Source organism: Nocardiopsis ansamitocini (assembly GCF_030268225.1).
In the GTDB taxonomy this organism is placed as follows: domain Bacteria; phylum Actinomycetota; class Actinomycetes; order Streptosporangiales; family Streptosporangiaceae; genus Nocardiopsis_D; species Nocardiopsis_D ansamitocini.
In genome coordinates, this window is sequence record NZ_BSQG01000002.1 from 1 (window position 1) to 115,343 (window position 115,343).

Below are 115,343 nucleotides of genomic sequence, written 5' to 3' on the forward strand. Positions count from 1 at the left end.
CCAAAACAAACTTGGCTGTAAGTAAATAAACACGCGCTGTTGAGTTCTCAAAAAGCAACCGCTTAACCGTCTACAAGCATTCCCAGCGGGCCAGGCCCGCGTGTCACGCTCTTCGTATCGGTGCGGCGTTGTTTCCGCTTTGTTGTGTCCCCGACTTTATCAGGGTGTTTGTTCCGGCGCAAATCCGCGCTTTTCGCAAACCCTTGATGAAGCTGGGAGTGGAGTTTCCCTGCCCGGTTTCCCGTGCATTTCCGCTCCGTTGTGCCTTTACTTTATCAGGTGTTTTCCGCCCCGCCAAACCGGCGTTTCGAGAAACTCCATCAAGCACATGCACTGCTTTTTCCGCCAATTTCTTCGCGGCACAATGATTATGCCAGAACAAATTTGCGGCCAAGACCAGTGAGTGCCGGGCACGTCCACCAGATGGTGTCCGGATCGCCCGAAGAAGGCCGCCAAGTCCGAGGAAGAACCTCAGGGACTTCAAGGCGACTCGACCGAGCTTAGCTCCTACCCACCGCTCCGACAACCAAATCTCTAGTAACCCGGGTCACAAATTTTACGGTTCGGGTCGTGGGCCTGGTCCCCGGCATCCGTCAGACTCCGTCATGAGACCACGTCACCGGCCCAAGCAACGACAAGCCTCCATGGGACACACGGGGAAGTTGATGTTCCAGCACCTCACCGCACGGACATAAAGAGCTTGTCGAACGAGTCCACCGTTCAGGGCCCCACGCAGCGGTCGCACCTGGACGGCCCCACCGGGCAAGAGGAGAGTCGTCATGCGGAAATCCCCTGCCAGATCGCTTCCCGTCCAACGGGAGTCAGCCGAGACGACCGACGACAGGACGGTTGTCCGTTCCGTGGAGCTGCACCTGGAGGCGTTCCTGCGGGACAAACGAACGGGCTGCGACGGAATCGACCCGGACTTCACCGAGGTCGTGACCGCGCGCCTGACCGAGTTCGTGACCCGCGGCGGGAAACGGCTGAGACCACTGTTTGCCTGGTGGGGATGGCGGGCCGGCGGAGGAAACAGCATCGGCCCGGCTGTCGACCCCGTGTTGCGGGCCGTAAGCGCCCTGGAACTCATCCAGGCGTGTGCGCTGGTGCACGACGACATCATGGACGGTTCCCGGACCCGGCGCGGCGCCCCTTCCGTGCACGCGGCGCTGGCCGCGGAGCACAACGTCCAGCAGTGGTCGGGGTCCGCGGAGGACTTCGGGGAGTCGGTGGCGATTCTGGTCGGTGACATCGCGCTGATCTGGGCCGACGACATGCTGATGCAAGCGGGGCTTTCGCGGGGGCAATTGGCGAGGGTCCGCGGCCCCTGGCAGATGATGCGCACCGAGATGATGGCGGGACAGTTCCTCGACCTGTACGGCCAGGCCCGCAGGGACGACTCCGAGTCATCAGCGCTCAACACCGCGCGCCTCAAGACCGCCGCCTACAGCGTGGAACGCCCACTCCACATCGGGGCGGCACTGGCAGGAGCGGGGGAGTCGACGGTTGCGGCGCTGCGGGGATACGGCTGCGACATCGGAGTCGCGTTCCAACTGCGCGACGACCTTCTCGGCGTCTACGGGGAACCCGAGAGCACCGGCAAGCCGATCGGTGACGACCTCCGCGAGGGGAAGCGCACCTTCCTCATGGCGATGGGCGCGCGTCTGGCACGGGAACGTGGCGATGATGCGGCCCTGCGGGTGATCGAGGAGGTGCTGGGCGATCCCGACATCGGAGCGACGAAGGTCCAGGCGGTGCGCGAGGTACTCGACGACCTCGGAGCGCGGGGGGCCGTGGAGAAGCGGATCCATCACCTGGCGGAGCGGGGAACGGCACGTCTGGGCGAAGTGGTCATCGACCCCATCGCGCACGCTTCCCTGAACGAGCTCGCGATCCACGCGACCGCGCGGGACCGCTGACCGACGATCACCCCGGCAAAAGATCCCGATGCCGGACATGACCGGCCCCGCCACGCACAACAGATACACCATCCCAGCACAAGCAGTAATTGAATGATTACCTGATCTGGTTGAGAGCACGCACTTAGCCGACTGCCCGTCCCTGCGGCAGCAGCTTCCGCGACCCGACAGGAGAACTTCGTGCGTACCGTGACCGGCCCGACCGATCATGTGGTGGTGGTTGGCGCCGGACTGTCCGGCCTTGCCGCCACACTCCACCTACTGGGTGCCGGACGACGTGTCACGGTGATCGAACGCGAGGACCATCCGGGAGGCCGCGCCGGGCAACTGGACCTGAACGGTTTTCGCATCGACACCGGACCGACCGTCCTGACGATGCCGGAGCTTCTGGACGAAGCGCTGGCCGCGGTGGGCGACTCCGTGGCCGACCGGCTGGACCTCCTTCAGTTGGCTCCCGCGTACCGGGCGCGCTTCGCGGACGGTTCGGTCATCAACGTGCACACCGACGCCGACGCGATGGAAGAGGAAGTCCGACAGACGTGCGGGACACGCGAAGCAGCGGGTTATCGCAGGCTGCGCGCATGGCTGGGTGAGCTCTACCGGTTGGAGATGGGCCGGTTCATCGATACCAATTTCGATTCCCCTTTCAGTCTGGTCTCACCGGAGCTCGCACGGTTGGCTGTGCTCGGGGGATTCGGCAGGCTGGCTCCGGCGATCGGGCGGTTCGTCAGAGACGAACGACTGCGCAGGATCTTCTCCTTTCAGGCGCTGTACGCCGGAGTCCCCCCGCAACGGGCTTTGGCGGCCTACGCGGTGATCGCCTACATGGACACCATCGCCGGGGTGTACTTTCCGCGAGGCGGAATGCGCGCCCTGGGTACAGCACTGGCCGGAGCAGCCGCGGACGCGGGTGCGGAGCTGCGTTTCGGCAGTTCGGTGAGCCGACTGGAGCAGCGCGGCGATCGGGTGACCGCGGTGGTGCTCGACGACGGGGAACGGATCGCCTGCGACGCCGTTGTCCTCACCCCCGATCTGCCGATGGCGTACCGGCTGCTGGGCCGTACTCCATGGCGGGTGGTACCGCTGCGATTCGCTCCTTCCGCGGTGGTGTTGCACGCGGGCACCGACCGCACATGGCCGCACCTGGATCATCACAACATCCTGTTCGGCGAGGCGTGGCGTACGACCTTCTCCGAGATCACCGCCGAGGGTGTGCCGATGCGCGACCCGTCATTGCTGGTAACCCAGCCGACGGTAACCGACCCCGACTTGGCTCCCAAGGGCCGGCACCTGTTCTACGCGCTGGCTCCCTGCCCGAATCTGCGTACGGGACGGATCGACTGGGCGGAGTTCGGCCCCCGATACCGCGACGAGATGGTGCGCGTACTGGAGACCCGAGGAATGACCGGCTTGGACGACTCCATCCGGGTCGAGCGACTGGTGACACCAAAGGACTGGTCTCGGCAAGGGCACGCGTTCGGCACACCGTTCGCGACCGCGCACACGTTCGCTCAGACCGGGCCGTTTCGTCCGGGCAATCTCGTCTCGGGCGTGGGGAACGCGGTGCTCGCGGGCTGTGGGACGACTCCGGGGGTGGGCCTGCCGACGGTGCTGGTGTCGGGAAAACTCGCGGCGGCACGGATCACCGGTGGGATCGGACGCCGCGCGGGGGTGACGCGATGAACCGGGAACTGAAGGCCGCGGGAATCACCGACCCCGGACTGCGGGGCGACTACGCCCGATGCAGAGAACTCCACTCCCGTCACGGGCGCACCTACTACCTGGCGACACTTGCTCTTCCCCCGGCACGACGTCCGGCGATCCACGCCCTTTACGGATTCGCACGTTGGGTGGACGACGTGGTGGACGACATCGGGGACGAGGCCGACACGGCGCAGCGGACCGCTGTCATCACCACGCTGGACGCAGACCTCTCAGCGGCGCTCGCGGGATGGGCGGTCGAAGAACCGGTGATCCGTGCCGTCGCGGACACCGCTCGACGGCACGGGATCGAGGCCGAACTGTTCTCCGCCTTCATGGAGTCGATGCGGATGGACCTTTCCGTGACCGACTATCCGACGTTCGAGAGTCTTCGGACCTACATGTACGGATCGGCCGCGGTGATCGGCCTTCAGGTACTGCCGGTCTTGGGAACGGTGACCGCCCGCGAACGCGCCGCACCGCACGCGGCGGCCCTGGGGGAGGCCTTCCAATTGACGAATTTCCTTCGCGACGTCGCCGAGGACCTGGACCGCGGCCGCGTCTACCTGCCCGCCGACGTCCTGGCAGGGCACGGGGTGGACCGCGAACTGCTCGGGTGGTGCCGAGCCGGGCAGCGCAGCGACCCCCGGGTCCGTGACGCGATTGAACACCTGGTGGCGGTGAACCGGGCGGGATACGAGGAGGCGCGACCGGGCATCACCATGCTCGATCCGGTTTCGCGACCGTGTGTCGCCACGGCTTTCACCCTCTACCAGGGAATTCTGGACGAGATACAGGCGGCCGACTTCGACGTGTGGGGTCGCCGCCACTCGGTACCGAGCAGCCGGCGCGCACGGGTGGCGCTACCGGCTTTTGGACGCGCCGTACTGGCAAGGATGACGGAGGCGAGACAGCGGATCCCCGCTCCCCGCCCAGCTGAGAACGACGCATGAGCGCGATGGAGAAACCCTGATGACAGAGGATTTCAGTCCCCGGCGCCTTCCGCTGCGTCGGATGCCTGCGACAGCGTGGGAGCGGCAGCCCCCGTCGTGGCGCGACGCAAAGCCCGGCGTGATCGAGGGCGCGTTGAAACGGGCGCTGGCCCGGCCCGCCGGCAACTGGTTCGTCCTGGCGGCGAGCACGCAGTTACGAGCGGATCGGCCGTTCGGCAGGCTGGTCTCGGGAACCGAGGTGGTGGCCTGGCGTACGGCCGACGGCGCACCGCACGCCGGGCCCGGAGCGTGTCCGCACATGGGCGCTCCATTGTGTCGGGGGGCGGTGAGCAATGATCGTCTCGTGTGCCGATGGCACGGTCTGGCACTGGGCGAAGAGGGTTTTCCCGGTTGGTCGCCGTTTCCGGTGCACGACGACGGTGTGCTGGTGTGGGTCCGGTTGGACTCGGTGGGTGGCGAGCAACCGTTGGAGGCGCCGGTGCTGCCGGTGCGCCCGACGCCCGAGAACCGCCTGGTGGCGGTGGAGACGCTTGCCGGGAGGTGCGAACCCGAGGACGTGATCGCCAACCGGCTGGACCCGTGGCACGGATCGTGGTTTCACCCGTACTCGTTCGTGGGGCTGAAGGTGACCGGAGCACCGACAGGACCGGAATCGGCTGATGCCGACGACCGTTTCGTGGTGGAGGTGGCGTTCCGAGTCGCGGGCCGGTTCGGGGTCCCGGTCCGGGCCGCGTTCACCTGCCCGGAACCGCGCACGGTCGTCATGCACATCGTCGAGGGCGAAGGCACGGGAAGTGTTGTGGAGACACACGCCACCCCGCTGGGGGTGGACCGGCAGGGGGTGCCCCGCACCGCCGTGATCGAGGCGACGATCGCGGCGTCGGACCGTACCGGTTTCGCCGTGGCGAAGCGGTTCGCGCGGTTGGTCCGCCCGGCGATGCGGTTCACTGCCCGCCGGTTGTGGCGCGACGACATCGCCTACGCGGAGCGGCGCTACACCTTGCGTTCGTCCGGCCGCTGGCCCGCCTGAGCAAAGGAACCGGACCATTGCCCGGCCGGGCGCCGCGCCCAGGGGAGGCGGCCCCGGTTGGGCACCGTCCACACCGGGTGTCCGTGGCGGCCCCAGCGGCGAAGAAGCGCGTTCGCGGCGAGGAAACCGCTGGTGGCCGCGCGTTCCATGAGCGCGACCGGCAGGTCGACGCGAACGTGGTCACCGGCCAGCACCAGAAACGGGTCGGGTGTGGTGATGGCGGGCCGGTCGGTGAAACCCCCCGGAGGGAAGAGCGGACAGTCAGCGCGCAGTTCGTGGCGTTCGTCGATGATGCGCCCGTCAGCGGTCTCGGGATAGACGCGGTGCAACTGGCCGATGAGGCGCTTCTGCTCGGTGACGGGATCGAGGTGCTCCGGCAACGCGTAGGCGTGCAGTTCCACGACCGATCCGCCGGTGGCACGCGCCCAGTCGGCGGCCTCGCCCTCGTAGCGTTCCAGGACGCTGATGTTGTCGAGGGTGGGGTAGCCGCTGGTGCCGAGGAACCCGGGACGCTCCGATCGTACGGGTCGGTCCAGCCATAGGCGGGAGACGAGGAACGGCGGTGCGCCCGGCCTGTTCAGGGCGTGCTCTCGCCACTGCCGGTCGGCGAGCGCGGGGGAGGAGGCCACGAGGCCGCGCAGGCCGCTGACGTCGGTGGCGACGACAACGGCGTCGTACTCGGCTGTTTCGTCGGGTGTGCGAACGGCGTAGCGGCGATCCTGCCCGCCACTGATCTCTTCGACGGGGCACGAGGTGCGCACGTCTGCTCCGAGGAAACGCAGCCGGCGGGCGAGAGGGTTCCACAGCGCCTGCGGGAACGGTGCGTTGGGCACGTCGAAGATGAGGCCCTCACTGGAGCCGAGGAAGTAGATGTGGAACATCGTCAGCAGTTCGGCAGCGGACATCGACCGTGGGTCGGCGAAGAAGCTGCGGGAGAAGACTTCGAGGGCGAGGTGGCGCGCGGAGGCGGGGAAGTGCAGCCGGTCGAGGAAGTCGAGCGCGTCGACGTGGTCGAACCTGCGGTAGACGTCGGGAACGGCGACGTCGAGCAGGCTGAGAGCGGCGACGATGTTGACGTCGGCGAGATCGCGCCAGCGGAAGCTCGGGCTTCCGGCCACGAACGCGAACGCGTTCCAGGGAGGCGTGGCGGGCAGGCCAGTGAAGCCGTCGCGTGCACCGCTCGCATGCACGAGGGGATAGTCGGGCAGGGGCGTCAGCATTGCCAGCGCAGGGTCGATTCGGCGCATCAGCGCGCGCAGGTTGTAGTACTGGCGGAAGAAGGCGTGGAAACCGCGGCTCATGGTGGCGGTGGTTCCGTCGGCCAGCGTGGTCTGCCATCCGGAGAGGCGACCGCCCAGTTGCGGGTCGCGCTCCAGGAGCGTGACCGCGACGTCGCGTTCGACAAGCGCCGTTGCGGCGGCAACCCCGGCGATGCCGCCACCCACGACCGCGACCCGTGGCTGCCGTGCCGGTGCGGTGCCTTCGGGGGGCCGGGGCTCGTGGAGTTGGGCCCTCGGGTCACGGCCGGGAACAGGCTGCGGGGTCACTGTGCGGTCTCGCCGGAGAGTGCGCGGAAACCGAGGAAGGTGTGCACGATACCGGCCTGCCATCCGGTCATGGGCAGGACCTTGACCTGGCGCAGTCCGGCTGAGCGCATACGTCCTGCGAGGCGTCGGGCACCGTCGAACTCCAGAACGCTGCGCCACAGGTACCGGTAGAGGTCGGACCGACCGGAGACGACCCGGCCGAGCGGGATGATCACCGACCAGCAGATCGTGGTCCATACTGCTCGCGCCGTGGTGGAGTCGGCCACGGAGTACTCGTGTACGGCGATACGGCCGCCCGGGCGCAACAGGTCGTGCATGGCGACCAGGACCGCGTCGCGGTCGGAACAGTTGCGCACGAGATAGGCGGCGAGGATGGCGTCGAAAGGGCCGGTGATGCCGGCTTCGGCGAGGTTCTCGGCACGCGCGTGCACGAACCGGACGTTGTCGGGCCAGGACTTGGCACGGGCGGCGTCCAGCATGCCGGTCGAGGCGTCCACGGCGACGATCTCGGCGTGCGGGGCGACGCTGAGCAGTGCCGCGGTGGAGGCTCCGGTGCCGCAGCCGAGGTCGAGCAGACGCAGGCCGGCCCCTCCTTCGGGCAGCCTGAGGCGCTGGGCCGAGCGCCTCAGGTGCGCACGGTAGCCGGGATTGACCGCGACCAGCCGGTCGTAGGACGGCGCCGAATGGTTGAACTCGTCGGTGACCTGGCCAGACTGTGCGCCCTGCGGTGTGTATGTCACATTCGTCCCATGTTGGTGTCCACGGTTCCGGTCCGGTTTCGGCAGACGTTACCCGGGGGTGTGGCGTCGACCTCGTCGACGCCACACCTTCTGGGAAGGTGATCACATGGACCGCGTGAACGTGGCGATCGTGGGAGCGGGAGCGGCCGGACTGTCCCTGGCCCACCGGTTGACGAAGAGACTCGACGGGCGTTCGATCGCACTGGTGGAGACGGCGGAGTCCGCGCTGCGTCCACCGGTTCGCACCTGGTGCTTCTGGGAAACGGCACGGGGGGAGTGGGACGGGGCGGTGAGCGGTCGCTGGCCGGCGCTTTCGGTGTTCGGCCCGGACGGCACGCAGTGGTGCTCTTCCGCGGCACCGTTGGTGTACAAGATGATCCGCTCACCGGACTTCGAGTCGCTGGTACGCGGTGACCTGGCGGACGTACGTCCGATCGAGGCGACCGTACTGGACGTGGTCGACGGTGCCGGGGGCGCGCTACTGCGCATGCGCGACGCCGTCGGTCGGCCGGCGGAACTGGCCGCCGACGTAGTGTTCGACTCTCGGCCTCCCGTGGCGTTCCCCCCGAGTGCGGTGACGTTGCGGCAGCACTTCCGGGGGTGGTTCGTACGCACGGCGGAGCCGCGCTTCGACACGGGGGCGGCGGTGTTGATGGACCTGCGCACGCCCCAGCCCGACCGCGGCGTGTCCTTCGGCTACGTGCTGCCCTTCTCCGCGCACGAGGCACTGGTGGAGTACACCGAGTTCTCCCAGGACGTCCTGGACCGCGCCGGTTATGAAGCGGCGCTGCACGACTACACCGATCGCGTGCTGGATCTGGGGGAGTTCTCGGTAACGGGGACCGAGCAGGGCGCCATTCCCATGACGACCGCACCGCTGCGGGTGCCCGTTGGCCGGCGCGTGTTCCGGATCGGTACGGCCGGGGGTGCGACGCGACCTTCGACGGGTTACACGTTCGCCGGCGTGCAGCGCCAGACGGAGCAGATCGCGGCGGCGTTGGCTGCGGGTCGACGGCCGGGGGGCTCGGCCGCGCATTCACGGCGGCACCTGTTCATGGACGCGGTCCTGCTCCGCGGATTGGCGGAGGGCCGAATCGACGGCGCGGATTTCTTCGCGTCGCTTTTTCGTGGCAATCCGTTACCGCGGCTCCTGGACTTTCTGGACGGACGGACCACTCCGTTGACGGATCTGACGGTCGGGGCGACGGCACCGATCGGGCCGATGCTCTCGACACTGTGGGCGCACGTGCGCCCTGGCCCCGCCCTCGCCCGGGAGCCGGACGATACACAGAGTTAACTCCTTCAAAAAAGCTGCGAAATACGTTCTTCCTACCGTCGCAGTATGAATACCGGGCTGTATACCGCTGAAGACTCCGGCGGTCTGGAGGAGAGCGGGCCGCATTCTCCGACCCTCGCCGGCGGCCGCACACGCTCACGCCGGGAGGCGGTCTACGGACGACTTCGCCACCAGGTGATGAGCGGTCACTTCCCTCCCTGGACCCGACTGGCCGAGGAACGCATGGCGCGTCGGCTGGGGGTGTCCAGGACCCCGGTGCGCGAGGCACTGACCCGGTTGGAGGTCGAGGGGCTGGTCGAGCGGCGTGACGGCAGCTTCGTGGTGACGGTGCCCAACCTGGCCGAGCTCCGCGATCTCTACGAGCTTCGGGTGGTGTTGGAACTGCGCGGGGTGGCTCGCGCCATCGAGGCCCCCGCGGTCACCCACGACCGGGCCGTCCTGGAGGCCGAACTCCGGCGCTGGTACGTGTTCCGCGACGCTCCACCCGCCCCCGACCCGCAGTTCGTGGTGCGTGACGAGGAGTTTCACCACGCGTTGTCGCGCGCGTCGGGCAACCCGGCCGTCACCGACGCGCTCGTGGGCGTCAACCAGAAGATCCGGCGGGTTCGCATGTACGACTTCCTCACCGCCGACCGGATCCAGACCACCATCGACGAACACATCCAGATCATGGAGTTCGTGCGCGACGGGGAGCTCGACCGGGGGTACCGGGCCCTGCACGCCCATGTCGGTGAATCGCTGGAGGTCGTCATGGAACGGGCGCGGGACGCCCTCACCCAGATGACCCTGAACGCCGGGACCGCCTGACTCTTTCTCCGGTCCTCGGACGCCTTGCGTGCCGCGACCGCCGCCTGCCATCGACGGACACCACGGCATAAAAGGAGTCCTCATGTTCGACACCCTTCTCATCGCCAATCGGGGCGAGATCGCCTGCAGGATCATCCGCACCGCCCGGGATCTGGGACTGCGCACGGTGGCGGTGTTCTCCGACGCCGACCGGGCCGCCGCACACGTGCGGATGGCCGACGAGGCAGTCCGGCTGGGACCTGAGCCCGCGGCGCAGAGCTATCTGGTCGTCGAGCGGATCCTGGCTGCGGCAGAGCAGACCCGCGCAGGAGCGATCCACCCCGGTTACGGTTTCCTTTCCGAGAACGCCGGCTTCGCAGCAGCCGCCCAGACAGCGGGGCTGGTGTTCGTCGGGCCCACACCCGAGCAGTTGACCATGTTCGGCGCCAAGCACACCGCCCGGGCCGCAGCGGAACGGGCGGGCGTCCCTCTGGTGGCGGGAAGCGGGCTGCTCGAGAGTCCCGAGGCTGCGTTGGCCGCCGCCGAGGAGATCGGCTACCCGGTGATCGTCAAGGCGACCGGGGGTGGTGGCGGAATCGGCATGCACGTGTGCGCAGGTCCTGACGAGCTTGCTTCGGTGCTGCCCCGTGCGGCCCGGGCCGCGGAGGCGAACTTCGGTTCCGGAGGTGTTTTCCTGGAACGGTTCGTCCAACGCGCGCGGCACGTCGAAGTGCAGGTGTTCGGGGACGGAGCCGGTCGGGTCGTGAGCCTGGGCGACCGGGACTGCTCCCTGCAACGACGCAACCAGAAGGTGGTCGAGGAGGCGCCGGCACCCAATCTTCCCGACGAAGTACGCGACCGCCTGCACACCGGTGCACGCGCGCTGTGTGCGTCAGTGGCCTACCGTTCAGCGGGGACGGTGGAGTTCGTCTACGACGCGGGGCACGGCACGGCGTCGTTCCTTGAGGTCAACGCGCGCCTACAGGTGGAACACCCGGTGACCGAGGCGGTGACCGGTGTGGATCTGGTGGAGTGGATGCTGCGGCAGGCGCGGGGGGAGACGGTGCTGGACGCGGTGGCCGACACCGGCCCCGCGCCACGCGGCCACGCGGTGGAGGCTCGGGTCTACGCGGAAGATCCGGCCCACGACTATCGGCCCAGCGCCGGTCTGTTGACGCGGGTGGAGTTTCCCGACGACACACGGGTGGACACCTGGGTGGAGGCAGGGGATGAAGTGTCCACCGCCTACGACCCCCTGCTGGCCAAGGTCGTCACCACGGGGGAGGATCGCATGTCGGCACTGGCCGCAATGGTTGACGCACTGGAACGGACGCGGATCGACGGGGTCGCCACGAACCTCGGGCTGTTGCGCGCGGCATGCGTGGACGTCGACGTCAGGGCCGCCGAGCACACCACGTCTTCACTGGCCGACGTGGTGGTGCGGGAACCGCGGATCGATGTCCTGCGGCCGGGGACGCTGACGACCGTGCAGGACTGGCCGGGGCGGGTCGGGTACTGGGAGGTGGGCATCCCGCCGAGCGGGCCGATGGACGACGTCTCCTTCCGAGCCGGCAACACGGCACTGGGCAACCCCGAGGGGACGCCCGGTCTGGAGTGCACACTGGACGGTCCGGCGCTGGTGTTCTCGACGGCGACGACGGTGTGTGTGACGGGCGCGGCGGTGGAGGTCACTCTCGACGGAGAAGCAGTGCCTCAATGGGAGCCGATCGAGGTCGCGGCGGGTTCGGTGCTGGACGTGGGACAGGCACAGGGGCCGGGACTGCGTACCTATGTCCTGGTGCGCGGGGGCCTGGACGTGCCGCGCTACCTGGGCAGTGCGGCCACCTTCACCCAGGGGCGTTTCGGCGGGCACGGCGGCCGGGCGCTTGCGGTGGGCGACGTGCTGCGTCCAGGAGAACCGGATCCGCGGGCGCCGCTGCCCCTTCCGGTTCCTCCGGAGTCACGCCCCGCCATGAGCGAGGTGTGGCAGATCGCGGTCGCGGAGGGCCCGCAACCCGCACCGGAATTCCTGACCCGTGAGTCGTTGGAACGGTTCTATTCGACCACCTGGAAAGTGCACCACCACTCGGCGCGGACCGGGGTGCGCCTCAGCGGACCGAAGCCGCAGTGGGCGCGCAGCGATGGTGGCGAGGCCGGGCTGCACCCGTCGAATCTGCACGACAACGCCTACTCGGTGGGGGCGGTCAACTTCACCGGGGACACCCCCATTCTGCTCGGTCCGGACGGCCCGAGCCTGGGCGGTTTCGTCTGCCCGGTGACGGTGCTGAGCACCGAGCGGTGGAAGATCGGGCAGTTGCGGCCGGGCGACTCGATCGTGTTCGTTGCGGTGAGCGAGGCGGCATCGGACAAGTTGCGCGCGGGACGAATCCCGGTGTCCGGAGGGTTCCTCTCCGGCACCGATGCCGACGACGGCGTCCTGGCGCACCGTTCGGCGGCCGAGGACGCGCCATCGGTGACCTATCGGCGTGGCGGCGACGACAACATACTCGTCGAGTACGGGCCGATGACGCTGGACCTGGGGCTGCGGATGCGGGTGCACGCCCTGATGCAGCGGCTTGCGGAGCAGGGGTTGGGCGGACTGGTGGATGCGACCCCCGGCATCCGTTCGCTGCACCTGCACGTGGATCCGGACCTGCTCCCGGTCCGGACGCTGCTGGGTGTTCTCCAGGAGGCGGAACAGACGCTGCCCGCCACCTCTGACCTGGTGGTGCCCAGCCGTGAGGTGCATCTGCCGATGTCGTGGGACGACCCGACCGTGGAAGAGGCCATTGCGCGGTACACAGCGGGAGTACGCGACGACGCGCCGTGGAACCCCAGCAACATCGAGTTCATGCGCAGGATCAACGGCCTGGGCAGCGTGACGGAGGTACGCGACACGGTCTTTGCAGCCGAATACTTGGTGCTGGGGCTGGGCGACGTGTACCTGGGTGCTCCCGCAGCGGCTCCTCTGGACCCGCGCCACCGTCTGGTGACCACCAAGTACAACCCGGCGCGTACCTGGACGGCGGAGGGGACGGTCGGCATCGGTGGGTCCTATCTGTGTATCTACGGTATGGACAGTCCCGGGGGCTACCAGCTGATCGGACGCACCGTCCCGATCTGGAGCGGGTTGCGCCAACGCGGGCCGTTCGAGCCGGGTGCGCCGTGGCTGCTGCGTTTCTTCGACCGGATCATCTGGCATCCGGTGTCAGCCGCGGAACTGTTGGACGTGCGGGCGGACTTCGCGGCCGGACGCAGTGATCTGGACATCCGCCCCGGCACGTTCACGCTGGCCGAACACGAACGTTTCCTGGCCGACAATGCCGACTCGATTGCGGCGTTCCGGGCCCGGCAGGCGAGGGCTTTCGCCGGTGAGCGGGATGCCTGGGCGGCAGCGGGGGAATTCGACGACAGGCCCGAGCCAGAGATCGTGGTAGCGGCGCCGGTCGTCGCACCACCGGGGGGCAGCGTGGTGGCCGCACCGCTGGCCGCGGGTGTGTGGCGGGTGGACGTGCGTCCGGGGCAGCGGATCAGCGCGGGGGAGTCGCTGATGTCGCTTGAAGCAATGAAACTGGAGACCATGGTGGCGGCGCCCTCCGACGGCGAGGTGGTCGACGTGCTGGTCACCCCCGGTCAACAGGTGAGTGCGGGGACCGCCCTGGTGGTTCTCGCCGGACGGGAGGCCGCATGAGCACGGTCGGGACGACTGGAGAGCCGAAAGGACCGGCCGGCTCCGCGGTGACGCGGGTGGCCGCGGCCTATGCGCGAATCGCCGAGGTGGACCGTCCTGAGGTGTGGATCAGTCTGCTGGACGAGGAAACCGCGATTGCGGCTGCTCGGCGGGTGGACGAGCGGGTGGCTGCGGGCGAGGACCTTCCCTTGGCCGGCACGGTCTGCGCGGTGAAGGACAACATCGACGTCGTGGGCTTCCCGACGACTGCTGCGCATCCGGGATTCGCCTACGAACCGGAGCGTACGGCCACCGCGGCAGCGCGATTGTTGGCCGCGGGTGCGGTGGTGCTGGGAAAGACGAATCTGGACCAGTTCGCCACCGGACTGGTGGGGTCGCGCAGCCCTTACGGACGGGTTCGCGACGCGCACCGACCGGATCGGGTGTCGGGCGGATCGAGTTCGGGCTCGGGGGTGGCCACTGCACTGGGCATCGTGGACTTCGCGCTGGGCACCGACACCGCGGGGTCGGGGCGGGTTCCGGCCGCTTTCGGTGCGACGGTCGGGCTCAAACCCACCATCGGGTTGGTACCCGTCACCGGAGTGGTCCCCGCCTGTCGAAGTCTGGACTGTGTGACGGTGTTCGCCCCGAACGTGGCTACCGCCCGCCGGGTGGCCGGGGTGCTTACCGGGCCGGACGCCACGGACCCCCTCTCCCGGGACTGGCCGGTGGACGCACCGCTGGCGGCTCCCCCCGCACCCCGTGTCGGGGTACCGGAATCGAGCGAACTGGTGGGGCTGGCACCGGGGTGGGTAGCGGCGTTCGAGGCAGCGGCCAAACGGTTGGCGGAGACCGGCGTGGAACTGGTTCCGTTTCACGTGAAACCCTTTGTGGATGCTGGACAGTTGCTCTATGACGGCGCGTTCGTGGCGGAGCGGTACGCGGCGGTCGGAGCATTCGTCACCGACGAGGCATCGGCCGAAGGGCTTGACCCGTCCGTGGCGACAATCATCGGCGGGGCCGCGGGAATCGCGGCCCATCGACTGGTCAGCGATCAGGAACAGCTGGGCCGGCTTCGCGCAGCAGCACGAAAAGCGACCCACGGACTCGACGCGATCCTGCTACCGACTGTCGGCGAGCATCCGACGCTCGCGGAGGTGGAAGCCGATCCGATCGGGGCGAATGCCCGGTTGGGCCGATACACGAACTTCTGCAACTTGTTCGACATGGCGGCGATCGCCTTTCCTGCGGGGGAGACCGACGACGGTGCACGGTTCGGGGTGACGCTGGCGGCACCGGCGTTCGCCGACCACGTGATCGCCGACATCGCGGAACGGTTCACCATGGAGCAATCGGAACCGATTCGGCTCCCGGACTCGGCGGTACCCCTGGTGGTGGTGGGCGCCCACCTGTCGGGGCAACCGTTGAACGGCCAGCTGACCGCTCTGGGAGCCCGGCTGCTGGGGCAGGTGCGCACCGCCGCCGAGTACCGGCTCTTCGCTCTTCAGACGGAACCCGCCAAACCGGGGCTGGTTCGGGTCGGCGAGGGTGGCGCCGCGGTGGCCGCGGAACTGTGGGCCCTCCCGGGGGCGGGCCTGGCAACACTCTTGGCCGGCCTGCCCACTCCGATGGCGCTGGGTCGGGTACGACTGGCGGACGGCACGCACCACGTGGGGTTCCTGTGCGAACCGGTGGCGCTGGAGAACGCCCGCGACATCACCGCGTTCGGCGGATGGCGCGCATTCCGTACGGCCAACGGCTGAGCGACCGGGCAGACAAGTCGGCATATCCCCTGTCCGACACGTCACCGCGGTTTGTCGACAGCACCACGGGGGTGCCGCGCCGAGCCCCCATGGTGCTGAAAATTCTTCCGGTCGGAGCCGCAGAGGTGAACGCGGTCGTAAAACCGGCAGAGGGCCTGTGGCGGGCGAGGCGATCGAAGAGTCCCTGGTACAAGAGGGCTGGGGTGAAACCGCTTCCTTCTGGAGGGGAGGGGCGGGGCAGCCGCACCGCACTTCCCCGGCGGGAAGGACGACAGCCCCCGCGGCTGGCACCGGGAACCGGGGCCTCCGCCAGGCGAGCAGGACTCCTCTGTTCGGAGTTGGGTGAGCCGGACCGAGCAGACACGGGGAAGCCGGGGAGCGGTCGATCATGTGGGCCGCGAGTGGGGTCGAGGTCGTCCTCGAACTGACCGGCGGCCTCGACTCCTCCTCCCATTACGACCTGATCGCCTTGATGGTCCGGTCGACGAAGGGCGTGGGTCGAGGAAGCCATGTGTCGACAGGTCATCAGGTCGACTGATCGGTGCGATCCGGTGATGAAACGACCTGTCGACATCACGCCTGCCGGGGCAGGGCCTGCGGGCAGAACCCTCGGCCCGCGTTCTCCTTCGAGAAGGCGACCGTCGACGGGAGGCATCCGCGTCCGACAGCCGAACGAACGGCGGTCTGCAATCGCCGCGCCGACCAAGCGATCGTCTCGATAGACGAAAAGTTATATCGATCCATCGATCTGTACTCAAAAAAGCTATAGATCGCCATATAGCGATCGAACCACTTGCCGATTTGTCGACAAAGCGATCTAAAAATCGACCACGCGCCACAGCAGTGCTGCCAGGACACCACGGTGTGCCACTCGGTCCGGGCCCGCGCCGCCACAGATACGGGACAGCGGGGAACCCCTCCTATCCGCGCGGGCCGGGCTGCCCAAAGATGCGCCCCGGCCCGCGCGGCACGGCCGTTTCAGAGGAACAGCGGGTCACTAACCACGTGCCCCTTGGCCGATCCGGTCCGGCATACGGTTCTCACCGTCCTGGTAGCGGGCGCCCATCAGCTCACCGACGAGACGCTGCAACCCGCGCGCCGCGGACAGCCAGGTACCGCAGTGCTCACAGGTGTGCAGGTGCACGCGGACCGCGTGGGGCGAATGACCCGGTTCTTCTCCGTCGAGTTCGGCGGACAGCGCGGTGCGGCAGTCGAGACAACTCACTCCTCCATCATCGCCGATATCGGTACGGTTTCCGCGAACCGGGCCCCTGGCGCGTCCTGCTGTGAAACGCCCGACCCGGCCGGCATGCAGGTCATGAATCGCGAGGCGGCTTCCTGCGGCGAGAAAAATCGTGTACCTCCCGCACGGGCCGAAATTGGCCTCCCTGCCCGGGAACTACGCGGGCGCCCGCACCGACTAGTTCCCCGAGAGCACGGCACACGAGGGAGGACCACGATGACCGAACCGATGACGGACCCCCGTCGCTGGCCCAAGGGCCCCGGCCTGTTCACCGCCGGCGCCATGGCAGCCGGTGTACTGCTGAGCGGATGCACCCCCACCGACCAAGGGACCGAAGCCGGTGAGGCCCCCTACCTCGCGGTGCCGGGCTCACCGATGGCGGCACCGGAGTACGAATTCACCACCACCGAAGGCGCCCCTTGGTCGTTCACCGGGGCAACCGAGGACAGGATCACCCTGCTGTACTTCGGATACACCAGCTGTCCGGATGTGTGCCCCACGACGATGGCCGACATCTCCGACGCGCTCACCCGTATCGGCGGGAAGGCCGACCAGGTGGACGTGGTCATGGTCAGCACCGACCCCGAACGCGACACCGACGAGCAGCTGGGCACGTGGCTGCGCGGTTTCGACCCGGGGTTCGACGGGGTGCGGGGACCGGTCGACGATGTGGTGGCGGCAGCCCTCGCCTACGGCATCCCGGTCGAGGCCCCCGCCACAGAGGGCGGAGACTACCTGGTCACCCATGGCGGGCGCGTAGCTGTTCTGCGGCCCGGTGGTGACGCCGTCGGCTTCTTCGACGAGGGCACCAGTGGTGCGCAGATGAGCGGCACCCTGCCCCGACTGATCGACGAGTGGCTATGATGGCCCGCCCCGCCGTACATCCCGCCGCCGGATTCAGCCTCCCCCTTCCCACCGTTGCACCGACCATCGCCCTCGGCACGGCACTCGGCCTCGTGGTCCCCGTCCTCGCCGGGGCCGGGAGCTCCGCACCCGACGACGGCACCCCCTGTTCAGGAAACTGAGCCCGCTGATGGCGAAGAACGAACAGACGCCAGGGGGGACGCCTTCCCGGCGCGGATTCCTCACGGGGATGGGTGCCGCCGGACTGAGCGGCGTCGGCATCGGCATGGGCGCGGCGGAGATACTCCGTCCCCTGGTCCCCGAACGCACCGGAAGTCGCGACGCCGCACGACTGCACCCGGCCGACGCCCGGGGCGAGACCCACGCGTCCCTGCAGCCGGGTATCGCGGGTGCCGCACCCGCCTTCATCCACGTCATCGCCCTGGACCTGGTTCCTGGTCTCCGTGCGGGTGGCGGGCAGGCCAGGGCCGCCGCGGCCGGCATCCTGCGGTCCTGGACCGACATGGCCGCCCGGCTCCACGAGCAGGGGCCGAGCGGGCCGGTCGCAGCCGGCCTGCGCCCCAGTTCACTCATGGTCACCGTGGGGCTGGGCGCGTCCCTGCTGGACGTGATCGGTGCGGGTGGCCGGCGTCCGGCCGCCTTCGCCGACCTTCCGGCTTTCGGCACCGATGTGCTGCGCGCGGAGTGGTCCGACGGCGACCTGCTCCTTCAGGTGGGGGCGGAGGATCCGTTGGTCGTGGCGGCGGCCGTCAACGAACTGGTGGACGCGACGGCTTCGGCGGCCAGAGTCCGCTGGTCGGTTCGCGGTTTCCAGCGCACCGCGGCGGCGGCCGAGGACCCGGCTGGGACACCGCGCAACCTGATGGGGCAGATCGACGGCACGGCCAACCCGCCCCGCGACCACGCCCTGTTCGAGCGAACAGTGGTTGCGCGTTCGGATCAGACGCCCGGGCACGTCTGGATGTCGGGCGGAAGCTACCTGGTGGTGCGTCGTATCCGCATGTTGTTGGCGGAGTGGGCGGAGACCGACGTCGCCGGACGTGAACGCGTGATCGGCCGCAGGCTCTCCACCGGAGCACCTCTGGGCAAGGATCTTGTTACCGACACGGTTCCGCTGTCGGCTCGGGACGCTTCGGGGGAACCGGTCATCGCCGCGAACGCACATGTACGACTGTCGAGTCCGCAGAACAATCTCGGCGCTCGGATGTTCCGGCGCGGCTACAGCTACGACGAAGGATGGCGGCCCGACGGCTCCCGCGAGTCGGGGTTGCTGTTCCTCGCCTGGCAGAGTGATCCGGCGACCGGGTTCACCCCGGTCCAACGCACGCTGGACGAGAAAGGCGACGCTCTCAACCGGTTCGTCCGACACGAGGGGAGCGCACTGTTCGCGGTGCCCCCCGCCGCAGGGGAGGGCCGGTACCTGGCCCAAGAGCTCATCGAGGAATGAGCCGGGCGGCGCAGCCCGTTGACAACCGGTTGGCGACAAGGCTGCGTGTCGGGAAGTCGACACAACCGGGAGCGGCTGGCCGTTCAAGCACTGTGTGTCTGCCGCCTACGGTCGACCAGCGGTATGCACTGTCGACTCTGATGGCCCCGCAGTCCGCCGGGCGACGTGTCGACATGTCGGGGAACCGACTCGTGCGAAGGACGACCCGATCACGGATGGACCGCCCGTCGCGCAGAAACACCCTTCTGCGGCCCTACCGTATCGAGGCAACCGGGGGCGACGAGCCATGCTGGCTTTCCTCGCGATCGCCGTGGGGGTCGCAGGGGCCGGTCAGGGGTTCGAGGCCGCGGGGGGGAGGCGCCCTCCGGAACTCCACGACAGCGCCGGGGAGCTGCGCTCCCTTCTCCTTCACCGGAGCGCCGAGCGCTTCGCGGAGTCTCTGGGCACCCCTCGACCGGCTGCGCACCGTATGCGCTGGGACCGGACACGAAAAAGGCCACCTCCCGAAAAGGGAGGTGGCCTTCGAACTGGGTGGGCGTACCAGGACTTGAACCTGGGGCCTCGTCCTTATCAGGGACGCGCTCTAACCGACTGAGCTATACGCCCTCGTTCGTGTGGAACTCTATCGCATCAGGGAGAGTGCGGCGAACCGACAAAACCCTGGTGGACAGTGCGAAGGACACCTGATCCAGGTCGCCCTCCGAGCATCGAGTTTACCCGTACTCAGGACGTCCTCGGTCCCCCGCGCCGTCGGCGCGGGGGACCGAGGGGCCATCAGGTTACTCAGACTCGCTGAGGGTCACGTCGATCCCGCCCACGAGGTCGGCGGAGAGGTTGTAGAGCATCGCTCCGACGGTGGACAGTGCGGTGATCAAGATGATGTTCAGCGCGCCGACCAGGCCGGTGTACCCCAGCACCCGGGTGGGGGAGAACCAGCTCTCCGGGTTGAGGGGAAGCGCGTCCGCGTCGTCCGCCCCGCTGGTGAGTGCATTGATCAACTCGGTGACGGCGTCGAAGACACCGAGTGTGGACATGATCGTGTAGATGACCGCGATCGCCACGAACAGGATGATGAAGCAGACCAGGGAGATGACGAAGCTGAACTTCATCACCGACCACGGCTCGACCCGGCTCAGTGACAGGTGTGCCTTGCGAACCGACTTCGCAGGCTTCCCGGTGGGAGTCTGCGGGCCGGACGGCCGCTGCTGGGTCGATGGTTCCATGGTCCCTTCCTCCTGCGCGGCGGTGGAGGCGGCGTCCGAGTCCGGTGACGGCGACTCGGCCTCGTCGTCAGTGGTGAGAGCCGTGGAAGTGGGCTCTTCGGCCACGTCCTTGCTCTTCTCCTGCTCGACGACCTGTTCCTTCTCGGCTTCAGCCGACTCCAGTTCGGCGGACTGCCGTTGCGCGTTGTCAGACATAGCCACGGTACCGGTGGACTTTCCTGTTGCGGGTGGAATCCGGGAGAGCCGGGGGAGGAGAACCGAACTCCACAGGACGAATGTCGCTTATGACGAGAACCCACTCTATTGAGCTGGGCGGGTAGCAGCCAGCGCAGCGCGCGAGCGGGGAGGAACGGGCTCTTCTCGGAGCTGGCGACTGACTGCCCCTGCCGGTTTCACGTGAAACCTCACGAGAACCGGCAGGGGCTGAGACAGGCAGAACTTACTCGGCGTCGCCTTCGCTTGCGATTGCGGAGATACCTTCGGCATTGTCAGCCTGGGTCTCGGCGGCCGCAGCGACCTCCTCGACCTCTTCTTCCATGCCCTCCGCGTTACGAGCGATGGCGACCACATGGTTGCCCTTGCTGAGGTTCATCAACCGCACACCCATGGTGGCGCGGCCCGAACGCTTGATCTCGGCGCAGTTGGTCCGGATGACACCGCCACTGGAGGTGATGGCGAGAATCTCGTCTTCCTCCGGGTCGACCATCAACGCGCCCACGAGCTTGCCGCGCGCCTCGACGACCTTAGCGGTCAAAACACCCTTGCCGCCGCGCTTCTGCGCCGGGTACTGGTCAGCCGGCGTGCGCTTGGCATAGCCACCGTCGGTGGCGACGAAGACGTCGGTGGCGCCTTCGCCCTCACGGATGACGTCCATGCTGAGCAAGTAGTCACCCTCCAGGAACCGCATACCGATCACGCCGCTGGTCGCCCGCCCCATGGGGCGCAACGACTCGTCCGAGGCCGGGAACCGGATGGCTTGGGCGTCGCTGCTGATCAGCAGAAGGTCATCGGTGGAGAAGACCAGGCGAGCGGCGATGAGTTCGTCGTCCTCGCGCAGGTTGATGGCGATGATGCCGGCTGCGCGCGCGGAGTCGAAGTCCTCCAGCTTGGTCTTCTTGACCAGGCCGGACCGGGTGGCCAGGACCAGGTACGGAGCGGCCTCGTAGTCACGAAGCGCCATGACCTGGGCGATCTCCTCGTCGGGGAGGAAGGGCACCAGGTTGGCCACATGCTGCCCTCGGGCGTCACGGGCAAGTTCCGGCAGCTCGTACGCCTTCGTGCGATACACCCGGCCCTTGTTCGTGAAGAACAGGATCCAGTTGTGCGTGGTCGTCACGAAGAAGTGCTGGACGATGTCGTCCTGCTTGAGCTGCGCACCGCGCACTCCCTTGCCACCGCGCTTCTGTGCCCGGTAGCTGTCGATCCGGGTGCGCTTGGCATAGCCGCCACGGGTGATGGTGACGACGATGTCCTCTTCGGCGATGAAGTCCTCCATACGCATGTCACCCTCGAACGGGATGATGTGCGTACGGCGCTCGTCGCCGAACTTCTCGACGATCTCGGCGAGCTCCTCGTGCACGATGCTGAGCTGACGCTCCGGCGAGGAGAGGATGTCGTTGTAGTCCGAGATGAGTGCCATGAGCTCGTCGTACTCAGCGGTGAGCTGCTGGCGCTCCAGCGCTGCGAGCTTGCGCAGCTGCATGTCGAGGATCGCACGCGCCTGAACGTCGTCGATGACCAGGAGATCCATGAGGCCGCTCTTGGCCTGGTCCGCCGACGCACTGGCGCGGATGAGCGCGATCACCTCGTCGATACGATCGATCGCCTTGAGGAGCGCGCGCAGGATGTGGGCGCGCTCCTCGGCCTTGCGCAGCAGGTAGCGGGTGCGCCGGACGATGACCTCGACCTGGTGGGCGACCCAGGTGCGCACGAACTGGTCCAGGCGCAGCGTGCGCGGCACACCGTCGACCAGGGCCAGCATGTTGGCGCCGAACGTCTCCTGAAGCTGGGTGTGCTTGTAGAGGTTGTTCAGCACGACCTTGGCGACCGCGTCGCGCTTGAGCACGAGGACCAGCCTGATGCCGGTGCGACCACTGGTCTCGTCCCGGACGTCGGCGATGCCGGTGATCTTGCCGTCCTTGACCAGCTCGGCGATCTTCAGCGCGAGGTTGTCCGGGTTGACCTGGTAGGGGAGCTCAGTGACGACCAGGCACTGACGTCCCCGGGCGTCCTCCTCCACCTCGACGACCGCGCGCATAGTGATCGAGCCGCGCCCGGTACGGTACGCCTCCTCGATACCGCGGCGGCCGACGATAAGGCCGTTGGTGGGGAAGTCCGGGCCCTTGATCCGCTCGATGAGCGCCTCGAGGAGTTCCTCGTCGGACGCCTCGGGGTTCTCCAGGTACCAGATGACCCCGGCGGCGACCTCACGCAGGTTGTGCGGCGGGATGTTGGTGGCCATACCAACCGCGATGCCGTTGGAGCCGTTGACCAACAGGTTGGGGAACCTGGCGGGCAGCACGTCGGGCTCGGCGGTCTTGCCGTCGTAGTTGGGCGAAAAATCGACTGTCTCCTTGTCGATGTCCCGCACCATCTCCATCGCCAGGTTTTCGAGCTTGCACTCGGTGTAGCGCATGGCAGCGGCCGGGTCGTTGCCCGGAGAGCCGAAGTTGCCGTTGCCGTCGATCAGCGGCATCCGCAGGGACCAACGCTGCGCGAGGCGAACCAGCGCGTCGTAGATGGAGGCGTCGCCGTGCGGGTGGTACTGGCCCATGACGTCGCCGACGACACGGGCGCATTTGAAGTAGCCGCGGTCGGGGCGGTAGCCGCCGTCGTACATGGCGTAGAGGATGCGCCGGTGAACGGGCTTGAGCCCGTCCCGGGCGTCGGGCAGCGCACGGCCGACGATGACCGACATCGCGTAGTCGAGGTAGCTGCGCTGCATCTCGACCTGGATGTCGACCGGTTCTACCCGCCCGCCGAGGTGCGCGATTTCCTCAAGGGCGGGGCCCTCGGGAGTAGTGTTCCCATCCGTCACTGGATGTCGATCCTTTTCTCGTCAGTCGTTCGCGGCTGTCGCGGCGCCCGGGGTGGGGCGCGCGTCCCCCTTCTTCCGTTGGTGCTAGACGTCCAGGAAACGAACGTCGCGCGCGTTGCGCTGGATGAAGGAGCGGCGCGACTCGACGTCCTCGCCCATGAGGACGCTGAACATCTCGTCGGCCTGGGCCGCGTCGTCGAGGGTGACCTGGAGCAGCACCCGGCGGTCCGGGTCCATGGTGGTGTCCCACAGTTCGGCGGCGTTCATCTCGCCCAGACCCTTGAAGCGCTGCACGAAGTCACGGGGTCGCGGGTCACGCTTGCCCGCCGCGATACCGGCGTTGATGATCGCGTCACGCTCGCGGTCGGAGTAGACGTAGTCGGCGTCGCTGCCGCGCGTGTCCCACTTGATCTTGTACAGCGGAGGCTGGGCGAGGTAGACGTATCCGGCCTCGATCAACGGCTTCATGAAGCGGAACAGCAACGTCAGCAACAGGGTCCGGATGTGCTGCCCGTCCACGTCGGCGTCGGCCATCAGGATGATCTTGTGATAGCGGAGCTTCTCGACGTCGAAGTCCTCGTGCACGCCGGTGCCCAGTGCGGTGATGATCGCCTGGACCTCGTTGTTCTTGAGGATGCGGTCGATCCGCGACTTCTCGACGTTGAGGATCTTGCCCCGGATCGGGAGGATCGCCTGGTACTCGGGGTCGCGGCCACCCTTGGCCGAGCCGCCCGCCGAGTCGCCCTCGACGATGTAGACCTCGCACTTCTCCGGCTCGGCCGACTGGCAGTCGGACAGCTTGCCCGGCAGGGAGGTGGACTCCAGCAGCGTCTTCCGCCGGGTCAGGTCGCGTGCCTGGCGAGCGGCGACCCGGGCGCGCGCGGCCTGGCTCGCCTTGGTGATGATGTCCTTGGCCTCGCCGGGATTGCGGTCGAACCAGTCGCGCAGGTGCTCGTTGCACACCCGCTGCACGAAGGACTTGGCCTCGGTGTTGCCGAGCTTGGTCTTGGTCTGCCCCTCGAACTGGGGATCGGCGAGCTTGACCGAGATGATCGCGGTCAGGCCCTCTCGGACGTCATCACCGGTGAGGTTGTCGTCCTTCTCCCGCAGCAGCTTCTGGTCGCGGGCGTAGCGGTTGACGATCGAGGTCAGCGCCGCCCGGAAGCCCTCTTCGTGGGTGCCGCCCTCAGCCGTGTTGATGGTGTTGGCGAAGGTGTGCACCGAAGAGGTGTAGGACTGGTTCCACTGCATCGCGACCTCGACCGCGATGCCGGTGCCCTCCTCCTCGAACCCGACGACCGTGCTGTGCACGGGCTCCTTGGTGGCGTTGAGGTGGCGGACGAAGTCGGAGAGGCCGCCCTCGTAGTGGTAGGTGTGGACGACAGGGGAGTCGTCGACGTACTCGGGCCGCTCGTCGCTGATGGTGATGGACAACCCCTTGTTGAGGAAGGCCATCTCCTGGAGCCGCCGCGTGAGCGTCTCGAAGTTGTAGGTGGTTGTTTCAAAGATGGAATCGTCGGCCCAGAAGGTGATCTGGGTACCGGTCTTGTCGGTGGGCTCGCCCCGCACCAGTTCCGTGGGTCTGGTCATCTCGTAGGTCTGGGTCCACAGGTACCCGTCGCGCCGGATCTCCACGTCCATTCGCGTGGAGAGCGCGTTGACCACCGAGGCGCCGACGCCGTGCAGGCCGCCGGAGACCGCGTAGGACTCGCCGTCGAACTTTCCACCCGCGTGCAGCGTGGTGAGGATCAGTTCGACTGCCGGACGGTTCTCGACCGGGTGCATGTCGACCGGGATACCGCGCCCGTTGTCGGCCACCCGAACGCCGCCGTCGGCCAGCATGGTCACTTCGATCGCAGTGGCATGGCCTGCCAGGGCCTCGTCCACGGAGTTGTCGACGATCTCGTAGACCAGGTGGTGCAGACCCCGTTCACCGGTGGAGCCGATGTACATCCCGGGGCGTTTGCGTACTGCTTCAAGGCCCTCAAGAATCGTGATTGATCGCGCGTCGTAGGCCAAGTGGAAACACCCTCCTCTGGGGACGCCATCCAGCCGCGAGACAACCGGCGAGCAGGCGCGGGCCCAGGACAAACGCGCCATAGCGCCTCCGCCCAAAGCACTGCTGCTACCCCGTTTTCCGGTAGGCCGCTCTTGGTGCGGGCTTTGCCGGTGGAGGCGTCCAAAGAACCATATTCATGATACCGCGCGCGAGACGGGAAAGTGGCATTCGCGGCGCTGTGGCGGCCTACAACGAACGAACAGATGGGGAGGTGAGGCTCCCCACGCGCCCCACCCTGGAAGCAACGCCGCGCGCCATTCAGTGCTCGCGGCGCAGAATCAACGCGACAGGATCATCCAGACCGCACCCGACTCTGCGTGCAATACGCGCGAAACGGTCACCGAACCCGCCACTGACCTCGGGTGTTGCGGCCGCTGCTGGGCCCGCGGACCTTGATGGAGCGCACGCTGCCGTGCCCGAGCTCCTCGTTGAGTCTGCGCATCAGCTGCGGGGTGAGTGCGCGAACCTGGGTCGCCCAGGCCGCGGAGTCCGCCGTGACGACGAGTTCACCCTCGGCGTAGGTCTCGGGTCGCACGTGTTGGGCGAGCCGCTCTCCGACGATCTGCGACCACCGGCCGAAGACGCCGCCGATGGCGACCTGCTCCTGCCAGCCGTGCTCGATCAACCAGGAACGCACCGCCTCCCCGAAGAGTTGGGGTTCACCACGGGCCCCCGTCGAACGCCGTCGTACCCGTCGTGGAGCGGCAGCGGTGGACCCGCCGCGCTCCTTCGCCTCGGCCCGCGCCTTTGCCAGTGCCTGGCGGGCCAGTTCGACACCGCTGGGACCGTTCGCGGGGGGATCCTCGCCCCCTCCGTCCACAGGCTGTGGACGGGGAGTGTCACTGCTCACGTTCGACCATCCCTGCGCGGACCAGGAAACGGGCGCCCATCAACTCTTCCGGAATGTCGTCGGGAACAGCAGCGCTGACCAGCACCTGCTCAGCCGTGCGAACATGCTCTGCGAGCTTGCGGCGACGCTCTGCGTCAAGCTCGGCGAACACGTCGTCGAGAATGAGTACCGGATCGTCCCCGTCCGCACGCAGGAGCTCGAACCCCGACAGTCGCAACGACAAGGCATAGGACCATGCCTCCCCCTGGCTGGCGTAGCCCTTGGCCGGAAGATCGTCCAGCCGGAGCTGGAGATCGTCGCGATGCGGGCCGACGAGGCTGACCCCACGCTGGAGTTCCTGCTGCCGGGACTGTTCAAGGGCCCCGCGCAGGACGTCCGCGAGTTGACCCCGGCCGGCCGGCAGGGGAGCGTCATCTGCGACGGCGGAACTCCGGTAGTGCAGGCTCGGCGGACCTCCCGCGGAAGTGAGCTCGCCGTATGCCTTGGCCACCAGCGGCTGGAGCTCGGCCACCAACGCCAGGCGGGCGGCCAGTAGTTCGGCACCGGCGGTCGCCAGATGCTCGTTCCATACCTCAAGGGTGGACAGGTCGGGTTCGGTCCGCTGTTTGAAGTAACGGGCGGAGGCCGACTTGAGCAGCGCGTTGCGTTGTTTGAGCACCCGTTCGTAGTCGGAGCGCACCCCTGCGAAACGGGGGGTGCGTGCGATCAGCAGGTCGTCCAGGAAACGGCGCCGTTCCCCTGGGTCGCCCTTGACCAGCGCGAGGTCCTCAGGTGCGAACAAGACCGTGCGCAGGATGCCGAGGACGTCGCGAGGACGGGTCCCCGCTGAACGGTTCAGCCGGGCCCGGTTGGCCTTGCCGGGGTTGATCTCCAGTTCGATGACGGCGCGACGCTCGCCCTTGACGACGGCAACGCGCACGATGGCCCGCTCAGCCCCTTTGCGCACCAGCGGGGCGTCGGTGGCGACGCGGTGACTGCCGTGTGTGGCCACGTACCCGATCGCCTCGACCAGGTTGGTCTTGCCCTGGCCGTTGGAGCCGACAAAGGTACTGATCCCTGGTTCGAGCTCCAGATGAGCCGACTCATAGGACCGGTAGTCGGCCAGTTGCAGGTGGGATACGTACATCTGGCTGCTCCTATACGCGGACCGGACCCGGGCGCAGGCGCCTCGGGTCCGGGGGGTGCGAATCAGCTGTGCCGTCCACGTGGTCGACGTGGCGGACGGCGTGATGCGGGTCTAGCTCCGCGGGGTCTGCGCGGGGTCGTCGGTGGCCTTGGTGACCGCGTGTCCGCCGAACTGGTTACGCAGCGCGGCGACTACCTTCATCGCCGGGCTGTCCTCCTGACGGGAGGCGAACCGGGCGAAGAGCGCCGCGGTGATGACCGGGGCGGGGACGGCATGGTCCACTGCCGCCTGGACGGTCCAGCGGCCTTCCCCTGAGTCCTGGGCGTAACCGCGGAGTCCGTCCAGGTGCGGGTCCTCGTCCAGGGAACGGACCAGCAGGTCCAGGAGCCAGGAGCGCACGACGGTGCCCTCACGCCAGCTGTCGAAGGTTCCGGGGACGTCGTCGACGATGTCGGCGGCCGTCATGAGCTCGTAGCCTTCGGCGAAGGCCTGCATCATCCCGTACTCGATGCCGTTGTGGACCATTTTGACGAAATGGCCGGCGCCGACCCCTCCAGCGTGCACGTAGCCGCCGCCACCGTCGGGAGTCAAGGAGTCGAAGATGGGTTTTGCCTGCTCGACGTTCTCCGCGGAACCGCCGACCATGATTCCGTAGCCGTTTTGACGGCCCCAGACACCGCCGCTCACCCCGGCGTCCACGTAATTGATGCCGCGTTCCTTGAGCTGGTCGGCACGCTTGCGGTCGTCCACGTAGTGGGAGTTGCCGCCCTCGATGATGAGGTCGCCCGGCTCCAGGAGCTCACCGAGCTCGTTGATGCTGTTGCCGGTGGCCTCGCCGGCGGGGACCATCAGCCACACGATACGAGGCGCCGCGAGGCGGTCCACGAGTTCGGCGACCGTGGCCACGTCGCGGACATCGGGGTCGAAGTCGAAACCGACGACTTCGTGCCCCTTCTCGCGGAGCCGGGCGGCCATGTTGCCGCCCATCTTGCCGAGGCCGATGAGCCCGATCTGCATGCTCGTAATCCCCTTATTCGTCGCCAAGGATGTCAGGCCGTGGATATGTGGACGAGCCGGCGGGCCCGCCGATGCGGCTGGGGCAGGTCAGCTCGACAGCCGAACGGGCATGATCAGGTAACGGTAGTCCGAGGCACCGTCCTCGGCGGCTGGCTTGCCCGTAATGATCGCGGGTTTGGTCGAGGTGGTGAACTGCAACCGCGCGATGTCGGACTCGATGGCGTTGAGGCCGTCGACCAGGAAGGTCGAGTTGAAGGCGATCTGGACTTCGTCGCCCTCCAGCGAGGCGTCCAGCACCTCGACGGCCTGGGCCTCGTCACCGGTCCCGGCCTCCAGCACCAGACGCCCCTCGCTGAAGGCCAGGCGCAACGGGGTGTTGCGCTCGGCGACCAGGGAAACGCGCTTGACCGCCTCGATGAACTCCGATTTCTGCACCTCGGCGACCGAGTTGAAGGTCTCGGGGAGCAGTGCGCGGTACTTGGGGAAGTCGCCGTCGAGCAGCCGGGTGGTGGTGCGGCGGCCGCCGCCCTCGAACCCGATCATGCCTTCGCCCTTGCCCGTGGCCGACAGCGCGATGGAGACCTGGGCACCACCGGTCAGCGACTTGGCGGTGTCGGCGAGCGTCTTTGCGGGCACGAGGGCGACCGCGGACAGTTCGGGGTTCTCCGGGGTCCAGGTGAGCTCGCGCACGGCAAGGCGATAGCGGTCGGTGGAGGCGAGGGTCACGGTCTCGCCCTCGATCTCGATCCGCACGCCGGTGAGCATGGGCAGGGTGTCGTCGCGCCCGGCCGCAACCGCGACCTGGCTGACCGCTGCCGCGAAGGCGTCGCTGAGCACGGAACCGGTCAGCTGCGGCATCTCCGGGAGGGTGGGGTAGTCCTCGACCGGCAGGGTCAGGAGGGTGAACTTCGCGCTTCCACAGGACACCACGACCTTGGCGCCTTCGGTGCTGATCTCCACAGTCTGTGGAGGAAGGTTGCGCACGATCTCGGCGAGGAGACGACCGGAGACGAGGGTCTTGCCCGGCTCGTCGACATCGCTCTCCACCGAGACCTGCGCGGAGACCTCGTAGTCGAAGCTGGACAGCTTCAGCCGCTGCTGCCCCTCGTGCTCACCGGCGTCCAGCAGCATCCCCGCCAGAACGGGGACCGACGGCCGGACCGGCAGCGTGCGAGCGGTCCAGGCGACGGCGTCCGCGAGCACGTCGCGTTCGACCCGGAACTTCACTATCGGTCTCTCTTTCCTCGAAAAGCCCTGGCCCCGGCCCTGGACACGGTGGTCCCGGATATTTCCCGGAACGGCTGTGTGCCACGCACCGTCGAGAGCTGCGCGCGCTCGGCGTCCGGGAGTCTTCTTCAGGGGGTGGGACCCAACGGTACCTGGATTCGGAGCGCTCCGCTGCCCCCGGGATGTGATTGCGACAAAGGGTGCCACAGGATGGCGTCCACCAGACCTGCGAAGCGGCATGCCACTGAGCACCTCGCTGCCAAGTCTGTTCCAGGCGCCTTCGAAGGCGGAACCTCTGTCCGGCAAAGTTGTCCACAGAAAATGGGCGAGCCTGTTTTCGAAGCCATCAACTCTCTATAGGTGGCGTAGTAGTAGTAGGGGCTGTGGATAATGTGGATAACCACTGTTTTCGCAGCTCACCCCGCGAATTTTCATCCACAGGACTTGTGGATGGTGGGTGGGGAAAACTCGGCGTCCTGTGGACGCCCAGAGGTGCTCCACAGGTAATCCACACCCCATCCACAGGTTATCCACCGCTTTACCCACAGTTCCGATGATCGGATGATGGGCTGTCCAACTCTGTTACGCACAGGAAGTCCACAGCCCGTCCACAGGAATCAGCAGGTTGTCCCCAGGGTTGTCCACGGGTTATCCACAGGGATGTGTGTGGTAAAGCCCCGAAAGGAAAATCCGGCACGGGCCGGCTCCTCCCTGGAGACGAGCGAAGGGCCTTCCCCCGGGGGAAGGCCCTTCGCTCGTCGTCAGATGTTGTGCGACTGCTGTTTGATCCGGTTGGTGAGCTCGGTGACCTGGTTGTAGATCGACCGTCGTTCAGCCATCAGCGACCGGATCTTGCGGTCGGCATGCATGACCGTGGTGTGGTCACGTCCTCCGAACTGCTGGCCGATCTTGGGAAGGGAGAGTTCGGTCAGCTCCCGGCACAGGTACATCGCGATCTGGCGCGCGGTGACCAGGACCCGTGATCGCGAGGTTCCGCACAGGTCGTCGGCGGTCAGGCCGAAATAGGACGCGGTCTGGGCCATGATCGCCGAGGCGGTGATCTCCGGCAGTTCGTCGCTGGGGATCAAGTCCCGCAGCACGATGCCGGTCAGGTGCAGGTCCACCGACTGCCGGTTCAGACTGGCGAATGCGGTGACCCTGATCAGGGCCCCCTCCAACTCCCGGATGTTGGTGGAGATCTTGCTGGCGATGAACTCCAGAACCTCGGGCGGCGCGGCCAACCCTTCCTGAGCGGCCTTCTTGCGCAGAATGGCGATCCGCGTCTCCAGCTCGGGCGGCTGGACGTCGGTGATCAGACCCCATTCGAAGCGGTTGCGCAGCCTGTCCTCCAGCGTGACCAGCTGTTTGGGCGGTCGGTCCGAGGAGATCACGATCTGTTTGTTGGAGTTGTGCAGGGTATTGAAGGTGTGGAAGAACTCCTCCTGCGTCTGCTCCTTGTTCTCCAGGAACTGGATGTCGTCCACCAGGAGCACGTCGATGTCGCGGTAGCGGCGCCGGAACCCGTCGGCCTTGCCGTCCCGGATCGAGTTGATGAACTCGTTCGTGAACTCCTCGGAGCTGACGTAGCGCACCCGGGCGCCGTCGTAGAGCCGCTGGGTGTAGTGGCCGATCGCGTGCAGAAGGTGCGTCTTGCCCAGACCGGAGCCCCCATAGATGAACAGGGGGTTGTACGCCTTGGCCGGGGCTTCGGCGACGGCCACCGCGGCAGCGTGGGCGAAACGGTTGCTCGAACCGATGACAAAGGTGTCGAAGGTGTACTTCGGGTTCAGCCGTCCGGGGCCTACGGGCTTGGGGGACTGGTCGCCGTCCGCCTGTTCCGGCCCGCCGGGCGGTGCCTGCCCGGCCTTCTCGCCCTGCTCGGGAGGACCGGGCTGTTCGGTGGGACGTGGCGCTCCCCCGGTCTGGGGAGTATCCCAGGAAGCGGTCTCCCATCGGTTGGGGGAATCCCAACGGGGAGAGTCGTCCCAGCTCCGATAGCGGGACTCCGGTCCGGGATCGGCCCCGCGGCTCGGAGAAGAGGGAGCGAAGCGCCCCCGGCTCTGGGGCTCCGCGTTCCAGCCGTCGGCGAGCAGGTCCTGCCCGTGAGGGGGGCGGGGAGAAGGGTTCACGTACTCCCGGTCGCGTTGCTGGTACCCCTGGCCGGACTGCTCTTGGGGCGGTTCCATCGCGGGGGAGGAGGTCTGGCCGGGGGACGGGGCGTCGGGCAGCAGCATCGGTTGCTGCTGCCAGGCCCCGGCCTGCGCAGTGTCGTGGCCGAACCCCCGAAAAGGCTGCTCGGCAGGGGAATCCCACTCCGGCTGTTGCTCCTCGCGGGGACGACCGGCCTGATCGGAGGCTGCGGAGTTGTAGGTCGAGGGCGTCGGGGGCAGCGGCAGTGCACCGGGGGGAGGCGGGGGTTGGACCGCTGTCGGGTCGACGGTGACGGCAACCCGGATCTCCCTGCCCAGCTGCGCGGAGAGCGCCTGACTGATGGCCTGGCGGAGTCGGGTCTCCAGAATCTCTTTGGCGAATTCGTTGGGGGCAGCCAGCAGTGCGGTGTCCTCGATCAGACCCAGCGGCCTGGTCTGCGGCAGCCATGCCCGCTGCTGGGGAGGCAGGCTGTTGTTGTCGAGGCTGTCCAGCACGCTCGACCACACCACTGCGAGGTTGACCTGTCCCTCAGACACGGTGACCTGCCATGGTTCGCCCCTTCTAGCGGTTTCCTGCCGGTTCGGTCCCCGTCTCTACAGGGGTTCACGGTCGTCCGCGTGTTCAAGCGCGAGCGACCCATTGTCTCGGTAACCCGGGGTGGCTTCTCCCCCTCACGCGCGAGTAGGAAACCGCGAGACCAAAACGTGATTACGAACGGTGTTCTGTGGGTAACTCGCGGTTTTTTGTGGATACGGCTGTGCATGGCGAACCGGCCTCCGTTCCCTCGCCCGACCCCGGTTTTCGCCGCTGTCCACAGTTCACGCTCGTCATCCACAAGTTATCCACCGCTTTATCCACAGCTTCGCAGATAGTTGTCCACAGGGTGTGGTTATCCACAATCTCCTGATGGGGAGGTGTGGGTTCTCGATCCGGTTACCCTGTGGAGGCGGGTTGACTATGTCAGGACCCTTCTTCGTGCACAGTCGACGTTATCCACAGCTTAGGTCTCCTGCGGGAGGCTCCACAGTCTGTGGACAAGGGTTGTCCACAGACCAAGCAGTCGGTGGAAAACTTCGTCGACCGAAGGGGTGGATTTGACCAGTCCACACGCAGCCCGTATGTTCTCTATGCTTACGTCGATATCTGTATGTGCCTCGGCGCGCCGTGATCCGGATTCGTGATCCGCGTGCCACACGACGGCATCGACCTGAGCGGGCGATGTTCCAGCTGAGCGTCCCCGCGACAGCAGCAGGAATATGCACGGTGACGACGACGTCGGCACCGAACCGCCGTAGTACCTCTTAAACGCCCTGGAGTCAGTAGTGAGCAAGCGTACGTACCAGCCGAACAACCGGCGTCGCGCGAAGGTCCACGGCTTCCGGCTGCGCATGCGCACCCGTGCGGGGCGCGCGATCATCGCGGCGCGCCGGCGCAAGGGCCGTGAGGCCCTGACCGTCAGCCACTAACCGCTACGAGTCTTTCGTCACAACGGACCGGCCTGCCCGCTTCGGCAGCCGGTCCGATTGTTGTGTTCTGGGGTGTTCAGGTCCGATGTTGTCCCCGCGCAACCGAATCCGGCGCAGCGCCGAGTTCGGTCTCGTCATGCGCAAGGGGCGTCGGGCCGGCCGGGACGCCCTTACGGTCGTGTTGCTTGTCCAACCGTTGAGCGAGACCGCTCCGGTTCGGACCCCGGCCAGTCCTGCCTCTTCATCACCGGTCGCCGAGCAGCCCCGAGTCGGCTTCATCGTGAGCAAGGCCGTCGGGGGAGCGGTTGTACGCAAGCGTGTACAGCGCAAACTCCGCCATCTGATGCGGGATCGGGTCGCCGAACTCCCTACGGGTAGCCTGCTAGTTGTGCGGGCCAAACCCGCTTCCGCGATCCTTGGGCACGATGCTCTGGCCGCCCAGCTGGACGGCGCGCTCGCTTCGGTGCAGCGCCCCCGCAGACCATCGGCCCAACGTGGCCGCGTGCCTCGTGGGGCCGCGTCCGCTTCAGCCGGTGGAGAACAGTCGATCCAATGACGCACGAGAGACCGAACCCCCTAGCACGGGCCTTGATCCTGCCGATCAGGGGTTACCAGCGGTTCATCAGCCCGCTGTTCCCGCCGGTCTGTCGTTTCTATCCTTCGTGCAGCAGTTATGCCGTCGAGGCATTGCAGGTGCACGGGGCGCTCCGCGGGTTGTGGCTGACGGTCCGGAGAATCGGCCGGTGCCACCCGTTCCATCCGGGTGGACTCGATCCGGTCCCACCGCGCAAGGGCGAGACCGCCGCAGGGTCGGTCCAAGAGACCAGTGATCCGAGACCCGGTGGCGGCGAGTCCGCCCCCGGGGCCTCGGATCTGTGATTCGGAGAGTCAAGGGAGTTAGCCGGTGCTGGACTGGCTGTACAACATTGTCGGCACGGTGCTGGTCTGGATCCATTCCGGTCTCAGCACCTTTCTCGACCCGGACAGTGGGTGGGCGTGGGGTCTCTCCATCGTCACGCTGACCGTTCTCATGCGCGTCGTCATGATTCCGCTGTTCATCAAGCAGATGAACACGCAGCGCAAGATGCAGGACATTCAGCCGCAGGTGCTGAAGATCAGGGAGAAGTACAAGAACGACAAGCAGCGTCTCCAGCAGGAGACGATGAAGCTCTACCAGGAGAGCGGCACCAACCCGATCATGGGCTGCCTGCCGCTGCTGCTGCAGATGCCGGTCTTCTTCGCCCTGTTCAGCGTGCTGCGCAGTGTGGCCCAAGGAGAGGCGCAGTACGGTTTCACCGCCGAACTCGCAGACAGCGCTCGTAGCGCCCTTGTCTTCCACGCTCCGATCGCCGCGCAGTTCACCACTTCTGCGCAAGAGCTGGAGCAGTTCGGCGCCGACCCGATCATGGCCAAGGTCGTCATCGTCATCGCCTGCGTCATCATGGGTGCCACGACCTTCCTGACCATGCGGCAGAGCATGAACCGTACGCTCAAGCAGCCGGGCATGGCCGACAACCCGATGATGCAGACGCAGAAGATCATGATGTACCTCGCCCCGGCGTTCGGCCTCTTCGGCTTGAGCATGCCCATCGGCGTTCTGCTCTACTGGGTCACCTCCAACATCTGGACCATGGGGCAGCAGCACCTGCTCTACCGCAACTTCCCGGCTCCCGGCGAGGAGCCCAAGCCGGCTGCGGCGAGCACCGGGAAGGGACTCTTCGGCAAACGCAAGGCGGAAGAGCCGCCCGCGCCGGTGGAACGGCCTAAGATCGAGCGTAGGCAGCCGAAGAAGCAGACCAGGTCCAAGCGAACCGGTGACAAGTAAGGTCCGGCTCTTCCCGGAGTAGTCCTCTGTGCAGTCGCCATACTCAAACGACCATGGCGCAGGCGAAAGCCCCCGATGCGCGCGGTGCGCAGGACCGTGACATAAGGAGAAACCCCGCTGTGAGCGACAGCAACACCGAAGGCGCGGAGGAGACTGGCGCCGCCGTGGCAGTGGCCGAGGCGCCCGAGGAGGCGGTCAAGGAGACTGCCGCCGGTGGCGCGGAGGTTGATGTCGAGGAGCTTGAGAACGAAGGCGACATCGCCGCCGACTACATCGAGGGCCTGCTTGACATCGCCGACTTCGACGGCGACATCGACATGGATGTTGAGGGGGACCGTGCGATGGTCTCCGTTGTCGGTGCCACCCTGGACGAACTGATAGGGGAGAAGGGAGAGGTCCTGGAGGCACTTCAGGAGCTCACCCGACTCGCCGTGCACCGCGCGACCGGGGAACGCAGCCGTCTGATGCTGGACATCGGAGGGTTTCGTGACTCTCGCCGCAAGACTCTGACCAAGCTGGGCGCCGAAGCGGCGAACGAGGTCAAGAAAACGGGTGAGGTCAAACCCCTCAACCCGATGACTCCGTTCGAGCGCAAGGTCGTGCATGATGCGATTGCTGCGGCCGGCCTGCGCAGCGAGTCGGAGGGCGAGGAGCCCAACCGCTATGTCGTAGTGCATCCCGCGGACTAAGCCCTTGGGCACATCAGCTGGTGTGCACCGTGTAAGAGAACAGCGCCCTCCACACACATAGGATCGTGGGGGGCGCTTTCGCGTTTTGTCGATCTGTTGATTGAACTGCTGTTGTGAACTGTTCCTGGTAATGCTCCGTAAAGGCCGAGGTGGTAACTGATGACCGGGCATGTTGTCCCGTCCGAAGGTGCGCGGGAGTTGTTCGGTGAGGCGTTGCCCGTGGCTCAGCGGTACGCCGACCTCCTGGCGGACGCAGGAGTCCAGCGCGGGCTGATCGGCCCCCGGGAGGTGCCGCGTTTGTGGGAGCGGCACCTGATGAACTGCGCCGTGATCGAGGAACTGCTCCCCAAGGGGGCGGACGTGGTGGACATCGGTTCCGGAGCGGGTCTCCCCGGGCTGGTGTTAGGGATCTTGCGCCCCGATCTATCGGTCACCCTGCTGGAGCCGTTGCTGAGGCGCACCGTTTTCTTGCAGGAGTGCGTGGATCTGCTGAACCTGGAGAACGTGACGGTGCGCAGGGGGCGCGCCGAAGAAGTCAAAAAAGTTGTTCGAGCTGACTTCGTCACCGCCCGAGCGGTAGCTCCGCTACCGCGACTCGCCGGGTGGGCACTGCCTTTGCTGCGAAAAGGGGGCAGTCTCCTGGCCTTGAAAGGCGAACAGGCAGAAGCAGAACTTGAGGCCGCACGCGCAGATTTGTCCAAACAGCGTCCCTGCGTCGCAGATGTGATTTGGGTAGGGCGCGGTAAAGTCGATCCCGCTACCACGGTCGTTCGCGTCACGGTCACAACCGAGACCGACCAGGCGACCCCGTCCAGATCCCAGCGCGCGGCGGACGGCAGGAAGAAGCGCGGACGGAAGAGGTGAACTCATTCGTGCCTTACCACCACTCTGATGGCACCTATGTTTCACGTGAAACCACCCCCGAAGCTGGCTCCCAATCCCAGTCCGCCCCCCATGTTTCACGTGAAACATTCTTGGCGGGCCAGACCTTCAGCGACATGACCGCTGAAGCCGACATGTCTGAGGCTCATGTTTCACGTGAAACTAACTTGGATCACAGCGATGGCTACAGCGGGACTCGCACCGGCAGTCATAGTGGCGGGAGTCGCGTTGTGACGCCCCCCGTTCCGGAGTACGACGGAGGGCTTAACGGTGGCCCCGACTCGGATTCGGACGCGGGAGGAGATCTGGAGTTCGACACTCCGATCGCCCGAGCTGCCCGAGTGGCGATGACCGTACGGGGTCAGGGAGATGAGACCTGGCCCCGGCCGGGGCGGTGTCGAATCATGAGCGTTGCCAACCAAAAGGGCGGTGTTGGTAAAACCACCACCACGGTGAATCTCGCCGTCTCCCTGGCCATGCATGGCAATCGAGTTCTCGTAGTGGACCTCGACCCGCAGGGCAACGCGTCCACAGCCTTGGGTATGGAACGCACCGCGGACTCCCGGTCGATCTATCATTGCCTGGTAGAGGATGAAAATCTTCGGGAGCTTGCCCGCCCGGTGCCCGATGTCCCCAACCTCTGGTGCGTGCCGGCAACGATTGATCTGGCTGGCGCTGAGATCGAACTGGTTTCCTTGGTGGCCCGTGAATCCCGCCTCAAGCGGGCGTTCGCCGCCTACGACTACGACGAGCTCGACTACATCCTGATTGACTGCCCTCCTTCGCTGGGCCTGTTGACCGTCAATGCGATGGTGGCCTGTGAAGAGGTACTGATTCCCATTCAGTGTGAGTACTACGCACTGGAAGGAGTTGGGCAGTTGCTCCGCAATATCGAGTTGGTTCGGTCGCACCTGAACCCCGAGCTCGCCATCTCCACGATTCTGCTCACGATGTACGACGGCCGCACCCGGCTGGCATCTCAAGTGGCGGAAGAAGTGCGCGGCCACTTCGGTGAGCTTGTACTCAAGACACTCGTGCCCCGGAGCGTCCGTGTTTCCGAGGCGCCGAGTTACGGGCAATCGGTGATGACCTATGACCCAGGTTCCACCGGGGCGGTGGCCTATATGGAGGCCGCCCGTGAATTGGCCTTCAGGGCGCAGGCACTCGTCGGCAACCGTTGATGCGATCGGAAGGGAGACGGTGTTGAGTCAGCAGCGGCGCGGTCTTGGTAAGGGACTGGGCGCGCTCATCCCGCAGGGCCCTCCACCGGGGGCGGTCAACACATCCGCGCCAACGGATCCTGAAGAACGGGATTCCACCCCATTCACGAGGGGGCCGAGCGGCTCCGTGGAGACGGTAGCGCCCAGACATGTCGATGGCGCCTACCTTGAGGAGATCGCACTTACCGCGGTCACCCCCAACCCCAGACAGCCACGACACCACTTCGACGAGGACGCGCTCGCAGAGCTGAAAGAGTCCATCGCCGAGGTGGGACTCCTCCAGCCCATCGTCGTCCGCAAACTGGACGGCGATGACAAGTACGAGCTGATCATGGGGGAGCGGCGGTGGCGGGCCAGTAAAGAGGCGGGTCTACAGCGCATCCCGGCAATCGTTCGGGAGACCAACGATGACGAGATGCTCCGGGACGCGCTTCTGGAGAACCTGCACCGCCAGCAGCTCAATCCCCTTGAGGAAGCTGCCGCCTACCAGCAGTTGCTGGACGACTTCGGGGCGACCCACGATGAGCTCGCAAAGCGAATCGGTCGGTCGCGTCCGCACATCAGCAACACGCTCAGACTGCTGAATCTTTCCCCTGCAGTCCAACGCAGGGTTGCCGCGGGCGTCATTACCGCTGGGCACGCGCGGGCACTGCTCTCCGTCGAGGACTCAGCTGTGCAGGACCGTCTGGCACAACGGATCGTGGCAGAGGGATTGTCGGTGCGTGCGCTGGAAGAGATCATCACCCTCGGAGACGACGAGGGTGAGCCTGTTGAGCGCCGGAAACCGGTCCGTCAGGAATCGTCACCGCAAATCGAGGAGTTGGCAAGTCGTCTTTCCGACGTCTTCGATACCCGGGTGAAGGTCAACATGGGCCGGAACAAGGGGCGAATCGTCGTGGAGTTCGCCACGATGGACGACCTGGAACGGATCATCTCGACGATGGCGCCGGAGCAGAATCCCATCTGATCGTGCGGACCTGTCGATACAACCAGAAGTGGCCCCAGGGAATCCCCTGGGGCCACTTCTGGTTTGGTGCGCCACCGCGCCTCGGTCGGGCGTCGGAACCTGTTGCGGTCCGGCCGTTCCAGGACGTCTTCGCCGCAGCCCATCGATGTCTTACAGGTGCTCTTCCAGCTCCTGCAGAATGAGCCGCTTGGGCTTGGCGCCGACGAGCTGCTTCACGACCTCACCGTTCTTGTACAGGTTCAGTGTGGGCAGGCCCATGACTTCGTACTCGCGCACGGTGTCCTGGTTCTGGTCGGCGTTGAGCTTGACGATGACGAGCTTGCCCTCCTGCTCCTCGGCGATCTGGTCGAGCACCGGGGCCAGCATCTTGCACGGACCGCACCAGTCGGCCCAGAAGTCCACCAGGACGGGCAGGTCGTTTTGGAGGACGACCTCGTCGAAGGTTGCGTCGGTGACTTCTTGAAGGTTGCTCATCTGGTGTGCTCCTCGTGTTCGGTGATGAAAGAGAGAAAAGGGGGTGCCGTCGTGCGTCCGTGAACGGCTCAGCCGGCGAGGTCGGCCAGTTCCGCGAGGTGGCGCTCGGCGTCCAGGGCGGCGGAACAACCGGTGCCGGCCGCGGTGATGGCCTGCCGGTAGCTGTGGTCGACCACGTCACCACAGGCGAAGACACCAGGGATGTTGGTGGCGGTAGTGGGGGCGGCGACCTTGAGGTACCCCTCGTCGTCCAGGTCCAACTGGCCGTCGAACAGTTCCACCCGCGGGTCGTGGCCGACCGCGATGAACAGACCGGTGATGTCGAGGGTGCTCTCCTCGCCGGTCTCCCGGTTGCGCAGCCGTACCGCCTCCAGCTTCGTGTCACCGACGACCTCGGTTACTTCGCTGTTCCACACGAAGGAGATCTTCTCGTTCGCGACGGCGCGGTCCTGCATGATCTTGCTCGCGCGCAGTTCACCGCGGCGGTGGATGATCGTCACGGACCGGGCGAACCGGGTGAGGAAGGTGGCCTCCTCCATGGCGGTGTCGCCGCCGCCGACAACGGCGATGTCCTGGTCGCGGAAGAAGAATCCGTCACAGGTCGCGCACCAAGAGGTACCGCGCCCGGAGAGCCGGTCCTCGCCCGGGATGCCGAGCTTGCGGTGCTGGGACCCGGTCGCAACGATCACGGTGTGCGCGTAGAAGGTCTCACTGCCGGCCTTGACGACCTTGGGCGTCGCGGTCAGGTCGACCTCGGTGACATCGGTGGGGACCAACTCGGCACCGAAGCGCTCCGCCTGCTTGCGCATGTTGTCCATCAGGTCCGGGCCCATGATGCCATCGGGGAAGCCGGGGAAGTTTTCCACCTCGGTCGTGTTCATCAGCGCGCCGCCAGAGGTGATAGAGCCTTCGAAGACGAGGGGGTTCAGCTCCGCGCGGGCCGCGTACACGGCGGCGGTGTAGCCTGCGGGCCCTGACCCGATGATGATCACGTTACGGACGTCGCTCACAGCTCTTAGACCCCTTGAAGACTCGTATCCGTCCGCCCCGTGGATGGGAAGGACCTTCACTTCAACCGATGGTAGGCGCCGGTGATTCCCCTTCGGATCAGAGTCCCCGGGACGGCTCGGATACGGGAACGGGCGCCCGTTCCAAAATTTTGGAACGGGCGCCCGTCCTTCGGGGATCATCCGGCCGTTTCGGGGCCGGAACAACTCAGATTCCCGGTATGACCGTCGTCGCTATGGTCGCTGTTGCGGGGTCGGTCTCGGTGGGGCACTCCGGTTTCATGACCCGGAGCTCATATCCGTCTTCCACTGGGAAGAGCATGACCCAGGCGGTCCTGCCCTCGAACGTGGCCATGTCGATGAGCGCCGGGTCGCCTGCCCCGGCGTTGTCGAGCTTGTGCACACATGAGGAGACGCCCTCGGGCATATCATCGTTGGCGGCCAGAGGGGCCGGGGCGCCGGCCTCGTCCTCGCCGTGGTCGTCGGAGTGGAGACTGGAGCGTTCGAGCACCGAGGTGCCCTGCTCGGCCAGGTCCGTGGTGGTGTAGTCGGTACCGCTGGCCACCACCACCGGGTAGTACGACAACGCCGCCTCGGGTTCGCCCATCGGTGCGTTGTCCTGTGCCGCACCGCTGGTGCCGTCCTGGTCGGAGGTCACCCCGTTGAACACGGCCGCACCGGCCCCCAGGACGAACACGGCAGCCGCTGCCGCCGCGAGGTAGGGCATCCATCGGGTAAGTCCGTTTCTGCGGCGCAGAGGGACCACGGAGCCTGACGGGGTGATTGTCGGGGTCTTCTCGCCTGTGGGGGCGGGATGATCCGTGCCCTGTTCAGTGGCGCGTTTGGCTGACTCGATTCGCAGGGCTTCGTCTATACGGGCGATGAGGCCGTCTGGGAGCGGTGGAGCAGGCACCCCCGCGAGCACTCGTGAAACGTCGGCCAGCTCCGCGACCTGTGCGCTGCACCTGTCGCATTCGGCCACGTGTGACTGAACGGAGTCGTCCTCGGCTTCTTCCAGCAGTCCTTCCGCCAGCAGCGCGAGTGTCTCCGTGTCGACATGAGACGTCACGATCTCCTGTCACCTCCTCTCGGAGATGTGACGTCTGCGGGGCCCTCAGGGTTCCTGAGATGAGAAAGATAGGGAAGAAGACGGGCGCGACCTCGCGCACATCTACTCTTGACAGTTCCGGATGCGACGTCCAGGATCTCGGCTGCCTCGTCCACTCGGTAACCCAGCATGTCCACGAGGATGAGCGCCAGGCGCTGCTCGGTGGGCAGGTTCTCCAGCGCGGCGTGCACGTCGATGGCGGAGTCGCTGCGGTTCGTGGGATCGGGAACCGTGCCCTTGAGGCGCTCGTTGGAGAGGATGTCGAGGTTGGCGTCGTCGGTGGGAACGGCGGGGCGGACCATCTTGCGGCGAAGGCGGTCGTGGCAGGCGTTGACGACGATGCGGTGCAACCAGGTGCTGACCATCGCCTCGCCGCGGAAGCGGTGGGCGGCCCGAAACGCCGAGAGGAAGGCGTCCTGGACCGCGTCGGAGGCCTCTTCCGGATCGCCCAGGACGCGGATGGCCACAGCCCACATTCGCTCCCGGTGCCGCTTGACGATCTCGCCGAAAGCGTACTGGTCGCCCTGGTTGTGCCTGGAGAGCAGCTCCTTGTCGGGGAGCTGCTCCTGAACCGCGTCCGTCACCGTGTTCACTGCATTCCGCGTAGTTCTACCTCGTTGATGGTTCCTCGGTACTTGCCGCCGTCTTGGGAGAGAGGAGCGACGAACCACACCACCACGTATCGACCCATGGCTGGTTCGTCCAGCTTAATACCCACTTGACCACTGGCTCCAGAGTCTGCGTGAACCTCTGTCAGAGCCGAACCGTCGGCCTGGTTGCCCACCCGGATCTGGTAACTGTACGAGCCGCCGCCGAAAAGCACGTCCAGTTCGTGGATTTCGACCTCTGCGCCCATGTCGAGCATGAGGCCCACCCCTGATTTCAACTTGCCGAATTCGGCATCGTTGTAACCCTGGGTGTTCCAGGCGGTACCCGAATCACCGTCGATGGCGAGATGGGCCTTGTCGGAGTGTTCGTCGTCGGAGGTCTCGGGGTTGAACCCGCTGGCCGAGGACGGGGAGAGGACCGTCAGCTCGACATCCTGCTCGTCCTCGCCGGGGACGGAGGCGTTCTGGGGGTCCTCGGCGATACCGCCGGGCCCGCGCATGTTCGCACCCAGTGACCAGGCGCCCAGGACGACCGCGACGAAGACCAGCAACGCCACCGCACCGACCAGGATCTTGTTGGTCAGGGAGGAGGACCGCGGCGGAGCGGCCGCTCGGCGACGCGGCGGCCGGGGCGGTTGGTAGCTCTCGGAACGCACGGCCGAGCGCTGTTGGACCTGCTCGGAGTCGGGAAGACCGAGTTGCCCCGACATCCTGGAGGTGCCCCGGGCCGGTTGCGGCGCGGCCGACTGCTCGGCCACCGGCAGCGGGACCAGCCTGGGAACGTCGGCCAAAGCGTCTGCGAATGACTTCGCCGTGCTCAGCGGTCCTTCCCGCCCCGGTGCCTGGAAAGCGGCCCGGCAGACGATCTCGTTGAGCCGGGCGGGGATACCGGCCCGGATCTGGCTCGGCTCGCACGGACGGCCCGAGACGATCGGAGCGGGTCGAAGTGCGGTCTGCTCCGGACCCGGCCAGTGGGCGGTCAACGCTGCGTACAGCAGCCTGCCGAGGCCCTGGGCGTCGGTGATCGCGGGATCGGCCACGGTCATCCCGCGCAGCGCTGCGTCCACACCGATGCCGGTCACCTTGACCGCGCCTCCGGTGCTCCATACGAGCTTTCCGGGGGTCAGGCAGAGGTGGTAGATCCCTGCACCGGCCGCCGCGGTCAGTGCTTCGGCGGCCTCGGCGACCAGGCCCGCGGCGCGCTCGGGTTCGAGCGGGCCCTGGGCAAGGAGATCGGTCAGCGACTGTCCGGTGATCCACTCTTGGACCACGTAGGTCGTGGGGCCGGAGTCGTCGGCGTCGAATACCTGGGTGACGCGGGCGTCGGCGATCCGGCTGGCGGATCGCGCGGCGCGTACCACCTCGTTGGTGCGCGCGAACTCACTCGCGAACGTCCACACCGCGACGAGACGGGCAAGCGTCTCGTCGGTGGCCTTCCATAGCGCGGCCCCGTCGGTTTCGCTGACCAACTCGTCGAGTCGGTAGCGGTTCGCGAGCCGCGCACCTGGCTCAATCATGAAGGTGCTCATACCGGGAGTGACGGACGGACGGTCGATACGCCTGCGGCGAAACCGACCATGGCGCCTGTCTCCAACCTCCCTTCAGGCAGCTCGGAAAAACTGGGTTGTGGGGAAGAGATTCGCCGTTCCATGCTAGGACGCTCAACACAGCCCTCGGGAGGACAGCGTTCCTGGATACGACATGCATAGCGGTCCTTTCCATGGTTACCCACCGTCATGCGTTCCTGGTGATCAGCGCCGCAGCAAGCGGGTACGGACCATGTCGAGGAATGTTGTGACTTCCGTCACCTTCAAAAGTTTTGCGGCCAAAATGAAGAGAACCGCTCCGCCGATCCCGCCGGAGACGATCGGCAGGAGCGACGACCACACCACGCTCTCCAGGGGGTCGAAGAGGTAGATCATCCCGATTCCGAACGCCATGCTCGGGATACAGGCCACGTGCAACAGGAGCAGGGTGCGCAGTGTGCTGCGCCCCTCCAGGCCGTTGAGCCGCCGGCGCAGCATGAGCCAGGCCAGCACCGACCCGACGATGTAGTACAGCCCGTAGGCGACGGGGAGCCCTACCACGATCATCTCGGACGGTACGAGGAACAGCAGGCTGATCGCCGTGACCGCGTGCGCGGCCTCGGCCGGGATCGCCAGCAGGGCCGGTGCGCGGGTGTCGCCCAGAGCGTAGAACACTCGCATCTGCAACTGGAACAGGGTGAACGGGATCAACATCACCGCGAACACCATGAGGATCAGCCCGATGCCCTCCGCGTCCGCCGTCGACGTGCTCCCGCGCGCATAAACCAGCACGCAGAAGGGGATGGCGAACACGATGAGGGCCATCGAGATCGGGACCAGCAGCACGGAGGACAACCGGAAGCCCCGCGAGAAGTCCGAACGGACCAGGTCCTTGCGGCCCTCGGCCACGTGCACGCTCATCCGGGGCAGCAGCGCGGTGATCACGGAGACCGCGATGATCGCGTAGGGGAGCTGGAACAGCATCGAGGCGAACTGGTAGGCGGTGATGCCCGCGCCGCCCGCCCCACCGGTCTCGGCTGCCACCCTGGCGCCCGCGCGCGTGGCCACGTTCGTGGTCACCAGCAGCCCCAGTTGGGCGATCCCGATGTAGAGCATCATCCACGACGCGGTACGCATGGCCTCGCCCAGGCCGGATCCCCGAAGGTCCAGCCGTGGACGCCACCGGAAGCCCGCCGCAGCGAGGGCCCAGATCAGCACCCCGCACTGCAGGACCTGGCCCAGAGTGGTGCCCAGCCCCAACAGCATCAGCTGCTGGGAGGTGACCGAGTCGGGAGTGCTGCCCGGCCCCGCCAACGTCAGGAACAACATGCCGACGGCGATGATGACGATGTTGTTGAGGACCGGCGCCCACATCGGGGCCCCGAAACGCTCGCGGCTGTTGAGCATCGCGCTGGCGATACCGCTGGCACCGATGAAGAAGATCTGCCCGAGCAGGAACTGGGCGAGGTAGACCGCGACCTCTGCCTGTCGCCCGTCGTACTCGCCCGCGTACAGGCGGATCAGAAAATGGGCGCTGACGGTTGCCAGCACCGTGATCAGAAACAGGCCCAGGAGCATGACGGTGAACAGGCGCTGCTCGGTCGCCTTTCCGCCGTCGGCGTCCATCCGTTTGCGCTTGACCAGGAACGGTACGAAGACGCTGGCCAGTAGGCCGCCGATCAGCAGGTCGTAGACCGCGAAGGGGACCATGTTGGCGGTCTGGTAGGCGTCTCCCAGCAGCTGGGTGCCGATGGCCGCCGCCAGCACGATGGTCCGGATGAAGCCGGTTGCGCGGGAGAAGACCGTGCCCAGCGCCATGATCGCGCTGGAGCGCATGAGGTTGGCCGGGGCCGCGTGCGCGGCCCCGCCGATCTCGTTGCCCTCCTCGCCGGGCCGGTCTGCGGTGCCGAGGTCGCCGATGTCGCTGGGATCGCGCCTGGTGACCAGCCCTGTCTCGGGCTGGGTCGCCGGCTCGGAGCGCTCGACGGCGTCGAGCACCTCTTCCGGCATGACCAGCCGGCTCGGGCGTCGGGGGCGATTGGGGATCTCGCTGGCCACCGTGAGGATCTTCCTGTCAGGAGGGGCGTCGGTCCGTACGACTGAGGTGAGGGCCCCACGGACCGGGAAAAGGGGGAAAGGGACCGAACGGTTGATCGTAGCGGTGCCGTGGTCCAGGGAACAGAGTCCGGACTACCCGCGACGCAGGCGGCCTCGCACCAGTTCCACGACCGACGTCAGTTCCCGCACGCGCAGCAGCCAGGCGAACAGAACGAACACCGGTAGTGCGAGCAGGCAGCCGGCAACGGGCGCGCCCAGGTTGGTCAGCAGGCTCTCCTCGCCGAAGCGGTCCATGAAGAAGCGAAGGGTGAACCAGCCCAGCGCAGCGGCAGGGAGGACGGCGAGGTGCAGGCGCACCAGGGTGGAGAGGATGCGTCCCCCGTCCAGGCCGCCGAGCCGGCGGCTCAGGATGAGGCCGGCGATCACCGAGCCGGTGAGGTAGGAGAACATGAACCCGGCGGCCACCCCGGTCACCACGGTGGTGGCGGGCAGGAACAGGTAGGCCAGGAGCGCGCACGTGCCGTGCACGGCCACGTTGGCGATGCTCAGCATCGCCGGGGTCCTGGTGTCGCCCAACGCGTAGAACACCCGGAGCATCAGCTGGAACACGGTGAACGGAACCAGGCCCAGCGCCATGACGCTCAGGATGAAGCCGATGTTCTGCGCATCCAGTACCGAGGTGTTGCCCCTGGCGAACAACAGCACCGACAGCGGTCCGGCGAAGATCGCAATGGCCACCCCCATCGGGGCCAGGACCAGCGCTGAAGTGCGCAGGGTGCGCGAGAAACCGGAGCGGACCTCGTCCCAGCGCTCATCGGCTGCGAAGGCGCTCATCGTGGGCAGCAGAACCGTGATCAGTGAGACGGCGATGATCGCGTAGGGCAGCTGGAAGAGCTGGTAGCCGTAGTTGTAAGCGGTGATTCCCGCGCCGACGCCCGCGCCGTTCTCCGCCGCGGCGACGTTCGCCCTAGTGGCGATGTTGGTGGTGATCAGAAAGCCGACCTGGGTCATGACGGTGTACAGCAGCATCCACCCGGCCGTGCGCATGGCCTCGCCGAGACCGGAGTTGCGCATGTCCAACCGCGGACGCCAGCGATACCCCGAACGCCACAGCGAAACGAGCAGGACGACAGCCTGCACGACCATTCCGCAACTGGTTCCCGCGCCCAGCAGCACCAGTTCGGAGTCGGTCACGGTTTCGACCGAGCGTCCGGGGGCCACCCAGAGGAAGAGCGCGGCGACGGTGATCATCACCAGGTTGTTGAGAACAGGGGCCCAGACCGGGGCACCGAACTTGTTGCGGGTGTTGAGCATCGCGCTCATCAGGCCGCTCATGCCCACGAAGAAGATCTGCGCGAGCAGGAACCGTGCGAGATAGACCGACACCTGGGCCTGTTGGGGCTGGAAGCTGCTGGCGTACAGGCCGATCAGCAGTTCCGCGGCGGCGATCATGATCGCGGTCACCACGAACAGCAGCAGTACCGCACCGGTGAACAGCCGGTCCTCCGTGGCCTTGCCGCCGTCGGAGTCACGCTTGCGGCGCTTGACCAGGAACGGCACGATCACGCTCGCCATCAGCCCGCCGATGAGCAGGTCGTTGATGATGAACGGGATGGTGTAGGCGGTGTTGAAGGCGTCGCCCAGCAGTTGGGTGCCCAGCGCCGCAGCGATCACGATGGTGCGGATGAACCCCGTGATCCGGGACACCATCGTTCCCACTGCCATGACCATGCTGGAGCGCATCATGGAGCCGGACGTGGAGTCGCTCTTCTCGGGAACGGCCTGCGGGTCGGGCTCTGCCCCGGTCCGGTCCGGGGCTGCCCCGGAAGAGTTCTCGTTGCCGCTCGTGGTCTCGGTCGCCACCGGTGTCGGCTCCTTTCGGCGGCGACCGCGGACGCTGTCGCCTTCACCATCAATGGGGGAATTCATCGCGCGAACCTGTCGCGTTCGACACCATGCTCAGGGTGTCTCGCCTCAGGGACGGGGAGCGCCGTCGGCATCGCCGTCGACCCCCACCGTCTCAGACTCCCGATCGGTGTCGGCGGAACCGTCGGGTTCCTGCCGTCCGCTCAGGTCGGGCGCGGTTTCTGACGCGGCCGCGGCCGATTCGTCGCGGACCGGGCCATTGCCATTGTGGGGCATCGCGTCTGCACCGACGCCGCCCGCCGGTTCGGGAGCGGGGCCCTGGGATGCCTCTTCGGTCCGCGCCCGGTTGCGCATCCACTTGCGCAGGGCGCGCGGCGCCAGCGCCAGGATCAGCACCAGGACGGCCGAACCACTGATGATCAAGGCGCCGGTTCCCAGGCCGGTCACGTTGACCGGGGTCATCGTCTGCTCCTCGGCGAGCGGTTCACCGTCGGCGTTCTGCAGACTCATGTGCAGTACCGTGCGCCCGTTGACCTTGGCCGAAAGCGGGACGTAGACGGTGGTCTTGCCGCCGGGGCCGATCTCCATGCTGTCGGTGTAGTTCCCGACGGCCAGCCGCTCGGAGTTCTCGGAGAAGATCGACAGGTAGACCTTGACCGGGCGCGTCTCCAGGTCGTTGGCCAGCACCACGCCCAGGGTGCCGTTCTTGCTTGCCAAGGTGATGGGCTCGCCGGGGATGACGTGCACCTTGCCCTTGGTCGTCTCGACGGTCTCGGAGACCCGGGCCCGGGTGACCGCGGCCAGCGCCTCGTCCTCGCGCCACCATGCCGACTGCATGCGCAGAACGGCGGGGCGGAAAGGGTCCTCGTCGTCGGCGAGCACGCTGTTGAACAGCTTGACCTGGCGGCGCGTGGCACGCACATCGTCGAGTTCGTCGCCGCTGAGCCGTGAGGAGGCGAGCTTGTCCGGGTAGGTCAGTTTCTGTCGGGACTTCGTCCCCGCATTGTCGACCTTCACGTCGTTCAGGGCCACCACGTCGAGCCAGGGGAGGCTGTCGCTGGCCTCCAGCAGGCCCTCGGCGTATTCACGGCTGGGATCCCAGTCGCGCGGGGGCGCGAGCACGATCGTGCGGTCGACGCTCGGGCGCTCGGCGGCGATCATTGCCGTCTCGGCGGCGAATCGTTGCCGGGACAGCGTGGCCGCTCCGGGGCTGTGGGTGTCGGCGCCCATCGCGGCGGTGAGTTTGCTGTCGGCGACCAGCGCGGTACCAGCCTCCCGGTCGGGTACGGGCAGGGACACGGCGGCGGTGGGCGTGTAGCCCAGCCAGCGCTGCGCGGGCAGCGCGGCGTCGTTGAGGATGAAGGTGGTCGTACCGCCGGCGGCAAGGAAGTCGCGGGTCGCGCTGTCCATGCTGCTCTGCGCGGGCCAGGACAGTGTGGGGTCGGCGTCGCGCCCCAGCACCTCGCGCACGGTCTCCTGTCCGAGTCGCACGGACCGCTCGGCATCGTAGTCGAGGTCGGCCGCCAGCAGCGCTGGGAGATCGGCGTCGGCGTAAGGGGAGGCCAGGAGAGGATCGGTGTCGAGCCAACGGCGCGCGTGCGTCAGCCATGCCTGAGCGTTGACGCTCACGTCGTGGTCCTGCAGGGCAGGCTGTTCTGCGGGATCCCGGCCTGCCGTCAACGATTGGTACCCGCTGCTGGACAGCCGCTCGATGTCGGCGAGAAGCCCGGGGTCCACGGCCCAGGTGACCGGCACCTGCCCCGCGGAGTGTTCCTCGGTCTCGGCCTCGGCGGGGGTCTCGTCGCCGGGCTCCTGGCCGGGGGATGCCGCTGGGCTGGGGGAGGGGCTCTCGGGGGTCTCCTCCGCATCGGGATCGACCGGTTCGCCGGTTTCGGCGGGGTCGATCTCGCCCTCCTGCGCACCCGTGCTCAGCAGCACGCCGAGCCTCCCGTCGGCGGCGAGGTTCTCGTTCAGGCCGTCACCGAGGTAGGTGTCGTCGTCGGCGCGCTGGGGGCGGCCCATCAGCGGCCACACCCAGGCGGTCTTGATGGTGTCGAGATCGCCGGTCTTGGTGTCGGCGATGTAGGGCAGGAAAGTGTGCTGGGCGTCGATGGCGCCCGCACTGTCGCTCAGCGCCTCGATGGTGATCGGGTAGACACCCAGACCGCCGAGCAGGTCGAGATCTTTTGCCTTGGCCTTCAAGGTGAAGGGCACGGAGACCCCGGGCGGCAGATCGCCGTCGACGGCGAACCGGGGGCCTGACTGGTAGAGAGTGGAGCCTTCCCCGTCGGCGTGCGCGTCGAGTGCGTCTCGGTCGCTCAGCGGATAGGAGCTGTACCGCAGCCGTACGCTGACGCCGGTCTGCGTCTCCTCGGTGAGGTTGCTGACGCGGCCGGTCACGGTGACGGTGCTCTTCTCACCGACGGATTCGGGTGTGATCTCGGAGACGACAAGGGGAACGTCCTTGACGTCGTCGTCAGCGGGCGACGCGGGAAGTCCGCGTGGCTGGATGGAAGGGGCGGTGACAGCCGCCGCGACCTGGGCAGGCTGAAGCGGGGTCAGTGCCGGAACCAACGCGATGGCAGTGGCCATGACCGCGCCTAGATGAGCAATTCGACGCACGCCTCTAGGCTTTCCGAGTCGGGTTCGGCGGGCCGGGCGGAGTCGCCGGGGGCGGCTCCGCAAGCTGGGAAGACCGCTGTGAACCGTTGACACGGCTCGTCCGCGGAAGTCTTTTAGCCGAACGTCTCTGGTGATCAGGTCGGGGGAAGTACGGAGCGCGGCACACGATGGCGTTGTGGACACCGTGTCGGTTGATCCCGGCGCGGATGACTACGCCGTATGGATGACCATCGAGAACCGATCGCACCGACTTCGCTCGACGATACCGCTTCGGAGCCCAAGTTCCGAAGAGTCCTTGGCCGGTTCTTCGGCGGGGCACCCGCCTAATCCGGCGAATACGGCCGGCATCATTCCGTCTTTTCGGAACCGGCCTCCCGTACGGGGCGGTCGAATTGCCTCCTGCGGTGGACCGGAGCAAGTCGTCCACCGGGCGCGGGCGGAGTCTCGACGGTGTCCGGTCGGTTGGTCGACCGGTCGGGAGGTCGACCACACGGCAAGAGGGGAAACACGGGGTGAGGCGGGGCGATCATGTCGACTTCGCGATTCGTGCAGGTGTCCACTTGTCGCTACGCCTGCCGGCGTCCGAGCGGCCGATTCGCATCAACCAGTCCGGGCCGCCTAACCTGAGTGGCTGTGTCGAACACTGCGAGCACCGCTGACAACCTCTTCCCCGACAACAACCCCGGGGCAGAGGCCGCCGTCGAACTGGTCGGGGAGCAGCGGGCCGCCGTGACGGCCCTTCTGGGGTCGATCGGCGAGGTGGTCACCGAGCTCGGTGCGCGCTTCGAGGCCGCCGGACAGGAACTGGCCATCGTCGGAGGGCCGGTGCGCGACGCGCTGTTGGGGCGTGAGGTCCACGACATCGACCTGACCACTGACGCCGTCCCCCAGCGCATCCTCGAACTCGTGGACGGCTGGGCCGATGCCGTGTGGACCATCGGTATCGAGTTCGGCACCATCGGGCTGCGCAAGGACGGCCACCAGGTGGAGATCACCACCTACCGGAGCGAGTCCTACCAGTTGAAGTCGCGCAAGCCCGAGGTGCGCTACGGCGATTCGCTGTACGAGGACCTGGTGCGCCGCGACTTCACGGTGAACGCCATGGCGGTCCGGCTGCCCGGGGGAGAGTTCGTCGACCCCTTCGGTGGCCGGACCGACCTCGCCGACCGTCGACTGCGCACCCCCGGAACCCCCGAGGACTCCTTCAGCGACGACCCGCTGCGCATCATGCGGGGGGTCCGCTTCGCCGCGCAGCTGGGCTTCAGCCTCGACGGTGCGGTCAAGTCCGCTGCGACCGGCATGGCCGATCGGCTCGCGATCGTCTCCGCCGAGCGGGTCCGCGACGAATTGGTGAAGCTGATGGTGAGCCCCTCCCCGAGGGTCGGCATCGAGCTGATGACCGATCTGGGCATCGCCGACCACGTCCTGCCCGAGCTGCCCAAGATGAAGCTGACGATCGACGAGCACCACCGGCACAAGGACGTCTACGAACATTCGCTGACCGTCCTCGACCAGGCGGTCGACCTGGAGCGCCAGCGGGGAATGGCACCCGATCTGGTGCTGCGGCTGGCGGCACTGCTGCACGACATCGGCAAGCCCAAGACGCGGGCGTTCGAGGACGGAGGCCGGGTGACCTTCCACCACCACGAGGTCGTGGGTGCCTCCATGAGCAAGAGCCGCCTGGCCGCGCTGCGCTTCTCCAAGGACGTCGTCAACGACGTGAGCAAACTGGTGGCTCTTCATCTGCGGTTCCACGGGTACGGCAAGGGGGAGTGGACGGACTCGGCGGTTCGGCGCTACGCCCGCGACGCCGGAGAACTTCTTCAGCGGTTGCACGTGCTGACCCGCGCCGACTGCACGACTCGCAACCGACGCAAGGCCGCGGCCCTCGCCCGCTCCTACGACGACATCGAGCGCCGTATCGCCGAGCTGGAGGAGCAGGAGGAACTGGGCAGGATCCGCCCGGACCTCGACGGCAACGAGATTCAGCAGATCCTTGACGTCGGCCCCGGACCTGTCATCGGCAGGGCGTACAAGTTCCTGCTGGAGCTGCGGCTGGAGAACGGTCCGATGGGCAAGGACGCAGCCGCGGACGAGCTTCGCCGATGGGCCGCGGAGCAGGGGTGACGGACCACCGGTACGGCCGGTCGGGAGCGAAGAGCGTCGACGACAGGTCGATTGATCGCCGAAACGCCGAGTCGGCAAGGGGACAGCGAGGAGCCGGGCCCGGGGCGGGTTCCCCCTGTCCGGTAGGCATTGCTCCGATTCCTCGGGGATGAGGCCGGCCCGGTGGTCACAGGGCCACCCGCCGGGCAGGAAGGTCCGGTCGTCGCGCAACGGTGAGCGTGTCCTGTGCCAACACCCGGGAACCACGACCATCCCGCTACGAGGCCGGCGTGGTCACGGCCTCATCGGGCACGTGGCGGCCGCGCCCGCGGTTCGGGGGCCGTCAGCCGTCGGGACCGGTATTTTCGCCCGCACCGCGGATCGCCGCGGAGTGGTTCCCCCTCTGTCGCACCAGGGAAGAATCGGTCAGTCGGATTGTCGATCAATCTGTTTGTGGTCGAGCCGATTAGCGGAACTTCGATGCGGTGCGGTGTTCCATCGGGTCTGCGGTGCCGGTCGGCCCAGGGGAGGCGAACCACGCGGATTCCGTTGCGTCCCCGGTTCGGGCTCCGGGCCCGGGGCCGTCGTTTCCGGCCAGGGGCGGGCACCTCGACCGTGTCCACCAGGGGCGTGTTCGCCGACGCGTCGGCGCGGAACTTCGACCGGTTCTCCGGTGGCCAGCACTACGGCCGCTCCGCCTTCGGGACACACCGCAAACCTCATAGGGACACCGGTCAGTCGACCTGGTCCGGGACGCTCTTCTGCGGCCGGGCCGACTCCCGGCGCAGCACAAGCCAGCCCGTGGCCATCAGTGCGTATCCGGAGGCAAGGCCCACCAGGACGGCAGCCGAGATGCCGGAGGGCGGGACCACCAGCGCCGCGACGGCCGCCGCTGCCACGAAGGCCGCGTTGAAGAGCATGTCGTACACGGAGAAGACCCGTCCCCGGTAGGCGTCGTCGACATGTCGCTGAACCAGTGTGTCGACACTGACCTTCACGCCTTGGGAGGCGACCCCCAGGGCGAACCCGGCGACAGGGAAGAGACCGGCCTGGAACGGCAATCCGAACAGCAGCAGTGCCACCGCCGCGAACAGAAGCAGGCCCGCTACCCAGGTCTCGATGCGCATCCGTGCGGTCGCCCATGGTGTCGCGACCGCGCCCGACAGGAAACCGACGGCCGAGGCAGCCAGGGTCACGGTGAAGGACGCCAGTCCTGCCGTGCCCCCCGCTGTGAAGGTGTTGTTGTACAGCAGCAGCGTCATGATCGTGGAGACGCCGTAGAGGAACCGGTGCCCGGCGATGGTGGCCAGCCCGTTGCGGGCCGGCCGACGCCGCCAGATGTGTCGGGCGCCGTCGACCAGTCCGGTCACCACCCCGCCCAGCGCCGCGCGCACGCGGGTGGACTCCGCGGCCAGGTCCGGTCCCAGTTCGGTGCGGCCCAGCGTCGTGGACACCAGCCCGGCCAGTGCGAACCCGACCCCGGCTCCGAACAGGACCACGCCGGTACCTCCGTCGCCGTCCCCGCCGATCAGCCGCAGCCCCGCTCCCGCCCCCGCGCCGAGGAAGGCGGCCACCGTCCCACACGTGGGGGTGACGGCATTGGCCATGGTCAGCTTCTCGCGCACCACCACGTGCGGCAGCGCGGCAGAGAGGGCCGCGAGGAAGAAGCGGTTCACGCTCAACAGCCCCAGTGCGGCGAGCAGGAACAGCGGACCGTCCGCCCCGCCCACCACGAGTACCGCGGTCAGTGCGGCCAGCAGCGCCTTGGCCAAGGCGGACCACAAGAGGACTTGTCGACGTGACCACCTGTCGATGAATACCCCGGCGAACGGACCGACCAGGGAGAACGGCAGCAACAGGACGGCGAACGCCCCCGCCACCGCCCCTGCGGTGGTGTGCTGCTCGGGAGAGAAGAAGATGTACCCGGCCAGCCCGGCCTGGTAGACGCCGTCGGAGAACTGCGAGACCACCCGGGTGCCGAACAGCCGGCGAAACCGCGGACCGCGCAGCACCTCGCGCAGATCACCGTAGAAGGACATCCGCCAAGACTAGGGCCGCGGTCAGCGCAGGGTGCCGCTGGACGTGCTGATCCCGGTCGGCCACTCGGTCGACACCCCGGTGTGCAAACCGTTGGGGTCCACGATGAAGTGGACGAAGCCGCTGGCCGTACACAGGCCGTCGCCGTCGTCGGTCGTGGTGTACTCCATGTCGAGGTCGTCCTCGCCAGAGGTGGTGACGACCAGGTCCCACGTGCACGTGGCGCCGTCGATGTCGAGTGTCGCGGTCCCGTCGTCGGCGCCCGATTCGAGGACAACGGTCAGGTCCCAGGTGCCGGCCTCGTCGCCCTCGGGGTCGTACTGGGTCATCGTTCCGGACCAGGTTCCCGCCATCGCCTCGGGAACTTCGCCGTCGCCCTCGGGAGCCGCAGCGTCATCGTCGTCGTTGTTGTCGGACTCGCCGGGGCTGCTGGGCTCCGGCCGCTCCTGTGCGGGTTCCGTCGGCTGTGGTGTCGGCTGCGGTGTCGGCCCCGGTTCACCGCCGCCCCGGTTGTTGAGCACCACGATGATGGCAACGACCAGGCCGACGATGATCGCCAGGCCGATGCTCAGCAGAACCGTGCCGGTCCGGCCTTTTCTGGGCGGGGGCGGCGGCGCCCCGGGAGACCATTGGGGACCCTGGTGGGGAGGATAGGGCTGTCCCTGGGGGTAGTTCACGGCGTTGGCTGCCCTTTCGGGGGAGAGACGCGCGGGGTGCTACTTCGGGATCATAAAGCGCCCGAAACAGGATGGGCATGAGTCGAAGAACTCAGAGCACACCAGGGCAGCGCACCTATGGTGCCCGACGATACGCACGCCGGGCGCCGGCGGACCACTGGGTGGACACGCCGGCGCCCGGCGGACAAGGCGACGAATCTCCTTGTCGATTCAGTCGCGGTGGGCGGACGAAGCCCTTCGGGTCAGCTTTCGATCTCCCCGGCGATGAACCGCTCGACCGCCTCGTGCGCTTCCGCGTCGGAGTACTGCTCGGGGGGCGACTTCATGAAGTAGGAGGACGCCGACAGGATGGGGCCGCCGATTCCACGATCCTTGGCGATCTTCGCGGCGCGCACGGCGTCGATGATGATCCCGGCTGAATTGGGGGAGTCCCAGACCTCCAGTTTGTACTCCAGGTTCAACGGCACGTCGCCGAACGCCCGCCCCTCAAGGCGCACATAGGCCCACTTCCGGTCGTCCAGCCACGGCACGTGGTCCGAAGGGCCGATGTGCACCGATCCGGCTTTGAGCTCGTGCGGGATCTGTGAGGTGACCGACTGGGTCTTGGAGATCTTCTTGGACTCCAGGCGCTCGCGTTCGAGCATGTTCTTGAAGTCCATGTTGCCGCCGAAGTTCAGCTGGTAGGTCCGGTCGACGACCACACCGCGGTCCTCGAACAGTTTTGACAGCACTCGGTGGGTGATGGTCGCCCCGACCTGGGATTTGATGTCGTCGCCCACGATTGGGACGCCGGCCTTGGCGAACTTCTCCGCCCAGACGGGGTCGGAGGCGATGAACACCGGCAGCGCGTTGACGAAGGCCACCCCGGCGTCGATCGCGCACTGCGCGTAGAAGCGACCCGCCTCCTCGGAACCGACCGGGAGGTAGGACACCAGCACGTCGGCCTGAACGGCCTTGAGGGCGGCGACCACATCCACCGCGTCCTCGCCGGACTCCTCGATGGTCTCCTGGTAGTAATGGCCGAGTCCGTCGAAGGTGGGGCCGCGCTGCACGGTCACACCGGTGGGGGCGACGTCGCAGATCTTGATGGTGTTGTTCTCGCTCGCCAGGATCGCGTCGGCGAGGTCCTGGCCCACCTTCTTCGCGTCCACGTCGAACGCGGCCACGAACTCGACGTCGCGCACGTGGTAAGGACCGAACTCCACATGCATCAGTCCGGGGACGCGGGACGCCGGGTCGGCGTCCCGGTAGTAATGAACGCCCTGGACGAGCGACGCGGCGCAGTTGCCCACGCCCACGACGGCTACGCGTACCGAACCCATGGCCCTTGTCTCCTCTTGCTGTAGGTCTGACTCTTCATAGCTCGCTCGGGACCGACGGCGGCCCCGGTGCGCTTGGCGACGGCGTCGCCGGTCATGGTCACCCGGCTGGGGGGAGGTCCGGTCGCTTGGCGGTTCCCGCCCGGTGCTCCTCCCGTTCGATCAGGCCGTCGAGCCAGCCGATCTCCCGTTCGACGCATTCTGCGTCGTGGCGGTGCAGCTCGTGCGGGTAGCCGTCCGAGGTGAGGACCGCGGGCGCCCGGTCGGCCAAGTGGTGGCGAAGGTCGGCCAGCCGACCGCGCAGTCGGTCGCGCCGGCCATGGAGGACCCGCAGGCGTACATCGGATCTGGTGTGGCCGAACAATGCGAAGTGCACGCCGAAGCACTCGTCGTCCGAGGCGGCCGGGGCGACCTCGGTGAGCAACCGGTGCAGATGGTCGTGTCCGGGGTCGGTGAGCCGGTAGACGATCCGCGGGCGCCGCCCGTGGACCTCTTCGTCTGACTGCTCGGTTTGTGAGATGTGCCCTTTTCGGAGCATCTCCTTCAAACAGGGATAGAGCGAGCCATAGGAGAACGCCCGCAGCGTCCCCAGTTCAAGGTCGAGGCGTTTGCGCAGTTCGTAGCCGTGCATCGGGGCCTGGTACAGCAAACCCAGCACGGCCAGTTCCAGCACTCGCCCCCTGCGCGCACCCATCGTCCACCCCCGCATCTGACCCGATCCGAACGCCTGATGAGGTCCCGCCCGATTGAGGGAGCGTGGGCATCAACGTGCTTTAGGCGGTTATGAGTGTATCGAGTCGACATATCAAGGGGTGGGACCGGCCTCCCGAGGTACGTCTTTACTGTCCGATCTCGGACAATCCACTGTCGCTGCCTGGGGCAATGGCGGCCGTCAGGGGTTCTCGGCCTTCCTGCGCCCCATGCGCTGTTGCGACGACGTACGCTGACACTCGACTGACGGTCGATCTCGTAGTGACCAAACGGTGCTGTCAAGGCGGGGACTCCCACGCCTGGGTTGTGCTATGAGGCACTACCGGCCTAACGTAACGTTCGCCCCCAGGACAGGCCGCTGCCACCGAACCGCGCCCCAGCGGTGTCGACGATCAGACTGACGTCGCGCACGATGGCCGGCCGAGCAACGGAACGACGCCGCGGAGCCATCCGAAAAACACCTACCCCGGGTGTGCCCCGCCCACACACGACGTACGGCCTGCACGAGCGGCTGTCAACGGTGTGTGGGTCGCTCCTGTGTTTTCGTTTCCGACAGGCCAGCGACAGGAGGAAGAAAGCGGCCGGTTCGCGTATGAAAACCTCCACGCCCCTTCGGGCGTCCTTTCAGGTTGGGGCGCCCACTCCGACGGCGGCGGGAGAATATTCGCTGGCGTGGCCGAAACCGCTACTCCAGGGCAGAATCAGCCCATTCACATCCGAGAGTCGTAAGGCCGATCGGCCATACCAAGACATAACGAGGACGCGTGAGTACCGAAAGACGACGGAGCGCTGGCAGTCGCCGCCGGGCTGATGGCCCGGCCGACGATGCACGCGGCAACGGCGGGAGGCGCGGTCGAGGCGGCCCCGCCGAGGACGAACGCGCCTCAGCCGGTCGCCGCAGGCCCGAAGGAGACGGTGGCTTCTGGGACAGCGAGCGGCCACAACGTTCGGCAGCTCCCGCGGACCGGGGCGAGGCGCCCCGCCGTGCGCGGCCCAGGGACGACTACGGCGACCAGCCCCGCAGGTCGCGCGCGGCCCAGAACGGGGCCGAGCGGCCCCGCCGCCCCCGCCCGGACGACGAGGACCGCCCCCGCCGGTCACGCGCCACCGCCTCTCTCGCTCTCGACAGCGGTGCGGACACCGGTCGCCGCCGAGCTCGCGAGAACGGTGACGACACCGAGGAACGGCCACGTCGCAGGCGTCCCCCGGAGGACGGACGCGACGGAGGCCGGCGGCGTGCCGCTGCGGGCGGTGCCCGTTCCGAGTCCGGCCCGGGGCGGGGGACCCGCGGCACCGGAGGACGACGCCGCAAGGGCCCGGCAGACGACGACAACGACGAGTTCGACGACCGCGGCCCGGTCAAGCGCTTCTTCGCCAAGACGTGGAAACCCGCACTGATCACGTGCGGTGTCCTCTTCGTGCTCGGTGTCGCCGGCGTGGGCATCGCCTATGCCATGGCCCCCTCGCCCAACGACATGGACAGCCAGGCCGACGTCGATCTCGAGGCCACCCTGGTCACGTTCGACGGCGGGGGCCGCGCCACCCAGTTCGGCGAGAGCACCCGTATCCCCGTGGCCCGGGACCAGATCCCCGAGACCGTCATCGACGGGGTCCTCGCCGCCGAGCAGCGCACCTTCTACGACGACGGCGCGATCAACCCCACGGGCATCCTCCGAGGGGTGGTCTACGGCGGTAGCCAGGGCGGCGGGTCGACCATCACCCAGCAGATGGCCCGCAACTACTACGACCGTCTCACCAAGGACGAGCCGTCCCGGATCGAGTCGCTGATCCGCAAGTTCAACGAGATCATGATCTCGTTCAAGGTCGAGCAGCAGCTCTCCAAGGACCAGATCATCGAGCAGTACCTCAACACCATCTACTTCGGCCGCGGACTGGGCGTGCAGGCCGCGGCCCAGGGGTACTTCGGCAAGGACGTCAGCGAGCTCGACGCCGCCGAGGGCGCGTTCATCGGCACCGTCATCCAGCAGCCCGGCAACTGGGCCAACCCCCAGCCGGGGTCGATCCACGACGACGCGCTGCGCGAGCGCTGGGGCTACACGGTCGGTGGCCTGGTCGAGTTGAACCAGGACAACCCCGAACGGGGGCTGTCCCAGGCCGAGGCCGACGAGCTGGAGTTCCCCGAACCCCTTTCGCTCGCCGACAACGACAACTACAGCGGCTACCGGGGTTACATCCAGGAAGCGGTCAAGCGCGAGCTCGACTCGCGCTACGGGTTCACCCAGGAGCAGCTCGTCAGTGGCGGCTACCAGGTGTCCACCTCGCTCAACGAGGACTGGATGAAGTACGCAGAGGAGGCGGTCCAGGAGCAGAAGGACCGGATCCAGGAGCAGAGCGGACAGGAGATCCCCGAGGAGACCCAGTTCGGGATCACCGCCGTCGACCCCGCCACCGGCGAGATCAAGGCGTTCTACGGTGGCCCCAACGCCGCCACCAACGCCGACAACTCGCTGGTCCAGCGTTCCCAGGCGGGTTCCGCCTTCAAGCCGTATGTGCTCGCCGCGGCCCTCAGCCAGGACATCAGCCTGGACAGCCAGTTCGACGGGGACGGGCCGTTGAGCATCGGCGGCGTGACCGTCAACAACGACAGCAACGTCAACTACGGCAAGGTCGACCTGGTCCAGTCCACGGCCGACTCCATCAACACCAGTTACGTCCAGTTGGCGGACTACGTCACGCCGGCCAGCGTCCTGGACACCGCCCGCGCTGCGGGCATCCCGCAGGAGCAGTTGGACACCGCCGAGGCCGGGCCCAACATCGCGCTGGGCACCGTCTCCGTGTCGGCGCTGGACCAGGCCAGCGGTTACGCCACCTTCGCCAACAAGGGCGTGCAGATGCCGCGGCACCTGATCACCGAGGTGGTCGGCCGCGACGGCGAGACGCTGGAGCCCAACGACGCCGACAAGCTGCAGAGCGGTACCCAGGCGTTCAGCCCGGAGGTCGCCGCCGACGCCACCTACGCGATGCAGCAGGTCATCACCTCCGACCACAACGCGCGCCTGGACGACGGGCGTCCGATGGCCGGCAAGACCGGTACCTCCAACGACGCGGTCTCCGCCTGGTTCGTCGGGTACGTCCCGCAGTTGACCGCCGCGGTCGGCCTGCACCGCAGCGACAACCAGCCCCTGGTGCTGCCCGGTGAGGACTCCATCTACGGCGGTCAGATGCCCTCGCGCATCTGGAAGTCCTTCATGACCAAGGCGCTGGAGGGCACGGAGCAGATGCAGTTCCCGTCGCGCGCCGGCGTCGGCCAGATGATCGACCTCGCTCCGACCCCCACGCCCGAGCCCGAGCCCTCGCCCAGCGAGACGCCCGAGCCCGAGCCGGAGCCCAGCGAGACGCCGGAGCCCAGCCAGACGCCCGATCCCGAGCCCAGCGACGAGGGGCCGGACTGCGACGTCGAGTTCTGGAACCCCGAGTGCCAGGAGGAGTCCCCGGGCGGTCCCGGCGGTGGCGGGCCGTCGCCCCCCGGCAATCCGGGCGACGAGGAGGACGGCCGGGGCGGTGGCATCTTCGGCCGCCTCGGGAGTGGGGACAGGAATGGCGATTCCCCCCAGTAGCGGCAAACCGACGGGGGCCGGCGACCACGAGGTCGCCGGCCCCCCGGCCGTAGCGGCCTCCGCCGCCATGCCGTGGCTCCCGCTGCTGTTTCTGGGAGCCGTCGGCGCGTTGCTGGGTTACCTGGCCAAGGCGCCCTGCCGTTTCGGCGGCGCCTGGCTGGACGGCACCCAGTTCCAGCGCCTGTGCTACTCCGACGTCTTCCCGTTGTACTTCCGGGACGGACTCGACAGCGGGACCGTGCCCTATGTGGACAAGGCCGTGGAGTACCCGGTCCTCACCGGTGGACTGATGTACGTCCTGGCGCGCGCGGTCTCCTGGCTCCCGGGGACGATGCAGCGGGGTTTCGCCTACTTCGACGCCACCGCGTCGGTCATGGGCTTGTGTCTGATCGCGGTGGTCGTCGCGGTCGGCTACCTCGCCGGCCGCGGAGGCATCCGCCCCGACGAGGGGCGTCCTTTCGACCGGCGTGTCGCGCTGCTGGCCGGCGCCCTGCCGGCCCTCGCCCCGGCCGCGCTGCTCACCCTCTACATCAACTGGGACCTGTTCGCGGTGGCGCTTGCCACCGGAGGGCTCGTCGCCTACGCCCGGCATCGGAAACTGCTGGCCGGGGCACTCATCGGCCTCGCCGTCGCGGCCAAGTTCTACCCGTTCCTGTTCTTCGGACCGATGTTCGTGCTGATGGTGCGGGACCTGCTGCGTGCTCGCGACCCGGGGGAGCGGTCCGCGGCGATTGCCGACTTCCTTCGCCCGCTACTGGGCGCGGTGGCCGCCTGGGGCGCCGTCAACGTCCCGGTCTACCTGGCCGACCCCGAAGGCTGGGCGGAGTTCTTCACCTTCAGCCAGGAGCGCGGGGCCGATTGGGGGTCGGTCTACTACGTGCTCGGCCAGTTCGGGTTGTTCGACACCGGCGACCTGGACACGGTCAACCTGTTCGGCACCGGAACGCTGTTGGCCGTCTGCGTCGCTATCGGTCTCCTGGCACTGCTGGCCCCCCGCCGTCCGCGTCTGGAGCAGTTGCTTCTCCTGGTCGTGGCAGCCTTCCTGATCACCAACAAGGTGTGGTCCCCGCAGTTCGTGCTCTGGCTGCTGCCGCTGGCGGCCCTGGCATGGCCGCGCAGGTCCGGTCGATGGCCGGCACTGGTCGTCGTCGGCCTCTGGCAGCTTGCCGAGCTCGGGTACGTCGTCGGGATCTGGAACTACATCGAGTTCGTCAACACGCCGTTGGGGGAGACCGCGGTCGGTGTCGGGGTCGAGACGTATGCGGTTCTGGCTATGGGCAGGCTGTTCTTCCTGCTCACGGTATGTGCGATCGTCGTTGTGGATTGTCTGAGAACCGGCGATTCCACGAGTTGACAAATGGTAACCTTGACTTTTGTCTGGCTATCGGAGTCCCCACGGGAAAATCCCGTGGAGCGGACTCCTTGCCCTCCTGCCATGGAAAGACCATGGCCGCAACAGTCCAGAGGAGGAACGCGCGCCTATGCGTCGTTACGAAGTCATGGTCATCCTCGACCCCAGCCTTGACGAGCGCACGGTCTCCCCGTCGCTCGAGCAGTTCCTGGCGGTCGTGCGCAACGACGGCGGTTCGGTGGAGAAGGTCGAGGTCTGGGGCAAGCGTCGTCTTTCCTACGACATCGCCAAGAACTCCGAGGGCATCTACGCCGTCATCGACCTCACGTCCACGCCGGCCACGGTCAAGGAGCTGGACCGCCAGCTCAACCTGACCGAGGCCATCCTGCGCACCAAGGTCCTGCGCCCCGAGGTGCACTAGCACCTCCCGGTGCCGCACCGCCCGCTTCTTCTAGTCCTAGGAATCCGGAGCCGAGCTAATGGCAGGCGAGACCCAGATCACGATCATCGGCAACCTTGTCGACGATCCTGAGCTGCGATTCACTCCCAGCGGAGCCGCGGTCGCCAATTTCCGTGTGGCCTCGACCCCGCGCATGTTCGACAAGCAGTCGGGGGATTGGAAGGACGGCGAGTCGCTGTTCCTCTCCTGCTCCGTCTGGCGCCAGTACGCCGAGAACGTGGCCGAGAGCCTTCAGCGCGGTATGCGCGTCATCGTGCAGGGCCGCCTGAAGCAGCGGTCGTACGAGACCAAGGAAGGCGAGAAGCGCACCGTCTACGAACTCGACGTCGAAGAGGTCGGCCCCGCGCTGCGCAGCGCCACCGCCAAGGTGACGAAGACGCAGCGCCAGGGCGGCCAAGGCGGCGGGTTCGGCGGAGGCGGGGGCTTCAACGGCGGCCAGCAGGGCGGTCAGGGCGGTGGATACGGCAACCAGGGGGGCGGCTTCGGCGGCAACCAGGGTGGCCGTTCCGGTCCGCCGGCTGACGACCCCTGGGCCACCGGTGGCGGTGGCGGCGGCGGAGGGTTCGGCGGCGGTGGCGGGGGCTACTCCGACGAACCGCCGTTCTGACCCAGATCCTTGCAGTACGTACTCATCCCTGACCATCCCCGTGAAATATCGGGGCTCTTGAACAAGGAGCACCACGATGGCAAAGCCGCCAGTTCGCAAGCCTAAGAAGAAGGTTTGCCTGTTCTGCCAGGAAAAGCTGTCCTACATCGACTACAAGGACACCACCCTCCTGCGCAAGTTCATCTCCGACCGCGGCAAGATCCGCGCGCGTCGGGTCACCGGCAACTGCACGCAGCACCAGCGTGACGTCGCCACGTCGATCAAGAACGCCCGCGAGATGGCGCTGCTGCCCTACACCAGCACCGCTCGCTAACCGGGACCACGAGGAGGTATTCAGTCATGAAGCTGATTTTGACCCACGAGGTCAATGGTCTCGGAGCCCCGGGCGACGTCGTCGAGGTGAAGGACGGCTACGGCCGCAACTACCTGCTGCCCCGCGGCTTCGCCATCAGGTGGACGCGCGGCGGTCAGAAGCAGATCGATTCGATCCGCCGGGCACGCGCCGCCCGTGACATCCGCAGCCTGGACGACGCCAAGCAGATCGCCGGCCAGCTCGGTGCGCTCAAGGTGACGCTGACCCAGCGCTCGGGTGACTCCGGTCGCCTGTTCGGTTCGGTCACCGCCTCCGACGTCGCCGACGCCATCAAGGCGGCCGGCGGCCCGCAGGTCGACAAGCGCCGGATCGAGATCCGCAACCCCATCAAGTCCGTGGGCGACTACAAGGTCGAGGTTCGCCTCCACCCTGAGGTCAGCGCTCCCGTCGAGCTTGAGGTCGTCGGCGCCTAGGGTTCTGCCCGTCGCCGCTTCCCGGTGGCCCCGGCCCGTTTCATCGGGCCGGGGCCACCGTTTTTCTGCTTCTTCTGCTTCTTCTGCTGGGAATCGGGAGAAGCGAGCTCCTCGTTGAAATAGCTTTTCCCATTCTTGGCGACACGCCGAGTAGCTTAAAGTAGCTATTTAGTGACACTTGGTCACCTATCTTGTCCTGTGGGCCTGTTGATCCACGGGAAGGATGAGGCCGAGTGGCAACTCATGAACAGCGCCCCGTAAAGGCGGGGTTGAGCAGGCGAAACGTCTTCCGTGGCGCGGCCGTCGCCGCCGGCGGGGTGCTCCTGGGGGGCGCCGTCGACCTCGGCGGTGCCCCGGTGGTTCTGGCCGCGGGGACACCCGTCATCTATGCGCGCGCGGACTGGAAGGCGCGCAAGGCAACCCAGTCCTCCCAGGTCGTGAGTACTATGCCCGACCACATCGTGGTGCACCACACGGCCACCGCCAATGCCACGAACTACTCCAAGGAGCACGCGTTCTCGCTGTCCCGGGGGATTCAGAACCACCACATGAACTCCAACGGGTGGAACGACACCGGCCAGCAGCTGACGATCAGCCGCGGCGGCCACATCATGGAGGGGCGCAACCGGTCCATCGACGCGATCGTCCAGCGCAGGCACGTGATCGGTGCGCACGTGGCCAACCACAACTCCCACACGGTCGGGATCGAGAACGAGGGCACCTACACCTCGGCGACGCCGCCCGGCGCGCTGATGGACTCCCTGGTCGAGACGTGTGCCTGGCTGTGCGTGGTCTACCGGCTGGACCCCAAGCGGGCGATCGTCGGGCACCGCGACTTCAATGCAACCAGTTGCCCCGGCGACAAGCTCTACTCGATGCTGCCCAAGCTGCGTACCGATGTCGCCGCGCTGCTCGACCGGTTGAAGACGACACTGCCCCAGGCCGGCACCGAACAGGTTCCGGACGCCAACTGCCCGGACTTCCCCGATGTGCCGCAGAACGAGAGGGCCATGGAGTTCTACCACGGCCCGACGGTGGGCAGTCGCGATACCGCAGGCTGATCCCGGTTCGGTTGCGCCCGGCCCCTCCCGACCCGCGGAGGCGGCCGGGTGCTGTCGTCAGCGGCCGGCGATGTCCCCGGTGACGATCCAGGCGGTGCCCAACGCGCGACTCCCCAGTGTTATGCCGCGGGCGACCATCCACACTCCGAAAGCCAGCCAGAGCGCGGTGAGGCCGAACGCGGAGCCGTTGGGGACGAGGAGCGGCACCAGTGCCGCGCACGGCAGGTAGGCCAGCATCGTCCACAGGCTGGCCCACGCCAGATAGCGCTGGTCGCCCGCTCCCATAAGGATCCCGTCCAGAACCATCACCACGCCGCTCACCGGTTGCAGCAGGGCCACCACCAGCAGGGCGGCCAGGATGAGGTCGCGGACCTGGGGATCGGTGGTGAAGGGCAACCACGCCCAAGGACGCACGATCAGCACCACTACGGTGAAGGCCACCCCCAGCATCACCCCCCACTCCACCATTCGGCGGGTGGCGGACCGGGTCCCGGCGATGTCGGAGGCTCCCAGATAGCGGCCGATGATCGCCTGCCCGGCGATGGCGATCGCGTCCAGTGCGAAAACCAGCAACGACCACGTCAGGAAGGCCACCTGGTGTGCGGCGATCTCGGGGTCGCCCAGGCGGGCGGCGATCGCTGTCGTCACCAGCAGGACCACCCGGAGCGACACCGTGCGCACGAAAAGCGCGAACCCTGCCGTGGCCGTGGAGTGCAGTCCGGTGCGGGTGGGCGCCAGGGAGACCCCGTGGCGGAGGGCGACGCGGCGCACCGCGGACAGATACACGGCGGCCCCGGCGGTCTGCGCGACCACCGTCGCCCAGGCGGAGCCGGCGATCCCCCAGCCGAATCCGAAGACGAACAGCACGCACAACACGATGTTGGCGAGATTCGAACCGACCGCGACGTACAGCGGGATCCGGGCGTTCTGCAGGCCCCGCAATACCCCCGTTCCGGCCATGATCACCAGGAGCGCCGGTGTGCTCAGCAGGCTGATTCGCAGGTAGGTTAATGCGTGCGGGGCCACGGCATCGGAGGCGCCGAGCACCTCGATCATCCATGGGGCCAGTGGCCAACCCGCGACGATGATGGCGATGCCGATCAGGAGCGCGAGCCACAGGCCGTCGACCCCGTGTCGGAGGCCCTCGGCGATTCTTCCGGCGCCGAACTTACGCGCCACCGACGAGGTGGTGCCGTAGGCGAGGAAGACGCAGAGGTTGGCCAGGGTCAACAGGATCTGGCTGGCGATGCCCAGCCCGCCGAGTTCTTCGGTTCCCAGCCGCCCCACGACCGCGGAGTCGGTGAGCAGGAACAGCGGCTCGGAGACGAGTGCGAAGAAGGTGGGAACGGCGAGCCGGAAGATCTCGCCGTCGCGGGGGTGCCGGAAAGGGGCGGCGCTGAGCAGACGTGGCATGACCCTGCAACGGTACCCGGACGGATCCTCGATGATCGATCACGGGGCCGGTATGCGTCGTAACGGAGGGGGAGGGGCCGAATGTGACACGCGCGGCGGTTCGGGGACTCTCGGCAAGTTCTCCACCGAAACTGTCCCGACCTGTGGATAACCTGTGGATATCTGGTTGTGAACTTTCTTTCATGCACAGCCAGTGGACAGAGTTTTTGCAGTTCAAGTTGGGTGTGGATGGCATGGTGACGAGTTATCCACAGGCTGGGTCCACAGGTTATCCCCAGTACGGCCGCCGCTGTCCACAGGTTGTCCCCAGCTTCGTCCACAGGCCGCTTTGCGAGCGGTCCCAGAACTAGCGACAATCCAGGTTCGGTCTTGTTTGGTCAGGTGCAGGGGGAAACCGTGAGCGGTGCCGATCATCCATCGGATGAGAGCGGGTTCGAGCGGACCCCTCCCAACGACATCATGGCGGAGCAGTGCGTGCTGGGGGGCATGCTGCTGTCCAAGGAAGCCATCACCCAGGTCGTCGAGATCGTGCGCTCGGCCGACTTCTACCGCCCGGCGCACCAGACCATCTATGACACGGTCATCGACCTCTTCTCCCGTGGCGAGCCGGTCGACGCGGTGTCGGTCAACGCCGAGCTCACCAAGCGTGGTGAGATCACCCGGGTGGGGGGAGCGCCTTACCTGCACACCCTCACCGACGCGGTCCCCACTGCGGCCAACGCCGGGTACTACGCGCGCATCGTCTCCGATCGAGCGGTTCTGCGCCGCCTGGTCGAGGTGGGTACCCGTATCGCCCAGATCGGCTATTCCGGTGACGGAGAGGTGGACGACCTCGTCGATCGGGCCCAGGCCGAGATCTACCGGGTTGCGGAGAAGCGCACCGGTGAGGACTATCTGCCTCTCGCCGAGATCATGCCGGGGGCCTTGGACGAGATCGAGGCGATCTCCTCCCACGACGGATCCATGACCGGTGTCCCCACGGGGTTCACCGACTTCGACGCCCTGTCCAACGGACTTCACCCGGGGCAGATGATCATCATCGCGGCCCGACCTGCTGTGGGTAAGTCCACCCTCGCGTTGGACTTCGCCCGGGCCGCCTCGATCAAGCACCAGCTGACGAGCGTCTTCTTCAGCCTGGAGATGGGGCGCAACGAGATCGTCATGCGGCTGCTCTCGGCGGAGGCGCGGGTGCCGCTGCACACGATGCGCTCCGGCCTGATGAACGACGACGACTGGACCCGGCTGGCCCGGCGCATGGGAGAGGTCGCAAGCGCTCCGCTGTTCATCGACGATTCCCCGAACATGTCGATGATGGAAATCCGGGCCAAGTGCCGGCGACTCAAGCAGCAGCACGATCTCAAGCTCGTCATCGTCGACTACCTGCAGCTGATGAGCTCGCCGGGACGGGTCGAGAGCCGTCAGCAGGAAGTCTCGGAGATGTCGCGTTCACTGAAGCTTCTGGCCAAGGAGCTGGAAGTTCCAGTCATCGCGCTCTCCCAGCTCAACCGAGGCCCCGAACAACGGACGGATAAAAAGCCTCAGGTCAGTGACCTGCGTGAATCCGGGTCGATCGAGCAGGACGCCGACATGGTCATCCTGCTCTATCGCGAAGACGTGCACGAGAAGGAGTCGCCGAGGGCGGGGGAGGCCGACCTGATCGTGGCCAAACACCGTAACGGCCCGACCGCCACGGTCACGGTGGCGTTCCAGGGGCACTACAGCCGATTTGTCGATATGGCCCCCGGCTAACCGGGGAAGAAGAAAGGCCCCCTCGTGCGGGCTCTTCTTCGCCGGACAGGAGAAGCAGGCTGCTGCCGGCGCTGCCGGCAGGGACGATCGGCCCATCGGGCAGGAACACCGCCGACCCCGGGAATGTCCAAGGCCGCCTGCCCTGGAAGGAACGCGGCAGGGAGCAGGGGCTCGCACGGCCCGGGATGCCTTTGCGTTCGATCCGCAGGAGCCACGGTGTCCGGATCGAGGAGGACGCGACGGCTCCTTGCCGGCTGCGCATTGGGTAGCGCGGCCGGCAAAAAGCCGAGGAGCCTAGCTCCAGCGTGCCTCTGGGCGGCTTCGCCCGTACTCGTCGGTCACCAGAATCCAGGTCATACGCGGTCGGGCCGAGATGGCCTCGACTTCGGTGGTGCGTTGGCCGGGCAGCACGGGAAGGCGCTGCTCGGCGGGGACGCCGAGAGAGCGCGTCGACCGGCGGCGGCGACGGGTCAATTGACGAGCCGTGGACGAGGGAGCCTCGCTGACCTTCCGGGCCATTGCTTCACCTCTTAAGTTCAACCTGCTGAGAGCATCAGTTAACCCTTTGTTCACCTTTGAGTCAACTTGATTCCACTGTGTGGCCGCACACGGACAGCAAAAAGCGCCCGCCGATGGCGGGCGCCCGTGCCGTTCTGCGCTAGCTGTTGTCCGGGAAGATCAGTCCGACGACCTCAAGGTAGAGCTGTTCCGGGTAGGGCACGAAGTTGATCCGGCTCAGTGCCTGGTCCTGGCCGGCGGACTCCATCACGAAGGTGCCGTATCCGATCAGTCGGCCGATCAGCGAACGCTCGAAGCGCATGTCGGTGACCTTGCCGAGCGGCATCATGTTGATCTGCCGGGTGATCAACCCGGTCGTCAGAAGCAGTCGCGCGGATGTGATCACGAAGTAGTCGACCGACCACTCCGCGACCTTCCAGACGAACCACACCAGCACCAGTAGCCACACCCACCAGATGACGGCCAGAACCGTCGGCTCCCCCGCGATCGCGGAGTTGCTGAGCAGGCCGGCCACGATCAGGGTTCCCAGCACCAGGCCGACCGGGCCCATGAGGACCGCCGGATGACGGCGCATGGTGATGACCTGCTGCTCGTGTGGGAGCAGATACCGGTTGACCGAAGCGGGCGCGGCATCGCCTGGAGTTACGAGCTTCATGCTGACTCAGGCCCTTAAACGAGCAGTGCGTTCACGAAGCGGGAGAGTGAGTCGGCGGCACCGGCCAGCCCTCCCAACGCGGACTGAACCAGGTTCGCCACGGTCTCCGGTTGAGTCAGAAGATAGAAGACGACGAAGGCAATGAGGGCATACCCCAGCCACTTTTTCAGCTTCGCCATGATCGAACTCCCCAATAAAGCGCCTTGGACCCACTAACCCAACTCGATTGTTACACCGGTAATCGGCTACGTAAAGGCAGTTGCCCCTTTTCGGCGTGCCGCCCCAGTTCGCGGGGTTGCGGTCGTGCTCAACTGTTGGTATCGGTCAGCGCATTTCGGCGAAGGCAAGTGCGAGGACCTTCAGGTGCTGGCGGGCGATCCGTTCCACCAGATCGGGGGTGGCGCGCCCGGTCACGTCCTGTGCCCCGTGCCGGGCCGCGTTCACGCATCTGGTCACCGTCGACTCGGGGTGGACGCCCTCGAACTCGGCGCGCAGTCGGGTGGCGACCGGTTTGAACTCGCGTGGCGCAGCGTCTGGCGTCTGGGACATGTCACTCCTCGAGGGGTTAGGGGTGAACGGTGGCGTTTCGCATCCGTCTCCGTGCGGCGAGTAGTCGCCGCAGGGAGTGGCAGGGCCACGTGGATGGGAACGCGTGGATTTTTGGAATCGGAAACCGGTCCGCAGAGGCGCGTGGTCAGGGAGCCCGGAGGGGGTGTGCGGTATGCCGGATTTTCGGGTAATGCTGCTCATGGAGTTAAGGGTGAGCATAACCAGGATCACTCTAATGTGTCACGGCCGAGTCTCAGGATGAATTCGGCTTACTCAAAAAACCCGTTCCGGTGCTTTTGTGTTGCTAACGGTCCTGAGAGAACGCCGTGAACCGTTGAACGACCGCGTTGCGCCGACCGTTTCAGGCGCGCCCGGTTGCGGCCGGGCGCGCCACAGCACATCGAGGCCCGTGTGTTCGGCGGGGGCTCAGACGCAGCCGTACAGCCGGTCACCGGCGTCGCCCAGTCCGGGGATGATGAAGCCCTGTTCGTTCAGCTGCTCGTCCACGGCCGCCGTCACCACGCGCAGCACCGCGCTGTGGTCCTCGCCCAGGGACTCCTTGAGCTTCGTCTGAACGGCCTCCAGCCCCTCGGGAGCGGCGAGCAGGCAGATGGCGGTGACGTGGTCGGCGCCGCGCTCCACGAGGAGCTTCAGAGAGGCCGCCAGGGTTCCCCCGGTGGCGAGCATCGGGTCGAGGACGTAGCACTGGCGTCCGGCGAGATCCTGCGGAAGCCGGTCCGCGTAGGTCGCCGGCTGGAGGGTCTCCTCGTTGCGGGCCATGCCCAGGAAACCGACCTCGGCGGTCGGCAGGAGCCGGGTCATCCCGTCGAGCATCCCGAGTCCCGCACGCAGGATCGGGATCACCAGCGGGGTCGGCCGGGTGAGTTGGACACCCGGCGCAGGGGCCAGCGGGGTCTCCACGGTGACATCGGATACCCGGACGTCCCTGGTGGCCTCGTAGGCGAGCAGCGTGACCAGCTCGTCGGTCAACCGACGGAAGGTCGGGGAGTCGGTGCGGGCGTCGCGAAGCGTCGTGAGCTTGTGGGCGACGAGAGGGTGGTCAACGACAAGGATTTCCATAATGGACAAAACTACCGTTCGTCGCGGGCCTGAACCCGCTTACGGCGAAGGAAGCGTTTCTCACCAGGGGGTTCGTCCCCAGGGGGACAGACTCCCGACTGTCCTCAACCCGGTCCGCGCCGGGTGAACTTGACCGTCCCGTTCTGTTGAGGATGAGGCGTCCGTTCTAATAGGAGCTGTGAGCGCGGACTTCTATCACGGAGACAGCTCCCCATGGGGAGACCGAGTCGCGGACGGGGGCAGCCCATACGGTGACGCCGCCCGAGACGATCTGCGATCCTGGCCGGATCAAGGCCATCCGGGTGGAGTGACGATGACGGAACTCGAACAGGGTGACGACGGCTCGGGCGACTTCGTCGCCGTCGCTTACCGAGAAGAGGACTACTGGGACGTCGACATGCTCCCGGTGGCGCTGACACAGGACGTCAAGGGCCTGTTGCACGCGCTCCGGCAGCAACCGAGCATCAGCGGGGCGATCGGTCTGGTCTCGGTCGGTGACGACTTCTTCATCATCGTCCGGGTCTACGGGCGCGACGACGTGAGCCTCTTCCTCTCCGACGTCACGGCCTCCGTCGACTGGGAGGTGGCCCGTGACGTGCTGGACTACCTCGACATCGACATCCCCGACGAGGAGGACCTCGACCAGGTCCTGCCGGCAGGCGACCTTTCGATCCTCGCCGACCTCGGCCTCGACGAGATGGAGCTGGGCGCGCTCGCAGGGGACCTCGACCTGTATCCCGACGAGGTTCTGGCCAGCATCTCCGAGCGCCTCGGATTCCAGGCCGCTTTTCAGCGTGCATTGGACTCCATGGGGTAAGCCTTCCGGCGGGCACAGTGTGCCCACACGCACGAGTCGAGTCCGGGGCGTGCCACCGCGCGCCCCGGGGGCAGAGGTGGGAGTCAGGGGTGTCGATTTTCTCAGTCGTGTTCTCCCGTGCCTCGCGAGGGTGGACCGGAGTCGAGGTCGACCTGGCCGAGGTCGAGGGCATCGACGACGTAGCCGACCTGATGCGCGACACGGCCGCCGCCTTGGACGCCGACGAAGCCACGATGCTTCTGTTCGCGGAGGCCGACGACGAGTGGTTCGGGATCGTCCGGGTGGACGACCACAACGATCCGCGCGTTTTTCTCTCCGACGTCCGGGCCGTCCAGGACAACCCGGTCGCCGAGCTGTTCCTGGAACCCGGCGCACAGGCCCAGCCCGAGGACGAGGAGGGCGAGGGGGCGGCGCAGACCCCCTATCCCGGACCGGTGGGCGACACCGGGCTGCTCAGCGACCTCGGTACCACCGCCGACGAGCTCATGGCGCTGACCCTGAGAGAGGGCCTGCTGCCCGCCGATGCGCTCGCGGTCGTCGCCGACCGCGCCGGGTTCGCCGAAGCCCTGGACGTCATGCGGGTATGACCCTTTCCACCCCCCGGGCGCGTCACGACGCGGCCCTGCGCCTTGCCCTGGAGCAGGCCCGGCTGACCTCTGCCAGCAAAGACGTCCCGGTCGGTGCGGTCGTCCTCGATCAGGGCGGCCGGGTCATCGGTACCGGCCGCAACGAGCGGGAGGCCACCGGCGACCCCACCGCGCACGCTGAGGTGGTGGCCCTGCGGGAGGCCGCTCGAACAGTGGGCGAGTGGCGGCTCACCGGCTGCACGCTCGCGGTCACCCTCGAACCGTGCACGATGTGCGCGGGGGCGGTCGTGCTGTCCAGGGTGGAGTGCCTGGTCTACGGTGCCCGCGACGACAAGGCCGGCGCGGTGGGGTCCCTGTGGGACGTCGTCCGCGACCGCCGCCTCAACCACCGCCCCGAGGTGGTCCCCCCGGACCTCGTCGACGCCGGCCTGTCCGCCGAGTGCGCCCGATTGCTGACCGAGTTTTTCGCACACCGTCGTTTCCGGTAGGGTTACCCGTGGTGGAGTCGCATAGCGGCCGAGTGCGCACGCCTCGAAAGCGTGTGAGGGGAGACCCTCCGTGGGTTCAAATCCCACCTCCACCGCCAATGCCGATCAGGCACGACGATGGGCCGGACCGCTTCAGCGGTCCGGCCCATCGTCGTTGCCGGTCCCGCCGGCAGACGGTTCCACGTCCTGTTGTGGCGGCCTCCCACCGCGTGACGAGTTCTCGTCTTCTCGCCTTGTCGACACGCGGCCCTCCGAAGAGTGCCGGCCTCCCGTCCCGCCGGCCTTTCGGGAGCCGGCGGCCCCGGGCGACAAATCCCCTTGTCCGCTTCCTCTTCCCGCGGGTCAGGTGCGGACGCACTCCTCCGACTTCCCCCGTCCATTGCGGGGACGGCCGCCCGTCACGGCGGCGCGGTACCGCGGTCGGCGGTCTCCTCCAGCAGTTCGGGGAGGTCGTTCAACCGGTCGAGCCCTTTGACGGCGCGGGCCATCCGGTGGTTCGAGGAGAGGACGTCGCGGTGCCTGTGCAGGAAGGACCAGTACCCCGCCGTGTAGGGGCACGCCTGCTCGCCGACGCGTTCGGAGGGCCGGTAGACGCACGGTCCGCACAGGTCGCTCATCCGGTTGATGTAGGCGCCTCCGGACGTGTAGGGCTTGGTGGTCATGAGACCGCCGTCCGCGTACTGCGACATGCCGATGACGTTGGGGAGCATCACCCAGTCGTAGCCGTCGACGAAACAACGGTGGAACCAGTCGGTCACCGCGGCCGGGTCCCAGCCGTCCTGCAGGGCACGGCTCCCGAGGACCATCAGCCGGGGGATGTGGTGGGCCCATCCGGTGTCGCGCACTTGCGCCAGGGTCGTGGACAGGCAGCGGGCATCCACCGACTCCGCGTCCAGTTCGGCGAACCAGTCGGGCAGCGGGGCATGGTGGTGCAGGGCGTTGCGGCTCCGGTAGTCCTCCCCGAAACGCCAGTAGAGGTGCCAGACGTACTCCCGCCAACCGGCGACCTGCCGGATGAAGCCCTCCACGCTGTTCAGAGGTGCCGCACCGTCCAGCCACGCCTGTTCCGCGCGGTCCACGCACTCGGACGGGGCGAGCAGCCCCAGGTTGAGCGGAGCGGAGAGCCGGCTGTGGCTCAGCACGGGATCGGCGGCGAGCATCGCGTCCTCGTAGGGGCCGAAACCGGGCAGGCGGTGGGAGAGGAAGTGTCGAAGCGCCGCCAGCGCCTCCCGGCGTGTGGCGGGGAACCGCCTCGGACCGTCGCGGCCGACGAAGGACACCACGCCGTCACGTTCCCAACGGTCGAGGTCGCCGCGCACCTGTGCGTCGATCTCGTCCTCGACGGGCCGCCACGGATCGGGGAGGTCGAGTCCTTTCCCGCCGCGGGGAGGGGGCTCGCGGTTGTCGTGGTCGAGGTTCCACCGCCCGCCGGCCGGCCGGTCGCCCTCCATGAGGATGTCGTGTTCGCCGCGCACCCAGCGGTAGAAGTCCTCCAGTCTGGTGCGACGCCCAGCAGAATGCCCCGCCGTCCACGCGTCGAAGGCCGAGTGCGATACGAGGAAGCCCTTCGCGGGGAGCACCTCGACCCCGGGCAGCGATTCGACCAGTCCCAGCGCGCGTCGGGACGTCGGATGGCAGACCGTCACCGGCGTCGTGCCCACCGCCTCGGCCAGACCCTCGCGGTACGTGCCCGACCGGACGTAGCTGACCCGGTCGCCGAGTTCGGCCGCCCGGTGCCTCATCGCGGAGAGGACGAGGTGTGCTTTTGCCCGATGGAACCGTCGACGGCCCAGGACGGACAGGGCCTCGATCATGACGACGGGGGCGTCGGCGTCGGGGCCGCCTCCTTCGGGGGCCAGGAAGTGGGGGCCGAGCTGGTCGCCGAAGAGCCAGTGCGTGCGAACCGTCACTTGGGTGCCGACTCCCTGCCGTCGTGGTGGACCGGCAAGCGCGCACCGGTGCGGGCGGGCCGGGGCCCTGGACGGAATAGTAACTCCGGGTGGTCGCACGATCACGGCTGTCGACACGTCGGCATGTCGTCGTGTCGACGCCTTTTCCGACGATCCGCGGTGTTCTGTTCGGGGCAGCTCGGGGCGTGGTCCGGGGTGTCCGGCCCCGTTGCCGTTCTGCTCCGGCGCCACTGAGAAGCCCGGGATGGTGAGCGGTCGGGGGCCTCCCGGCCGAGGAAGAGGGCTCCGGCCTCGGAACGATCGCCTGGGACGAACTGGGACCACCAACACCGAAGGGCCCCACCGCAAGCGGTGGGGCCCTTCGACGTCGTGCCCGGTGAGGCACTGGCGGAGGATACGAGATTCGAACTCGTGAGGGGTTGCCCCCAACACGCTTTCCAAGCGTGCGCCATAGGCCTCTAGGCGAATCCTCCACGGACAACTGTACATGGAACGGGGTGGTGGTCCGAACGGAGATCCGTCGCGGATCCGAACGGGGGCCGCTGTGGCGCGGGGAAGCCGAGAATCCTATAGACTGCGGAGCAGACCCCTCGTGCGGCGTCACCTTATGAACCTCCCCAGGGCCGGAAGGCAGCAAGGATAAGTAAGCTCTGGCGGGTGCGCGGGGGGTCCTTTGTCTTTTACGGGGCTGCTGCGCCCCAAGGCCCGCGTCCACGACCGGTTCAGGCGGACGGGCTCCGCGAAGTCGGCCCGCCCTGTCACCGGGACGGGGTTGAATGGGTGGCGTGGACGCCACCGACGGCCCTGTGACCGCGCAGCGCCGGTCCGCGGAGGGAGCAGTGAGCGCGCCGTGAGCATCGCTCTGTATCGCAAGTACCGCCCCGCGACCTTCGCCGAGGTGCGCGGCCAGGAGCACGTCACCGATCCACTGCGCCAGGCCCTTCGCAACGGCCGGATCAACCACGCCTACCTCTTCAGCGGTCCGCGCGGCTGCGGAAAGACCTCCAGCGCCCGCATCCTCGCCCGCTCCCTCAACTGCGAGCAGGGACCCACGCCCGATCCCTGCGGCACCTGCGACTCCTGCGTGGCGCTGGCCCCGGACGGCGGCGGCAGTATCGACGTCATCGAGATCGACGCGGCCTCGCACGGCGGTGTGGACGACGCCCGCGACCTCCGGGAGCGCGCCTTCTTCGCCCCGGTGAACTCGCGCTACAAGGTGTACATCATCGACGAGGCGCACATGGTGACCCGCGAGGGCTTCAACGCGCTGCTCAAACTCGTCGAGGAGCCCCCGCCGCACCTGAAGTTCGTGTTCGCCACGACCGAGCCCGAGAAGGTCATCGGCACGATCCGCTCGCGCACCCACCACTACCCGTTCCGGCTGATCCCGCCGAGCACGCTGCGCGAGCTCATGGAGCAGATCCTCGCCGACGAGGGGGTGGCCTTCGATCCCGCTGCCCTGCCGCTGGTGGTGCGGGCCGGTGCGGGGTCGGCTCGGGACTCGCTGTCCATCCTCGACCAACTGCTCGCCGGATCCGACGACAAGGGCATCACCCGCGAGGGCGCGGTGCAGCTGCTCGGCTACACCGACTCCGGCCTGCTCGGCGAGATGGTCGAGGCGTTCGGCGCCCGCGACGGTGCGGCCGCCTTCGGCCTGATCGACCGCATGGTGGAGGGGGGCCACGACCCCCGACGCTTCACCGCCGACCTCCTGGAACGCGCCCGCGACCTCGTGGTTCTCGCCGCGGTGCCCGACGCCCTGGACAAGGGCCTGATCAACGTGCCACCCGACGCGGTCGAGCAGATGCGCGACCAGGCGTCCAGGATCGGCCCGGCGGAGTTGACCCGGGCCACCGACATCCTCAACACCGGCCTCACCGAGATGCGCGGAGCCACCTCCCCCCGGCTGCTGCTGGAGCTGCTGTGCGCGCGCATCCTGCTGCCGGGCGCGGCTCCGGCGGGCGACGAGGTCGCCATGGCGGCCCGCGTCGAGCAGTTGGAGCGCCGTGTCGCCCAGGGTGCGGTGGCGCCACCGCACCAGGCCGTCCCGGTACACCAGGCCCCGCCGCCCCCTGCCGTCCAGCCGCCGGCTCCTCAGCCTGCGGCCTCTCCTGTCGAGCAGGCTCCCCAGCGCCCGGCTGATCCTGCCCCGCCCGAGCCCCCGGTTCGCCAGGAGCCGCGCCAGGCCCCCGCCGACGACTGGGGGACGCCCGCGTCGCGTGCCCCCGCCCCTCAGCCGCAGCAGGACCCGCAACAGTCGGCCACCCCTGCGCAGGGACGCCCCGCGGGCGGACTGCCCGACGTCGCGACCCTGCAGGGGGCGTGGCCCCAGATCCTGGAGGCGGTCAAGCGCCGCCGCCGGTTCACCTGGATGATCCTCACCGGTGGCAACGAGGTGCAGGTCGTCGGGGTGGAGGGCAACGCTGTCCAGCTTGGTTTCGCGCGCCCAAACGACGCAAAGGGCTTCTCCAACAGCGGCAGCGACCAGGTGGTCGCCGGCGCGATCCAGGACGTGCTGCGGGTGGAGATGCGCGTGGCCGCCACGGCTTCCGGCGCGGGACCGGCCCCCGCGCCCAAGCCGCAGCGTCAGACTCCGCCGCCCCAGCAGCAGGCTCCCGAGCCCTCGGGCTGGGAGACGCCGGCGGCACCGCCCCCGCCCTGGGACGACCGTCCGCCGTTGCAGGACCCCCCGCCCCCGGACGCCTGGGACTCCGCGGCCCCGTCCGCACCCGCACCCGTGCGCCCGGAGAAGCCCGAGCCCGTTCGCCCCTCCGCGCAGCCGGCTCCGGTGGACGACACCCCTCCCGGCCCGGAGGACGCCGCCGAGAACGACCTCGACGAGGATTCCTTCAAAGGTTCGCTGCTGATCGAGTCCGAGCTCAACGGCAAGCTCATCGAGGAGATCGACCACACGGCCTGACCTGTCGCGCCCGGAGCACCGTCGAGTGACGCACGCGACATGTCGATTCGGCGCTTTGGCGCCGAGTCGGCGAATCGCCCTGCCCATCGTGGCGCCACTCGCCGTTGCGGCCCGCCGGAAGGGCGGGGAAGCGCGGTTCTTCGCTCGTTCCCCGGTGCTGGAAGGGGCGGCTGAGCGGTCCGCATTCGGCTTACCGAACACCTCGGGTTGAGCGGGGGAGCCTCCGCGATAGGGCTAGTCTCAGAAGTCATCACCCGTTCATCGAGCCGCATTTGGGGTACCCGCGCCGTGACGACCGATCCCTTCGTTCACCTGCACGTTCACACCGAGTATTCGATGTTGGACGGGGCCGCGAAGCTGAAGCCGCTGTTCGCTGAGGCCGCTCGGCTGGGGATGCCCGCCGTCGCCATGACCGACCACGGCAACATGTTCGGGGCCTATGAGTTCTGGAGCCAGTCCAAGGGCTCCGGGGTGAAGCCGATCATCGGTATCGAGGCCTACGTCGCGCCCGAGTCGCGGTTCCACAAGCAACGGGTTCGCTGGGGGCGCGGCGGAGGGGACGATTCCGCCGCGGAAGGGGGCAAGGACATCTCGGGTGGCGGCCGCTACCTGCACCTGACGATGACCGCACGCAACGCCCAGGGGCTGCGCAACCTGTTCCGGATGTCGTCGCTGGCCTCCATCGAGGGCTACTACATGAAGCCCCGCATGGACCTCGAACTGATGGCGCAGTACAGCGAAGGCATCACGGTCACCACGGGCTGCCCCTCCGGGGGGGTGCAGACCCGGCTGCGCCTGGGCCAGGAGCGCGAGGCGATGGAGTACGCCTCGTCCCTGCAGGACATCTTCGGGCGCGAGAACGTGCTCATGGAACTGATGGACCACGACCTCGGCATCGAGCGCGACATCCGCAACGGACTGCTCAAACTCGGCAAGGAACTCGGGATCCGGCCCGTGGTCACCAACGACTCCCACTACGTCACCGAGGACCAGGCGGCCGCGCACGACGCGCTCCTGGCGGTGGGCGTGGGCAAGAACCTCGACGACCCCACGCGGTTCCGGTTCAACGGCTCGGGCTACTTCCTCAAGAGCGCCGATGAGATGCGCGGCATCAACTCCTTCGACGAGTGGGCCGAGGGCTGCAAGAACACCCTGTGGGTCGCGGAGCAGGTCGAGGAGGGCGCCTACGACGCCGTCTTCAAGCACCGCGACCTGATGCCGCGCTTCCCGGTGCCCGAGGGCGAGACGCAGTCGAGCTGGTTGCGCAAGGAGGTCGAGCGCTGCCTGCCCAGCCGCTTCCCCGACGGGGCCGACCAGGAGACCCGGGACCGCATCGAGTACGAGTTGACCATCATCGAGGAGATGGGCTTTCCCGCCTACTTCCTCGTGGTCGCCGACATCTGCCAGTACGCGCGCCGCAGCAAGATCGCGCTCGGTCCCGGCCGGGGGTCGGCCGCGGGATCGATGATCGCCTACCTCCTGGGGATCACCGACCTCAACCCGATCCCTTACGGGCTGCTGTTCGAGCGGTTCCTCAATCCCGAGCGCGTCAGCATGCCCGATGTCGACCTGGACTTCGACGAGCGCAAGCGCGGTGACATGATCCGCTACGTCACCGAGCTCTACGGTGACGAGCGCGTCGCCCAGATCCTCACCTTCGGCACCATCAAGGCGAAGGCGGCCATCAAGGACGCCAACCGCATCCTCGGGTTCCCTTACGCGTTGGGCGACAAGGTCACCAAGGCGTTCCCGCCCGCCGTGATGGGCAAGGAGATCTCGCTTTCGGCGGTCTACGACGAGAACGACTCCCGGCACCACGAGGCCGGCGAGCTGCGTCAGATGATCGACTCCGAGCCCGACGTCCGCAAGATCTACGAGACGGCCAGCGGTATCGAGGGCCTGACCCGTGGCACGGGCGTGCACGCGGCCGGGGTCATCCTCTCCGCCGAGCCGCTGCTCGACGTCATCCCCATCCACAAGCGCGACTCCGACGGCGCCATCATCACCGGTTTTCCCTACCCTCAATGCGAGGACATGGGTCTGCTGAAGATGGACTTCCTGGGGCTGCGCAACCTCACGATCATGGACGACGCGGTCCAGAACGTGAAAGCCAACGAGGGCATCGACCTCGACCTCCCCAGCCTGCCACTGGACGACAAAGCCACGTACGAGCTGCTCAGTCGCGGTGACACCTTGGGCGTCTTCCAGTTCGACGGCGGCCCGATGCGCGCCCTGCTCAAGCGCATGCAGCCCAAGTACTTCAGTGACATCTCCGCGGTGAGCGCCCTGTACCGGCCCGGTCCGATGGCGGCCAACGCCCACAACGACTACGCCGACCGCTCCAACGGCCGCCAGGAGGTCACGGCGATCCACCCGGACCTCAAGGAGGCCCTGGACCCGATCCTGTCCGAGACCTATCACCTGCTCGTGTACCAGGAGCAGATCATGGCGATCGCGCAGCAGCTCGCCGGCTACACGCTGGGTGGCGCGGACCTGATGCGTCGCGCGATGGGCAAGAAGAAGAAGGAGGCGCTGGAAAAGGAGTACGTCACCTTCAAGGCCGGCATGTTGGAGAAGGGGTTCTCCGAGGAGGCCATGCAGGCCCTGTGGGACGTCATGCTCCCGTTCTCCGGCTACGCCTTCAACAAGTCGCACTCCGCCGCCTACGGTGTCGTCTCCTACTGGACCGCCTACCTCAAGGCCAACCACCCGGCGTCCTACATGGCCGCGCTGCTCACCTCGGTGGGCGACGACAAGGACAAGATGGCCGTCTACCTGGCCGAGTGCCGCAAGATGGGCATCAAGGTCATGCCGCCCGACGTCAACGAGTCCGGTCTGCGCTTCACAGCGGTCGGCAAGGACGTCCGCTTCGGCATGGGGGCGGTGCGCAACGTGGGCGCCAACGTCGTGGCCTCGGTGGTCAAGACCCGTGAGGAGAAGGGCAAGTTCGCGTCCTTCGTCGATTTCCTGTCCAAGATCGAGGTCACCGCCTGCAACAAGCGCGTCATCGAGTCGCTGGTCAAGGCCGGAGGGTTCGACTCTTTGGGGCAACCGCGCCTGGACCTCTACCGCCATCACGAAATGGCGGTGGACGCCATGATCGGTGCGAAGAAGCAGGAGGCCAACGGCCAATTCGACCTGTTCGGTGGGGGGGACGACGACGGCGACTCCTCCTCGGCGCCCATCGGTCTGGACATCAACTGGCGCGAGGAGGAGTGGGACCGCAAGACCAAGCTCGCCTTCGAGCGGGAGATGCTGGGCCTGTACGTGTCCAGTCACCCCTTGGCGGGCACGGAGCGCATCCTGGCCCGTTCGCGCGACGCCTCGATCCTGGAGGTCGTCAACGGTGAGCGCCGCGGCAACGACGAGGTCCGTGTGGCCGGGTTGATCTCCAAAGTGGAGAAGCGCGTCAACAAGGCCGGAAACCAGTGGGCCATCGCCACGGTCGAGGACCTGGACGCGGCGGTCGAGGTCCTGTTCTTCCCCAAGACCTACCCGCTCTACATCGACGCCCTCGTCGAGGACACCGCCGTCACCGTCAAGGGTCGGGTCAACGACCGCGACGGCGCGTACTCGCTGTTCGTCTCGGACATGTCCATTCTGGACATCTCGGGGGCGATCGACGGCGAGGCCCCCGTGACGTTGCGCCTCCAGGAGAACCGCATCACCAACGACCTCGTGGTGGAGCTGCGCCAGGCGCTGCGGGCGCAGCGGGGGGAGACACCGGTGCACATCCGGGCGGACAACCCGCTCAAATCCCGGATCTTCGCGCTGCCCGACTACCCGGTCAGGGTCGGCCCGGCACTGTTCGGTGAGCTCAAGAGCATTCTCGGCCCGGACGCGATCCAGTACTGACGGCGTCGTCGCCACCCGGCCCGGGCCGGGTGGCACGGTGCTGTGCCGCTTCGCTGTTTTGGCCGGTGCGGGCCGCTGCGAATACTCGCCGGGGCGTGGCGCGTGATCGAGCGGATACGCTCGCAAGCACGTACATCGCAGGCAAGGAGCGAAGCAGTGAACCCTGGCGGCGGAATGGACATGCAGGCGATCCTGCAGCAGGCCCAGCAGATGCAGCAGCAGCTGATGGCCGCGCAGCAGGAACTGGACGAGGCCAAGGTCGAGGGGACCTCCGGTGGCGGCCTGGTGACGGTGACCGTGAGTGGGCGGGGCCAGGTCGAGGACATCAGGATCGACCCCAAGGCGGTGGACCCCGACGACGCCTCCGAGACCGCGCAGACCATCGCTGACCTGGTGCTTGCCGCAATCCGCGACGCAGAGCGCGTCGTCGAGGAGCTGCAGCAGCAGAAGATGGGACCGTTGGCGGAGGGCATGGGCGACGGCGGTATGCCCGGACTGCCGGGCTTCTAGTCGGGCGGTCGGCCGGTCCCGGCTCTGTCGAGCGCTGTGAGCGCTGTGTTCGGGAGCAACTCCCTTCCGGGGGGCGGGATCGGCCGACCGACCGCGGCGGGGTGGAGTCGCGGGTGGTGTGCGGCTCCACTACCTTGGTAGGTGCCACTACTCCACGAACAGGCGGACGATGTACGAAGGCGCGGTTCAGAATCTGATCGACGAGCTCGGGCGACTGCCCGGTGTCGGTCCGAAGAGCGCCCAACGTATCGCTTTCCACCTGCTCTCCGCCGAGACCGCCGACGTCAAGCGGCTGGTCGGCGCACTAGTGGAGGTCAAGGAGCGGGTTCGGTTCTGCTCGGTGTGCGGCAATGTCGCCGAACAGAGCGAATGCCGGATCTGCCGGGACCCCCGTCGCGACGCAGCGGTCATCTGCGTCGTCGAGGAGTCCAAGGACGTCGTGGCCATCGAGCGCACGCGCGAGTTCCGTGGTCGCTACCACGTGCTGGGCGGGGCCATCAGCCCCATCGAGGGTGTGGGGCCCGACGACCTGCGCATCAGAGAACTGATGACGCGCCTCTCCGACGGCCAGATCACCGAGCTGATCCTGGCCACCGACCCCAACCTGGAGGGCGAGGCGACCGCCACGTACCTGGCGCGCCTGCTCAAACCCATGGGGCTGAAAGTCACCCGGCTGGCCAGTGGCCTTCCCGTGGGCGGCGACCTTGAGTACGCCGACGAGGTCACCCTGGGACGGGCCTTCGAGGGCCGCCGCGCACTCGACTTCTAGACGGACTTCCCAGCCCCCTCGCCCCAGAGTTCCTGTGGCGCGAACCAGCGAAAACCATCGAGTACTGAGCGTATTCGCCTGGTTCGTGCGTATTCGTCCGTCTTGTGGGTAAGCCCTCGCCTCGATGGCTTCGCCCAGGTGGGGCGGGTCCCCGAGAAACCCGATCGCTAGACTTGCTGGCTGGTTACTTTGAACTCAACTCCCCAGGAGCGCCGACCGTGGCTCTAATCGTGCAGAAGTACGGTGGATCTTCCGTGGCTGACGCGGAAGCCATCAAGCGAGTGGCTCAGCGGATCGTCGCTCAGAAAAAGGCGGGCTACGACGTGGTCGTCGTGGTCTCCGCCATGGGCGACACAACCGACGAACTTCTCGACCTCGCCGAACAGGTCACGCCGCTGCCGCCCGGCCGCGAGCTCGACATGCTGCTGACCGCCGGTGAGCGCATGTCCATGGCGCTGGTCGCCATGGCCATCGGCAACCTCGGTTACGAGGCCCGTTCCTTCACCGGTTCGCAGGCCGGTGTCATCACGACGTCCCTGCACGGCAACGCCAAGATCATCGACGTCACACCAGGACGGATCCAGGAAGCCATCGACGAGGGTGCCATCTGCATCGTCGCCGGCTTCCAGGGCGTGTCCCAGGACAGCAAGGACATCACCACGCTGGGCCGGGGCGGCTCCGACACCACTGCCGTCGCGCTGGCCGCCGCGCTCAACGCCGACGCTTGCGAGATCTACAGCGACGTGGACGGCGTCTTCACCGCAGACCCCCGTATCGTGCCGACCGCCAAGCGCATTCCCAAGATCTCCTACGAGGAGATGCTGGAGATGGCCGCCTGCGGTACGAAGATCCTGCACCTGCGCTGCGTCGAGTACGCCCGCCGGTACGGCATTCCGTTGCACGTCCGCTCATCCTTCAGCCAGAACCCCGGTACCTGGGTCGTCTCGGAAGTTGAGGAAACCGAAGGCATGGAACAACCGATCATCTCCGGCGTCGCGCACGATCGCAGCGAAGCCAAGATCACGGTCGTGGGCGTCCCCGACCGTGTGGGCGAGGCCGCCGCGATCTTCAAGGTGCTCGCAGAGGCCGAGATCAACATCGACATGATCGTGCAGAACGTGTCGGCGGCCTCCACCTCGCGCACCGACATCTCCTTCACCCTGCCGGCCGACGCCGGGCAGACCGCGCTGACGGCGTTGAAGAAGATCCAGGAGAAGGTCGGCTTCGAGTCGCTGCGCTATGACGACCAGATCGGCAAGATCTCCCTGGTCGGAGCCGGGATGCGGTCCTACCCGGGTGTCACCGCGCGGTTCTTCGACTCCATCGCCCGGACGGGGACGAACATCGACATGATCTCCACCTCGGAGATCCGGATCTCGGTCATCGTCAACCAGGACGACGTGGACGCCGGCGTCGCGGCCGCGCACACCGAGTTCCAGTTGGACGCCGACCAGGTAGAGGCTGTCGTTTACGGAGGTACCGGCCGATGAGTAACCGTCTTCCCACCCTCGCCGTCGTCGGTGCCACCGGTGCCGTGGGCACCGTCATGCTGGGCATCCTCTCCGAGCGGGAGAACGTCTGGGGCGAGATCCGACTGATCGCCTCGGCCCGTTCCGCGGGCCGCAAGCTCACCGTGCGGGGCGAGGAGGTCGAGGTTCAGGCACTGGCCCCCGAGGTCTTCGACGGCGTGGACGTCGCCATGTTCGACGTGCCCGACGAGGTCTCCAAGGAGTGGGCACCGATCGCGGCCGCCCGCGGTGCGGTCGCCGTGGACAACTCCGGCGCGTTCCGAATGGACGACGACGTTCCCCTCGTAGTTCCCGAGGTCAACGCCGACCAGGTGCGCAACCGTCCGCGTGGCATCATCAGCAACCCCAACTGCACCACGTTGTCGATGATCGTGGCCTTGGGGGCGCTGCACCGTGCCTACGGCCTCACCAATCTCGTCGTCTCCTCCTACCAGGCCGCCTCCGGTGCCGGGCAGGAGGGCATCGACACGCTGCACGACCAGATCGCCAAGGTCGCGGCCGACCGCACGCTGGGAAGCACCGCCGGTGACGTACGCGCCGCGGTGGGCGAGCTCGGTCCGTTCCCCGCCCCGTTGGCAATGAACGTGGTGCCGTGGGCGGGGTCGCTCAAGGACGACGGATGGTCGTCGGAGGAACTCAAGGTCCGCAACGAGTCCCGCAAGATCCTGGGGCTGCCCGACCTCAAGGTCTCGGCCACCTGCGTGCGCGTCCCGGTCATCACGACCCACTCGCTCACCGTCCACGCGACCTTCGCCTCCGAGGTCGACGCCGAGGCTGCCCGCGAGCTCCTTGCCGCCTCGCCCGGTGTCGAGGTCCAGGACGACCCGGCCAACGGGGAGTACCCGACCCCGGCGGACGTGGTGGGCACCGACCCCACCTGGGTGGGCCGGATCCGTCGTTCCATCGACGACCCCAACTCCCTCGACCTCTTCCTGTGCGGTGACAACCTCCGCAAGGGGGCGGCGTTGAACACCGCGCAGATCGCCGAGGTCGTGGCTCGGGAATTCACCGGCTAACGCGGTATTCGTCATTCGATAACGGTTTTGGTGCAGGTACGCGGCGGTCCGCCCCATAGGGGGCGGGCCGCCGTTACTGCATCTGGTCGAGCAGAAGTGTTTTTCGGGTAAAAGAACGGGGATTCGGTGTCCCGTGCGTTTGGCGGACCACCATAATTAGGGACTGTCGCAATCAGTAGTTGAATGTGCACCCTCAGGAATCACGCCTGATCGGGTGTTGTCTCTTGATGATGGGATGGGTTCGATGCGTCGAATCGCGAAGCTCGTTGCTGTTGGTGCCATCGGCGCAGCCCTCGTGGGGTTCGGAGCTCCCGCCGCGTCCGCCACGAGCCACGGGCACCAGCACCAGCACGTCACGCAGTGTGTGAACGAGCAGGAGGCTACCGGTCTGGGCGGCCTGTTGCTCGGACTCGGGCTCAACCTCAACGTGCTCAACCAGTGCTACGCCTACAACAACAACTAGGGCGGTAGTGCGGGGCGCGTCGGTCGTTCAGGGGGGATGTGCGGGCCTTTCCGGTCCGCAGTCGCTCGGGCGGCGCGGCAGAACGGCCGCCTGTCTTCGACCGGGCGCGGATCCGCGATTTCGTCTCTGATCGCCCTTGTTTCCTCGCTTCGGATTGTCGGGATCGTGGATTCGGGTTTTGTCCGATTGTGCGGTATTCCCCGAGCAATACCGGATTTGGTGCAGGTGGCTGGCGGTCTGTCCCTATAGGGGCGGACCGCCATTGCTGTGTTCGGTCAGGTAATGGTTTTCTCCGGGTAAAAGAATCGGAATTCTGCTGCCCGGATGTTTGGTGGCCGCCATAATCGAGAACTGTCACAATCGGTAACAAGGCAAGTGCTTTCAGGAATCATGCCTGTTTGAGTACTGCCTCTTCATGATGGGATGGGTTTGATGCGTCGAATCGCGAAGCTCGCTGCTGTTGGTGCCATTGGCGCCGCCCTCGTGGGATTCGGAGCCTCCGCCGCGTCCGCTACGAGCTTCGGGCACCAGCACCAGCACGTCACGCAGTGCACGCAGGACCAGCCGTCCACCGGCCTCGGCGGCCTCATCGGCGCGGGGCTCGGCCTCAACGTGCTCAACCAGTGCTACGCCTACAACAACAACTAGTGCGGTGATACGGGACGCGGCGTCGTCCGGGTAGGACTCGCGGGCCTCTCCGGCTCGCGGGCCCCGGGGGAGCAGCCGCCCAGCCGGCTGGTCGCCGTCCCGTGCATCGCTTCCCGCTTCTTCGTTCCCGTCTCTGATTGCTGGGGAGTGCGGACCGGGGGTCGGGTTGCGCAATCGGGCGGCGGTCCATTCCTTGTGGATGGGCCGCCGTTTCTGTGTCTGGTGGGGCAACGGTGTTCTTTGGGCAAAGGAGCGGGGATTCGATGCCCCGTGCGTTTGGGGAGCCCCGATGATTGGGCAGTGTCACAATCAGTAACCGGGTGGGCACTCTTAGATGTCATGCCCGTTCAGGCACTATCTCTTGATGATGGGATGAGTTCGATGCGTCGAATCGCGAAGCTCGCTGCCGTTGGTGCCATTGGTGCTGCCCTCGTGGGGTTCGGGGCTCCCGCTGCCTCTGCCGTGAGCAGCGGGCACCACCACGAGACGGTCAAGCAGTGTGTGCAGGACCAGCCGTCCACCGGCCTGGGCGGTCTGATCGGCCTCGGCGCCGGCGTCAACCTGCTCAACCAGTGCTTCGGCTCCAACCGCTAGTGAGGTGACGCGGGACGCGTTGACCGTCCGGGTGGAACGCGCGGGCCTTGCCGGTCCGTGACCGCCGGGATGACGTGGCGGAGCGGCCGTCCGGCCATGGCCGGCAACTGTCCCGCACCATCGCCTCGACTTCTCTTCGTTTCCTCGACTCGGATTATCGGGTTCGTGGCTCCGACGGTTGCCGGGCGACGCGGTATTCCTTGGGAAATACCGGCTTTAGTGCAGGTGGGCGGCGACTTGCCCCGTAAGGGGCGGGTCGCCGTCCCCGTGTCTGGTCAAGGGGGAGCCCTCTTCGGGCAAAGGAGCGGGGGATTGGGTGTCCTGTGCGTTTGGGGGGCCCTGATGATTGGGCAGTGTCACAAGTAGTAGCCGGGTGGGCACTCTCTGGTGTCATGCCTGTTCAGGTAATTTCTCTTTATGATGGGATGAGTTCGATGCGTCGAATCGCGAAGCTCGCTGCCGTTGGTGCCATTGGTGCTGCCCTCATGGGGTTCGGAGCTCCTGCCGCCTCCGCTGTGAGCAGCGGGCACCACCACCACCATCAGGATGTCACGCAGTGTGCGCAGGATCAGCAGTCCAGCGGCCTGGGCGGCCTGCTCGGTGTTGGGCTCGGCCTCAATGCGCTCAACCAGTGCTTCGGCTCCAACAGGTAGCGCGGGGCGCGCGCTCGTCCGGGGGAGGTGCACGGGCCTTTCCGGCTCGTGACCGTTTGTTCGGTGCGGTGGCACAACCGCCCGACTCCGGCTGACCGCCGTCTCACAGCACTGTCTTCGGGCCCTCTTCTGCGTCAGTCATGCGGGAGGGGGCCTCCGGTGTTCTCTGCCTCATCCAGCGCGCGGGCCTGTCCGAGCCGGGTCAGCGTGCAGTCGGACCGCTGGCCCCGACCCCTGGGGTGCGCGGGCGGTTCAGGCTCAACCGGTAGATGAGACGGCAGTTCTCCGCCGAGGCGATCAGATCGGAGGTCTCCACCGGGCGCTGTCCGTTGAAATGGGTGCGCTGCACCAGTAGCGCGGGAAGACCGGGGGGCAGATCGAGCGCTTCGGCCTCGGGGCCGCGAAGGGCGCGCACCGAGACCTCCTCCTCCACGCGGTCCACGAACACGCCTGCTGCGGCCAGCCTGTCCAGAACGCTCGCCGCCGGTGCCTCGCCGGGGGCCCTGCTCGTGTTGAGCGTGAGAATGACGGGTTCCCAGGAGGTGTGCAGCGCAACGGGAACACCTTCGTCACGGCTCACGCGCTCGGTTCGGTACAGGGGCTCGCCGGGACGCACCCCCAGTCGGTGTTGTGTCGCCCTGTCCGCCCCTTCGCTCCGGGTGTTCGGAAGGTCGCCGACCAATGGGCCCACCGGGTGGCCCGCGTAGCGATCGGTGCGCGGGAACCGGTAGGCGCGCTGGGGTTCGCGCACGTAGTATCCGGAGCCCGGACGGCTTTCCAGTAGTCCTTCGGTGAGCAGTAGCCGCAGCGCGTTACGTGCCACTTGTTCGCTCACGGCGAAATTACGCGAGAGCTGGGCCCGGGAAGGGACACGTGCTCCCAGCGCCAGCCGACCGTCCAGGATGGACCTGCGCAGTACCTCTGCCAGCCAGAGGTAGCGCGGTTGCCCGGCCACGACTAGGTGAGTGGGGTGGCCGGGTCCTGCTGTCCGGTACCGGTGCCTCTCAGCGCGAACTCCAGCTCCGCCGCCATGTGCCGGATGCGTTCCTCCACGACGAACGAACCGTGGCCGGCGTTGAACCGGTACACCTCAAACGGTCGCCCCAGCTCGGTCAGCCGGGCGAGGTAGTTGTCGATCTGACGGATCGGGCAGCGCGGGTCGTTCTCCCCGGCGAGGATCAGTACGGGGACCCGCACGTTCTCGGCATAGGTGATGGGGGAGGACTGCCGGTACAGGTCGGGGACCTCTTGGGGGGAACCGCCGAACAACGAGCGGTCGAACGCACGCAGCCCTTCCATCTCGTCCTCGTAGGCGGCCTCGTAGTCGGCCACCGGGACCACCGCGATCCCCGTCGACCAGTCCTCGGGGTACACCCCCAGGCCCAGCAGGGTGAGGTAGCCGCCCCAGGAGCCGCCCTCCAGGACCAGTCGTCGGGGATCGGCCAGCCCCGACCCCACCGCCCAGTCGCGGACCGCTTTGATGTCTTCCAGCTCGGTCAGTCCGACCCGTCCCTCCAGGGCGTCGCGCCAGGCACTGCCGTATCCGGTGGAACCGCGGTAGTTCACACGCACTACCGCGAAGCCGTGGTCCACCCAGGCGGCCACGTCGGGGGAGAAGGAGTCGAAGTCCTGGGATTGCGGGCCCCCGTGCACGGTGAACACGGTCGGATAGGGGGAATCGCCCTTCTCCGGGATGGAGACCAGTGCGTGCACGGGACCGCCGGGGCCCTCCACGGTGGCGTCGACGACCGGAACCGACGGCGGCGCGGGCGCCCCCGGCGGGGCCAGCACGACCCTGTCGGAGGAGTCGCGGACCATCGGCGGAGACTCGGAGCTGGACCAGGAGTACTCGACCGTGCCCTCAGGGCGCACGGCCGCACCCGCCACCAGGCCGCGGGGAGTAGGGACGAGAGTGGTCGTGTCGGTGTCCAGGTCGTAGCGGTGGAGCGTGGTGCGGGCTTCGTGCTTCTGTGACACCAGTAGCGCCCGACCGTCGGGGTACCACCCGGCGGACAGCTCACCGGGCAGGTCCAGGGCGAGTTCGCGCTCGGTTCCGGCCTCCGCGTCCCAGATCAGCGGTTGCCTGGTGCCCTGTCGCTCGTGCAGGACCAGCAGCCGGTGGTCGGTAGGCGCGAACTTCACCGGTGTGAGGTCCTTGCCAGGGCCGTCCCACAGGTCGGCCACGGGCTCCGCCGTCGCAGTCGCGATGTTCAGTCGCAGGACCCGTACCGCACTGTGCCGGCTGTCGCCGTGCTCGCTGTGGGCGATGGCGAACAGCGACTCGTCGGTGGAGAGGTCCGCAAGATCGCCTTCTTCGCGGTGGGAGTACAGCACGGCCGGTGGTGCCCCTGGTACGCCGAGGTGCACCGAGAAGCCGCTGTCGGTCGACCGTCCCACCAGGGCCGCCCCGGAAGCCCCCAGAGCGATTCCCCCCTGGTAGGAGGGGGAAAGCCCCGGGATGGCGATGTCGTCGGCGCCACCGGTGAAAGGCTGGCGGCGCCAGACGCCGAACTCATCGCCGGCAGTGTCGTCAAACCACCAGATCGATTCTCCCGTGGGGTCGATCACCGCCGCACTCGTACCGTGCTCGCGCTTGGTGACCTGTCGTTGATCGCCGTTGGCGCGGTCCCATGCGTAGATTTCCCAGGCCCCGCTGGAATCGCTGCGAAACAGCGCCCGATCGGGTGCCTCCCGAGCCCAAGACGGGAGACTGATCCTGGCCGCACGGAACCGGTCCTGCCAACGTTCGCCCATGATCCCCAGTAAAGCAGTCGGGATGTCGGCCCCGGCAGCGAACCCGGCAGTTGCCGGGGCCACCTCCGGCCAGCCCGACTGCGATTGCCCACTGACAAAATCGCTGGTGTGAGGGGATCTCGGCGCGGACAATACCTCCATGGACATCGGGTCGCCCACCTCCGTTCCCGAGCTGCTGGCCGCGATGGACGGCGGGAGCCGCACGAAATTCCTGTTCTTCTGGAGCCACCACCAGCCCGGAGCGGGCTGTCTCAGCCAGTGGGCTCCGGTCGGCTTTACGGTGAAAGGGACCGACTATCCCACCGCCGAACATTGGATGATGGCACGCAAAGCCGACCTGTTCGGCGACACGGCCGCCCGCGCCCGGATCCTCGCAGCCGGCAGTCCGGGAGCGGCCAAAGCACTCGGGCGGTCGGTACGCGGCTTCACCGAGCGCACGTGGCAGGAGCATCGCCTGGACATCGTTGTCCGCGGGTGCGTCCACAAGTTCGCCCAGCACCCCCGGCTGCGCGACTACCTGTTGGGCACCGGGAACCGGGTCCTCGTGGAAGCGAGTCCGGTCGACCGCATCTGGGGTATCGGTCTGGCCGCCGACGACGAACATGCCCAGGACCCCGCGTCATGGCGGGGAGATAACCTCCTGGGATTCGCCCTGATGCGCGCACGCGCCGAACTCACCCCTTCCAGCGGCTGGCGCACGGCCCGCGGCGCGGGTGAGAAACGGTTCCGCACTTGGCAAAGTCGCGACTTTGACAAGCCTTGAGTTGTTCGTGTCGCCACACGGGTACCCCTTTGACCATCTGGCCTTTCGACCTGGGGGGATTCGCATGGGAATGGACGAGACAGGGGCCGCCGGCGGGGCTTTCGCCACAGCCGCTCTCATCATCGGAGCAGTGCTCGCGCTGTTGGTAGTCGTGCTGATCATCGCGGCGCTGATCTCTATCCTCATCCACAAGAACCTCACCGCCGGCGGCAAACTCCTGTGGGTCCTCGGTGTGCTCTACCTGCCTGTTCTGGGAAGCGTCGCGTGGTTCGTCGTCGGGAAGAAGGGCTACCTCAACCGACTGGTCGGAGTCGACAAGGGCTACCGGCGTGAGGCGGTGTCCCCGGGGCAGCACTCGGACCAGCGGCACGGCCCCCACGGTCTCGGAGGTGCGCCTGCCTGACCGGACTAGTCGACGATCAGGGCGTCCTGCCTGGTCATGGTGACGCCCTCAGCGGTCAGCAGCCGTTGGATCAGATCCGGTTCGTAGGCGGACAGTCCCGCGTCGTTGAGGATGAGCATGTCGGTCGGGTGCGGCAGGATCTCGCCGGGCGGCACCTGGCTGATCTCGCTGACCTCCATCGGATCGAGAACGAAGTCCTCGGGGACCACGCACGGCTCCAGTGCCCGGTAGACGTGCAGCCGGTAGGCGTAGGGGCCCTCGGTCGAGTGGCCGCGGATGTCGTAGATTCCGCTCGGGGCGAGCTCGCCCGCCACAACCCCGGCTTCCTCGTACGCCTCGCGCCGAGCCGCTTGCTCGGGGGTCTCGCCCTCGTCGATGTGCCCGCCGGGCAGGAGCCAGTGGCCCGCGTACTCCCCGCAGGTCGACAGCACGAACGTCAGGCTTTCATTCGGTCCCGGAACGATCGCCACGGCGGCCATCGTGAGGTCGGTCGCGGGCGGCTGGTTCGGGGCGGTCATCATCGGGAAGGCGTCCTTTTCGAATCGGGGTCCGGTCCCGCCGCACGGTTCGACAGACCGTTGGTCGGGGCGTTCGGGCGGCGTGGTCCTCGCCACCACCCTCGCGCATCCGCCGCCCGCGCGTCCCGCGCTTCTCCGACACGGTCCTGATTGACCGCTCCCGACCGGATTGCGGCGGCTGCCGGTTTCCGTACTCGAAGCGCGGCCCCAAGCCGTTGTGTCCCGCACGATCAATCCGGAACCGTCGAACAACGAACCGACGAATCCGGTGAGCAGGCGTTCTTCCAGGACCGTCGGCGCGGAGCCCAGCAGGGCCGGTACGGGCGCCGTTCGGGAGGGCAGCGCAGATGTTCCGTTGGAGAACCCGGCGAAAGTCAGGATCTCCGCAAGCGCGGCCGGCGTGAGTGCGGCCGGATCCAGTGCCGCGATCATGGCGACGAGCCCGAGGGCGGGGCGGCAGCGCATCGCACTGATCCGGCGAGTCCTGCCCGCCCGGCTTCATAGACATAGGCGAAAGTGTGGCTCCCGCGCGTGGGCGCGTCCGCAGTTCGCAGCGCAGTGAGGTCGGCCAGGATCTGTTCGCTGTCGGGCATGGTGGAGTCTTCCCTGGTAACGGCGCTGAGCCGGCCGCCGATGTTTCACGTGGAACGTCGACCGCCCTACTCGGCGACAGGGTGATTCAGACGGTCCTCGCTGAGGTTGTAGCGATAGACGAACCCACACTCGCGGCGATCAACGCGGCGGGCGGTACGCAGCCACATCGGCATGGTCAGCACCAACGGGCTCACCAGACAAGCGAAGAGCGGAGTCACGGCGGTGGGAGAGCCGAGTGTGTAGGTCGCGAAGTACTGCGCACCGGCCAGCATGGCCCCGGCCGGTATCGCCCGAAGGAGAAACGCCTTGAACAACACCCTGGCAGGGCCGTTTCCGCGCCGCCGCACGCTGCGCGCTCAGTGCCGACTCGGTCGGGACGGGCACGGTGCGTGGTGCGCGTCGGGTCCCGAAGAAGGCAGCCGGCGTGCCGAACAGCAGGAATCCGCCGACGGCCGCCGCCATGACCCGGTATCCGTGGGCCGAACCGCCCTGGCTCTGCGCGATCGCCGGGGCGAGCGCGCCCGAGAGAAGGATCGCGACGCCGAGGAAAGCCGTCCGCCACGCCATCAACAGGGAGCGCTCGTCGTGGCCGACGGACATCTCGGCCGGCATGGCGACGTAGGGGACCTGGAAGATGGAGAAAGCCGTCGATGTCACCAGGAACAACACGGATACGCAACCGGCTGCCCAGACCCCGCTCAGCGGAGGTGCCGCGAAGATCGCTGCGAAGGAGACGGGCAGGGTGAGCACACCCACCAGCAGCCAGGGCCGGCGTTGCCCCCATCGCGACCGGGTGCGGTCCGACAGGGCGACGGCGAAGGGGTCGCCCAGAACGTCCCAGATCGTGGGGGCGAGGATCACCAGTGCCGCGAGCGCAGCGGGGACGGCGAGCACATTGGTCAGGTAATAGAGCAGGACGAGCCCGGGGACGGTCCGATCATTCCCGCAGCATGCACCAGGTTCGAGGGGCATCGCCCGGCAGGTCCACCTCGGCGGTCACGGTGAAGCCCAGACGTTCGTAGAAGTCGACGTTCCTGCGTTCGGACGTCTCCAGGAACGCGGCGTGGCCGCTCTCCCGGGCGGCGCGCAGGCCCGGAGCCAGGACACGCGAGCCCAACCCCTTCCCCTGGTCCCGGCCGCGCACCCCGACCGTGGCAAGGAACCAGCACGGCCGGTCCGGACGGTGCCCGGCCAGTACGGCGTCCGCCTCGGCTCCGGCGGAGAGCCGCTCCCCGTAGAGCTCCAGCAGTTCCGGGGCGACGAACACCTGCGGGTCGATCGCGGTGTCGGGCAGCGTCCACACCGCGGCCGCCGTGCCCCCGTCCACGATGTGCACCCGGCCGTAGGGCAGGCCCACGCGTTCGGTGAAGTAGCGCTGCATCGCCCGCAGCCGATCCTGGTAACTGTCCGCCGGCAGGGCCCACCGGGTCCAGGAGTAGTCGGTGAAAGCGTCGGCCAGTGTCTCGGCGACGACGTCGATGTCGGCGGACGTCGCCACCCGCACCCCCGATGCCGCTTCGGCCGCGGTCAGTTCCGTGAAGCTCACGGTCTCCCTCGTTCCATGGTTCGTCGTCTCCACCGCACCCTAACGGGCTGTTCCACCACCACGACCGAAGCCCGCCCCCGAAGTGGGGACGGGCTTCGAACCGGCTTCGAACAGCCGTTACAGGATGATCCGCATCGGCTCTTCCAGAACCTCGGCGAGCTCCTTGAGGAAGGCGGCGCCGACCGCCCCGTCGACCGCGCGGTGGTCGACGGACAGTTCCAGGGAAATGGTGTTGCGGGCGACGATCTCGCCGTCACGCACCACGGCCTGCTGCTTCATCGCGCCCACCGCCAGGATCGCGGCCTCCGGGGGGTTGATGACCGCAGAGAAGCTGTCGACGCCGAGCATCCCGAGGTTGCTGACGCTGAACGTGCCCCCGCTCATCTCCTTGGGGCTGAGCTTGCCGTCACGGGCCTTGCCGGCCAGTTCGCGCGATCGCTGGCCGATCTCCGACAGCGGAAGCCGGTCGGTGTCGTGCACGACCGGTACGACCAGTCCGTTGTCCACCGCGACGGCGATACCGATGTTGACCCGGTTGTGCCGGAACAGCTTGTCGCCGATCCAGGAGGAGTTGACCGCCGGGTGGCGACGCAGCACAGTGGCGGCGGCCTTCACGATGAGGTCGTTGACGCTGACCTTGACACCGGTGTCGGCGAGACGGGTGTTGACGTCGGCCCGGAACGCCTTGAGGGCCTCGGCGTCGATCGTGCGACGCAGGTAGAAGTGCGGGACCTGCTGCTTGCTCTCGGTCAGGCGGCGGGCGATCACCTTGCGGATGTTGGTGATCGCGACCTCTTCGGAGTCGCGGCCGTCATCGAAGGCTTCCTGCTGCTTGGCAGGGGCCGCGGGGGCCTCGCTCTTCGCAGCCGGAGTCTGGCCCTCCTGCTGCTTGGCGGCGGCCTCGATGTCGGCGCGCACCACGCGACCCTTGGGGCCCGAGCCCTTGATGTCGTTCAGGTCGAGGCCGTGCTCCTTGGCCAGCCGGCGGGCCAGCGGCGAGGACGGCGGACGCGATCCCCCCTCGGCACCGGAACCGCTGGACGGAGCAGGGGAGGAGTCCGGCACGGATTCCGTGCTCTCCTCCTGGGCTGCCGGAGCGGTCTCTTCTTCCTCGGCGGCCGAGTCGGAGCCGCCGGAGTCGCCGGAGTCGTCGGGCACTGCGTCGGGGCTGTCGCCGATGACCCCGATCACCGTGCCGATGGCCACGGTCTCACCCTCGCCGGCGGACTGTTTGACCAGGTAACCGTCTTCGTAGGCCTCGTACTCCATGACGGCCTTGTCGGTCTCGATCTCGACCAGCACATCACCGGAGGCGACCTTGTCCCCGACCTTCTTCAGCCAGGAGCTGATGACGCCTTCCTCCATGGTGTCGGAGAGGCGCGGCATGTAGATATCAGACATCTGTATTCCTTAACCGACCCGCCGGCCGACGGCGCTCAGGGTTTCGTGGATGACGGTGGTGATCGACTCGGCCGACGGCATGGCCGCGGTCTCCAGCGGCTTGGCGTAGGGCATCGGAACCTCTGCCATGGCGACCCGGCGCACCGGTGCGTCCAGGTAGTCGAAGGCCCCCTCCTGGATGGAGGCGGCGATCTCGGCGCCGATCCCGTAGGTCAGCCAGTCGTCCTCGGCGATAACCGCGCAGCCGGTCTTCTTGACCGACTCCACGATCGTCTCCCGGTCTAGTGGACGCAGGCTGCGCAGGTCAACAACTTCCACGCTGATTCCGTCCTCGGCCAGCTTTTCCGCGACCTGGGAGGTCACCATTGCCATCCGGGAGTACCCGATGAGGGTGATGTCGGTCCCCTCGCGGGTGACCGCGGCACGACCGATCTCGGCGACCGTGGTGTCGTCGTCGGGGACCTCGCCCTTGGTGTTGTACAGACCCAGGTTCTCCAGGAACAGCACCGGGTCGTCGTCGCGGATCGCGGCGCGAAGCATCGAGGCGGCCTCGGCCGGGGTGCTCGGCGCGAGCACCTTCAGGCCGGGGATGAAGGAGTAGAACAGCTCGATGTTCTGGGAGTGGGTGGCGCCCAACTGCTGGCCGCCGCCGCCCGGGGTGCGGATGACCAACGGCACACTGGTCTGGCCGCCGAACATGCCGTAGATCTTGGCGGCGTGGTTGATGATCTGGTCGATCGCGATCAACGAGAAGTTGATCGTCATGAGCTCCACGACGGGGCGCAACCCGAGCATGGCGGCGCCGATCGCCGCGCCGACGAAGCCCTCTTCGGCGATGGGGGTGTCGCGCACCCGGCGCTCGCCGAACTCCTTGAGCAGGCCTTCGGTGATCTTGTACGAGCCTTCGAAGACGCCGATCTCCTCGCCGAGGAGGAGGACGTTCTCGTCGCGGTGCATCTCGGCGCGCAGGGTATCGCGCAGGGCTTGGCGGTAAGTGATGACGGACATGTCAGCCGCTCCTTGTCTACTCGGCGAAGACCGGGTCGGCGGGCATGCGGCTCGACTCGTTCGGCACGGGGGTGGCATAGGTGTAGTCGAACAGCGTGGACACCTCGGGGTGCGGGCTGTTCTCGGCGAAGTCCGCGGCGTCGGTGACCTCTTCGCGCACCGACTCGGCGATTTCCTGCTTGAGCTCGTCGGTGAGGATTCCGGCCTCGGTGAGACGCGTCTCGAAGGCGGCCAGCGGGTCGTTGGCCTTGGCCTCCTCACTCTGCTCGGAGGTCCGGTACTTGGCCGGGTCCACGACGGAGTGCCCCTTCAACCGGTAGCTCACGGCCTCCAGGAGGAAGGGCTGCTGTTCGGCGCGGGCGCGCTCGACGAGGTCGGCCGCTGCGTTGCGCACGGCCAGTACATCCTGGCCGTCTACGCGCACGCCTTCCATCCGGTAGGCGGAACCCCGCTTGTAAAGATCGGGCTCGGCGGACGACTTCTCGACGGTGGTGCCCATGCCGGTGAAGTTGTTGATCACCACGAAGACGACCGGAAGGTTCCACAGCGCGGCGATGTTCAGCGACTCGTGGAACGCACCGATGTTGGTGGTGCCGTCGCCCATCTGACACATGACGACCTCGTCGCCGCCGCGGTAGGACACCGCGAGGGCAGCGCCGATGGCAAGGGGGAGCTGACCGCCCACGATGCCGTAGCCGCCGAGGAGGCGGGCTTCGGTGTCGAACATGTGCATCGACCCGCCCCAGCCCTTGGAGACGCCGGTGGAGCGACCGTACAGCTCGGCCATGACGCGGCGCGGGTGGATGCCCTTGCCCAGCGCGTATCCGTGCTCGCGGTAGTTGGTGAAGAGGTAGTCGCGCTCCTGCAGCGCCGTCATGAGGCCGACGACGGTTGCTTCCTCGCCGAGGTTCAGGTGGCAGTAGCCGCCGATGCGGGCCTGCGTGTACGCCTGAGCGGTGCGCTCCTCGAAACGACGGATCAGCAGCATCTGCCGGTAGTAGTCCAGCAGCGTCTTGGGCTGCTCGTCGGCGATGTCGGGCGTGCTGTCCTTCCGGGTGCGTCGGCGGCTGCCGGTCCTGGCAGTGCCGCCGCCCTTCGGCTTGGCCGTGTCAGCCATGTCGGTGCCTTTCTACGTGCGGGATCGGCCCCGACCGGGTGGGTGACCCGAGGAGGCCGCGGCCGTGCCGCGCGATCACGCGTATGGTCACGGCCTGCTCGCCAACGCCGGACTCAACGGCGGACGCGAGAGTGGCTGTTCTGGTGTGAGGTTCGTCGCGCACACTCTACGTACTGATCGATGATCGATCAATACGACTTTACGGCAGATGCTCCACTTTTCTCACATACCGGGGCGAACCACTGGCCGGTTTCTCCGGAGGCGTACGACTCAGCCCACGGCGTCGCGGGACTTCAGCGCCGCTTCCACGTAGTTGAGCACGTGGTCGCTGAGCATCTGGCCTACCCCGGGATCGCGGTCGCGAAAAGCCCGGGTGATCTGGTGGTGATCGGCGGCCTTGGCGTGCAGTTCCATGTTGAGCCAGCGAACCGACAGCGCCGTCCAGACCTCCACGCCCAGCGATTCCCACGTGTGCAGGAGAACGCTGTTGTCGGCGGCGCGCACGATTTCGCGGTGGAAGTCGACGCTGTGCTTGATCTCTTCCTCGACGTCCCCGGCGGCGGTGGCGCGTCGCAGTGCCTCGACCTCGCGTTCGAGAGGACGAATGTCTTCGGCCAGCCTCGGGGCGGCCAGTTGGGCGGCGACGAGTTCGAGACCGGCCCGCACCGGATAGATCTCCGCCATGTCCGCGGCTCCGAAGTCGCGCACTCGGGCGCCCTTGTTCGGAACCGACTCGATGAGCCGCAGGGTCTCCAGCTCCCGAAGAGCCTCGCGCACCGGCGCCTGGCTGACGTTGAGCTCGGCGGCCACGCGTCGTTCGACGATCCGCTCGCCCGGTTGCCATCGGCCCGACAACAGGCCGTCGACCAGAACACGCCGGATCTGCTCCCGCAGGGGGTTGCGGGCTAGCCGAGAGGCGTCTTCCGGGCTCTCAGAAAGCTCGACCATCAATGGCCTTTCTCTTCTGGGGACGACAGCGGGCTGAGGGCTTCTTGAAGAGTGCCACACCGGGTCGGCGCCCCGGTCCGATGATCCCCTGAGTCGCCTCTCAAGAGCTCCGTTTGCTCACGGAACGCTCACACCTGTGTCTCAACTGGTTCTGTGGGGGTTTCCCGGGGCCCGAGCATGGGAGAAGCGCGAGGTAGGACGATCGTAATCAATAGGTACCCGAGACGCTTGACCAAGCAGGGCGGTATGCTCATCTGTCGGAAATGTTCTGGTACTCCGAATGTGCCGATGGAACCGCTGACCCGGGAACGGCCGTCGCAGTCATGGAAGTGGTCCGTGTATGCGCTGCCCGAAAGGCGCGCGGATTACCGGAGCAGTGCCACCAAGCGGCCGGTCCCCCGACCGGTCCATGCGGGCGTGAAGCATAGGGCGCGTCCGCATATCCCGATCCCGAAGACCGACGTCCAGCGGCGAGCCCATCCCCTTCGCATACCCCCGTGCCGCAGGCCAGCCCACACTCGTGAGACAGCACTGAGCACAAAATGACGCCTATATCGCGGATACGGCCCGAGTCATATCGCCGGGTCGAGAATCCGATCTTTGACCCCCATCACGACCACAGGTCAGTCACTGTGGCCAGAGTCGAGCGCCCACTGGGTGCCCGCATCGCCCCCTGGATGCCGAAGAAGATCACCTGGCCCAGCGCGAGTGAGATCGCGTGGGGACTGGCCTCGGACAAGGTGGCGATCCTGCTCGCGGTCGCACTGGTCACCATGACCGTGCTCTCTGCGGGCGCGCTGCACCCCATCGACAACTTCATCAACACGATGCCGCGCCCGTTCTGGGACGACATCAGGCTTTTCCTCATCCTATGGCCAGATACGGTCGCTTCGCGAGCTGTGGCGCTGCCTGTCCTCGCCGTGGTCTCGTTGCACCTGGCCTACTGGCACCGCTCCTGGCGCCCGGTCGTACTCGCCACCGGCGGCGTGTTCGGGATGGTCTGCCTGGTCGCCACGATGAAGCTGATCCTGCGTCGATCGCACCCGCGTACCCTCGACCCGTCCTTCTTCACCGACGGGGGAGTCTCCTTCCCCTCCGGGCACGGCGCCAACGCCATCCTGATCTACGGCCTCGTGCTGTTCATGATCGTGCGCTACCGGGCGGTGCGGCCGCACATCGTGCGCCGCCTCGCCTACTGCATCGCCGCTATCGCCATTCTGCAGTCGGTGGTATCCGCCTACCTGCACTTCCATTGGTTCACCGACCTCGTCACCGGCATGATCGCCGGCGCTTTCGCGCTGCGTCTGGTCATGAAGCTCGACGAGATGATTCCCGCTGGACGCACGGCCAACTGGTGGCCCTTCTACGGCCGTTCCCATCGCCGGCCCGGCGAGATCTCCGCCACGGGGTAGCCCGTTCGGTCGAACGGCACCGGGTGGGGCACGCGCGACAGTCGTGTCCCGCCCAGGTGTCCTTCGTGTGACCGGATCTGACCGCGTCCGGCCGGTGCCGACCAGTATCCCGCGACCCTGTTGGGGGACGGACGGCCACGTCGGCGGACGAGGGACGGGTCCTGCGCGTCTCGCCCTCCCCGGTCGGTGGGCTGTCCACCGATTGTCCGAATTTCCGGTCGGAGATTATCCCACTGTTCCGGACAGTGGTGGGAAAACTACAAACCTTCCCGGGTGGAGGCCGTTTTTCGGAAACGCACATATCCCTGCATGTCACGGGATTAGGCGTGGAAATTTTTTATCGGGCCGCTCTCGCGGCCCGATTTTTGTCGCGGATTGTGCGGCAAGACAAGAGTGATTTTGTCGAGAGGATTGACCACAAGTCCTACGCAGTAAGGGTTTTCGCACGTCCAGGGCATTGGCCTCAGGAGGCCCTGTCCAGCTCTGGCCGTATCGGCTTCAAAGCAAGACACAGGGGGTACCCGCAGAGCGACAATGACATCGGGCGCAGATGAATTCAGGGCCCGGGAGGGAAGTACAAGAGTGGGACTCGACCAGACCGATCTGGAGATCGTCCGGCAGTTGGAGCTCGATGGCCGATTGCCGTTTGAAGGGCTGGCCAGCCGTGTGGGATTGTCCCGCGCGGCCGTCCGGTTGCGCGTGCGCAGACTGGTCGACTCCGGGGCGATCCGGTTGGTCGGGGTCGTGCATCCGAGGGTTCGCGGTATGACGGCGCACGCGCATCTGTCCATCGATGTCGACTCCGATGTCGCACCGGTCGCCGAGGCGGTGGCTGATCTCCCCGAGACAGCCCTGGTGAACATGACGGCGGGGCGGTTCCCGCTGGCCGCCGAGCTGCACGGACGTAGTCTGCGCGAGCTCGGCGAGGCAGTGGAGCGGGTGCGCGCGCTTCCCGGGATCGTCGATGTCGACACAGCGATCTACACCGACATCCTCAAGGATCCGCAGCTGCCCGACCCCGCCCCGCCGGGGCTCGACCTCGACCTGCTCGACCACCGGGTTCTGGAGCTGCTGGAGCGCGACGGCCGGCTGTCGTTCGCGGACCTGGCCGCCGAAGTCGAATTGTCAGCGGGGGCGGTGCGCAGCAGGGTGCTGCGCCTACTGGAGACCTCGGCGATCCGGGTCACCGCGCTGGTCGACCCCGGTGCGGTCGGGCTGGCCAGTCTCGGTGGATTCGCGCTGCGCCTGTCCCGATCCGCGCCCCAGGCGATCGCTGAGCTCGCTTCCTGGGAGCAGACCCGTTTCCTGGCCCGTTGTGTGGGGCGGGCGGACCTCCTCGGCACGGTGGCGGCGGAGTCCACGTCGGGACTTCACCTGCTCTACGAGCGGTTGCGGGCGCTCCCCGGGGTAAGAGTCACCGAGACGTGGGTGCACATGAGTTCGGTCCGGGACAGATATGCCAACCGCGATACTTCTAGAGCGCTCTCCGGCGTTTTAGATTGAGCGTGCACCACATCCCGCCCACACCTTTGAGAGGTGCGAATTGTCGATTCTCCAGCCGGGCCTGAAGCGGGTTCGGCTCCGTGTCCCCGCCGACTCCTCGTTCGATGCAGTCCGTGACCTCGACGGTACCTTCGCCGAGGTCCCCGATGTCCGGGACAAGTACCGCTACCTCCGGGACGGGGTGTCCGTCGATTTCGAGGCCACTGATGAGACCGTTCTCGACGGCGATGCCTCGCTCCCGGTGTTCGAGGCTGCCCGAATCAACGCCTGATCTGCCGGCCCTCCTCAGCCGAACATGACGGCACGGTGGCAACGCCGCCGGGCCGTCCTGGGTGCCGCCGCACGGGCGTCTGCCGATCAGTGCGCCTCGTCGGCGGCACGCGGGGGGCGAGGAACAGCCAGCGCGGTCGCCACCGTATCGGCCAGGCGGTCCAGATAGCTCTTGGTGACGGGTTCGCGCAGTACGGCGATGTGCCAGTAGAGGGGGCCGAGCGCAAGGTCGAGCGCCATGCCCGCGTCGGTCGCGGGCCCAACCTCCCCCCGCGTCACCGCGGCCGCCACGATTGCCTCGCCCAGGCCGCGTTGCGTGTCGCGCAGTGCACGCTCCAGCGTCCGGGCGATGTCGGGGGTACGGGCCGCCTCGGCGAGCAGGTCGGGGACGATCTGTCCTGCCAATGGGTGGCGCAGCGCCCGTGCCGCGATGTCCAGGATCATCCGTACGTCGCCGCGCAGCGATCCGGTGTCCGGGGCGGGCACGTCGTATCCGACCACGTCCGACACCACGTCGATGACCATCTGTAGTTTCGAGGGCCAGCGTCGGTAGACCGCTGTCTTTCCCACTCCCGCGCGCCGGGCAACGGCCTCGATCGACATGCGCCCGTAACCGACCGCCGCCAGTTCGTCGAACACGGCTGCGCGGATGGCCTCGGTCACGTCTTCCTGAAGGACGGCTGCCCCGGTCGGCGTACGTCGGGTCCGGGGGCGCTCCGCTGATGGCATGCGATCAGTCTAATTGGACGACGAAACGGTTGCGTTCCGTCCTGTGGGAGCCTAAGCTCACGAAGCGACGAAACGGTTGCGTTGCGTCGTTGTGTCGGATGGGGCGGAGCGACTCGGTTCGACCGGAACCGCGCCGTACGCCCTCGTGTGACCAGGGAAGCGACTTCGAGTGAGCAGAGACGTCATACCGCGCCACGGAGCGCTCGATCCCGAGGTCGGCGCCGCCGAGCTTGCAGCTCGGTACGGATTGGGCGTGAGCGGCGCCCGCCCTTCGCCGGTGGAGTACACCCGGCGACTGTGGGGACGCCGCCACTTCATCGCCGCGTTCGCCCGGGCCCGCGGTGACGGACAGTACAGCCGGGCCCATCTCGGCCGACTCTGGCAGGTGATGACCCCCCTGCTCAACGCCGCTGTCTACTACCTCATCTTCGGTCTGCTCATCGGAACCCGGGACGGCGTTCCCGACTTCATCCCGTTCCTGGTCACCGGCGTTTTCGTATTCGCCTTCACCCAGTCCTCGGTGCTCAGCGGGGTGCGGGCCGTCTCGGGGAACCTCGGGCTGGTGCGGGCCCTGCACTTCCCCCGGGCCGTGCTACCGGTCGCGCTCACGCTGGCCCAACTGCGTCAGATGCTGGTGTCGATGGCCGTGCTGGTGGTCATCGTGCTGCTGGCGGGGCAGGTGCCGACCTGGTCCTGGTTGCTGGTGGTTCCGGTGCTCCTGGCGCAGTCGGTGTTCAATGCCGGTCTGGCCCTGGTCGCGGCCCGCCTCGGAAGCGCGGTGAGCGATCTCGCCCAGCTCCTGCCGTTCGTCCTGCGCACGTGGATGTACGCCTCGGGCGTGATGTACAGCATCGGCAACCTCACCGCGGACGCACCCCTGCCGGTCCGCGTGCTGCTCGACCTCAATCCGGCCGCCGTCTACATCGATTTGACGCGCTTCGCCCTCATCGACAGTTTCACCGCTGCCCAATTGCCGCCCTACGCCTGGGGTGTGGCTGTGGCCTGGGCATTTGTTCTCGGGGTCGGTGGGTTCGGGTATTTCTGGCAGGCGGAAGGACGGTACGGCCGTGACTGAACGAAGCGGCACGGTGGTGGGGCCTCGGCCCCCCACGGTCATCGTGGACGACCTGCACGTGGTCTACCGGGTGCGGGGCGCCGGCCGGACCAAGGAGGTCAAGGGCGGTGCGACGGCGGCGTTGGCGCGCATGATCTCCCCGAGGCGTCTGGCGGGTGAGCGCCGGGTCCACGCGGTCAAAGGCGTCGGTTTCGTCGCCCGGCGCGGGGAGACCATCGGTCTCATCGGTTCCAATGGTTCGGGCAAGTCCACCCTGCTGCGGGCCATCGCCGGTCTGTTGCCGGCCGAGAGCGGCGCCGTCTACTCCGACGGCCAACCCGCCCTGCTCGGAGTCAACGCGGCGCTGATGAACGATCTGAGCGGCGAACGCAACGTCGTCCTGGGCTGCCTGGCAATGGGGTTGTCCCCGCGGGAAGTGCGGGAGCGCTACGACGAGATCGTCGAGTTCTCCGGAATCAACGACAAGGGCGACTTCATCTCGTTGCCGATGCGTGCCTACTCGTCGGGGATGGCCGCCCGCCTGCGCTTCGCGATCGCCTCGGCCGTCAACCACGACGTCCTGATGATCGACGAGGCCCTGGCCACCGGTGACCGCGCCTTCCGCAAGCGCTCGGAGGCCCGGATCCGCGAACTCCGTGCCGAGGCGGGCACGGTTTTTCTGGTCAGCCACAGCCTCACGTCCATCAGGGACACCTGCGCCCGCACCCTGTGGCTCGAAAACGGGGAACTGGTCATGGACGGCCCCACCGACGAGGTGGTCCGCGCCTATGAGGACAGTGCCGGACGGCGATCCTCGGCGCCGTGACCCGCGCTTATGGTGCCCCGGTCGGTCGGTGAAGCGGAGAAGAAGCCGATTCCAAGCCGTAGCGAAGCGCCGTCTGAGACGGTTCTCCGGTATGCCGCACGAGGCGGTGTCACGAGAAGACTCGGACGGTCATGAGGATTCTGAAGCAGGCAGCAGCGGCGGTTCTGGTGGCGGGTGCGGCTGCGGCCGGAACCATCGCGGCCGCGGCACCCGCGGCGGCGGCGACCTACAACAACGAGTGCGGAGCCGGGTACGCCGTTGTCAACTCGGCGAACATCGGAAGCACCGGAACGGTGTTCCTCACCTACAACAGTTCGACCAAGAGGAACTGTGCCATCACCAAGCGCAACACCGCTGGTTCGACCGTGCTGATCGAGGTTGGCCTCTCGGTCAGCCCCAAGGGCAACCACTGGGACGCCTTTGAGGGCGGCCAGTTCACCAGCTACGCGGGCCCGATCTACCTGTCCGCCGCCGGCAGGTGCGTCGACTGGGGCGGGCGGATCAACAACCCGAACGGTTCATGGACGGGCAAGAACGGCACCAACTGCGGCTGACCCCGGCGCGCGTTCCGGTCGGTGCGCGGAGCACCGGCCGGAACACTTCTTCCCCGGCGCCCGCAAACGCCGGTTCCCATACCGGGGGAGTCCGCCCGCCCAGGCCGTTCACGACGGCCCGCACCGTGGCACCGCCCCGGTTTCCGGTGCGGGTGAGGCGGTCCAGCCACTCGTCGGGCAGTGTGCGCTCGGCACGGGTGAGCGCGGCCCCTTCGTCGGGAGGAACCGCCTTGAGCGCGACCGCGCGGGTGGCAGCCGTGTCCTTCCCGCCGTCGGCCAGTCGCCTCCGCAGCGGCAAGGGGCGATCATCGACTTCTCCACTTCGGTCGCCAAGCCGGCCCTGCCCGACTCTGTCTCTTGCGCGGCCGCCGAAAGCGCGGTCGACGCGATCAGCCCCGTACTCGCCGAAGTACTGCGCGGCCGCGACATCACCGTCGACGTCGCAGCCCCCGGGCCTACCGCGGCGGCCCTGTCGGACGGAGAAGACGAGGCGACCGTCGAGCGCGCGGCGAAACCGGACCCGCTTGAACGGCCGGGGCCCAGGGCGGCACCGTCGAGGCAGGCCCTTCTCGGCCGGTCCCGGACGGTGGGCCAACGGTCAGACCCCCTACGCCGACGGCGACGTCGCCCAGGGATTCGGTGCGGGCCCGCAAGGGGGCGGGAGTGATGGAGGCGCGGCCCGGTCGGCTAAGCGGACCGCGGCGCGGCCGTCGTGGCCCGCGGCCTCATGGGGGATATGCGCAACCGCTGGTGGCAGAACGTCCTCGGTGCCGCGGGCTGGACCTCCATCTGCGCGGTGTGCCTCAACCTGTTGTCCGCCATCGTGTGAGCCGCCGACCGGCCGGGGCGTGAGCCGCACCGGATCGATCGTGGATCAGTACGACCGGAGCCGGGACGAGGGAAGGGCCTCCGTCCCGGCCCCGGTCCGCGTGGCACCGTTCGGCCCGGTCGCGGGCTCGCGAAAATCCCGAGACGCGCGCTGGCGGCGGTGGACCGTGCCGGCTTCCCGCTTTTCCCGGACTTGAGCGGCAGGGACGACCGGTCGAAAACGAATGTGCACCACGGGGGTGGTCCACGGCGGGGGCGGTCGGAAGCGGACATGGGGCCACGGTGGTCGGATCGACGGCCACCGTGTTCGAACCGGCATGTCCTTGGCCGCTGTGCGGCGTCGGTTGCGTTGCCTCAGGTCGCGCCGTGGGGGCCGCGGCCTTGGATTGTGCGATCGCGGATCATTTCCGACTAGCGGTGGTGCCAGCCGTGGCCACCGCCGTGGTGCCAGCCGCTGTTGTGGTTCCACCCGCCGTGGTGCCAGCCGTGGTTGTGGTGCCAGCCGCTGCGGTGGTACCAGCCGCCGTGGTGCCGGTAGCCGCTGTTGTAGTAGTAGCCGTCACCGTCGTGTCCGCGGTTGCCGGCCTGCGAGTGCACGCTGTGGGAGTAGGCCCCCTGCGCCCCTGCCGCCGTGGTCTGTTCGTGGTAGCTGCTGTCCGCCATGGCCATTGCCGGTGCGCCGAAGGCCAAAGCCGGAACGGTGATAGCGGCGAAGGCGATGCGGGCCAGAGTCTTGCGGTTCATTGCTGGTGCTTCCTTTCTCTGGCGTTCTGACTGCTTGCCATTTCTTGTCCCCTTCCTGCGCTTCGGCTTTGTCGGAGCGGTTCGGGGACGGTCACCGGTGAATGAATGGCCTAACAAGTCCCATGACCGTCCGGGGCACTTGTTAACCCTCTCAATCCGATAAGCTACTGAAAGTAATAATTGCCATCGTTGGTCGTTTATTGGTCAACCAAATCGGATCGCCGGGCAGGAGCGACAGTGCCGGAGCGGCCCCGGTCCCAAGCCCTTTGAACGTGGAGTTTCCTATCGCCACGCCAGTGGCCCTCACCGGATGCGAAGGTGAAAAGCAGGCAAAACGCGGCAAGTGGGAAAGTCCCGACTCCGTGTTCTCCCGGCTACATCCCGCGCAGGTGATCGCGCAGTTTCCGTGCGACCCCCGCCATGAGTGCCTCGGCTCCCGGCTGATTGATGGCCGGCACCCGTGATTCGGTGAGTACGGCGACCCCGAACGTCTGACCGTCGGCGTGTTCGACGACCCCGATCTCGTGCCGCAGGTTGAGAAGTGTTCCCGTTTTGGAGGACCACTTCGACGCGTCGGAACTGAAGTCGGGGGCCAGGCGCTGCCGCAGTACGTTGTCGCCCATGAGGGTGCGGACCCGCTCAGCCACCGCGGGATCGAGCGGTGAAGGGGTCCACAGCACCTGTAGCAGTTCGACGAACGCCCGCGCCGAACCCGAGCTCGCGCGGGTGACATCGAGCTGTGGTACCCGATGCCCGCGGCCCGCCGTGCCCGCCCCGATGGCCAGGGAGTGGGCGAGGTGGGCGTCCACCTCGCCCAGACGTTCCGCCGGGGTCTCGTTGAGATCGCGGATCGTGTGCCGGATGGTGATGCCGCGGAGTCCGATCGCCTGCATCGACTTCGCGACCTCGGCCGGCGTGGTGAGGGCGAACAGGGCGTCTGCGGCGGTGTTGTCGCTGATGCAGGTACTGAGGTAGACGAGGTCGTCGACAGCGATCTCGGCGGGGTGCCGGAACCGGCTGAGACCGGGAGGCCCGGGAGTGGTGATGCCCCCGGGTGCCACCAGGAGCCGTGTCGAACCGTCGAGTTCCCCCCTTCTGATGCGGTCGAGAGTGGCGATTGCGAGGGGGACCTTGACGAGGGAGGCGGTCGGGAACTCCAGGTCGGGCTCGATTCCGAGCTCGTTGCCGGAGTGCAGGTCGCGCACCAGGAAGGAGCCGCGCAGGCCGGCGTCGTCGAGCTCCTGACGAAGGTCCCGCAGGAGTGTCCCGGTGTTCATGCCGCGGCTCCGTTCTCGGGGGACGCCCCCAGGCACCGCGCGATCCCGGCGTGCAGCCGGGTACGGATGCGCTCCGCGTCGTCGCCGATCCCGGCGAAGACGTCGAAACTGCGGACGAGTCGGATCTCGCCGATCGGCCGCCAGCAAAGATCCAGTTCCTCGGCCTGTTGGGGCGAGGACAGCAGGAAGTCGGTCGAACCGAGGACCTCCGCCAGCGCGGAGGTGAGGGCGATGGCCACCGTGACCTGCGCCGGTTGGAGGCCCACCGTGTCCCGTACGCGGATCATGCGGTCGCGGATGTGCGGAACGTCGTCCTCCGGCTGGATCCAGATACGGCGTCTCCGGGACGACCGGTCGGTGCGTCCGGCCCGCAGCGTCTCGACGTAGACGGTCTCCGTGTGGAGCGCCGTCGCGCTCGCCAGCCCGAGAGGCACCGACCAGCGTCCTTCGCCCGGCGGTACCTCCGTGATCGCCGCGCGGACCTGTTGGGATCGCAGGAGCTCGGCGCGTTCGGCGGGCGGGGCCGGGTGGAAGACCAGGTGGATGCCCTGTCGGCGTGCTTCGGCGTCCAGGAGCGCGAGATCGCGTGTGCAGCAGATCTCGGGCACCGCGAGCAGCAGCGGCGTGAGTTTGGCGCGTTCGGCGTCGTGCTCCATGTCCTCGGCGATACGGACGAGGCGCTTGGCCGAGGGCAGCATGTCACGACCGAACGGGGTGAGCGTGGCCCGTCGGGTCGACCGGTCGAACAACCGCGCGCCCAGATGTTTCTCCAGGGCCGCGATGCGTCGACTCGCGACCGGTTGGGGCATGCGTGCGGCCGCTGCGCCGAGAGTGAAGCTGCCCCTCTCGCTCACGTTCACGAAGGCTTTGCAGGCACCGACGAGATCCATGACCAGGATGCTATGCCGATTCGGCATTGAAGTGCCCATTTTTGTCTTGGACAGCATCGGACTCCGTCGTGAGACTCCTTCGCAGGGCCACCCGAGGGTGGTGTCCGCGGTCGCGGCGAGCCGCCCGGAGACGATTCCGGCGCCCGGTTCGAGGACCGACCGTGGCACCCGAAGGCCCGTGCGAACTCACGACAGGAGACCTGAACCATGCCCATCCAGTTCACTCGCCGCGTCGCGGCAGTAGCCGCGCTCGCGCTGCTGCCGCTCGTCGGCTGCACGACCCCCGGCGAGTCTTCCGCCCCCGTATCCGCGACGACGACGCAGACGGCTGCGCCGGTAGCGTTCGAGCAGGAATTCCAGCAGCTCGAAGCCGATTTCGATGCCAGGCTCGGTGTCTATGCGCTGGACACCGGCACCGATGAGACCGTCGCCTACAACGCCGACGAACGGTTCGCCTACGCCTCCACCTTCAAGGCCCTCATCGTCGGTGCCGTGCTGCAACAGAACTCGGTCGACGAAATGGAGAAGGTCGTCACCTACAGCAGCGAGGACCTGGTCCCCTACTCCCCGATCACCGAGCAGCACGTCGACACCGGCATGACGCTTCTCGAAGTGAGTGATGCCGCCATCCGCTACAGCGACAACACCGCGGCGAACCTCCTCTTCCACGAACTCGGCGGACCGAGCGGCCTGGGCGACGCGCTCAAGGGGATCGGTGACGACGTCACCCACGTCGACCGGCTCGAACCCGACCTGAACGAGGCCACCCCCGGAGACATCCGTGACACGAGCACCCCACAGGCGCTCGCCGGCAGCCTGGAGGAGTACACGCTCGGCGACACCCTGCCCGACGACAAGCGCACGATCCTCGTCGACATGCTCAAGGGCAACACCACCGGAGACGAGTTGATCCGCGCGGGGGTTCCCGAAGGCTGGGAGGTCGGTGACAAGACCGGGGGCGGTGGTTACGGGACCCGCAACGACATCGCCGTCATCTGGCCGCCGAACGACGACCCCATCATCCTGGCGGTTCTGTCCAGCCGCGATGAGGAAGACGCGGAGTACGACAACGCGCTCATCGCCGAGGCGACCAAGGTCGCCATCGACGCCCTGGCATAGGTTCTGCGGGCCGACCGGGCGGCGCACCGCCGTCCGGTCGGCCCATGGCCCCGCGAAATCCGCCCCCGGGCGCGGCACTTACAGCGGCCGGGCCGAACATCGTCACCGGGACGTCGCGGCCTCCCCGAGCCGGATGCTGAGCCGAGTCCTTCCTCCACCGCCCACTGCTGCGCGACCGGGAGAACGCTTGAGCGGACAAACCGGTTCGACGCTTTGTCGATACGCGGCGGCGCGGGCGCTCGTCACCGGGCCGAGCGGTGCGTGGCGACAGTCGTACGGACAGGCCGGTGTCGATCGCGGTCCTTTCGGTGCCGGGACGGAGAAGAGGTGCGGAGTGGGGACTTCGCCGAAACGGGTGCGTGATTGGCCGCCATTGGCCGTTGCCGGCCTTGTTTCCCGCAAAACCGGGACTTATGGCCGTGGTGCACGTCACAATCGCCGTGGATGTCGAGATGGTTCGTCATCTCGGCCCCGCCGGTCATCACCGCTTCGCACCGTCTTTAGTCCCGGAAAGGACACGACTTGACTCTTCCCACCGAGCCGATCGGCAGCATCCCCCGCCCCGACTTCCTGATCGAAGCGCTCGGCGCGTTCTCAACGGGGCGCATGAGTGCCGTCGCGTTGGCCGAACTCCAGGCCAAAGCGACCGCTGACACGTTGACCCGTCTCACGGAGACCGGCTCCCCGGTCCTCACCGACGGGGAACAGGGCAAACCGAGTTTTGCCACCTACCCGTTGGCGGGTTTGGCCGCACTCGCCCCGGACGGGGCGGTCATCCCGTTCGCGGACGGGCACCAGCGCCAGCTTCCGCGACTCACCGATGGACCCTTCCGCTACCAGACCTACGCTGACGAGTACCTGCGCCTGGCCAAGGAGCACACCGACCTCCCGGTGAAGCAGGCGGTGATCGCCGCATCCGCGATCAGCCTGATCTACCCGGCCGACGGCATCGACGGCTACGACCGCGCCGAGTTCACCGCCCACCTGGTGGACGAGGCGGAGGCCGACATCCGCCGCAGTTTCGATGCCGGGGCGCACAGCGTGCAGATCGACTTCACCGAGGGGCGGCTCTCGCTCAAGCTCGACCCGTCGGGCGGTCTGCTCAAGTCGTTCGTCGACCTCAACAACCAGGTGTTGGACCGGTTCTCGGCCGAGGAACGCGCTCGGATCGGCGTGCACACCTGCCCGGGCGGGGACCAGGACTCGTCGCACAGCCTCGACGTGGACTACGCCCAGCTGCTGCCCACACTGTTCCAGCTGCGGGCCGGCGCCTTCTACCTCCAGCTCGCCAGTGAGCCCGACCCGCGACGGGTGCTGGAGACGGTTCGCGACCACGCCGACCCGGACCAGCGGATCTTCGTCGGAGTGGTGGACCCCATCGACCCGCGCGTGGAAACTCCCGAGGAGGTCCGCGACCGCGTACTGCAGGCGGCCGAATTCATCCCGGCCGACCGGCTCGGAACCTGTGACGACTGCGGATTCTCCCCGTTCGCCGACGACACATCGACCTCGCGCGACCTCGCCTTCGCCAAGATCCGGGCGCGGGTGGAGGGGACCGGCCTGGCCGCCGACTCGCTCGGGCTCTGACTTCGCGTAGCAGCGTTCGTTCCCCACTGAAGGGAGCGGATCCCATGCCGGCCGGTGAGGTTCGGGGCCGGGTTCACCGGCCGGCAGGAGCGTACCCTCCGTGAGGGTTATCGCGTCCACAGGCGGAGAGGAAGGGCTCGCGGTGGCGCCGGAGACGGAGGAAGAGCCGCGGAGCACGAGGGGAGCGCGTGCCGGTGCCCGTCGGGCGGGTTCATGCGCGGCGCTCTTCACGTCCTACGATTGCCCCATGGTCTTCAAGCGGGTCGGTAGCGGGCGTCCCTACCCTGAGCACGGATTGTCCACAGGTGCATGGGCACAGATCGCACCGTGCCAGGTGCGTCTGGACGAACTGGTTACGACCAAGGCCAACCTGGACCTGCAACACCTTCTCGCCAAGGACTCCACCTTCTTCGGTGACCTGTTCCCCCACGTCGTGCGCTGGGAGGGGCAGCTCTACCTGGAGGACGGCCTGCACCGGGCTCTGCGTGCCGCCCTCCAGCAGCGCGCCACCATGGCGGCCCGCGTCTTCGAAACCGCCGAATGGGTGCCGCAGGCGGTCTGACCGACGACTTGCCCGCGGTGGGGGAGAAGTCCTCGACGCACCCCCGCCCCCGGTAGCGGTCGGGCTCCTTGCCGGCGTCGACCGGTCGCATCGGAACACCCCCGTACGTGGCGACGGGCTGGTCGTGCACGACCGCACGGTCGTCGACGCCGGGCCGTAACCGGCGCGTCGGCTTCGTGCGCCGAGCCGTGGAGGCGCATGCGTCCGGGAGGCCCGTTCACGTGCCGGCCGATAAGAACGGTTCGCGTGCGGGAGCCGGGGCGATCGGCTGTCGTTCGGTGGAGAATTCGTCCACAACCGGCACATTGTCCACAGCCTGTGGACAATGTGTGCGGATCCGCACCGTTCACCGGCCCGCCCGGTTACGTCTCCGGCCGGTCGAGCAGGGAAAACGCTGCATCGACGGATCCGTTCTCGTCCTGCTCGCGTTCGACAGTGGCCGCCCAACTGGCAAGAAGCTCCAGGGACTCCTGGGAGGGCGATGCCGGTTCGGCGCTGTACGCCATGGGGGAGAGGCCGGAGTCAGCGGTCAGTTCCATGGCCTCGAAACTCAATTCGAGCAGGCCCACGACGGGGTGGCGGAACTGCTTGACACCGGTGCGGTGCTGGTGGACGTTGTGTTCCGCCCACCGGACACGGAAGTCCTCGCTCCGGGTGGACAACTCACCGACCAGGTTGCACAGTGCCCGGTCGTAGGGGTCGCCACCGGCTTCGGCACGCAGGATGGCGGCGGTGTCGTTGGCTGCCCGTTGCCAGTCCGGATAGAAGTCGTGTGCGCGGGGATCGAGGAACACGAAACGGGCGTGGTTGGCCGGCGGGGCGGCAAAGATCTCCGAGTAGCGCGCATACCCGAGGCGGTTGGCCGCGAGGATGTCCAACCGCCCGTTCTGTACCACGGCCGATGAGCCGGTCATGGCGTCGAGGATCAGCACCAGCGTTGCGTGCGGGTCCGGCCTCCGCCGTGCTCCCCGCCGCCGGGAACCGTTCCGTCCTGAGCACTGACACGACGGGCCGCGACCGGCCCCCGGTCCTTCGGACCGTTCCGCTAGGACTTCCCGTCCACCCGTCGATCGGACGGGAGGTGTGCGGCGAACGGTGCTCCGACCACCTGACTGGGAGCGCCGTACCCAGGAAAACGGCTCCCTGGTTACTCCGAAGGAACTGAACGAGACTGCACACGAAGGCCGTGGAGCTCCCTCCCAGTACGAACGGGGGAGCATCCAGTGCGTGGCGATCGGTCGGATGCCTGTACCGGGTGTTACCGGATACCCGTACCGGCTGTCCGAACGAGCCGGACGTCCAGGCCCCCGGTGAGTGCCGGGGCCCCGTCCCATCTCTCAACGGCGAAGGAGTTTCGAGGACATGACTGACGACGGGACCGCACCCCACCCCTACGTCGGTATGTGGGTTACCGCAGACGGTTACATCCGACAGGAATTGCTGCCCGATGGGCGCTACGACGAGGCGCGCGGCAGCCGAAGGAGCGCCTACACCGGCGATTACACCGTCAAGGGGACCCACATCGACTACGTCGACGACACCGGCTTCACCGCTACGGGGGACGTCCGCGACGGGGTTCTCCACCACGAGCACCTCGTTCTCTACCGGGAAGAAGGAAGTACGGCGTGACAGGACCGTTCCCCGGTTGCGACCCCACCCGCGGCAACCGGAAAGCCACTCGCATGAGCCGGAAAACGAAACGTGGTTCCCGGGAACCGTGCTCGCGGTTCCCTGAGGGGCCCGGAACGGTTGCGCGTCTCGGTGCCCTGACCGTTCTCCTGCTCGCCGCCACCTTCGTGGCGACGGCGTGCGGGAACGAGGCGGGATCCGCCCCGGAAGCAGGGGTGGCCGGGCCCACCACATCACCCGAGCCGACCACGGAGGAAGTGACGACAATGGAAGCGCACCCGTACGTCGGAATGTGGGTCACCGCAGACAACCGCATCCGTCAGGAGCTGCTGCCGAACGGACGCTACGACGAGGCGCGTGGGCAGCGCGAGAGCGCCTATACCGGACGCTACGAGGTGACCGGCAGCCGCATCGAGTACTGGGACGACACCGGGTTCACCGCCGATGGGGAATTCGACGGCGATGTTCTCCACCACGCCGGCTACGTCTTCTACCGCGAGGGCAGCGAGTCCCACCGAGAGGCCGGGACCGGGTAGGGCGGTTTTCGCGTCGTGCCCTCGCACCGGCCGTGTCGTGACGGCCGCCCCGGCGTCAGCGCAAGGGGACCCGGGAGCACAGAAGGGCACGCGTTCCTGGAGCAGCCGTGCCCGGGCGGACGACCGGGCACGTACGGACCATCGCGGTCGTGCGACGGGGCAGCAGGAGACGGCACGAACCGTGCCCTGTGGTCTTCGGAGTTCCAACCGATGACGGTGCCGGGGACGAGCGTGCGACGTCCGCCTGACCTGTCATCCCGTCGTGTTCGAAGCGACCCTCATCGCAGGCGATACATAGCCGGTGCCGATACGAACACCGTCGAGCCACTCGGTCAGTCGCGTCGCCTCGTTCGCGAGAGCCCGCTGCGTCGAGGCCGGAACGGATTCGAGTAGGTGGACCCGGACGACTCCGGCGTCGTCCTGGACCCATGACCCGATCGCGCGACCGTTGGCCCATGCCGTTGTCCCGGCGTTGCCACGGCCCTCGAAGAGCTGTTCACGGTGCGGGCCGAGGTAGAAGTCCCGGCCGCGCCAGCCCATGACGGTCGGATCGAGGACCGGGAGCAGCGCGACCCACTCGCCCGGGTCGGCCACCGCGGCGACATCGTCGGGCAGGAGCCACCCGGTGGTGCCGTCATCGAGGGAGACGGTGACGGCTTCCAGTTCGGCCAGGGCTCTGCGCACGATCGTTTTGGTGGCACCCAGCCACCAGACGAGGTCGTCCTCGGTTCCGGGGCCGAAGCTGTAGAGCCAGCGTCGGACGAGTTCCCGATAGCCCTCGCCGGCGCTCCACGGTGGGGGAACGTCATCGAGCCAGTGTCGGGTCAGGGTCCATCGCGGTTGCGAGGTCGTGAAGCGGCCGGTGTTGACACCGCGCACGATATCCGCGGTGGCACCCAGGTGGGTGAGCACTCGCGGTGCCGACCACACCTCGCCCGCTGTTCCTTCGACCTTCACATCGATCCTCGGCACGGCCCGGCGTGCATCGATGGCCGCCAGGCCCTGCGGAGCGTCGGCGAGCAGGGCGAGGACTTCTTCCCTTGCCTGGTCGAGCCAGCCGTCGCCGTCGTCGGTAAGACCTGCCTTGACCACATCCTTCGCCATGCGGGCGCGTTCCGTGCCGGCGACACGCGCAGAAGCACTCGGCCACACGGCCGGCAGCAGCTCGTGGGGGAACACGAAGAGGGTGCGCCGCATCGCCAGCTGTTTCACCAGCCGGCGATCCTCGTAGAGCGCTCGGTCGACGTCCGAGACGGTCAGCGAGGCGACGCGCGCCCAGCATGACAGGTAGACCGTGGCCGGCTCGGTCGCATGCAGTGCGGTCATCGCCCGGGTTGCCGCCGTGGGGGAGGCAACCCGAAAATCCGGTGCCAGAGCGTGCCGAACGGC

The 115,343-nt window shown here is 67.4% G+C and carries 99 protein-coding genes, 3 tRNA genes, 1 other RNA gene and 2 pseudogenes (1 of these 105 running past the window's edge); 56 read left to right on the forward strand and 49 right to left on the reverse strand.

What is annotated here, in order from left to right; all coding sequences use genetic code 11:
* Positions 1-779: 779 nt before the first annotated feature.
* From QSJ59_RS06520 to QSJ59_RS06535, 4 genes are all read left to right on the forward strand, one after another.
* Positions 780-1,916 (forward strand): polyprenyl synthetase family protein, encoded by a 1,137-nt coding sequence (locus tag QSJ59_RS06520; protein ID WP_285757951.1) that lies wholly within the window; start codon positions 780-782, stop codon positions 1,914-1,916.
* 180 nt (positions 1,917-2,096) lie between these two features.
* The gene (gene crtI / locus QSJ59_RS06525) at positions 2,097-3,599 is read left to right on the forward strand and encodes a phytoene desaturase family protein (RefSeq protein WP_285757953.1); all 1,503 of its coding nucleotides are present in this window, start codon (positions 2,097-2,099) and stop codon (positions 3,597-3,599) included.
* On the forward strand, positions 3,596-4,570 hold the full coding sequence (locus QSJ59_RS06530) for a phytoene/squalene synthase family protein (protein WP_285757954.1): 975 nt from the start codon (positions 3,596-3,598) through the stop codon (positions 4,568-4,570). The genes crtI and QSJ59_RS06530 overlap by 4 nt, the downstream gene beginning before the upstream one ends.
* A 61-nt stretch (positions 4,571-4,631) precedes the next feature.
* Positions 4,632-5,600, forward strand: coding sequence for a DUF5914 domain-containing protein (locus QSJ59_RS06535; RefSeq protein ID WP_285757955.1), 969 nt, complete (start codon positions 4,632-4,634; stop codon positions 5,598-5,600).
* On the opposite strand, the gene QSJ59_RS06540 is transcribed toward QSJ59_RS06535, so the two are convergent.
* Both QSJ59_RS06540 and QSJ59_RS06545 read right to left on the reverse strand, forming a co-directional pair.
* A complete protein-coding gene (locus QSJ59_RS06540) occupies positions 5,564-7,147 on the reverse strand; it encodes an FAD-dependent oxidoreductase (RefSeq protein WP_285757956.1) in 1,584 nt (527 codons plus the stop codon). The two genes, QSJ59_RS06535 and QSJ59_RS06540, sit on opposite strands and share 37 nt — an antisense overlap.
* The gene (locus tag QSJ59_RS06545) at positions 7,144-7,887 is read right to left on the reverse strand and encodes a class I SAM-dependent methyltransferase (protein ID WP_285757957.1); all 744 of its coding nucleotides are present in this window, start codon (positions 7,885-7,887) and stop codon (positions 7,144-7,146) included. Before QSJ59_RS06545 ends, QSJ59_RS06540 begins: the two co-directional genes overlap by 4 nt.
* A 106-nt stretch (positions 7,888-7,993) precedes the next feature.
* Between QSJ59_RS06545 and QSJ59_RS06550 the strand changes: the two genes are divergently transcribed.
* From QSJ59_RS06550 to QSJ59_RS06570, 5 genes are all read left to right on the forward strand, one after another.
* Entirely contained in the window at positions 7,994-9,184 is a 1,191-nt protein-coding gene (locus QSJ59_RS06550; RefSeq protein ID WP_285757959.1) for a lycopene cyclase family protein, read from the forward strand.
* 45 nt (positions 9,185-9,229) lie between these two features.
* Positions 9,230-9,991, forward strand: a complete 762-nt coding sequence (locus tag QSJ59_RS06555; protein WP_285757961.1) for a GntR family transcriptional regulator — start codon at positions 9,230-9,232, stop codon at positions 9,989-9,991.
* 82 nt (positions 9,992-10,073) lie between these two features.
* Positions 10,074-13,661, forward strand: coding sequence for an urea carboxylase (gene uca, locus QSJ59_RS06560; protein ID WP_285757962.1), 3,588 nt, complete (start codon positions 10,074-10,076; stop codon positions 13,659-13,661).
* On the forward strand, positions 13,658-15,403 hold the full coding sequence (gene atzF, locus QSJ59_RS06565; RefSeq protein WP_285757963.1) for an allophanate hydrolase: 1,746 nt from the start codon (positions 13,658-13,660) through the stop codon (positions 15,401-15,403). The genes uca and atzF overlap by 4 nt, the downstream gene beginning before the upstream one ends.
* Positions 15,404-15,791: 388 nt before the next feature.
* Complete coding sequence (locus QSJ59_RS06570) at positions 15,792-15,941, forward strand: hypothetical protein (RefSeq protein WP_285757964.1); 150 nt, start codon at positions 15,792-15,794, stop codon at positions 15,939-15,941.
* 459 nt (positions 15,942-16,400) lie between these two features.
* Here the strand turns inward: QSJ59_RS06570 and QSJ59_RS06575 are convergent, their stop codons facing one another.
* On the reverse strand, positions 16,401-16,628 hold the full coding sequence (locus tag QSJ59_RS06575; protein WP_285757965.1) for a zf-HC2 domain-containing protein: 228 nt from the start codon (positions 16,626-16,628) through the stop codon (positions 16,401-16,403).
* Positions 16,629-16,862: 234 nt separating this feature from the next.
* Here QSJ59_RS06575 and QSJ59_RS06580 point away from each other — a divergent pair, with 234 nt between their 5' ends.
* Positions 16,863-17,510, forward strand: a complete 648-nt coding sequence (locus tag QSJ59_RS06580; RefSeq protein ID WP_285757966.1) for an SCO family protein — start codon at positions 16,863-16,865, stop codon at positions 17,508-17,510.
* Positions 17,511-17,679: 169 nt separating this feature from the next.
* Entirely contained in the window at positions 17,680-18,957 is a 1,278-nt protein-coding gene (locus QSJ59_RS06585; protein ID WP_285757967.1) for a Dyp-type peroxidase, read from the forward strand.
* Between the two features lie 532 nt (positions 18,958-19,489).
* Here the strand turns inward: QSJ59_RS06585 and QSJ59_RS06590 are convergent.
* The 9 genes from QSJ59_RS06590 to dnaA all read right to left on the reverse strand — a co-directional run bounded on the left by QSJ59_RS06590 (position 19,490) and on the right by dnaA (position 32,183).
* Positions 19,490-19,563, reverse strand: a tRNA-Ile gene (locus QSJ59_RS06590).
* A gap of 173 nt (positions 19,564-19,736) precedes the next feature.
* Positions 19,737-20,375, reverse strand: a complete 639-nt coding sequence (locus tag QSJ59_RS06595) for a DUF3566 domain-containing protein (RefSeq protein WP_285757968.1) — start codon at positions 20,373-20,375, stop codon at positions 19,737-19,739.
* A gap of 244 nt (positions 20,376-20,619) precedes the next feature.
* Positions 20,620-23,217 (reverse strand): DNA gyrase subunit A, encoded by a 2,598-nt coding sequence (gene gyrA, locus QSJ59_RS06600; protein WP_432707439.1) that lies wholly within the window; start codon positions 23,215-23,217, stop codon positions 20,620-20,622.
* An 84-nt stretch (positions 23,218-23,301) separates the two neighbouring features.
* Complete coding sequence (gene gyrB / locus QSJ59_RS06605) at positions 23,302-25,236, reverse strand: DNA topoisomerase (ATP-hydrolyzing) subunit B (RefSeq protein WP_285757969.1); 1,935 nt, start codon at positions 25,234-25,236, stop codon at positions 23,302-23,304.
* Between the two features lie 377 nt (positions 25,237-25,613).
* Entirely contained in the window at positions 25,614-26,126 is a 513-nt protein-coding gene (locus QSJ59_RS06610; RefSeq protein WP_432707440.1) for a DciA family protein, read from the reverse strand.
* Positions 26,116-27,252, reverse strand: a complete 1,137-nt coding sequence (gene recF, locus QSJ59_RS06615) for a DNA replication/repair protein RecF (protein ID WP_285757970.1) — start codon at positions 27,250-27,252, stop codon at positions 26,116-26,118. The genes QSJ59_RS06610 and recF overlap by 11 nt, the downstream gene beginning before the upstream one ends.
* Positions 27,253-27,363: 111 nt before the next feature.
* Positions 27,364-28,269, reverse strand: coding sequence for a phosphogluconate dehydrogenase (NAD(+)-dependent, decarboxylating) (gene gnd / locus QSJ59_RS06620; RefSeq protein ID WP_432707441.1), 906 nt, complete (start codon positions 28,267-28,269; stop codon positions 27,364-27,366).
* Positions 28,270-28,356: 87 nt separating this feature from the next.
* Positions 28,357-29,496: a DNA polymerase III subunit beta gene (dnaN, locus tag QSJ59_RS06625; protein ID WP_285757971.1), complete on the reverse strand. Its 1,140-nt coding sequence runs from the start codon at positions 29,494-29,496 to the stop codon at positions 28,357-28,359.
* A gap of 761 nt (positions 29,497-30,257) precedes the next feature.
* On the reverse strand, positions 30,258-32,183 hold the full coding sequence (gene dnaA, locus QSJ59_RS06630; protein WP_285757972.1) for a chromosomal replication initiator protein DnaA: 1,926 nt from the start codon (positions 32,181-32,183) through the stop codon (positions 30,258-30,260).
* A gap of 786 nt (positions 32,184-32,969) precedes the next feature.
* Between dnaA and rpmH the strand changes: the two genes are divergently transcribed.
* The 8 genes from rpmH (at position 32,970) to QSJ59_RS06670 (ending at position 38,696) form a co-directional block, all read left to right on the forward strand.
* Entirely contained in the window at positions 32,970-33,113 is a 144-nt protein-coding gene (gene rpmH / locus QSJ59_RS06635; protein WP_133740032.1) for a 50S ribosomal protein L34, read from the forward strand.
* Positions 33,114-33,198: 85 nt separating this feature from the next.
* Entirely contained in the window at positions 33,199-33,669 is a 471-nt protein-coding gene (gene rnpA / locus QSJ59_RS06640; RefSeq protein WP_285757973.1) for a ribonuclease P protein component, read from the forward strand.
* Positions 33,666-33,992: a membrane protein insertion efficiency factor YidD gene (gene yidD, locus QSJ59_RS06645; RefSeq protein WP_285757974.1), complete on the forward strand. Its 327-nt coding sequence runs from the start codon at positions 33,666-33,668 to the stop codon at positions 33,990-33,992. Before rnpA ends, yidD begins: the two co-directional genes overlap by 4 nt.
* Before the next feature lie 25 nt (positions 33,993-34,017).
* Positions 34,018-34,938, forward strand: a complete 921-nt coding sequence (yidC, locus tag QSJ59_RS06650; RefSeq protein ID WP_285757975.1) for a membrane protein insertase YidC — start codon at positions 34,018-34,020, stop codon at positions 34,936-34,938.
* Positions 34,939-35,108: 170 nt separating this feature from the next.
* Positions 35,109-35,627 (forward strand): Jag family protein, encoded by a 519-nt coding sequence (locus QSJ59_RS06655; RefSeq protein WP_285758739.1) that lies wholly within the window; start codon positions 35,109-35,111, stop codon positions 35,625-35,627.
* 159 nt (positions 35,628-35,786) lie between these two features.
* Positions 35,787-36,491, forward strand: a complete 705-nt coding sequence (gene rsmG, locus QSJ59_RS06660) for a 16S rRNA (guanine(527)-N(7))-methyltransferase RsmG (protein ID WP_285757976.1) — start codon at positions 35,787-35,789, stop codon at positions 36,489-36,491.
* 365 nt (positions 36,492-36,856) lie between these two features.
* On the forward strand, positions 36,857-37,690 hold the full coding sequence (locus QSJ59_RS06665) for a ParA family protein (protein WP_285758741.1): 834 nt from the start codon (positions 36,857-36,859) through the stop codon (positions 37,688-37,690).
* Positions 37,691-37,712: 22 nt separating this feature from the next.
* Positions 37,713-38,696 carry a ParB/RepB/Spo0J family partition protein gene (locus QSJ59_RS06670; RefSeq protein ID WP_285757977.1) on the forward strand — a complete coding sequence of 328 codons (984 nt, stop codon included), beginning with the start codon at positions 37,713-37,715 and terminating at the stop codon, positions 38,694-38,696.
* 150 nt (positions 38,697-38,846) lie between these two features.
* On the opposite strand, the gene trxA is transcribed toward QSJ59_RS06670, so the two are convergent.
* The 8 genes from trxA to QSJ59_RS06710 all read right to left on the reverse strand — a co-directional run bounded on the left by trxA (position 38,847) and on the right by QSJ59_RS06710 (position 50,058).
* Positions 38,847-39,170 (reverse strand): thioredoxin, encoded by a 324-nt coding sequence (gene trxA, locus QSJ59_RS06675; RefSeq protein ID WP_285757978.1) that lies wholly within the window; start codon positions 39,168-39,170, stop codon positions 38,847-38,849.
* 68 nt (positions 39,171-39,238) lie between these two features.
* Positions 39,239-40,180 carry a thioredoxin-disulfide reductase gene (gene trxB / locus QSJ59_RS06680; RefSeq protein WP_285757979.1) on the reverse strand — a complete coding sequence of 314 codons (942 nt, stop codon included), beginning with the start codon at positions 40,178-40,180 and terminating at the stop codon, positions 39,239-39,241.
* Positions 40,181-40,385: 205 nt separating this feature from the next.
* On the reverse strand, positions 40,386-41,246 hold the full coding sequence (locus tag QSJ59_RS06685) for an anti-sigma factor family protein (protein ID WP_285757980.1): 861 nt from the start codon (positions 41,244-41,246) through the stop codon (positions 40,386-40,388).
* Complete coding sequence (gene sigM / locus QSJ59_RS06690) at positions 41,243-41,878, reverse strand: RNA polymerase sigma factor SigM (RefSeq protein WP_285757981.1); 636 nt, start codon at positions 41,876-41,878, stop codon at positions 41,243-41,245. The genes QSJ59_RS06685 and sigM overlap by 4 nt, the downstream gene beginning before the upstream one ends.
* Positions 41,875-43,410 carry a protein kinase family protein gene (locus tag QSJ59_RS06695; RefSeq protein WP_285757982.1) on the reverse strand — a complete coding sequence of 512 codons (1,536 nt, stop codon included), beginning with the start codon at positions 43,408-43,410 and terminating at the stop codon, positions 41,875-41,877. The genes sigM and QSJ59_RS06695 overlap by 4 nt, the downstream gene beginning before the upstream one ends.
* Positions 43,411-43,644: 234 nt before the next feature.
* On the reverse strand, positions 43,645-45,429 hold the full coding sequence (murJ, locus tag QSJ59_RS06700; RefSeq protein ID WP_285758743.1) for a murein biosynthesis integral membrane protein MurJ: 1,785 nt from the start codon (positions 45,427-45,429) through the stop codon (positions 43,645-43,647).
* Positions 45,430-45,609: 180 nt separating this feature from the next.
* The gene (murJ, locus tag QSJ59_RS06705; RefSeq protein WP_285757983.1) at positions 45,610-47,340 is read right to left on the reverse strand and encodes a murein biosynthesis integral membrane protein MurJ; all 1,731 of its coding nucleotides are present in this window, start codon (positions 47,338-47,340) and stop codon (positions 45,610-45,612) included.
* Positions 47,341-47,451: 111 nt separating this feature from the next.
* A complete protein-coding gene (locus QSJ59_RS06710; RefSeq protein ID WP_432707442.1) occupies positions 47,452-50,058 on the reverse strand; it encodes a DUF6049 family protein in 2,607 nt (868 codons plus the stop codon).
* Between the two features lie 612 nt (positions 50,059-50,670).
* Here QSJ59_RS06710 and QSJ59_RS06715 point away from each other — a divergent pair.
* Complete coding sequence (locus QSJ59_RS06715; RefSeq protein ID WP_432707455.1) at positions 50,671-52,092, forward strand: CCA tRNA nucleotidyltransferase; 1,422 nt, start codon at positions 50,671-50,673, stop codon at positions 52,090-52,092.
* 713 nt (positions 52,093-52,805) lie between these two features.
* On the opposite strand, the gene QSJ59_RS06720 is transcribed toward QSJ59_RS06715, so the two are convergent.
* From QSJ59_RS06720 to QSJ59_RS06735, 4 genes are all read right to left on the reverse strand, one after another.
* Positions 52,806-54,110 carry an MFS transporter gene (locus tag QSJ59_RS06720; RefSeq protein WP_285757985.1) on the reverse strand — a complete coding sequence of 435 codons (1,305 nt, stop codon included), beginning with the start codon at positions 54,108-54,110 and terminating at the stop codon, positions 52,806-52,808.
* Between the two features lie 21 nt (positions 54,111-54,131).
* A complete protein-coding gene (locus QSJ59_RS06725) occupies positions 54,132-54,785 on the reverse strand; it encodes a hypothetical protein (protein ID WP_285757986.1) in 654 nt (217 codons plus the stop codon).
* Between the two features lie 242 nt (positions 54,786-55,027).
* Positions 55,028-56,107, reverse strand: coding sequence for an inositol-3-phosphate synthase (locus tag QSJ59_RS06730; protein WP_285757987.1), 1,080 nt, complete (start codon positions 56,105-56,107; stop codon positions 55,028-55,030).
* Between the two features lie 97 nt (positions 56,108-56,204).
* The gene (locus tag QSJ59_RS06735) at positions 56,205-56,798 is read right to left on the reverse strand and encodes a PadR family transcriptional regulator (protein WP_285757988.1); all 594 of its coding nucleotides are present in this window, start codon (positions 56,796-56,798) and stop codon (positions 56,205-56,207) included.
* Positions 56,799-57,579: 781 nt separating this feature from the next.
* Between QSJ59_RS06735 and QSJ59_RS06740 the strand changes: the two genes are divergently transcribed.
* From QSJ59_RS06740 to QSJ59_RS06770, 7 genes are all read left to right on the forward strand, one after another.
* Complete coding sequence (locus tag QSJ59_RS06740; protein WP_285757989.1) at positions 57,580-60,393, forward strand: transglycosylase domain-containing protein; 2,814 nt, start codon at positions 57,580-57,582, stop codon at positions 60,391-60,393.
* Complete coding sequence (locus QSJ59_RS06745) at positions 60,374-61,747, forward strand: glycosyltransferase family 87 protein (RefSeq protein WP_285757990.1); 1,374 nt, start codon at positions 60,374-60,376, stop codon at positions 61,745-61,747. The genes QSJ59_RS06740 and QSJ59_RS06745 overlap by 20 nt, the downstream gene beginning before the upstream one ends.
* 127 nt (positions 61,748-61,874) lie before the next feature.
* On the forward strand, positions 61,875-62,165 hold the full coding sequence (gene rpsF / locus QSJ59_RS06750; RefSeq protein ID WP_285757991.1) for a 30S ribosomal protein S6: 291 nt from the start codon (positions 61,875-61,877) through the stop codon (positions 62,163-62,165).
* 58 nt (positions 62,166-62,223) lie between these two features.
* On the forward strand, positions 62,224-62,811 hold the full coding sequence (locus QSJ59_RS06755; protein ID WP_285757992.1) for a single-stranded DNA-binding protein: 588 nt from the start codon (positions 62,224-62,226) through the stop codon (positions 62,809-62,811).
* A gap of 76 nt (positions 62,812-62,887) precedes the next feature.
* Positions 62,888-63,124 (forward strand): 30S ribosomal protein S18, encoded by a 237-nt coding sequence (gene rpsR, locus QSJ59_RS06760; protein WP_285757993.1) that lies wholly within the window; start codon positions 62,888-62,890, stop codon positions 63,122-63,124.
* 26 nt (positions 63,125-63,150) lie between these two features.
* On the forward strand, positions 63,151-63,597 hold the full coding sequence (rplI, locus tag QSJ59_RS06765) for a 50S ribosomal protein L9 (RefSeq protein WP_285757994.1): 447 nt from the start codon (positions 63,151-63,153) through the stop codon (positions 63,595-63,597).
* A gap of 233 nt (positions 63,598-63,830) precedes the next feature.
* Positions 63,831-64,658 (forward strand): peptidoglycan recognition protein family protein, encoded by an 828-nt coding sequence (locus QSJ59_RS06770; protein ID WP_285757995.1) that lies wholly within the window; start codon positions 63,831-63,833, stop codon positions 64,656-64,658.
* Between the two features lie 57 nt (positions 64,659-64,715).
* Here the strand turns inward: QSJ59_RS06770 and QSJ59_RS06775 are convergent, their stop codons facing one another.
* Positions 64,716-66,071, reverse strand: a complete 1,356-nt coding sequence (locus QSJ59_RS06775) for an MATE family efflux transporter (protein ID WP_285757996.1) — start codon at positions 66,069-66,071, stop codon at positions 64,716-64,718.
* Between the two features lie 396 nt (positions 66,072-66,467).
* Here QSJ59_RS06775 and dnaB point away from each other — a divergent pair, with 396 nt between their 5' ends.
* Complete coding sequence (gene dnaB, locus QSJ59_RS06780) at positions 66,468-67,820, forward strand: replicative DNA helicase (RefSeq protein WP_285757997.1); 1,353 nt, start codon at positions 66,468-66,470, stop codon at positions 67,818-67,820.
* A 294-nt stretch (positions 67,821-68,114) separates the two neighbouring features.
* Here dnaB and QSJ59_RS06785 read toward each other — a convergent pair whose 3' ends face one another.
* The 5 genes from QSJ59_RS06785 to upp form a co-directional block, all read right to left on the reverse strand.
* Positions 68,115-68,339 carry a hypothetical protein gene (locus QSJ59_RS06785; RefSeq protein WP_285757998.1) on the reverse strand — a complete coding sequence of 75 codons (225 nt, stop codon included), beginning with the start codon at positions 68,337-68,339 and terminating at the stop codon, positions 68,115-68,117.
* Positions 68,340-68,478: 139 nt separating this feature from the next.
* Entirely contained in the window at positions 68,479-68,994 is a 516-nt protein-coding gene (locus tag QSJ59_RS06790) for a PH domain-containing protein (protein ID WP_285758000.1), read from the reverse strand.
* 14 nt (positions 68,995-69,008) lie between these two features.
* Positions 69,009-69,173, reverse strand: a complete 165-nt coding sequence (locus QSJ59_RS06795) for a hypothetical protein (RefSeq protein WP_285758002.1) — start codon at positions 69,171-69,173, stop codon at positions 69,009-69,011.
* Positions 69,174-69,318: 145 nt separating this feature from the next.
* A complete protein-coding gene (locus QSJ59_RS06800; protein ID WP_285758004.1) occupies positions 69,319-69,543 on the reverse strand; it encodes a three-helix bundle dimerization domain-containing protein in 225 nt (74 codons plus the stop codon).
* 426 nt (positions 69,544-69,969) lie between these two features.
* A complete protein-coding gene (gene upp / locus QSJ59_RS06805) occupies positions 69,970-70,623 on the reverse strand; it encodes a uracil phosphoribosyltransferase (RefSeq protein WP_285758006.1) in 654 nt (217 codons plus the stop codon).
* A gap of 313 nt (positions 70,624-70,936) precedes the next feature.
* Here upp and QSJ59_RS06810 point away from each other — a divergent pair, with 313 nt between their 5' ends.
* From QSJ59_RS06810 to QSJ59_RS06825, 4 genes are all read left to right on the forward strand, one after another.
* Positions 70,937-71,440: a tRNA adenosine deaminase-associated protein gene (locus tag QSJ59_RS06810; RefSeq protein WP_285758008.1), complete on the forward strand. Its 504-nt coding sequence runs from the start codon at positions 70,937-70,939 to the stop codon at positions 71,438-71,440.
* A gap of 89 nt (positions 71,441-71,529) precedes the next feature.
* Complete coding sequence (locus QSJ59_RS06815; RefSeq protein ID WP_285758009.1) at positions 71,530-72,027, forward strand: tRNA adenosine deaminase-associated protein; 498 nt, start codon at positions 71,530-71,532, stop codon at positions 72,025-72,027.
* Complete coding sequence (locus tag QSJ59_RS06820; RefSeq protein WP_285758010.1) at positions 72,024-72,515, forward strand: nucleoside deaminase; 492 nt, start codon at positions 72,024-72,026, stop codon at positions 72,513-72,515. Before QSJ59_RS06815 ends, QSJ59_RS06820 begins: the two co-directional genes overlap by 4 nt.
* Positions 72,516-72,525: 10 nt before the next feature.
* Positions 72,526-72,613: transfer RNA gene (locus QSJ59_RS06825), tRNA-Ser, on the forward strand.
* Between the two features lie 300 nt (positions 72,614-72,913).
* Here the strand turns inward: QSJ59_RS06825 and QSJ59_RS06830 are convergent.
* Together QSJ59_RS06830 and QSJ59_RS06835 are read right to left on the reverse strand one after the other, a co-directional pair.
* Positions 72,914-74,425, reverse strand: a complete 1,512-nt coding sequence (locus QSJ59_RS06830) for a cryptochrome/photolyase family protein (protein ID WP_285758011.1) — start codon at positions 74,423-74,425, stop codon at positions 72,914-72,916.
* 385 nt (positions 74,426-74,810) lie between these two features.
* Positions 74,811-74,898, reverse strand: a tRNA-Ser gene (locus QSJ59_RS06835).
* A gap of 108 nt (positions 74,899-75,006) precedes the next feature.
* On the opposite strand from QSJ59_RS06835, the gene ffs reads away from it, so the two are divergent.
* The 11 genes from ffs (at position 75,007) to QSJ59_RS06890 (ending at position 87,382) form a co-directional block, all read left to right on the forward strand.
* Positions 75,007-75,102, forward strand: an RNA gene (gene ffs / locus QSJ59_RS06840) — signal recognition particle sRNA small type.
* Between the two features lie 173 nt (positions 75,103-75,275).
* On the forward strand, positions 75,276-77,345 hold the full coding sequence (locus QSJ59_RS06845; protein WP_285758012.1) for a DNA polymerase III subunit gamma and tau: 2,070 nt from the start codon (positions 75,276-75,278) through the stop codon (positions 77,343-77,345).
* Positions 77,346-77,633: 288 nt separating this feature from the next.
* A complete protein-coding gene (gene dnaE / locus QSJ59_RS06850) occupies positions 77,634-81,200 on the forward strand; it encodes a DNA polymerase III subunit alpha (protein WP_285758014.1) in 3,567 nt (1,188 codons plus the stop codon).
* A 174-nt stretch (positions 81,201-81,374) separates the two neighbouring features.
* Positions 81,375-81,710, forward strand: a complete 336-nt coding sequence (locus QSJ59_RS06855; RefSeq protein WP_285758746.1) for a YbaB/EbfC family nucleoid-associated protein — start codon at positions 81,375-81,377, stop codon at positions 81,708-81,710.
* A gap of 169 nt (positions 81,711-81,879) precedes the next feature.
* On the forward strand, positions 81,880-82,479 hold the full coding sequence (gene recR / locus QSJ59_RS06860; RefSeq protein WP_285758015.1) for a recombination mediator RecR: 600 nt from the start codon (positions 81,880-81,882) through the stop codon (positions 82,477-82,479).
* Positions 82,480-82,697: 218 nt separating this feature from the next.
* Positions 82,698-83,969: an aspartate kinase gene (locus QSJ59_RS06865; protein ID WP_349497186.1), complete on the forward strand. Its 1,272-nt coding sequence runs from the start codon at positions 82,698-82,700 to the stop codon at positions 83,967-83,969.
* On the forward strand, positions 83,966-85,024 hold the full coding sequence (locus QSJ59_RS06870; RefSeq protein ID WP_285758016.1) for an aspartate-semialdehyde dehydrogenase: 1,059 nt from the start codon (positions 83,966-83,968) through the stop codon (positions 85,022-85,024). The genes QSJ59_RS06865 and QSJ59_RS06870 overlap by 4 nt, the downstream gene beginning before the upstream one ends.
* A 244-nt stretch (positions 85,025-85,268) precedes the next feature.
* Positions 85,269-85,487, forward strand: coding sequence for a hypothetical protein (locus tag QSJ59_RS06875; protein ID WP_285758017.1), 219 nt, complete (start codon positions 85,269-85,271; stop codon positions 85,485-85,487).
* 432 nt (positions 85,488-85,919) lie between these two features.
* Entirely contained in the window at positions 85,920-86,135 is a 216-nt protein-coding gene (locus tag QSJ59_RS06880) for a hypothetical protein (protein WP_285758018.1), read from the forward strand.
* A 381-nt stretch (positions 86,136-86,516) separates the two neighbouring features.
* Positions 86,517-86,729, forward strand: a complete 213-nt coding sequence (locus tag QSJ59_RS06885; protein ID WP_285758019.1) for a hypothetical protein — start codon at positions 86,517-86,519, stop codon at positions 86,727-86,729.
* 434 nt (positions 86,730-87,163) lie between these two features.
* Positions 87,164-87,382: a hypothetical protein gene (locus QSJ59_RS06890; RefSeq protein ID WP_285758020.1), complete on the forward strand. Its 219-nt coding sequence runs from the start codon at positions 87,164-87,166 to the stop codon at positions 87,380-87,382.
* Between the two features lie 202 nt (positions 87,383-87,584).
* Here the strand turns inward: QSJ59_RS06890 and QSJ59_RS06895 are convergent, their stop codons facing one another.
* Positions 87,585-88,337, reverse strand: coding sequence for a GntR family transcriptional regulator (locus QSJ59_RS06895; protein ID WP_285758021.1), 753 nt, complete (start codon positions 88,335-88,337; stop codon positions 87,585-87,587).
* A 2-nt stretch (positions 88,338-88,339) separates the two neighbouring features.
* Positions 88,340-90,136, reverse strand: a complete 1,797-nt coding sequence (locus tag QSJ59_RS06900; RefSeq protein ID WP_285758022.1) for a S9 family peptidase — start codon at positions 90,134-90,136, stop codon at positions 88,340-88,342.
* 139 nt (positions 90,137-90,275) lie between these two features.
* On the opposite strand from QSJ59_RS06900, the gene ybiA reads away from it, so the two are divergent.
* Positions 90,276-90,899: a riboflavin biosynthesis intermediates N-glycosidase gene (gene ybiA, locus QSJ59_RS06905; RefSeq protein WP_285758023.1), complete on the forward strand. Its 624-nt coding sequence runs from the start codon at positions 90,276-90,278 to the stop codon at positions 90,897-90,899.
* A gap of 70 nt (positions 90,900-90,969) precedes the next feature.
* Positions 90,970-91,302, forward strand: a complete 333-nt coding sequence (locus QSJ59_RS06910; RefSeq protein ID WP_285758024.1) for a PLD nuclease N-terminal domain-containing protein — start codon at positions 90,970-90,972, stop codon at positions 91,300-91,302.
* Between the two features lie 5 nt (positions 91,303-91,307).
* On the opposite strand, the gene QSJ59_RS06915 is transcribed toward QSJ59_RS06910, so the two are convergent.
* From QSJ59_RS06915 to QSJ59_RS06945, 9 genes and pseudogenes are all read right to left on the reverse strand, one after another.
* Complete coding sequence (locus tag QSJ59_RS06915; protein WP_285758025.1) at positions 91,308-91,823, reverse strand: NUDIX hydrolase; 516 nt, start codon at positions 91,821-91,823, stop codon at positions 91,308-91,310.
* A 264-nt stretch (positions 91,824-92,087) separates the two neighbouring features.
* A pseudogene (locus QSJ59_RS24425) lies at positions 92,088-92,285 on the reverse strand (hypothetical protein); the annotation flags it as partial.
* A gap of 194 nt (positions 92,286-92,479) precedes the next feature.
* Positions 92,480-92,686, reverse strand: a complete 207-nt coding sequence (locus QSJ59_RS24360) for a hypothetical protein (protein WP_432707443.1) — start codon at positions 92,684-92,686, stop codon at positions 92,480-92,482.
* 124 nt (positions 92,687-92,810) lie between these two features.
* Positions 92,811-93,386, reverse strand: a pseudogene (locus QSJ59_RS06920) (MFS transporter); the annotation flags it as partial.
* Positions 93,352-93,960 carry a GNAT family N-acetyltransferase gene (locus QSJ59_RS06925; RefSeq protein WP_285758027.1) on the reverse strand — a complete coding sequence of 203 codons (609 nt, stop codon included), beginning with the start codon at positions 93,958-93,960 and terminating at the stop codon, positions 93,352-93,354. The gene QSJ59_RS06925 and the pseudogene QSJ59_RS06920, both read right to left, overlap by 35 nt.
* Positions 93,961-94,077: 117 nt before the next feature.
* Positions 94,078-95,361 (reverse strand): dihydrolipoamide acetyltransferase family protein, encoded by a 1,284-nt coding sequence (locus QSJ59_RS06930; RefSeq protein ID WP_285758028.1) that lies wholly within the window; start codon positions 95,359-95,361, stop codon positions 94,078-94,080.
* Positions 95,362-95,370: 9 nt separating this feature from the next.
* Positions 95,371-96,369, reverse strand: a complete 999-nt coding sequence (locus QSJ59_RS06935) for an alpha-ketoacid dehydrogenase subunit beta (protein ID WP_285758030.1) — start codon at positions 96,367-96,369, stop codon at positions 95,371-95,373.
* A gap of 16 nt (positions 96,370-96,385) precedes the next feature.
* Positions 96,386-97,486: a pyruvate dehydrogenase (acetyl-transferring) E1 component subunit alpha gene (gene pdhA / locus QSJ59_RS06940; protein ID WP_285758031.1), complete on the reverse strand. Its 1,101-nt coding sequence runs from the start codon at positions 97,484-97,486 to the stop codon at positions 96,386-96,388.
* Between the two features lie 270 nt (positions 97,487-97,756).
* Positions 97,757-98,434 (reverse strand): GntR family transcriptional regulator, encoded by a 678-nt coding sequence (locus QSJ59_RS06945; protein WP_285758033.1) that lies wholly within the window; start codon positions 98,432-98,434, stop codon positions 97,757-97,759.
* A gap of 677 nt (positions 98,435-99,111) precedes the next feature.
* Between QSJ59_RS06945 and QSJ59_RS06950 the strand changes: the two genes are divergently transcribed.
* The 3 genes from QSJ59_RS06950 to QSJ59_RS06960 all read left to right on the forward strand — a co-directional run bounded on the left by QSJ59_RS06950 (position 99,112) and on the right by QSJ59_RS06960 (position 101,620).
* On the forward strand, positions 99,112-99,846 hold the full coding sequence (locus QSJ59_RS06950; protein WP_285758749.1) for a phosphatase PAP2 family protein: 735 nt from the start codon (positions 99,112-99,114) through the stop codon (positions 99,844-99,846).
* Positions 99,847-100,428: 582 nt separating this feature from the next.
* Positions 100,429-101,349, forward strand: coding sequence for an Lrp/AsnC family transcriptional regulator (locus QSJ59_RS06955; protein WP_285758034.1), 921 nt, complete (start codon positions 100,429-100,431; stop codon positions 101,347-101,349).
* Positions 101,350-101,389: 40 nt separating this feature from the next.
* A complete protein-coding gene (locus tag QSJ59_RS06960) occupies positions 101,390-101,620 on the forward strand; it encodes a hypothetical protein (RefSeq protein WP_285758035.1) in 231 nt (76 codons plus the stop codon).
* Between the two features lie 86 nt (positions 101,621-101,706).
* Here QSJ59_RS06960 and QSJ59_RS06965 read toward each other — a convergent pair whose 3' ends face one another.
* Positions 101,707-102,348 carry a TetR/AcrR family transcriptional regulator gene (locus QSJ59_RS06965; RefSeq protein WP_285758036.1) on the reverse strand — a complete coding sequence of 214 codons (642 nt, stop codon included), beginning with the start codon at positions 102,346-102,348 and terminating at the stop codon, positions 101,707-101,709.
* 169 nt (positions 102,349-102,517) lie between these two features.
* Between QSJ59_RS06965 and QSJ59_RS06970 the strand changes: the two genes are divergently transcribed.
* From QSJ59_RS06970 to QSJ59_RS06980, 3 genes are all read left to right on the forward strand, one after another.
* Positions 102,518-103,423: an ABC transporter permease gene (locus tag QSJ59_RS06970; protein ID WP_285758037.1), complete on the forward strand. Its 906-nt coding sequence runs from the start codon at positions 102,518-102,520 to the stop codon at positions 103,421-103,423.
* Positions 103,416-104,228 carry an ABC transporter ATP-binding protein gene (locus QSJ59_RS06975; protein ID WP_285758039.1) on the forward strand — a complete coding sequence of 271 codons (813 nt, stop codon included), beginning with the start codon at positions 103,416-103,418 and terminating at the stop codon, positions 104,226-104,228. The genes QSJ59_RS06970 and QSJ59_RS06975 overlap by 8 nt, the downstream gene beginning before the upstream one ends.
* A 131-nt stretch (positions 104,229-104,359) precedes the next feature.
* Complete coding sequence (locus QSJ59_RS06980) at positions 104,360-104,782, forward strand: spore-associated protein A (protein WP_285758040.1); 423 nt, start codon at positions 104,360-104,362, stop codon at positions 104,780-104,782.
* Positions 104,783-106,021: 1,239 nt separating this feature from the next.
* Here QSJ59_RS06980 and QSJ59_RS06985 read toward each other — a convergent pair.
* The 3 genes from QSJ59_RS06985 to QSJ59_RS06995 all read right to left on the reverse strand — a co-directional run bounded on the left by QSJ59_RS06985 (position 106,022) and on the right by QSJ59_RS06995 (position 108,521).
* On the reverse strand, positions 106,022-106,354 hold the full coding sequence (locus QSJ59_RS06985; RefSeq protein WP_285758042.1) for a hypothetical protein: 333 nt from the start codon (positions 106,352-106,354) through the stop codon (positions 106,022-106,024).
* A 374-nt stretch (positions 106,355-106,728) separates the two neighbouring features.
* Positions 106,729-107,631, reverse strand: coding sequence for a serine hydrolase (locus QSJ59_RS06990; RefSeq protein ID WP_285758044.1), 903 nt, complete (start codon positions 107,629-107,631; stop codon positions 106,729-106,731).
* Positions 107,628-108,521, reverse strand: coding sequence for a LysR family transcriptional regulator (locus QSJ59_RS06995; protein ID WP_285758045.1), 894 nt, complete (start codon positions 108,519-108,521; stop codon positions 107,628-107,630). Before QSJ59_RS06995 ends, QSJ59_RS06990 begins: the two co-directional genes overlap by 4 nt.
* A gap of 207 nt (positions 108,522-108,728) precedes the next feature.
* Between QSJ59_RS06995 and bla the strand changes: the two genes are divergently transcribed.
* From bla to QSJ59_RS07010, 3 genes are all read left to right on the forward strand, one after another.
* The gene (gene bla / locus QSJ59_RS07000) at positions 108,729-109,640 is read left to right on the forward strand and encodes a class A beta-lactamase (RefSeq protein ID WP_285758046.1); all 912 of its coding nucleotides are present in this window, start codon (positions 108,729-108,731) and stop codon (positions 109,638-109,640) included.
* 522 nt (positions 109,641-110,162) lie between these two features.
* On the forward strand, positions 110,163-111,227 hold the full coding sequence (locus tag QSJ59_RS07005) for a cobalamin-independent methionine synthase II family protein (RefSeq protein WP_285758047.1): 1,065 nt from the start codon (positions 110,163-110,165) through the stop codon (positions 111,225-111,227).
* Between the two features lie 247 nt (positions 111,228-111,474).
* A complete protein-coding gene (locus tag QSJ59_RS07010) occupies positions 111,475-111,789 on the forward strand; it encodes a type II toxin-antitoxin system VapB family antitoxin (protein WP_285758049.1) in 315 nt (104 codons plus the stop codon).
* 362 nt (positions 111,790-112,151) lie between these two features.
* On the opposite strand, the gene QSJ59_RS07015 is transcribed toward QSJ59_RS07010, so the two are convergent.
* A complete protein-coding gene (locus tag QSJ59_RS07015; RefSeq protein ID WP_349497187.1) occupies positions 112,152-113,123 on the reverse strand; it encodes an MmyB family transcriptional regulator in 972 nt (323 codons plus the stop codon).
* Between the two features lie 28 nt (positions 113,124-113,151).
* Here QSJ59_RS07015 and QSJ59_RS07020 point away from each other — a divergent pair, with 28 nt between their 5' ends.
* A complete protein-coding gene (locus tag QSJ59_RS07020) occupies positions 113,152-113,418 on the forward strand; it encodes an Atu4866 domain-containing protein (RefSeq protein ID WP_285758053.1) in 267 nt (88 codons plus the stop codon).
* Positions 113,419-113,684: 266 nt separating this feature from the next.
* The gene (locus QSJ59_RS07025) at positions 113,685-113,954 is read left to right on the forward strand and encodes an Atu4866 domain-containing protein (protein ID WP_285758055.1); all 270 of its coding nucleotides are present in this window, start codon (positions 113,685-113,687) and stop codon (positions 113,952-113,954) included.
* 252 nt (positions 113,955-114,206) lie between these two features.
* On the opposite strand, the gene QSJ59_RS07030 is transcribed toward QSJ59_RS07025, so the two are convergent.
* Positions 114,207-115,343, reverse strand: partial view of a winged helix DNA-binding domain-containing protein gene (locus tag QSJ59_RS07030; protein ID WP_285758056.1) — the 3' portion only. Its footprint extends 39 nt past the window's final position; the window shows 1,137 of its 1,176 coding nt (coding positions 40-1,176); its start codon lies beyond the right edge, outside the window — the gene reads right to left on this strand; its stop codon occupies positions 114,207-114,209.

What these genes read in the sequence shown, in the direction of transcription:
- QSJ59_RS06520 (WP_285757951.1), top strand. Translation starts at nt 780, where the DNA reads ATGCGGAAATCCCCTGCCAGATCGCTTCCCGTCCAACGGGAGTCAGCC.
- QSJ59_RS06530 (WP_285757954.1), top strand. Translation starts at nt 3,596, where the DNA reads ATGAACCGGGAACTGAAGGCCGCGGGAATCACCGACCCCGGACTGCGG.
- QSJ59_RS06535 (WP_285757955.1), top strand. Translation starts at nt 4,632, where the DNA reads ATGCCTGCGACAGCGTGGGAGCGGCAGCCCCCGTCGTGGCGCGACGCA.
- QSJ59_RS06550 (WP_285757959.1), top strand. Translation starts at nt 7,994, where the DNA reads ATGGACCGCGTGAACGTGGCGATCGTGGGAGCGGGAGCGGCCGGACTG.
- QSJ59_RS06555 (WP_285757961.1), top strand. Translation starts at nt 9,230, where the DNA reads ATGAATACCGGGCTGTATACCGCTGAAGACTCCGGCGGTCTGGAGGAG.
- uca (WP_285757962.1), top strand. Translation starts at nt 10,074, where the DNA reads ATGTTCGACACCCTTCTCATCGCCAATCGGGGCGAGATCGCCTGCAGG.
- atzF (WP_285757963.1), top strand. Translation starts at nt 13,658, where the DNA reads ATGAGCACGGTCGGGACGACTGGAGAGCCGAAAGGACCGGCCGGCTCC.
- QSJ59_RS06570 (WP_285757964.1), top strand. Translation starts at nt 15,792, where the DNA reads ATGTGGGCCGCGAGTGGGGTCGAGGTCGTCCTCGAACTGACCGGCGGC.
- QSJ59_RS06580 (WP_285757966.1), top strand. Translation starts at nt 16,863, where the DNA reads ATGACCGAACCGATGACGGACCCCCGTCGCTGGCCCAAGGGCCCCGGC.
- QSJ59_RS06585 (WP_285757967.1), top strand. Translation starts at nt 17,680, where the DNA reads ATGGCGAAGAACGAACAGACGCCAGGGGGGACGCCTTCCCGGCGCGGA.
- QSJ59_RS06595 (WP_285757968.1), bottom strand. Translation starts at nt 20,375, where the DNA reads ATGTCTGACAACGCGCAACGGCAGTCCGCCGAACTGGAGTCGGCTGAA.
- recF (WP_285757970.1), bottom strand. Translation starts at nt 27,252, where the DNA reads ATGTACGTATCCCACCTGCAACTGGCCGACTACCGGTCCTATGAGTCG.
- gnd (WP_432707441.1), bottom strand. Translation starts at nt 28,269, where the DNA reads ATGCAGATCGGGCTCATCGGCCTCGGCAAGATGGGCGGCAACATGGCC.
- rnpA (WP_285757973.1), top strand. Translation starts at nt 33,199, where the DNA reads ATGTTGTCCCCGCGCAACCGAATCCGGCGCAGCGCCGAGTTCGGTCTC.
- yidD (WP_285757974.1), top strand. Translation starts at nt 33,666, where the DNA reads ATGACGCACGAGAGACCGAACCCCCTAGCACGGGCCTTGATCCTGCCG.
- rsmG (WP_285757976.1), top strand. Translation starts at nt 35,787, where the DNA reads ATGACCGGGCATGTTGTCCCGTCCGAAGGTGCGCGGGAGTTGTTCGGT.
- QSJ59_RS06665 (WP_285758741.1), top strand. Translation starts at nt 36,857, where the DNA reads ATGACCGTACGGGGTCAGGGAGATGAGACCTGGCCCCGGCCGGGGCGG.
- trxA (WP_285757978.1), bottom strand. Translation starts at nt 39,170, where the DNA reads ATGAGCAACCTTCAAGAAGTCACCGACGCAACCTTCGACGAGGTCGTC.
- QSJ59_RS06695 (WP_285757982.1), bottom strand. Translation starts at nt 43,410, where the DNA reads ATGATTGAGCCAGGTGCGCGGCTCGCGAACCGCTACCGACTCGACGAG.
- murJ (WP_285758743.1), bottom strand. Translation starts at nt 45,429, where the DNA reads ATGCCGGAAGAGGTGCTCGACGCCGTCGAGCGCTCCGAGCCGGCGACC.
- QSJ59_RS06720 (WP_285757985.1), bottom strand. Translation starts at nt 54,110, where the DNA reads ATGTCCTTCTACGGTGATCTGCGCGAGGTGCTGCGCGGTCCGCGGTTT.
- QSJ59_RS06730 (WP_285757987.1), bottom strand. Translation starts at nt 56,107, where the DNA reads ATGGGTTCGGTACGCGTAGCCGTCGTGGGCGTGGGCAACTGCGCCGCG.
- QSJ59_RS06735 (WP_285757988.1), bottom strand. Translation starts at nt 56,798, where the DNA reads ATGGGTGCGCGCAGGGGGCGAGTGCTGGAACTGGCCGTGCTGGGTTTG.
- QSJ59_RS06745 (WP_285757990.1), top strand. Translation starts at nt 60,374, where the DNA reads ATGGCGATTCCCCCCAGTAGCGGCAAACCGACGGGGGCCGGCGACCAC.
- rpsF (WP_285757991.1), top strand. Translation starts at nt 61,875, where the DNA reads ATGCGTCGTTACGAAGTCATGGTCATCCTCGACCCCAGCCTTGACGAG.
- QSJ59_RS06755 (WP_285757992.1), top strand. Translation starts at nt 62,224, where the DNA reads ATGGCAGGCGAGACCCAGATCACGATCATCGGCAACCTTGTCGACGAT.
- rpsR (WP_285757993.1), top strand. Translation starts at nt 62,888, where the DNA reads ATGGCAAAGCCGCCAGTTCGCAAGCCTAAGAAGAAGGTTTGCCTGTTC.
- rplI (WP_285757994.1), top strand. Translation starts at nt 63,151, where the DNA reads ATGAAGCTGATTTTGACCCACGAGGTCAATGGTCTCGGAGCCCCGGGC.
- QSJ59_RS06775 (WP_285757996.1), bottom strand. Translation starts at nt 66,071, where the DNA reads ATGCCACGTCTGCTCAGCGCCGCCCCTTTCCGGCACCCCCGCGACGGC.
- QSJ59_RS06785 (WP_285757998.1), bottom strand. Translation starts at nt 68,339, where the DNA reads ATGGCCCGGAAGGTCAGCGAGGCTCCCTCGTCCACGGCTCGTCAATTG.
- QSJ59_RS06790 (WP_285758000.1), bottom strand. Translation starts at nt 68,994, where the DNA reads ATGAAGCTCGTAACTCCAGGCGATGCCGCGCCCGCTTCGGTCAACCGG.
- QSJ59_RS06795 (WP_285758002.1), bottom strand. Translation starts at nt 69,173, where the DNA reads ATGGCGAAGCTGAAAAAGTGGCTGGGGTATGCCCTCATTGCCTTCGTC.
- QSJ59_RS06800 (WP_285758004.1), bottom strand. Translation starts at nt 69,543, where the DNA reads ATGTCCCAGACGCCAGACGCTGCGCCACGCGAGTTCAAACCGGTCGCC.
- upp (WP_285758006.1), bottom strand. Translation starts at nt 70,623, where the DNA reads ATGGAAATCCTTGTCGTTGACCACCCTCTCGTCGCCCACAAGCTCACG.
- QSJ59_RS06810 (WP_285758008.1), top strand. Translation starts at nt 70,937, where the DNA reads ATGACGGAACTCGAACAGGGTGACGACGGCTCGGGCGACTTCGTCGCC.
- QSJ59_RS06820 (WP_285758010.1), top strand. Translation starts at nt 72,024, where the DNA reads ATGACCCTTTCCACCCCCCGGGCGCGTCACGACGCGGCCCTGCGCCTT.
- QSJ59_RS06855 (WP_285758746.1), top strand. Translation starts at nt 81,375, where the DNA reads ATGGACATGCAGGCGATCCTGCAGCAGGCCCAGCAGATGCAGCAGCAG.
- recR (WP_285758015.1), top strand. Translation starts at nt 81,880, where the DNA reads ATGTACGAAGGCGCGGTTCAGAATCTGATCGACGAGCTCGGGCGACTG.
- QSJ59_RS06870 (WP_285758016.1), top strand. Translation starts at nt 83,966, where the DNA reads ATGAGTAACCGTCTTCCCACCCTCGCCGTCGTCGGTGCCACCGGTGCC.
- QSJ59_RS06875 (WP_285758017.1), top strand. Translation starts at nt 85,269, where the DNA reads ATGCGTCGAATCGCGAAGCTCGTTGCTGTTGGTGCCATCGGCGCAGCC.
- QSJ59_RS06880 (WP_285758018.1), top strand. Translation starts at nt 85,920, where the DNA reads ATGCGTCGAATCGCGAAGCTCGCTGCTGTTGGTGCCATTGGCGCCGCC.
- QSJ59_RS06885 (WP_285758019.1), top strand. Translation starts at nt 86,517, where the DNA reads ATGCGTCGAATCGCGAAGCTCGCTGCCGTTGGTGCCATTGGTGCTGCC.
- QSJ59_RS06890 (WP_285758020.1), top strand. Translation starts at nt 87,164, where the DNA reads ATGCGTCGAATCGCGAAGCTCGCTGCCGTTGGTGCCATTGGTGCTGCC.
- QSJ59_RS06900 (WP_285758022.1), bottom strand. Translation starts at nt 90,136, where the DNA reads ATGGGCGAACGTTGGCAGGACCGGTTCCGTGCGGCCAGGATCAGTCTC.
- ybiA (WP_285758023.1), top strand. Translation starts at nt 90,276, where the DNA reads ATGGACATCGGGTCGCCCACCTCCGTTCCCGAGCTGCTGGCCGCGATG.
- QSJ59_RS06910 (WP_285758024.1), top strand. Translation starts at nt 90,970, where the DNA reads ATGGACGAGACAGGGGCCGCCGGCGGGGCTTTCGCCACAGCCGCTCTC.
- QSJ59_RS06915 (WP_285758025.1), bottom strand. Translation starts at nt 91,823, where the DNA reads ATGATGACCGCCCCGAACCAGCCGCCCGCGACCGACCTCACGATGGCC.
- QSJ59_RS24360 (WP_432707443.1), bottom strand. Translation starts at nt 92,686, where the DNA reads ATGCTGGCCGGTGCGCAGTACTTCGCGACCTACACACTCGGCTCTCCC.
- QSJ59_RS06930 (WP_285758028.1), bottom strand. Translation starts at nt 95,361, where the DNA reads ATGTCTGATATCTACATGCCGCGCCTCTCCGACACCATGGAGGAAGGC.
- QSJ59_RS06935 (WP_285758030.1), bottom strand. Translation starts at nt 96,369, where the DNA reads ATGTCCGTCATCACTTACCGCCAAGCCCTGCGCGATACCCTGCGCGCC.
- pdhA (WP_285758031.1), bottom strand. Translation starts at nt 97,486, where the DNA reads ATGGCTGACACGGCCAAGCCGAAGGGCGGCGGCACTGCCAGGACCGGC.
- QSJ59_RS06945 (WP_285758033.1), bottom strand. Translation starts at nt 98,434, where the DNA reads ATGGTCGAGCTTTCTGAGAGCCCGGAAGACGCCTCTCGGCTAGCCCGC.
- QSJ59_RS06950 (WP_285758749.1), top strand. Translation starts at nt 99,112, where the DNA reads ATGCCGAAGAAGATCACCTGGCCCAGCGCGAGTGAGATCGCGTGGGGA.
- QSJ59_RS06965 (WP_285758036.1), bottom strand. Translation starts at nt 102,348, where the DNA reads ATGCCATCAGCGGAGCGCCCCCGGACCCGACGTACGCCGACCGGGGCA.
- QSJ59_RS06980 (WP_285758040.1), top strand. Translation starts at nt 104,360, where the DNA reads ATGAGGATTCTGAAGCAGGCAGCAGCGGCGGTTCTGGTGGCGGGTGCG.
- QSJ59_RS06985 (WP_285758042.1), bottom strand. Translation starts at nt 106,354, where the DNA reads ATGAACCGCAAGACTCTGGCCCGCATCGCCTTCGCCGCTATCACCGTT.
- QSJ59_RS06990 (WP_285758044.1), bottom strand. Translation starts at nt 107,631, where the DNA reads ATGAACACCGGGACACTCCTGCGGGACCTTCGTCAGGAGCTCGACGAC.
- QSJ59_RS06995 (WP_285758045.1), bottom strand. Translation starts at nt 108,521, where the DNA reads ATGGATCTCGTCGGTGCCTGCAAAGCCTTCGTGAACGTGAGCGAGAGG.
- bla (WP_285758046.1), top strand. Translation starts at nt 108,729, where the DNA reads ATGCCCATCCAGTTCACTCGCCGCGTCGCGGCAGTAGCCGCGCTCGCG.
- QSJ59_RS07010 (WP_285758049.1), top strand. Translation starts at nt 111,475, where the DNA reads ATGGTCTTCAAGCGGGTCGGTAGCGGGCGTCCCTACCCTGAGCACGGA.
- QSJ59_RS07015 (WP_349497187.1), bottom strand. Translation starts at nt 113,123, where the DNA reads ATGGGACGGGGCCCCGGCACTCACCGGGGGCCTGGACGTCCGGCTCGT.
- QSJ59_RS07020 (WP_285758053.1), top strand. Translation starts at nt 113,152, where the DNA reads ATGACTGACGACGGGACCGCACCCCACCCCTACGTCGGTATGTGGGTT.
- QSJ59_RS07025 (WP_285758055.1), top strand. Translation starts at nt 113,685, where the DNA reads ATGGAAGCGCACCCGTACGTCGGAATGTGGGTCACCGCAGACAACCGC.